We start from the raw sequence: 115343 nt of genomic DNA, 5'->3' as shown, positions 1-115343 counted from the left end.
AAGGTGCCGCGCTTGATCTCGTCGCCGTCGGCAATCGCCACCTGGTACACGTTGCGGCCTTTGTCGCGCATGGCCTGGATGTGTTTCTCGATACCGGCCTTGGCTTCGGCGTCGATCACCGGGCCGATGTCCACGGACAGGCGCTCCGGGTTACCGAGGCGGCATTCAGCCATGGCGCCCTTGAGCATTTCGATCACACGGTCTGCCGAATCTTCCTGCAGGCACAACACGCGCAGGGCCGAGCAACGCTGGCCGGCACTGTCGAAGGCCGAGGACACCACGTCGATAACCACTTGTTCGGTCAGCGCCGAGGAGTCGACGATCATCGCGTTCTGGCCACCGGTTTCGGCGATCAGCGGGATCGGACGGCCCTGGGCGTCCAGGCGGCCGGCGACATTGCGTTGCAGCAGGCGCGCCACTTCGGTGGAGCCGGTGAACATCACGCCTTTGACGCGATCATCACCCACCAGGCGCGCACCGACGGTTTCGCCCTGGCCCGGCAGCAGTTGCAGCACGCCTTCCGGAATGCCGGCTTCCAGCAGGATGCGCACGGCTTGCGCGGCGACCAGTGGAGTTTGTTCGGCCGGCTTGGCCAATACCGGGTTACCGGCGGCCAGTGCGGCAGCGACTTGACCGCTGAAGATCGCCAGCGGGAAGTTCCATGGGCTGATGCAGACGACCGGGCCCAATGGGCGGTGGGCGTCATTGGTGAAGTCGTTGCGCGCCTGCACCGCGTAGTAGCGCAGGAAGTCCACGGCTTCACGCACTTCGGCGATGGCGTTGGCAAACGTCTTGCCAGCTTCGCGGGCCAGCAGGCCCATCAGCGGCTGGATCTCGCCTTCCATCAAGTCGGCGGCGCGCTCCAGGATCGCGGCGCGCTCGGCGGGCGGGGTGGCCTGCCAGATCGGGCCGGCGCTGATGGCGCACTGGATGGCGTTGTCGACGTCTTCGACGGTGGCTTCTTGCACATGGCCGACCACGTCACGCAGGTCGGACGGGTTCAGCACCGGTGCCGCTGCTTGTTCGCTGGCGGCGCAACCGAGCATCGGCGCGGCTTTCCAGTGGTTGTGAGCGGTGGCCAGCAAGGCGCAGGACAGCGAGGCCAAGCGATGTTCGTTGGCCAGGTCGATACCGGCCGAGTTGGCACGGTCGCTGCCATACAGGTCGCGTGGCAAGGGGATGCGCGGGTGCGGCAGGCCGAAGCCGCCTTCCAGCGTGGCCATTTGCTCGATGCTGGCCACTGGGTCGGCCACCAGCTCCTGGATCGAAATGGATTGGTCGGCGATGCGGTTGACGAACGAGGTGTTCGCGCCGTTTTCCAGCAGGCGACGGACCAGGTAGGCCAGCAGCGTTTCGTGAGTGCCGACCGGTGCGTACACGCGGCACGGACGGTTCAGCTTACCCTCGGAGACCTTGCCTACAACCTGCTCGTACAATGGTTCGCCCATGCCGTGCAGGCATTGGAACTCGTACTGGCCGGGGTAATAGTTCTGACCGGCGATATGGTAGATGGCCGACAGCGTGTGGGCGTTGTGCGTGGCGAACTGCGGGTAGATGACTTCCGGCACCGACAGCAGTTTGCGTGCGCAGGCAATGTAGGAAACGTCGGTGTACACCTTGCGGGTGTACACCGGGTAGCCTTCCAGGCCTTCGACTTGGGCGCGCTTGATTTCGCTGTCCCAGTACGCGCCTTTCACCAGGCGGATCATCAGGCGATGGCGGCTGCGGCGCGCCAGGTCGATGACGTAGTCGATCACATACGGGCAACGCTTCTGGTAAGCCTGGATCACGAAACCGATGCCGTTCCAGCCGGTCAGTTGCGGCTCGAAGCACAGGCGCTCGAGCAGGTCCAGGGACAGCTCCAGGCGGTCGGCTTCTTCGGCGTCGATGTTCAGGCCGATGTCGTATTGCTTGGCCAGCAGTGTCAGGGACAGCAGGCGTGGGTACAACTCGTCCATCACACGCTCGTACTGCGCGCGGCTGTAGCGCGGGTGCAGCGCCGACAGCTTGATGGAAATGCCTGGGCCTTCATAAATCCCACGGCCGTGGGAGGCTTTGCCGATGGAGTGAATGGCTTGTTCGTACGAGGCCAGGTACTTCTGCGCATCGTGTTCGGTCAGCGCGGCTTCACCGAGCATGTCGTAGGAATAGCGGAAGCCTTTGGCTTCGAACTTGCTCGCGTTGGCCAAGGCTTCGGCGATGGTTTCACCGGTGACAAATTGCTCGCCCATCAGGCGCATGGCCATGTCGACGCCCTTGCGGATCATCGGCTCGCCGCTCTTGCCGATGATGCGGCTCAGGGACGAGGTGAGGCCGGCTTCGTTGTGGGTGGCGACCAGTTTACCGGTCAGCAGCAGGCCCCAGGTCGCGGCGTTGACGAACAGCGAAGGGCTGTTGCCCAGGTGCGGCTGCCAGTTGCCGGTGCTGATCTTGTCGCGGATCAGCGCGTCGCGGGTGCCTTTGTCCGGGATGCGCAGCAGCGCTTCGGCGAGGCACATCAGGGCCACGCCTTCCTGGGACGACAGGGAAAATTCTTGCAGCAGGCCTTGAACAATCCCGGCACGGCCGCCTGCGCTCTTCTGGTTACGCAGTTTCTCGGCAATCGACGCTGCCAGCTTGTTGGTGGCTTCGGCCATCGGCGCCGGCAGGCGAGCCTGCTCGATCAGCATCGGCACCACTTCCGGCTCCGGGCGGCGGTAAGCGGCGGTGATCGAGGCACGCAGCACGGATTGCGGCAGGATGCTCTCGGCGAACTCAAGGAAGCACTGGTGGGCGTGGTCGGTCTGGACCTCGCCTGCATCGTCGGCGTCCTTGCTGCTCGAACCATTGAGTTCGGTCAGGGTTGCACCACCCTCCAGTTTCTCCAGGTAATTGAAAATCGCCTGCTTGATCAGCCAGTGCGGCGTGCGATCAATGGAGGTCGCGGCAGCCTTCAGGCGCTCGCGGGTCGGGTCGTCGAGTTTGACCCCAAGGGTGGTCGTAGCCATTTTCTTATCCTCATGGGTGCCACTACCGAGTGGCATTAGCTGGCGGCAAGATTAGCTTTGCGCATGCAGAGGTGCAACCGGGTGCAACCCTTTTTATTCAGGAAATTTTCGATGGTGATCGGGAAAAAAAGACACCGCCGACGGATTCCGCTCTTCCTTGGTGCGTTTGCTTCTGAGATCGGCTGTTCTTGCTCCGAAAAGGAGCAAAAACGAGGTGTTTTCAGCAAAAGACCCCTAGGTGCAACTTATTCTCACGAAACTGGTTGCACCTTATTTGCTTTGTTGAATAGCATTCGCGCCCAAGGTGCAACCTACTTAAACGTTCGGTTCATCGGCTGACGGCTTTCCTGGGGAAACGTCAGTCATAAATGCGCGGCACGCAGCCACGTCTACCTACTTCCAGTGGGTGGCCGTCTGACAGACCGCCGCTACATAAAAACAAAGCCAGGGCGTCACTCTTATGAGCGTTAGTAATCCAACCCTGATCACGTTCGTGATCTACATCGCAGCAATGGTGCTGATCGGCTTCATGGCCTATCGCTCCACCAACAACCTTTCCGATTACATCCTGGGCGGTCGCAGCCTCGGTAGCGTGGTGACTGCCTTGTCGGCCGGCGCTTCCGACATGAGCGGCTGGTTGTTGATGGGCCTGCCGGGTGCGATCTACATGTCTGGCCTGTCGGAAAGCTGGATCGCCATCGGCCTGATCGTCGGTGCCTACCTCAACTGGCTGTTCGTCGCCGGTCGCCTGCGGGTACAGACCGAACACAACGGTGACGCCCTGACCCTGCCGGATTACTTCTCCAGCCGTTTCGAAGACAAGAGCGGCCTGCTGCGGATCATCTCCGCCGTGGTGATCCTGGTGTTCTTCACCATCTACTGCGCCTCCGGCATCGTCGCCGGTGCCCGCCTGTTCGAAAGCACCTTCGGCATGTCCTACGAGACCGCGCTGTGGGCCGGTGCAGCAGCGACTATTGCCTACACCTTCGTTGGTGGTTTCCTGGCGGTGAGCTGGACAGATACCGTACAAGCCACGCTGATGATCTTCGCGCTGATCCTGACGCCGATCATCGTGCTGCTGGCCACCGGTGGCGTCGACACCACGTTCCTGGCGATCGAAGCCCAGAACCCTGACAACTTCAACATGCTGAAAAACACCACCTTCATCGGCATCATCTCGCTGATGGGCTGGGGCCTGGGTTACTTCGGCCAGCCGCACATCCTGGCGCGTTTCATGGCGGCGGATTCGGTGAAATCGATTGCCAAGGCACGTCGCATTTCCATGACCTGGATGATCCTGTGCCTGGGCGGTACCGTGGCGGTGGGCTTCTTCGGTATTGCCTACTTCTCGGCGCATCCGGAAGTGGCAGGTCCTGTGACCGAAAACCACGAACGCGTATTCATTGAGCTGGCCAAGCTGCTGTTCAACCCATGGATTGCCGGCGTGCTGCTGTCGGCCATCCTCGCGGCGGTGATGAGCACCTTGAGCTGCCAGCTGCTGGTGTGCTCCAGCGCCCTGACCGAAGACTTCTACAAGACCTTCCTGCGCAAGACTGCCTCCCAGCTTGAACTGGTGTGGGTCGGCCGTGCCATGGTGCTGCTGGTGGCTCTGGTCGCCATCGCCCTGGCCGCCAACCCGAACAACCGTGTTCTGGGCCTGGTGAGCTACGCTTGGGCAGGTTTCGGTGCTGCCTTCGGCCCTGTGGTGCTGATCTCGGTGATCTGGAAAAACATGACCCGCAACGGCGCACTGGCCGGCATCCTGGTCGGCGCGATCACCGTGATCGTGTGGAAACACTTCGAATTGCTGGGCCTGTACGAAATCATCCCAGGCTTCATCTTTGCCAGCCTCGCGATCTACTTCGTGAGCAAGATGGGCGCACCGACTGCCGGTATGGTCGAGCGTTTTGATGCTGCGGAAAAAGACTACAACCTCAACAAGTAATTCGCTGGGTGTTTAGCGCCAAGTGAGTTGAAAGAAAGGCCCGCGTCCTATGGATTGCGGGCCTTTTTTTACGTGTGATTTACGTCGGTCCTAAGAAAATTCGGACGTGCGCACGTAGGGTTTTACTGATTTTCTTGGCGAGTGCTCAGCAGGTCGCAAGGGTGATGCAAAATCGGCAGCCCACCCCCCGCAGAGAAACACCGGATGTTCGCTCCTGCCAACCAAAGCGCCTTTACCCTGACCCTCGACGGGGAGCCCAGTGAACTTAAGGTGTTCGGTTTCACCGGCACTGAGACAATCAGCAAGCCCTACTGTTTCGACTTGGAATTGGTCAGTGAGCAGCCCGATCTCGACCTGGAAAACCTGCTGCATCGCCAGGTGTACCTGGGCTTTGATGATAAAGGCCACGGCGTTCATGGCCAGGTTTACCGAGTGGCACAGGGCGATTCAGGGCGCCGTCTTACGCGTTATAAAATCAGTCTGGTGCCGCAACTGGCGTATCTGAAACACAGCAGTCACCAGCGTATTTTCCAACACAAGACGGTGCCGCAGGTGATTGCTGAGGTGTTGGCGGGGCAGGGCATCCAGAGCAACCGCTTCGAGTTTCGCCTGAGTGGCACCTATCCGGAACGTGAATACTGCGTGCAATTTGGTGAGACCGACCTGGCATTCATTCAGCGGCTGTGTGCCGAGCTGGGCATTCACTATCACTTCCAGCATTCGGTCGACCGGCACCTGCTGGTGTTTGGTGATGACCAAACCGTGTTTGCCCAGGCGGAGCACGCTACGCCCTACATGCCCGGCTCCGGGATGGTGGCGGATACCCCAGCGATCAAGCGTTTTGCAGTGCAATTGGAAACCCGTACCACGGCGTTAAACTTGCGCGATTACGACTTCCGTAAGCCGCGTATGGCGCTGGAAAGCGCCGTGGCTGGCGAGCAACTCCCCAGCCTCGAAACGCAGGACTATCCCGGCGATTTCAGTGACCGCGCCCATGGCAAATACCTTGCGCAACGTGGCCTGGAGCGTCACCGCAGTGACTACCGAATTGCCAGTGGCGAGGGCGACGAGCCGGCCCTTGTCACTGGTCGGTTCCTCAAGCTCAGCGGGCATTCCCGTGAAGACTGGAATGACTTATGGCTGGTGACAGAAGTCACCCACGAAGGCAAGCAACCCCAAGTGTTGGAGGAGGCCGTCACCGAGGTCTCAGGCGGAGATTTTCGTCAGGGCTATCGAAACGAGTTTGTCGCCACACCGTGGGACGTGATCTTCCGTCCGCCACTGCCTGAGCAGCCGCGCCCGACTATTTCGGGCTATCAGAACGCAGTCGTCACCGGGCCTGTCGACAGTGAAATTCATTGCGACGAATACGGCCGGGTCAAAGTGCTGATGGCCTGGGACCGCGCCGGGAAGCACTACGACCACTCCAGCTGCTGGCTGCGCGTCGCCACCGCTTGGGCCCATGACCGCTACGGTTCGGTCCTGATTCCTCGCGTCGGCATGGAAGTGCTGGTGGGTTTCGTCAACGGTGACCTTGACATGCCGCTGGTAGTCGGCTGCCTGCCCAACGCGGCCACGCCTGTGCCCCTCGACCTGCCTGCGAACAAGACCCGCAGCATCTTTCGCAGCCAAAGCACCCCAGGCGGTGGTGGCTACAACGAACTGCGCATCGAAGACCGCAAGGGCGCTGAAGAAATCTACCTGCGCGCCCAGCGCGATTGGACCCAGCACGTGTTGCATGACCAGCAGGTGCAGGTCGATAACGTGCGCCGCGTGAGCGTCGGAGGTGAGTCGCACCATGAGCTGCTGGGTGAAGAACAGCGCATCACTCATGGCAACCGGCTGACTGAGCTGAAGCAGGATGATCATTTGGTGGTCGGCGGTTCGCAGCAAACGCGCGCCGGGCGGACGATTCAGATTGGTGCGGGGCAAAGCGTGGTGATCGATGCGGGCGCCACGGTGACGATTCAGGCGGGTGGGCAATCGATCACGCTGTCGGCCGGTGGGATTTTCAGCAGCGTGCCGATCCAGCTCGGTGGTGCGCCTGCTCCGCCAGCTTCACCGTTGACACCCGGAATCAAGGAAAAGCTGTTGGCGGTAATACCTGTACCGCTAAGCCCTGTGCAAGTGGCGAGCCTGAAGCGAAGTGCGCCGTTTTGTGAAGAGTGCGAGCGCTGCAAAAACGGACAGTGTGATCTCACGCAACATGCGGGTAAGGGCTAGGGAACAACCGCTGGCAAAGCCTCTGGCGTCGAGCCGGGGTTCCATATTGTGCAGCGTGCGATGTCTCGTGATGCGCTCGAATAATCTCTGTTCGAATCGCCTAGTGCGATCGTACTGGAGCGTTTTCGCAGCCTTAATCCTCAGCTCACTCAGTACGCCAGGCCGGGGCAAATGCTGGCACTCAGTGATCCGTTCAATAGCCAATGCACCCGTGAAGAAGCGTTGCTGATGGAAGCGGCGCAGGAAGTGAACGATGCGTTGACGCCGATGAGTGATGAAGATGCAGCGTTTATGGTTGAGCACCAGGAAGTGATTGGTGCGTTTTTGGCGCAGAGCTCCATGGCGGCAGGGGTTGGATCAAGCATGGTGGCAAGTCATTTAACTCGGACCAAGTCGATCCTCGTCGATCTTGAAAAGTTACACCTCAACACTTTCCGGGCTCAGGGCAATTTGCGAGGCGCAGAGTTTTTCGCCAACCGTCAGAAGTTACTAACTCAACTGGATAACAGTCTCGGGCCTCTGATGCGAAAAGGTGTTGGTATTGCCGATCACCCAAAGCTCAGAAGCGCTTTGGGGATTTCCAGTCGTAGCCTGGTTCATCATTGGAGCAAAGCAGGAGTGTCAGGGGGGATTCCGGGGTACGCAACGCATATTCAAGGTGTGGCGCGGGCGAGTCAGTATATGAAAGTCGGCGGGTTTATTGGAATTGGACTAGGGGCGTCAGCTTCCGCACTGAAAGTGAAGGAAACGTGTCGAGTGGGTAGTTCTGCTGACTGCAAGAAAGTGAAACTCAAGGAAGGCGGGAGTTTTTTAGTCTCGGTTGGAGGCAGCGGGGCGGGTGCGTATGCGGGTGCATTAGCCGCCGCGCCTATATGTATCGCTATAGGTGTAGGAACATTTGGCGTTGGCGGATTAGTTTGCGGCGTGGTAGTTGTGGGAGCTGCAGCAGCGATAGGTGGGGGGGCAGGGGCTAGCATAGGAGAGAAGATAGGAGAAATTGTTTATGAGGGAATAAAATAATATGGAAGAGGCAAGGATTTTATATTCGTACTGCCTAGTGATTGCAGTGGTATGGATTGTTCTCGTTTTAATAGGTCAGGTCTATTTTTCATATCGTAAAGTCGATGAAATAGTGCAGTGTTTGGGCGCTTCAAAATTGGTCTCTTACCGTAAGCATTTTGTGGGTGCTGGCTTTTTCAGCAAAATGTTTTTTGTAAATACTGTCGCGGGAATGTTTATATTTCAGAGGTTACATATTAAGGATGGAGCCGTCACTCGTGAGGAGTTGGATACAGTCCCGCGCCGATTAATGTTTGAGTTAAGGATGTGGGGTTTTTTTTTGATGGGCATGGGGGGGTACGCCATTAGTTTGTGGGGGGTTGGTAAATACATGGGCTGGCTTAAATGAGGACTTTCAGAAAATCGGATACTAGTCGCCTGTTTACCCACATCTTATTGTGAAGGAGCGTTTTTCAATGCCGTTGCAGTTCATACCTCGTACGTGGCTGGTCCACCACCCGATTCAATCCACCGAAAATCTTTTCGCCATTTTCAGCACCGCCAGCGTTGCAAAGCCTTTGGACGCTTGGCGAACCCTGGCCGTCGGAATGCCGCCCCAACCAATCTGGGCAGGCACGGCCTACGCCGAGTGGAGCGAGGTAATGCCCTATGTAGGCATCATCGAACCCGACAGCCCCTTCCTCGATTGGATAGCAACGACCGAGTCGAAAGACTGGGGCTGGTTGGCGGTATCGTTGAGCCCACTGGAAACGGTGGTAGCGCACCTGCAAAGCCTGACAAAGGTGTATTTGCCAGATGACCAGCAGGTGTTTTTGCGCTTCTGGGATGGCTCTCAGTTTCTGCCGATATTGCAACAGCTGGGCGATGAGGCGGGCAAGGTGCTGCCAGTGTTCCGGCGCTATCTGATCAATGGTCAGCCGCTGGCAGTGGCGACCGGTTCGGTCACGGCCGCCAAAACCAGTCCGTGGTGGCATGTACCTGCACCCTTATTGGAGCAACTGGCGGAGCAATCACCGCAAACCCTCATCGACAACCTGGTGCAATGGCTTGAAGAGCAACGTCCTGACTTGTACACAGCGTTTAAATCTGAAACCTTGCGGCACAAGGTCGCTTACTTTGCGCGCAGTGCGAATGTCAGCCATGAAGCGTTATGCGCATTCCTGGCTTCAGAGTTGGGGTGAGCCCCGCGCGGGGCAAGCTCGCGCACCACAACCCTGCACCTTTGCTCGCGCAGAAGGTAAACTTCGCCCCCTGCGCAGGAGCAACCATGAATTATCGTCACGCCTTTCACGCCGGCAACCACGCCGATGTCTTCAAACACCTGACCTTGACCCGCCTCATCGCCTTGATGTCGCGCAAGGAGCAGCCGTTCGCCTACCTCGACACCCATGCTGGGATCGGTCTGTACGACCTGCAAGGCGACCAGGCCAACCGCACCGGTGAATACCTGGAAGGCATCGCGCGCCTGTGGGGCGAAAGCGACCTGCCGCCGCTGACCGCCGATTACATGCGTGTGCTGCATGAGATGAACCCGGATGGCGAGTTGCGTTACTACCCAGGTTCGCCGGAGTTGGCGCGACGCCTCACTCGTCCCCAGGACCGCGTGCTGCTCAATGAAAAGCACCCGGAAGACGGTGTGTTGCTCAAGGACAACATGAAGGGTGATCGTCGCGTGAAGGTGCATTTGGGCGAAGGCTGGCATGTACCGCGTGCCCTGCTGCCGGTGCCGGAAAAGCGTGCGCTGATGCTGATCGACCCGCCGTTCGAGAAACTCGACGAAATGCAACGCTGCGCCGCGTCCCTGAAGGAAGCCGTGGGCCGCATGCGCCAGACCGTCGCGGCGATCTGGTACCCGGTGAAAGACCAGCGCATGCTGCGCCGTTTCTACCAGGACTTGGCCGGCACCGGTGCGCCGAAGTTGCTGCGCGTGGAGTTGCTGGTGCATCCGCTGGATACGCCCAATACCCTGACGGGTTCGGGCCTGGCGATCGCCAACCCGCCGTGGGGCCTGGAAGAGGAGTTGCGTGAGCTACTGCCATGGCTGTCCAAGAAACTGGGCCAGACCCAGGGTGGGTGGCAGATGGATTGGCTGATCGCTGAGTAGTCAGCAACTCTGATCAATTTGCAGGGGGCGGGCAGTTGTGGTGAGCGAGCTTGCTCGCGCTGGGCTGCGTAGCAGCCCCAAAACCAGTCACCACGGTCTATCTGAAAAACCGTAGCGGCCTTGTTGGGGCCGCTTCGCGCCCCAGCGCGAGCAAGCTCGCTCACCACAGGGGATCTGTGTACCCACAAAATGGCTTCAGATCGGGCAGCTCACGCCCGTGCCGCCAATCCCGCAATAGCCCTGCGGGTTCTTCGCCAGGTACTGCTGGTGATACGCCTCGGCGAAGTACACCGTCGGGGCTTCTTCGATTTCAGTGGTGATCGCACCCAGTCCGGCTTTGGTCAGCTCAGCTTGATAAGCCTCGGCACTCGCCTGCGCCGCCGCCAATTGCTCCGGCGTGGTCGCATAGATCACCGAGCGGTACTGGCTGCCGATATCGTTGCCCTGGCGCATGCCCTGGGTCGGGTTGTGCAGTTCCCAGAACATCTTCAGCAGGTCTTCGTATTTCACCTTGGCCTGGTCATACACCACCAGCACCACTTCGCTGTGGCCGGTCAGGCCCGAGCAGACTTCTTCATAGGTCGGGTTCGGCGTGTAGCCGCCGGCGTAGCCGACCACGGTGCTGACCACGCCATCGCGCTGCCAGAACCGGCGCTCGGCCCCCCAGAAGCAGCCCAGGCCGAAGATCGCAAAGCCGACGTCATCAAGGAACGGGCCCAGCAGCGGGTTGCCGTTGACGAAGTGAGTCTCTGGCAGCGCCATCGGGGTTTCACGGCCAGGCAGAGCTTGTTCTTGGGTAGGCAGCACGTTTTTGTTCACCAGAATTTCCGAGCGCAAGACCATGATCAGTCCTCTCGTAAGGTTGAGTTAGCGGTAAATTGTCAGACCGTCAGTGTGCCCGAGTGTTACGGCGCTGTCAGGCGATTGGCCCGCGCGGGTAGCGTTTGAGCATCGCCAGCAGCTCTGCGCCGGGGATCGGCCGGTCGAACAGGTAACCCTGGCCCACATCGCAGCGATGGCGGCGCAGGAACGCCAGTTGCTCGGCGGTCTCGATGCCTTCGGCGACCACCTTGAGCTTGAGGTTGTGGGCCATGGCGATCACGGCCGAGGTGATTTCCATGTCGTCCTGGTTGTCCGGGATCTCGTGGATAAAGCTGCGATCGATCTTGATGATGTCGATGGGGAATTTTTTCAGGTAACTCAGCGACGAGTAGCCGGTGCCGAAGTCGTCCATGGCCAGGGTCAGGCCGAAGCTCTTCAATTGATCAAGTTGCAGGCGCGTGTCTTCGGTGGCTTCCAGCAGCAAGCCTTCGGTCAACTCCAGCTCCAGCAAGTTGGCCGGCAGTTGTTCTTCCTTGAGGATCGTGGCAATCGAAGCCACCAGGTCCGGGTCGGAGAACTGCTTGGGTGACAGGTTGATCGCCACCTGCAGGTTCCCCATGCCCGCGGCGGTCAACTGCCTGCTCATGCGGCAGGCCTGGCGCGCGATCCATTTGCCGATAGGGATGATCAGGCCGGTCTCTTCAGCCACGCTGATGAATTGGTCAGGGCGGATCATGCCTTTTTCCGGGTGGTTCCAGCGCAGCAGCGCCTCCATGCCCAGCAAGCGGCCGCTGCGCAGGCACAGCTTGGGCTGATAGAACACGTCCAGCTCGTTCTGAGTGAGGGCGCGGCGCAGGTTGTTCTCGACGAACAGCTTGTAGCTGGCCTCGGCATTCAGCGCTTCGGTAAACACCTGTACCTGGTGTTTGCCGTTGGCCTTGGCCTTGTGCAGGGCCAGGCCGGCGTTGCGCATCAGGGTCTGCGGGTCGCGGCCATGCAGCGGCGCGCACGCCAGGCCCACGGAGCCGGTGACGCTGATCAACTGGTTGTCGACGAACATCGGTTTGTCGAGGGTTGCCAGCAACTGGCTGGCAACCTGCTGGCCGCTCTCCAGGTCGGTGTCGTCGAGCAGCACCGCAAACTCGTTACTCGCAAACCGCGCCAGGCTGCCACCGGCACTCAGGCTGTTGCGCAAACGGCGCGCCAGGCTGATCAGCAGTTTGTCGCCGGTCTGGTGGCCGAGGCTGTCGTTGATGCGCTTGAAGTTGTCGATGTCCACCAGCAACAGGCTGATCGGGCTGTCGCTGTCACGGGCAAAGCGTTCGTCGAGGTTGCGGATGAACGCCGGGCGGTTGCCCAGGTTGGTCAGGTTGTCGGTGTAGGCCAGGCGCTCGATGCGCTGCTGGGCCAGCTTGGTCTGGGTGATGTCTTCGTAGATGCCGATGTAGTGCGTCAGCTCGCGGTTGTCGCCGTACACCTTGGAGATCGACAGCTGGCCCCAGTAGGGTTCGAGGTTTTTGCGTCGGCTCTTGAATTCGCCCTGCCAACTGTTGCTCTTGGCCAGGCTCGACGGTGCATCGAAGAGCAATTCGCTGAGGTTCTCCAGCGCCGGCAACTGGGCCAGGCGGTGGCCGTGGACCTCTTCGGCGCTGTACTGGGTGATCGCGGTGAAGCTCGGGTTGACGTACTCCACGACGCCGTCGCAGTTGACCAGCAGGAAAGCGTTGGCGCTTTGTTCCACGGCACGCTGGAACAGGTGCAAGGCGCTGGTGGCGGTGCGGCGATTGTGATTGTTGATCACTTGAGCGAATTGGTCGGCCAGCTCGCCGGCGAAGGCGATTTCATCGGCCTGCCAGGCACGCGTGCTGCCGCTTTGTTCCAGGCACAGCACGCCCACCACCTGGCCATCGACGCGAATGCTGGCGTCCAGCATGGCGTGGATGTCCTTGGCGCGCAGGTTGTCGGCCATTTCCCGGGTGCGTGGGTCGCGCATCGCGTTAGTGGCGTCGATGGCCCGGCTGGTGTGCAAGGCCTCCAGGTAGTCCGGGAAAAAACTGGCATCAATGGGGTCGGGCAAATGGTGCTGCTGATTGTCGCGGTGGTAGGCCGAGATCGGTACCAGGTGATGCCCTTCGAGGTTCCAGATGCTGGCGCAGTCGAGCTGATAGATATCGCAGGCGCTGCGGGTGATCAGCTCGGCGGCTTCTTGCAATGAATTATTGGTGGTGTAGCGATGGCGGGCCAGCAGCAGGATCAGCTCCTGTTGGGCGCGCACCCGCTCCAGATGCTGCAGCTGTTCCTGCTGGGCGCGCTGGTTGAGTTCCAGGGCGATCTGCAGGCGGCTGTTCTGGTTCTCCAGGTCTGCCGTCGGGGCAGCAGTGGGGATTTCACTGAACAGGCCATCGACCACCATCAAATAGCCGCGCAGCAGGTGCCGATTGTGTTGTTTGTAGGCTTCGCCCATCTCCAGCAGGCTCAGTGGGCCGTCGCTGGTGTGCAAGGTGTAGCGCACCAGGTAGTGAGGGCTCTGGGTCAGTTGCTGCTGGATAGTGTCGTGCAACTCATAGCGCGCCTGGGGCTCCATCAGGCTGGCATAGGGAGTGCCGAGCAGGGCGCACAGCTCGACCGCCGGCAGGCCGAATTGGCGCTCGCAGTTGGGGTCGAGGTAAAGGAGGGCCCAGCTTGCCTCATTAAGCCGCTCGAAACGCAGCATACCGAGGCGCGAAGGCACCGGTAACTGCGTCACTACCTCGGCCGCCATTCGGGCGACATCGGGTTGGCTTTTCATGGGGGAGACTCACTTGAAATAACGCGCACGGCGCCGGGCTCACGCCCTCTTTTCTGTTGCCTGCGGCAAGGTTGCATCATGCGGCGCGGGCTGACAAGAGAGGATGAAGGCTAAGTGCTATAAGGGGGTTATCGGCCGCGAGAGGGATTTCTGCAATCGAGGTGATGGAAGGTGTACAAACCTGTTTTGTGTGTCCAGCTTCCTGCGGGGCAACAGGCAAAAAAAGCCCCGCCAAGTGGCGGGGTTGAGGTACGAGCGTGGCGCTCGAAAATCGTTGCAGCCAGGCCTCCTCGGTGAAGAGGAGGCCATGGCGGCTTACAGCAGGATAGTGCGGATATCGTTCAGCAGTTGGCTCAGGCGCTGTGTGAAGCGTGCAGCAGCGGCGCCGTTGATCACACGGTGATCGTAGGACAGCGACAGTGGCAGCATCAGTTTCGGCTGGAACGCTTTACCGTCCCACACAGGCTGGATAGTGGCCTTGGACACACCCAGGATCGCCACTTCCGGCGCGTTGACGATTGGCGTGAAGCCAGTGCCGCCAATGTGACCGAGGCTGGAGATGGTGAAGCACGCGCCCTGCATGTCGTCCGGGGTGAGCTTCTTGTCGCGGGCCTTGGCAGCCAGTGCAGCAGCCTCAGCGGCAAGCTGCAGCAGGCTCTTCTGGTCGACGTTCTTGATGACCGGTACCAGCAGGCCATCCGGGGTATCAACCGCAAAGCCGATGTGCACGTACTTCTTGCGAATGATCGCTTTGCCGCTTGGCGCCAGCGAAGCATTGAAGTCCGGCAGTTCCTTGAGCAGGTGTGCGCACGCCTTGAGCAGCAATGGCAGCACGGTCAGCTTGACGCCGGCCTTCTCGGCCACGGCTTTCTGCGCAACGCGGAAAGCTTCCAGGTCGGTGATGTCGGCCTGGTCGAACTGGGTCACGTGCGGGATGTTCAGCCAGCTGGCGTGCAGGCCGGCCGCGCCGATTTGCATCAGGCGGGTCATCGGCACTTCTTCGATTTCGCCGAAGCGGCTGAAATCGACGGTGCGGATCGGCGGAATGCCCGAACCACCGGTAGCGCCGCCAGCAGCCGGCGCTTCCTTGGCCTTCTGCATCATGGCCTTGACGTAAACCTGCACGTCTTCTTTCAGCACACGACCGTGAGGGCCGGTGGCCGACACAGCGCTCAGCTCAACACCGAACTCACGGGCCAGCTGACGCACGGCAGGGCCGGCGTGCACCTTGGCGCCGCTTGGCGCTGGAGCGGCAGCAGCAGGGGCCGCAGCAGCCTCGGCTTTTGCAGCAGGCGCAGGCGCAGCGGCAGCCGGTGCAGCTTCAGCCTTGGCGGCTGGAGCGGCGGCCGGTGCTGGCGCGGCAGCAGGTGCGGCGCCTTGTACTTTCAGCTTGAGGATGAAGTCGCCAGTGCCGACTTCGTCTTCCAGCTTGACCGCGATGCTTTCCACCACGCCGGCAGCCGGCGAAGGGATTTCCATGGAGGCCTTGTCGGACTCCAGGGTGATCAGCGACTGGTCGGCTTCGACGGTGTCGCCCACCTTGACCAGCAGCTCGATGATCTTGGCCTTGCCCGACGAACCGATGTCCGGGACATGAATGTCCTGGACGCTAGCGGCGGCAGGTGCAGCAGCCGGGGCCGGAGCGGCCTCGGCAGCAGCCGGTTTTTCAGCAGCAGGGGCGGGTGCAGCAGCGGCAGCAGGCGCCGCCGCAGGGGCCGCATCAGCGGCACCTTCGATTTCCAGCTCCAGCAGTTCGTCGCCTTCTTTCAGGCGGTCGCCCAGCTTCACTTTCAGGCTCTTGACCACGCCGGCCTTGGGAGCAGGGATTTCCATGCTCGCCTTGTCCGACTCCAGGGTCAGGATGCTCTGGTCGGCTTCGACGGTGTCGCCGACCTTCACAAACAGCTCGATTACTTCACCTTCACCGCTGCCGATGTCAGGTACGCGAATGAGTTCGCTCACAAAAAATCTCCTCAGCAGTCCAGTGGGTTGCGTTTTTCCGGGTTGATCCCGAACTTGACGATAGCGTCAGCCACCACCTTAGGTTCGATCTCACCGCGGTCAGCCAAGGCTTCCAGGGCTGCCAACACCACGAAGTGACGGTCAACTTCGAAGAAGTGACGCAGCTTCTTGCGGCTGTCACTGCGGCCGAAACCGTCGGTGCCCAGGACTTTGAATTCCTTGGACGGGACCCACTGGCGAATTTGTTCAGCAAACAGTTTCATGTAGTCGGTCGATGCGATCACCGGACCTTTACGGCCAGTCAGGCATTCTTCGACGAAGGTGCGCTGTGGCTTCTGGCCAGGGTGCAGGCGGTTGTGACGCTCTACGGCCAGGCCATCGCGACGCAGTTCGTTGAAGCTGGTAACGCTCCAGACGTCAGCGCCGACGTTGAACTCGTCACGCAGGATCTTCGCCGCTTCACGCACTTCGCGCAGGATGGTGCCGGAGCCCATCAGTTGTACGTGGTGCGCCGCTTCCTTGGTGTCTTCTTCGAGCAGGTACATGCCCTTGATGATGCCTTCCTCGACACCGGCCGGCATGGCTGGCTGCTGGTAGGACTCGTTCATCACGGTGATGTAGTAGAAAACGTCCTGCTGCTCTTCGGTCATCTTCTTCATGCCGTCCTGGATGATCACCGCCAGCTCGTAGCCGTAGGTAGGATCAAAGGTGCGGCAGTTCGGGATGGTGGCAGCCAGGATGTGGCTGTGACCGTCTTCGTGTTGCAGGCCTTCGCCGTTCAGCGTGGTACGGCCGGCGGTGCCGCCGATCAGGAAGCCACGGGTACGGCTGTCGCCTGCTGCCCAAGCCAGGTCGCCGATACGCTGGAAACCGAACATCGAGTAGAAGATGTAGAACGGCAGCATCGGCTGGTTGTGGCTGGAGTACGAAGTACCGGCAGCGATGAAGGAGCTCATGGCGCCCGCTTCGTTGATGCCTTCTTCGAGGATCTGGCCCTTCTTGTCTTCCTTGTAGAACATCACCTGGTCTTTATCGACTGGCTCGTAGAGCTGGCCGACGGAAGAGTAGATGCCCAACTGACGGAACATGCCTTCCATACCGAAGGTACGGGCTTCGTCCGGGATGATCGGAACAATGCGCGGGCCGATGTCCTTGTCCTTGACCAGCTGCGCCAGGATGCGCACGAAAGCCATGGTGGTGGAGATTTCACGGTCGCCCGAGCCGTCGAGGATAGCCTTGAGGGTACTCAGGTCTGGCGTCGGTACGCTGAAGCTGTTGGCGCGACGCTGTGGCACGAAACCACCCAGTGCGGCGCGGCGCTCGGCCAGGTAGCGGGCTTCGGCGCTGTTCGGCTCCGGCTTGAAGAACGGCAGGTTTTCCAGTTCTTCGTCCTTGACCGGGATGTCGAAGCGGTCGCGGAACAACTTCAGGCTGTCGACATCGACTTTCTTGGTGTTGTGCGCGGTGTTCTTCGCTTCGCCGGCACCGGTGCCATAACCCTTGATGGTCTTGGCCAGGATGACAGTCGGTTGTTCTTTGTGGTTGACCGCTTCGTGGTACGCCGCATAGACCTTGTACGGGTCGTGGCCGCCACGGTTGAGTTTCCAGATCTCGTCGTCGGACAGGTCGGCAACCATCGCCTTGAGTTCAGGCGTGTTGAAGAAGTGTTCACGCACGAACGCGCCGTCTTTGGCCTTGTAGTTCTGGTACTCGCCGTCGATGACTTCGTCCATGCGACGTTGCAGGATACCGTCGACGTCCTTGGCCAGCAGTGGGTCCCAGAAACGGCCCCAGATGACTTTGGTCACGTTCCACTGAGCACCGCGGAACACGCCTTCGAGTTCCTGGATGATCTTGCCGTTGCCGCGAACCGGGCCGTCGAGGCGCTGCAGGTTGCAGTTGATGACGAAGATCAGGTTGTCCAGCTTCTCGCGGCCGGCCAGGGAGATGGCGCCCAGGGATTCCGGCTCGTCACACTCGCCGTCGCCCAGGAAGCACCAGACTTTCTGCTTGCCTTCAGGGATGAAGCCACGGGCTTCCAGGTACTTCATGAAACGTGCCTGGTAGATCGCCTGGATTGGGCCCAGACCCATGGAAACGGTCGGGAACTGCCAGAAGTCAGGCATCAGCCAAGGGTGCGGGTACGACGACAGGCCGTTACCGTCCACTTCCTGGCGGAAGTTGTTCATGTGTTCTTCGGTGATGCGGCCTTCCATGAACGCACGGGCGTAAACGCCTGGAGAAGTGTGGCCCTGGAAGTAGATCAGGTCGCCGCCGTGTTCGTCGGTCGGGGCCTGGAAGAAGTAGTTGAAGCCGATGTCATACAGGGTTGCGCTGGAAGCGAAGCTGGAGATGTGACCGCCCAGGTCCGAATCTTTCAAGTTCGTGCGCATTACCATCGCCATGGCGTTCCAACGTACCAGCGAGCGAATGCGGCGTTCCATGAACAGGTCGCCAGGCATGCGTGCTTCGTGGGTAACGGGGATGGTGTTGCGGTATGGCGTAGTGATGGCGTAAGGCAGTTGCGAGCCGCTGCGGGTCGCGAGTTCGCCCATACGGGTCATCAGGTAGTGAGCACGGTCTTCGCCTTCTTTGTCGAGAACCGATTCCAGGGCGTCCAGCCATTCCTGGGTTTCGACGGGATCGAGGTCTTGCATGGCTTGCTCCAGGGCGGAAAGGCTACCAGAATCGGTTGCCTGAAGTTTGCGACTGGCCTTGTGGGCAGACGACATAAATTCTTGGATGGCCGAAGGTTGCTTCGGCGTCCTGTAGTTTTACTACAAATCGTCGGCCATTTCAGCCTTTCGAATGTATATACGAGTAGTAAAACTACACAAGACTGAGCGTATGGCTCGGTCTGGCTGGTGAGCATAATCGTTATTGTTGATCTTTTGCGAACAAGAAAAGGTGAAAGTTTGATGTTGGCTGCCAAAATGAAATTAATTTCAGCTATTTATCACCTTTGTTCGACAGTCCTTCATAGAGCGTGGTTCTTGCGTTCACAACTACACGCCCTTTACGCGCCGATCAAGGATAGACCATGAGCCTTCCAACGCTGGCCGAACTGCCAGCCATTCTTTTGCCAAAAGCCCAGCGGGCCGAGCAGTCATTTCGTGACGCAGTGGCCGCGCTGGACGACGATCATGGACTTTCTGCGTGGACGCCGCAACGGTGGGCCGACTTCGCCCGCGTGTGCGCCGCCAGTGATTTCGTCATTGAACAGAGTGTTCGTGACCCTTTGATGTTGCTGGAGCTGGTGGCCTGGGGCGAGCTGGACCGTGGTTTTGCGCCCGGCGAGCTGTGCGGGCAGATCGCTGGCGCTGTGCAACAAGCCGAAACAGAAGATGAACTGGGCCGTGTGCTGCGTCGCCAGCGTACGCGCCAGCAAGTGCGCATCATCTGGCGCGATCTCACCCGCCAGGCGGACCTGGTGCAAACCTGCCGCGACCTGTCCGACATGGCCGACGCCAGCATCGACCAGGCCTACCAATGGCTGTACCAGCGCCACTGCGTGCAGTTCGGTACGCCCACCGGCCGGCGCAGCGGCGAGCCGCAGCACATGGTCATCCTCGGCATGGGCAAGCTCGGTGCCGTGGAGCTGAATCTGTCGTCGGATATCGACCTGATCTTCGCCTACCCCGAGGGCGGTGAAACCGTCGGCGTCAAACGCGCGCTGGACAACCAGGAGTTCTTTATTCGTCTTGGTCAAAAACTGATCAAGGCCCTCGACCCGATGACCGTCGATGGCTTCGTGTTCCGCGTCGACATGCGCCTGCGCCCCTACGGTTCGGCGGGTGCGCTGGTACTCAGCTTCAATGCACTGGAGCAGTACTACCAGGATCAGGGCCGCGACTGGGAACGCTACGCCATGATCAAGGCGCGGGTAGTCGCCGGCGACCAGGCAGCGGGCGCTCAATTGCTCGACATGCTGCGGCCGTTCGTCTACCGCCGCTACCTGGACTTTTCCGCGATCGAAGCGCTGCGCACCATGAAGCAGTTGATCCAGCAGGAAGTGCGGCGCAAAGGCATGGCCGACAACATCAAGCTGGGCTCGGGGGGCATCCGTGAAGTGGAGTTTATCGCCCAGGCATTCCAACTGATCCACGGCGGTCGCGACCTGAGCCTGCAACAGCGGCCACTGCTCAAGGTGCTTGGCACCCTGGAAGGGCAGGGCTACCTGCCGCCTGCGGTGATCGCCGAGTTGCGCAATGGCTACGAATTCCTGCGGTACACCGAACACGCAATCCAGGCGATTGCCGACCGGCAGACGCAGATGCTTCCGGACAGCCCGGAAGACCAGGCGCGCATTGCCTTTATGCTCGGCTTTGCTGATTGGGCCGCCTTCCATGAGCGCCTGATGTACTGGCGCAGTCGGGTGGACTGGCATTTCCGCCAAGTGATTGCCGATCCGGACGAAGAAGAGGGCGAAGAAAGCGAATTGGTCGTGGGCGGTGAGTGGTTGCCGCTGTGGGAAGAGTCTCAAGACGAAGACGCAGCCTGCCGCCAACTGGCCGAAGGCGGTTTCACCGATGCGCCCAAGGCACTCAAGGCCCTGGCCGGCCTGCGCGGCAGCCCGCAATTGCGCGCCATGCAGCGACTGGGGCGCGAACGGCTGGATGCGTTTATCCCGCGCCTGCTCGCCCAAGCTGTTGAACATGCCAACCCGGACTTGGTACTGGAGCGCGTGCTGCCGCTGGTTGAAGCCGTTGCCCGGCGGTCCGCTTATCTGGTGCTGCTCACGGAAAACCCCGACGCCCTGCGTCGCCTGTTAACCCTGTGCGCCGCCAGCCCGTGGATCGCCGAGCAGATCACACGCTTCCCGCTGTTGCTCGATGAATTGCTCAACGAAGGCCGCCTGTTCAAGCCGCCGTTGGCGCCTGAATTGGCCGCCGAGTTGCGCGAGCGCCTGACGCGCATACCGGAGGACGATCTGGAGCAACAGATGGAGGCCTTGCGGCACTTCAAGCTGGCCCACCGCCTGCGCGTGGCCGCCTCGGAAATCGCCGGCAGCCTGCCGCTGATGAAAGTCAGCGATTACCTCACCTGGCTCGCCGAGGCCATCCTCGAACAAGTGCTGGCCCTGGCCTGGCGCCAGACTGTCGCGCGCCACGGCTCGCCGCAGCGTTTGGACGGCACCCTGTGCGACCCTGGGTTCATCATTGTCGGTTACGGGAAAGTCGGCGGTATCGAACTGGGGCATGGTTCGGACCTGGACCTGGTGTTTATCCACGATGGCGACCCGCAGGCCGAGACCGATGGCGCCAAGCCAATCGACGGCGCGCAGTTCTTCACGCGCCTGGGCCAGCGGATCATCCACTTGCTGACCACCCAGACCAACTCCGGCCAGTTGTATGAGGTGGACATGCGCCTGCGACCGTCCGGCGCGTCCGGGCTGTTGGTCAGCTCGCTGGGCGCGTTTGCCCGCTATCAACAAAATGAAGCCTGGACCTGGGAACATCAGGCCCTGATCCGCGCGCGCGTGCTGGTCGGCAGCCAGGATGTGGGCCAGGCATTCGAGGGCGTGCGGGCTAAAGTATTGGGGCAGGAGCGCGACCTGGCGAAGCTGCGCCAGGAGGTCAGCGAGATGCGCGCCAAGATGCGTGACAACCTGGGCACCAAGGGCACGGCGGCCGGCACCGGCGCCAATGCCTTCGAAGCCACGGCGCTGTTCGACCTCAAGCAGGACGCCGGAGGTATCGTCGATATTGAATTTATGGTGCAATACGCGGCTTTGGCGTGGTCTGCGCAACATCCATCGTTGCTGCGCTATACCGACAATATCCGCATTCTGGAAGGCCTGGAGCAGGTGGGCTTGATGCCCGCCGCCGATGCCCATCTGCTGCGCGAGGTGTATAAGGCCTACCGTTCCGCTGCGCACCGCCAGGCCTTGCAAAACGAGGCCGGTACGGTGGCCGGGGATCAGTTCGCCGACGAACGGCGCCAGGTGATGCGAATCTGGCAGGCGCTGGGGTTGAGTTGAGTCAACTGTAGGAGCCGGCTTGCCGGCGATGAGGCCCTTGGAATCCATGGAGATCTTTCGGACGTTATCGCTGGCAAGCCAGCGCCTACAAATGTTCTTCTCCTACAGAAATTTTCGATGCGGGGAGGCACAGGCCTCCCCGCATCGTTTGTGGAAACTACATGAATATTCTGATCGTTGGGCCCAGTTGGGTCGGTGACATGGTGATGGCGCAGACACTGTTCCAGTGCCTGCGCATGCGTTACCCGGACTGCCAGATCGACGTGCTCGCCCCCGAGTGGAGCCGGCCGATCCTCGAGCGCATGCCCGAAGTGCGCAAGGCCTTGAGCTTCCCGCTCGGCCACGGGGCCTTGGAACTGGCAACGCGCCGTCGCATCGGTAAATCCCTGGCGGGCGAATACGACCAGGCGATCCTGCTGCCCAACTCGCTCAAGTCGGCGTTGGTGCCGTACTTTGCCGGCATCCCCAAGCGCACCGGCTGGCGTGGCGAGTTCCGCTACGTGCTGCTCAATGACGTGCGTACGCTGGACAAAGCCCGCTACCCGCTGATGATCGAACGCTTCATGGCCCTGGCCTATGAGCCGGGTGCCGAGTTGCCCACGCCGTATCCGCGCCCGAGCCTGCAGATCGACCCGCTGAGCCGCGACGCCGCCCTGGCCAAGTTCGGCCTGACCCTGGATCGCCCGGTATTGGCCTTGTGCCCCGGGGCTGAGTTTGGCGAGTCCAAGCGCTGGCCGTCGGAGCATTACGCCAAGGTCGCCGAGGCCAAGATCCGCGAAGGCTGGCAGGTGTGGCTGTTTGGTTCGAAGAAGGACCACCCGGTGGGTGAGGACATCCGCCAGCGCCTGATTCCGGGCCTGCGCGAAGAGGCGGTGAACCTCAGCGGCGACACGTCCCTGGCCGAGGCCATCGACTTGCTGTCCTGCGCCGATTCGGTGGTGTCCAATGACTCCGGCCTGATGCACGTGGCCGCGGCGCTGAACCGTCCCCTGGTGGCGGTGTACGGCTCCACCTCGCCGGGCTTCACCCCGCCATTGGCCGACCAGGTCGAAGTGGTTCGCCTGGGCCTGGAGTGCAGCCCGTGTTTTGATCGCACCTGCCGTTTCGGTCACTACAACTGCATGCGGCAATTACTGCCGCAGCCGGTGAACGAAGCCTTGCAGCGGTTGCAGGGCTCTGTGGTCGAGGTCCGATAGTTTGCGCGTACTGGTAATCAAGACCTCATCCCTGGGCGACGTGATTCATGCGTTGCCGGCCCTGACCGACGCGGCGCGGGCGATCCCCGGCATCCGATTCGACTGGGTGGTGGAAGAAGGCTTCGCCGAGATCCCCACCTGGCACCCGGCGGTCGACAAGGTGATCCCGGTGGCGATCCGCCGCTGGCGCAAGAACCTCTGGCAGACCATCAAGAGTGGCGAATGGCGGCGCTTCAAGCAGCAAGTCCAGTCGACCAAATATGACCTGGTGATCGACGCCCAGGGACTGCTGAAAAGCGCCTGGCTGACCCGCTACGTGCGTGCGCCCATCGCGGGTTTCGACAAAAACTCCGCCCGTGAGCCGATGGCTGCACGTTTCTATTCCCGCCGCCTCGCCGTGGCGCGTGGGCAGCACGCGGTGGAGCGTTTGCGTCAGCTGTTCGCCGTGGCCCTCGGTTATGACTTGCCCAAGGGCTTGGGCGACTACGGCCTGAGCACTGAAAAGCTCCTGGGCTTACCGCCGAAAAAGCCGTTTGTACTGCTGCTGCACGGCACTACCTGGGACACCAAGCACTGGCCCGAAGCCTACTGGCGCGAACTGGCCGAGCGCATGGGGCGTCTGGGCGTGGACGTGAAATTGCCGTGGGGCAACGCCGCCGAAAAAGCCCGCGCCGAACGCCTGGCCCAGGGCCTGCAAAACGCCGAAGTACTGCCCAAATTGAACCTGGCCGGTGTCGCCCGGGTACTGGCCGGCGCCCGCGCCTGTGTGGCAGTGGACACTGGTCTGGGCCACCTGGCTGCCGCGTTGGATGTGCCGACCATTTCCCTGTTCGGCCCGACCAACCCCGGCCTCACCGGCGCCTACGGCAAGGGCCAGATTCACCTGGCCAGCGACTTCCCCTGTGCGCCGTGCCTGCAAAAACACTGTACCTATCAACCGACGGCTGACGACCTGCGTCGGTTCGACATCAAGCGTGAGTCGCCCCTGTGCTTCACGCGCCTGAACCCTGAGCGTGTGGCAAGCCGACTGAGCACGTTGTTATTGGCTGAGGAGCTGCACTGATGCAACTGGCTTTTGTTCTGTACAAATATTTCCCCTTCGGTGGCCTGCAGCGTGACTTCATGCGCATCGCCCTGGAATGCCAGCAGCGCGGCCATCAGATTCGTGTGTACACGCTGATCTGGGAAGGCGATATCCCGCCCGGCTTTGAAGTGCTGGTGGCGCCGGTCAAGGCGTTCTTCAACCATCGGCGCAACGAAAAGCTCAGTGCCTGGATGGCCGCCGACCTGGCCAAGCGCCCGGTGGACCGCTTGATCGGCTTCAATAAAATGCCTGGCCTGGATGTGTACTACGCTGCCGACGGCTGCTTTGAAGACAAGGCGCAGAACCTGCGCCACTCGCTGTACCGCTATTTTGGTCGTTACAAACACTTCGCTGATTACGAGCGCGCGGTGTTCGCCAAGGAGGCCAAGACTGAAGTCCTGATGATCTCCGAAGTGCAGCAGCCGCTGTTCATCAAGCATTACGACACGCCGCTGGAACGCTTCCACCTGCTGCCGCCGGGCATTGCCCAGGACCGCCGTGCGCCGCCGAATGCCGCCGAAATCCGTGAAGGGTTCCGCAAGGAATTCAACCTGGGCGCTGACGACCTGCTGCTGGTGCAAATCGGCTCGGGCTTCAAGACCAAGGGCGTCGACCGCAGCCTCAAGGCCGTGGCCGCGCTGCCGGCGGCGCTGAAAAAACGCACGCGCCTGTTTGTAATCGGCCAGGACGACCCCAAAGTATTCCAATTGCAAAGCGCCACGCTGGGGCTGGGGGACAACGTGCAGTTCCTCAAGGGCCGCAGTGATATCCCGCGTTTCCTGCTGGGCGCCGACCTGTTGATCCACCCGGCGTACAACGAAAACACCGGCACCGTATTGCTCGAAGCCCTGGTGGCCGGGTTGCCGGTGCTGGTCTCGGCCGTGTGTGGGTATGCCCATTACATCGCTGAAGCCGACAGCGGCCTGGTGCTGGATGAGCCGTTCGAACAGAATCAGCTCAACCAGTACCTGACGCACATGCTCACCGACACTGCACAGCGCGCGGCCTGGAGCCGCAATGGCTTGGCTTTCGCTGAGACGGCCGACCTCTACAGCATGCCGCAGCACGCTGCGGATGTGATTCTGGCGGAGCCAAAACGATGAAGTTGATTCTTGCCGAACCGTTCAAGACTTTGTGGGCCGGGCTTGATGCCTTTGCCGAAGTCGAGAAATTGCAAGGTGAAGTATTCCGTGAACTGGCGGCGCGTCGCACCCTGCGTACCGAGGTGGATGGCCGTCCGTATTTCGTGAAGATCCACCGTGGCATCGGCTGGGGCGAGATCTTCAAGAACCTGATCACCGCCAAGCTGCCGGTACTCGGCGCCGGCCTTGAGTGGTCGGCGATTCACCGCTTGCAGGAACTCGGCGTGCCGACGATGACCGGCGTCGCCTTCGGCGAGAAGGGCAGCAACCCGGCGGACCAGCACTCGTTCATCATCACTGAGGAGCTGGCGCCGACCCTCAGCCTCGAAGACGTGACCCTCAACTGGGTGGCGCAACCGCCTGCCCCCGCGTTGCGTCACGCGCTCACGGCCGAGCTGGCGCGCATGGTGGGCGACATGCACCGGGGTGGCGTCAATCATCGCGATTGCTACCTTTGCCACTTCTTGCTGGATACGTCGAAACCTATCGACGCGAACAACATCAAGCTGTCGGTGATCGACCTGCACCGCGCGCAACTGCGTGCCCATCTGCCGTTGCGCTGGCGCGACAAGGACCTGTCCGCGCTGTACTACTCGGCGCTGGAGATCGGCCTGACCCGCCGCGATAAACTGCGCTTCCTCAAGGGCTACTTCCGCCAGCCGCTTCGCCAGATCCTGGCCGAGCAATCGGCGTCGTTGAGCCTGATGCAGCGCAAGGCCGACAAGCTCTATGCGCGCAAGCAACGTTACGGGGATGCGATCTGATGGCGGGTTGGAACCTGGAACCTGCTTACGCCCACCTGGCGGATGATTTTGGAAGCCTCGAAGCCGTGTTCGCCCTGCAGGGCGAGCGGCTGACCCGCGACCCACTGTCAGAAGTGATCCGCGTGGAGCGTGGCGGGGTCAATTATTACGTCAAGCGCTACACCGGCGCCGGCAAGGGCCTGCGGCGCTACCTGGGCAAGCCGCGGGTCAAGTCCGAATGGCAGAACCTCAAGCGCTTCGCCAAGTGGGGCATTCCCACGGCGGATGTGGTCGCCTGGGGCCTGGAGCGCAAGGGCCTGGCCTACGACCGTGGGGCGATGATCACGCGTGAACTGCCGAGGACCGAAGACCTGTCGGTGCTGGCCGAGCGTCACGATGCGCGCCTGCGCGACCCCAAGTGGGTCGACGCGGTGAGCCGCCAGCTCGCCGAATACACGCGCACCATGCACGATCACCGCTTTACCCATAACGACTTGAAGTGGCGCAACCTGCTGATCGACGATCAGTCCACGCTGTACCTGATCGACTGCCCCAACGGCGATTTCTGGCGCGGGTTCTGGCTCAAGTACCGCATCACCAAAGACCTGGCCTGCCTGGACAAGGTGGCCAAGTATCACCTGTCCGCCACCCAGCGCCTGCGGTTCTACATGCAATACCGTCAGCGCCGGCACCTGAGTGCATCGGATAAAGAGCGTATTCGCCACGTGGTGAAGTTTTTCGAGGGACGCGAATGAGTGATTTCCTGGCGGCTGAAGACCGTGCGCTACTGGAGCGCAACGGTTTGGCGACCTTCGACGCCCTGTGGGCCAAGCAATTGGACGCGGTGGACGAACCCAATACCAGTCGCGGGGGCTGGAGCAGCGTGTTTCGCCTCGAACTCGACGGCCACGGTTACTACCTCAAGCGCCAGAGCAACTACCTGACGCGCAGCCTGCACCGGCCCTTTGGCGAGCCGAGTTTCTCCCGCGAATTCCGCAATATCAGCCGTTACCGCAAGCTCGGCATCCCTGCCTTGCAGGCCGCGTTCTATGGCGAGCGTAACGTCGCCGGCGAGCACCGCGCGATGCTGCTGACCCGTGCGCTGGACGGCTGGAATGACCTGGATTCGTTGCTGGAGCAGTGGTCGCAGTTGAGCGACGCCCAGCACAGCGCGATCCTGTTGGCTTGCGGCCAACTGGCGCGTCGGCTGCACGGCGTCGGCCAGGTGCATGGCTGTTTTTACCCCAAGCATATTTTTATGCAGGCCACCGGTGACGGCTATGCCGCGCAGTTGATTGACCTGGAGAAAACCCGCCCGCTGCTGTTCGGCTGGCGCGATCGCGTCAAGGACCTGGAGCCGCTGTTGCGCCGGGCACCGCAGTGGTCTGACGAGCAAGTGCGCCAGCTCTTGGCCGCCTACCTCGACCAACCCAAAGACAGCGCGCTGGTCGCCACCTGGCTACAGAAATTGACCGCCCGCCGCAGCCACAAGGAAAACCGTTGATGCGTTTGTCCGAGCTGAAAAGCGCCGGCCGCACGCCGGACTTGCCCCTGACCCTGGCGCTGGCCGATGCGGCGGGCCCTGGCCAGTTGCAACTGCTGAGCCTGTTGCGCGTGTTGCCGGGCGAGCGGTACGTGGGCGCGGGTGTCTGGCGCGGCCGTCCGGTACTGGCCAAGTTACTGGTGGGCAGCAAGGCTGCGCGGCACTTTCAGCGTGAACTCAGCGGCGTGCGCTTGCTGGCCGAGCAAGGCCTGACCACGCCATTGTTGCTGGCCGATGGCTTGCAAGAAGGCGAGGGCGGTTGGTTGCTGTTCGAATTCATCGAGGGCGCCGAAAGTTTGGCGGATGCCTGGCAGGCCGTCGAAGGGTTGCCGCCGTTGGCGGACGAACAAACCGCAGTGCTGGCCGAAGCGCTGGGCGCAATTGCGCAGATGCACACCAAAGGGCTTTGGCAGGAAGACCTGCACCTGGACAATCTGCTGCGTCAGGACGGCAAGCTTTACCTGATCGATGGCGCTGGGATCCGCGCCGAAGAGGCGGGCAAGCCGCTGTCGCGCAACCGTGTGCTGGAAAACCTCGGGGTGTTTTTCGCCCAATTGCCAAAAAATCTCGCGCCGTTCACCGAAGAGCTGCTGGTTTACTACCTGCTTGCCAATGGCGAGCACGCCCTGCCGCTGGAAGCCCTGGAGAAACAGGTGCGCAAAGTCAGCGCCTGGCGTCTCAGGGACTTCTTGAACAAGGTCGGTCGCGAATGCACGCTGTTCAGCGTGGTGCGAGGCGCCTTTGCCTTGCGCGCGATTCGTCGCGAAGAAGAAGCGGCAATGCTGCCGGTGCTGGAGCAGGCCGATACGCTGCTGGACCAGGGGCATTTGTACAAGACCGGTGGCGCCGCCAGCGTGGCCAAGGTTGATGTGGCCGGTCGGCCGTTGGTGATCAAACGCTACAACATCAAGGGCTTCGCCCACTGGCTCAAGCGCTTCTGGCGCCCGAGCCGGGCCTGGCATTCCTGGCGCGAAGGCAACCGCCTGGTCTTTCTCGGCATCGCCACGCCCAAACCGCTGGCTGTGCTGGAAAAGCGCTTCCTGTGGCTGCGCGGCCGCGCGTACCTGATCACCGAATACCTGCCCGGCCCGGACATTATCGAACGCTTCGCGCCGTACGTTGAAACCGGCGATCCACCGGAAAACGAACTGCTGGCGCTGGATCACCTGTTCGCCGAACTGATCCGCGAGCGCATCAGCCATGGCGACTTCAAGGGGCATAACCTGTTCTGGGACAAGGACCGCTGGTCCCTCATCGACCTGGACGCGATGTGCCAACACACCTCCCCCGCCAGCTTCGCCCCGGCGTACGCCAAGGACCGTGCACGGTTCATGCGTAACTGGCCTGCAGGCAGCGCACTGTACCAACTGATCGACGAGCGGCTGCCCAAGCTGTAGGCGCAGGCTTGCCGGCGATGGCAGATACTTCGTAGCAGAAAACCGTAACCACGATGCGAAGCGAGCCGCTCTTGATCTTGATGTCGCTCTTGACTTGCTTTTGATCTCAGGCGCCCCGTCAAACACGCTGGCCGGAATTCGACAGGGATTTGGGGGGTAAACCGGCAGGGATGCCGGTTTAGCCGCCCCGCGCCATGGATGGCGCGTGGCGGCGGCCCCCCAAATACCTGGCGGATTACGGGCACACCGAGCCTAGGCGAGGTGCCGAGTGTTGGGGCAAGAGCCCTTTTGGTTACTTTTGGGGCTCTTTTCCAAAAGTGACCCGCCGTAAGGGCGGAACCTTTAGCAGCCGTTACCTGAATAACGGATATGTACTCGCTCTGATCCAACATGCCGGTCGGCTGTCAGGCCGCCTTCGCAGGCAAGCCAGCTCCCACTGTTGGATCGTAAACGCTGACCAGCGCTATTGCGCGTTGATCAGCGTCGTACGGGTTTTGTATTTACCCTGGATATCGTCCTGGCGGGTAAAGAAGTACCCATAGTCCTGCAGGTACATCACGGTGCTGGTCGCCTGGTAGTTATCCCCCGTAGCCGTGCAATTGAGGGCCTTCGCATTGCCACTCAACATCGAATTGATGTCGCTGGCCGGCAGTTCGCGCGCTACCACACACGTCGAGTCGCGAGACAGCACGCGATCCTCTTCAGCGGTGTTGCGATTGAGCTCCTTGAGCTTGAACCCCAGCGTTGCACCGATCGGCATTTGCTTCCAGTCACCGGTGAAACTGAGCTGCTCGACATTGCTCGCCGCCGACACCTTCATCCCACGCAGATCGAAATCGCTTTGGAAAGTCAGGCTGAACAAGCCTCGGAAAGTCGTGATCTGAGCGCTTGAGAACTGGGTGGCACGGCGGATTTTAAACAGGCTGTTCCCAGCGCTGGGTTCGATGAACACATCGGTGCGCAAACTGGAGGAGCCCAAGTCGCGCTTCTCCATAAGATGGCGCAGAGGCTTGTTTGCAGCCGGCATGCCCAGCGCGGAGATTGCCTCCGTCACCGCGGCCGGGACAGGTGCCGGTGTCAGGGTTTGCTGAAGCTTGGTACGCGTCACGGCTGCCGGCAGTTGCGCGATGGTTGGCGAGCACGCCGCCTTGAGCAGGGTGCGGGCGTCTGCCTCGGCGGTGCTGAAGGGCTGGTCGATGGGGACGGCCACCACGTCGCCGAAGGTCACGGTGTTTTTCGGCGTGAGGTTGAAGGTGGCCAGGGAGCGATAGGTCTGGCGGCTGCAACTGACCTCCCAGTGCATACGCGTCTGGGCATAGGGCATTTTTTTGAGTTTGTTGATCAGGATGAACGGCTCATCGTAGGCGACCCAGACTTCCACTTTGTCGCCTATGGGCTTGAGGCTGGCACGGTCGATCAGCAATTGGCGATGGGTGTCCGTCGTGCTGACGAGGCGCCAGTCCGGGCGCGGTGTGCGGGCGCAAGCGTCGGTAAAGCTGGCGTTCTGTTGCAGCTCACCAATCACTTCCGGCGCCAGGTTGCGCATGACGGTGATGCGCGTGGGCTGGCCATCGGGACCTGGGGTACCGGGGGCCTCCATATACAACAGGCTCCCGCTCGGGGTGGCACAGGACGCCTGAAGCTGCGCGACATCCGGTACGGAGACATTGTTGGTCAGTGTGACGTGAACCTGGTAACTGAGGTCGTCGCCGTCACGCATGACCGAGTCGGCCAGCAGCGGCTTCTTGAGCATGTCTTTATACGGGGCATCGGCCGTGCCAGCGTTCTTCATGCCGTGCGCGCCACAACCACTGAGCAGGCCCAGGGCGATGATAACCGCGATGTGTTTCATGAGCGTTCCTTGCAGAGAATAGAGATGATCAGGGGCCTTCGACTGCCCGCAGGGTTTTTTGTGCGGGCGCGCTGATCAGAATTGGTACTCCGCACCTGCCCCTGCATACCATGAGCGCCCGGGTGCCGCTTCGTAATAGCGGTTGTTGCCGTCGCCGACGATCACCGAGCCGACGTACTGACGGTCGAGCAGGTTATCCAGGCGCAGGGTCTGGTGGAAGGTCCAGTGCTCGACTTTCTGCTCAAAGCGAGCACGCCAATTGAACACGCTGTAGGCGGGTGCGACGTGTTGGCTGTTGGTGTCCTCGACATAGACCTTGCTGCGGTACAGGCCTTCGATCGCGGTGCTGACCCAGTCGCGGGGTTTCCAGTTCAGCTCGGCGAACAGCGTGGTTTGCGGTACGCCGGGCAGGTAATTGCCCTTGTCGACGGCGGTGCTGCCGCCGCTGACGAAGTCACTGTCGTAGGTGGCTTGCAGGCGGGTGTAGGCGAGGTTGGCGGTCCACTGTTCGCTGAGTTGGCTTTCGACGCCCAGTTCGAAGCCGCGACGCAGGGTGCGGCCGGCATTCTGGTAGCTGGTGCGACCGCCCAGGGATTGATAGACCACCAGTTCATCCTCGGTGGTTATCTGGAAGACCGCTGCGTTGATGCGCGTGTTGTTGAGCTGGGCCTTCAAGCCCACCTCGTACTGGGTGCTTTCGGAAGGCTTGAGACCGAAGTTGAAGCCCTCGACGCTGCCCGGTGCGTAGGCCAATTCGGCTTGGGTCGGTGTTTCGAAGCCTTTGCCGGCACTGACATAACCATGCAGCTGCGGCGTGAACGCATACATCACGCTCATCGACGGCGTGTTTTTTTGATAGGTCTTGTTGCCGCTGGAATCGCCATTGCTGAGGAATTGGTCGTCGACGTCCAGCGCCATGGTGCTGTGCCGGACGCCGGCTTGCAGGGTCCAGCGGTCGAGGGCCCAGTTGGCCTGGATATAGGGGTCGAGGCTGCGGGCGGTATCGATTTCATCACGGCGTAGCTGGCCTTTTACGCCGAGGGTGTTGCCACTGTAGTTCTGGTAGCCGTGGCGACTGTCTTCGCTCTGGTCGAAGTCCAGGCCGGTGATGATCATCAGCTCGCCCGGTGCACTTTCGATGGGCTGCATCCAGCGCACGCTGCCGCCGTAGAACTTGCGGTCGAATTGCACCACGCCGCCGCCGCGCTCGTTGGCCGGGGTGCCTTTGGGAATCGACAAATACTGAATCACACTGCGCCGCCCCGTATACCCATTCACCTGCAACGTCGCATTACCGATATAGCGCTCGTAATTCATCCCCAATTGCTGGTGGTCGATGCTTTTTCGCGTGTTGTACGTCAGTGCATTGGCACTTACCGAGCGCGGGTCGGCCTTGTATGCCGCCCACGTCTGCCCCAGTGGATCCTGCGTGCCGTTCTGCTCCAGGCTGCTGTAGATCAGCGCCAGCTTGCTGTCGTCATCCGGCTGCACGTTGAGCTTGGCAAAGGTCTGGTCGCGGCGTGCGCTGCTGTGGTCGCGGTAGCCGTTGGTGTCCATGCGCGAGGCGTCGAGGACGAAACCTGCGCCGTTGGCCGCACCTTCGGCGGTGAGGTGGTTCTTGTTCAGGCCGTCGCTGCCCACCAGGGTCTCGGCGCCAACGCGCGGCGGACCTTCGCCGTCGCGGGAGAACATCTGGATCACGCCGCCAGCATTGCTGCCATACAGCGTGGCAGCCGGGCCGCGCAGCACTTCGATGCGCTCGGCGGTGTCGAGGTTGAAGGTGGCAGCCTGGCCCTGGCCGTCCGGGGTGCTCGCAGGGATGCCGTCGGCAATCAATTTGAGACCGCGCACGCCAAAGGCCGAGCGGGCGCCGAAGCCGCGGGAGGAAATCTGCAGGTCCTGGGCATAGTTCTGACGGTTCTGCACCACCAGGCCCGGCACGCGCGACAAGGCCTCCGAGGCGTTGATGCCCAGTTGGCCATCGCTGATCTGCTCCCGGCTGATGCCGTCCACCGAGTAGGGCAGGTCGAATGTCGGGCTGGCGCTGCGCGAGCCGGTGACCACGCTGGGGTCGAGCACCAGTGGTGCGTCCTCGGCGCGGGCAGCATCGCTCAAGGCGAAAAGGCCGGGCAGCAGCAGGGTCAAGCGAGTGAGGGTTTTCATGGGGTCAGCCGAAATCTATGGCGCGTAGGACGTAAACGCGCAAAAGAGCGCGAGTTTAGTGGTTCGGATAGATTTTTCCATTTCGGATGTTTCCCACATGACACGTCGGTGTGCCTGTGCTGAACCGACGAACGGGCCGGTGCTAGCGTGGTGAACCTTCCTGAGGACTTGCCATGGACATTAAGAAACTTGCATCACTGGGTGTCATTTCGTTATCCATCAGCGGTTGCGGCACGCTCAATACGGTGTTTCGCGAGGACGTCGCCGCTACGCGTGAACTGCGCAAGCAAAAAACCTATTGCCAATCCATTCCGCGTGTCTACAGCGGGCTGGCGTTTGATTTCTGTTTGTTGAATGCGCCGCCCGATTACACCGGTGTGCTGGTGCCGTTGGTGCTGGTGGACCTCGCCATGTCCGGCGCGGCCGACACTGTGGTGCTGCCCTATACCCTTTACCGCCAAGGCAAAGACGGCAATCTCGGTGTCTATTGGCGGCCCGGTCGCTCATGAGTCTGCACGCGCATTGCCAGTCATGCCGTGCCTGGAGCTCACCCTTATTAGGGCTGAGCGCCCTATTAATCGGTCTTTAGGTAAATTGTCCTGCTGGCAGCTCGTCATCATTTTCACTAGATCATCCCTACGGTTGTTTACGCTATAATCCCGCCCTTTAGCTGTTTCCTGCCAAGGCAGGAGGCACACTTTTTTCAGGCGCAACCCGCCTGCATGCAGACTAAAAGAGGCTAGACCCCTGTGGCATTGACGATTCTTGGCCTGTCCGGCGCCCTTAGCCATGATCCTTCCGCAGCCTTGTATATCGACGGCAAGCTGATCGCGGCCGCCGAAGAAGAGCGCTTCGTACGCGACAAACATGCAAAGAACCGCATGCCCTACGAATCGGCGAAGTTCTGCCTGGAGCAGGCCGGCATCAAGCCTTCCGACGTTGACGTGGTCGCGATTCCGTTCGCCCCGATCAGCCTGTTCGGCGAGGCCCGCTGGCACTACGCCAAGCGTTACTGGTATGCCCCGGACCGCGCCCTCGACGCGATCCTGATGGGCAACCGTCGCTACAAGCGTTATCGCAACAAGATCGTCTGGTGCCTGGAACAACTGGGCTTCGACCCGAAGAAAATCAAGATCGAGCCGGTGGAACACCACCTGGCGCACGCGTCCAGTGCCTACCACTGCTCCGGCTTCCAGGAGAAAACCGCGATCCTCGGCATCGACGGTAAGGGTGAGTACGCCACCACGTTCTTCGGCTACGGCGAAAACGGCAAGATCCACAAGATCAAGGAATTCTACGACCCGGACTCCCTGGGCGGCCTGTACGGTGCGATCACCGAGTTCCTCGGTTTCGAGATGCTCGACGGTGAGTTCAAGGTCATGGGCATGGCGCCGTATGGCGATGCCACCAAGTACGATTTCTCGCGTCTGGCCTCGTTTGAAAACGGCGAGTTGGTGATCAACACCGACTACGCCAACGTCATCGGCCTGCGCCGTTATAAAGAAAAGGGCAAGGGGTTCTACTTCTCGCCAAAACTGATCGAGTGGCTGGGGCCGAAGCGCGAAGGCGATATCGCCGACGAGCCGTACATCCATTACGCCGCCAGCATGCAGGCACTGTTCGAGAAACTGGCCCTGCAGATGATCGACCACTACCTGGGCGACATCCTGAAAGACACCGGCAAACTGGCCTTCGCCGGCGGTTGCGCGCTGAACGTCAAGCTGAACCAGAAAATCATCGCCCGTGACGACGTGAAGGAGCTGTTCGTACAGCCCGCGTCCGGCGATGCCGGCACTGCCGTCGGCGCGGCGGCCTATGTCTCTCACGCCCGTGGTGTGCCGGTCGAGAAGATGGAACACGTCTACCTCGGCCCTTCCTACAGCAACGAAGACGTGATTGCCGCGTGCGCCAAGCACGAGAGCAAGCCGAACTGGCGCAAGATCGAGAACATGCCCCAGCGCATCGCCAAGATCATGGTCGACGGCAACCCAGTGGCATGGTTCCAGGGCCGCATGGAGTTTGGTCCGCGTGCCCTGGGCGGTCGTTCGATCATCGGTTGCCCGAGCGCCACCGGCGTGGCTGACCGGATCAACCACCAGATCAAGTTCCGCGAGCGCTGGAGGCCTTTCTGCCCGTCGATGCTCGACACCGTGGCCCCGCAGATGATCAAGGTCGACCACCCGGCGCCGTTCATGACCTTCACCTTTGAAGTGGCCGAAGAGTGGAAAACCCGCGTGCCGGAAGTGGTCCATGAAGATGGCACCTCCCGTGCACAGGTGCTCAAGCGCGAATACAATCCGCGCTACTACGACATGATGAAGGAATTGGAAGTCCTCACCGGCAACGGCGTGTCCCTGAACACCTCGCTCAACCGTCGCGGCGAAGCGATGATCTGCTCGCCGACCGACGCGCTGAACATGTTCTTCGGCTCCGACCTGCAGTACCTGATCATGGAAGACATCCTGGTCGTCAAAGACGGCGTGGACCCTTATGACGCGCTCGGCTGACCGCCACGTCCTGCAGTTCTGTCATAGCTATGACGGACCGTTCCTGGACTGCGCGCGACAGTACGCCAGTTTGTTCGCAGGGTCTGGCTACAAGGTGACCACGGTGTTCCTTACCGGGGTCGCCGACCCCGAGGTGGCCGCCGGTTGTGCCAGCGATGAAGTGCTGTTCATGGAGTACAGCTCCAAGGCCGTTCGCGGCCTGAAGCTGTCGGCCATTGCGGAGCTGCGCAAGATTGCGGCATCACGCAACTTCAGTTTTTGTATTGCCCACCGTTTCAAGCCTATCTACGTGGCCTTGCTGGCCACGCGGTTGCCGGTGATCGGTGTGCATCACGCCTTTGGCGATTACCAGCGCCGCAGCCGCAAGCTGTTTGCCGGGTTTTTCCGCAAGCGCCTGAGTTTGCTGGGCGTGTCTGACGCGGTGCGTGACGACATGCGCCGCTGCCTCCCGGCCTGGCCGGCTGCACGCATCCAGACCTTGTACAACCGCATTGATGTGGACGCGCTGCAAGCCATGCAAGTGCCGGTGGATGACGCGCGTGATGCCCTTGGGCTGTCGCCGGACGAGTGGGTGGTCGGCAATGTCGGCCGCCTGCACCCGGACAAGGACCAAGCCACGCTGCTCAAGGGCTTTGCCCTGGCGCTGCCGCACCTGCCGGAGCACAGCCGATTGGCGATCCTCGGCACCGGCCGCCTGGAGCAGGACCTCAAGGAGCTGGCCCGTGAATTGGGGATTGCCGACAAGGTGTTGTTCCTTGGCCAGGTACCGGATGCGCGTCGGTATTTCCGCGCATTTGATGTGTTTGCGTTGAGTTCCGACCACGAGCCGTTCGGCATGGTGCTGCTGGAGGCCATGGCCGCTGGTGTGCCGTTGCTGGCCACGGCATGTGGTGGGGCGAAGGAAGTGGTCGAGGGCGTGGGTATCCTGTTTCCCTTGGGCGATGCCGAACACCTGGCCCAGGGGCTGCGGCACCTGGCCGCGATGGATCAGCACCAGCAACGGCAGTGTGCCGAGATGATGCTGGAACGCCTGCATGCGCGCTTTTCGGATCAGGCGGTACGCGACACTTTTTGGCAACTGCCGCACGTTATTGAACTGACCGCGGGGGCTTGATGCTCAATCGATTCCAAGGCTGGCGCGAGCGGGGCTGGTCCGTCGTGGATGCGCCTGCCTACAACGACGCCTGGCAGCGTTTTGGTGGCAGCGTCGCGACCCACCCGCAGGTGATCGAGCGCCTGGCGGGGCTCGCCGAGATCCCGGTGCGTTACCTGGCCTGGGAGCAGGGCGGCGAGCTTCAGGCGTGCATCGCGACCTGGGGACGAGACCTGGCCTTGTCCAAGGATGTGCTCAAGCAGCGCGGCAAAAAAGGCTTGTTCGACTTGGGCAACGCCGAGCTGATCCTGCCGGCGGCTGCCGATGCCAAGGCGCCACTGCGCCAGCGTGCGCGCTACCTGTCGGTGTTGAACGAAGGCCGTTTCAGTGGCCTCAAGCCCCAGGCCGAGCAACTGGCCATGGCGCGTACGCCGGAAGAGCTGTCGAAGAAATTCCGCTACAACCAACGCCGTGAACTGCGTTTGTTGGAAGAGGCGGGGGGCGTCGTGCGGCCGGTGAGTGAATTTTCCAGCCAGGAACTGGCGGCGATCTACTGCGATTTGTTCCTGCGCCGCTGGGGTTTTGTTGCCACGGGGGCCGAGCGCATGGCGGAAGTGATCGAGCTGTTGCGCGAGTGGCTGATCGGCTCGGTGATTTTTCTCAACGATGCGCCGATTGCCGTCCAGCTGGTGTACCGGGTTGAGTCGCCCGAGTGGATCAGCGTGGAGTACGTCAACGGTGGCGTGGACCCTGAAACCCGCGCGTTCAGCCCAGGCAGTGTGCTGAGTTTCTTGAACACCCAGAGTGCCTGGGAACAGGCGCGCGAGGCCGGCAAGCCGCTGCGTTTCTCCTTCGGTCGCGCCGACCGGGAGTACAAGGACCGGTGGTGCAACCCCGTGCCGGTGCTGAGCGTATGAGCCGCAAACAGCAATTGCTCAAGCGCCACCGCCGCAACAAGCGCATTGGCCTGTTGGTTGGCTTGTTACTGCTGGTGGTGATCGGTATCTGGGTGGCCTGGTGGCTGCCGTTTGTGCTCGGCGTACTGGCCTGGGTTGCCCACGAGGCGTGGTTTGCCGACCACCTGTTTTATGCCCCCAACGAAGACTATCAATACCGCTTTTCGGCAGATGCCGAGGTGGGTGCGGTTCGCTTGGAGGGCGGGCGATTGCTGGTTGATTCGGCCCTGGATGCTGATGCGACGTTGGTGTTGGCCATCCGCGTCAAGAGCCGTTGGCTGGGGCGTTTTTTGGACCCGGCCATTGAACTGTCGGGCGGTACAAGTACCGATCGGCAAGTGTTCGAACGTGGCGTGAACGGCGTTCGTTATCTCAATCTCAGTGGTTTGGCGCCCGCCTTGGTGGCCGGTGAATTGCGTTTGCGCGGGCGCTTTTGCCGACTGCTGGGCGCGCCCCGGCTGTGGGCGTGGGCCACTGCGGATTATGCGGCACAACGGGTGATGGTAATCGCCCCCCACGCCGACGACGCCGAGTTGGCCGCGTTTGGTCTTTACAGCCAGGCCGACAAACCCTGGATCGTGACCCTCACCGCCGGTGAGATCGAAGCAGAACACTATCAGCACATGGGCTTGGACCCGGCCGAAGCCTCGCGCCTCAAGGGGCGCCTGCGCGCCTGGGACAGCATCGCCGTACCCCGCTGGGCCGGGGTGCCCGAAGCGCATTGCGTGCAGCTCGGTTACTTCTGCCTGCAATTGCCCGCGATGCGCGCGACGCCGGATCAACCGGTGGCCTCACGCGAAGCGAACCTCTCGGATATCCGCCTGTTCCGCCAGTTCAACCCGTTTCCGCTGCCGGCTGACGTGGATGGCCTGCCCACTTGGAACAACCTGCTGGCCGACCTGCGCCAATTGCTGCTCACAGCACGTCCCGAAGTGATCGTGTTGCCCCATCCGGTTATCGACCCACACCCCGATCACATCTGCGCGCAGCAGGCGGTAATCGAAGCCCTGCAAGGGCTGGAATGGCAACCGACGACCGTACTGGGCTACGCCAACCACCTGCATGACAACGACCGCTGGCCCATGGGCGATGCCGGCGCCGGTATTGCGTTGCCGCCGCAGTTCGATGAGGGGCTGGAGTTGACACCGTGCAGCCTGTCGTTGTCGTTGGAGCAACAGCGCGACAAGGCCATGGCACTGGGCATGATGCATGATCTGCAACCTGCGCCACCGCTCAAGCGCCGTGTACGGCGCTGGCTGCAACGTGTGTTGGCGGGCCGTGCGCAGTCGCCCTACGGTGAGAACGAGTTTTTCCGCAAGGCCGTACGACGGCATGAGTTGTTCTGGCGTTTGGGAAAGGATAAGTAATGAAAGTCTTGTTTCTGGTGCAGAAAGAGCAGCGCGCCATTCTGGATCGCTTGTACGAAGGCGTGGCCGATCATTGTGAATGTGATATCCGCTGGTTAAGCAGTGACGAGCAACGCAACCTGCGTGGATACTTCCGGCGCGAAGTCGACGTGGCCCGTTACGACCGCATCGTGTTCTTCCTGCGTTTCAAGCAGGAGATCCGCCAGGCCGGGTTTATTCGTACGATCCCGAACCTGGTGATCCTAGAGCACGATGCCTACCAGAACTATATTCCCTGCAAGTACACCGGCAAGTTCAGTGCGCATTACCGCCGCCTGCCGTGGGCGCGGGTGATCAGCTCCGGCTACATGGTGACCGAACGCCTGCGTGCCGAAGGCTTTGACGCAGTGTTTGTGCCCAAGGGCTATGATCAGGCGCTGCTGCAGCCACAGGAACGTGTGCGTGATATCGAGCTGGCGTTTGTCGGCAGTACCAATAGCGTGGCCTACAGTGGCCGCAAGGCACTGCTCGATGAGTTGGCACAGGTTGAACCTTTGGTGGTTACGCGCACCAAATCCGGCGAGGAATACTGCGCCACACTCAACCGGATTCGTTTCTTCGTCAGTGCCGATGTGGGCATGGGCGAGTACATGATCAAGAACTTCGAGGCCATGGCCTGTGGTTGCGTGTTGCTGGCGTTTGATCAGGGCGCTGAGGAAAATGCGGCCCTCGGTTTCGTAGACATGGTCAATGTGGTGTTCTACAAGGACATCCCGCAGTTGCAGGAAAAACTCGCCGTGTTACGGTCGAACCCGCAGTTGGCGACCGATATTGCACGCAGTGGGCAGGAGCTGGCTGTCAGCCAGTTCAGCTTTGCCCGTATCGGCCAGCGGATTGTCGACGTGCTTGAACCGCCCTTGCGGCCGCGTGCTCCACTGAGTCTGTTGGAAAGGTTGCGCTCGAAGCTGGGCGTTTGATGTCAGCCAAATGCCACAAGTGATGGCTATATGATATTATCGAGGCTTGAATGCAATTCTCCGATCAAAGCGACATAACGCTCGTGGTGACCAGTTGCGGTCGCTTCGATTTGTTGAAGCGCACGCTCGCGAGCTTCGATCTGTTCAATACGGCGGACATACGCGAAGTCTTCATCACCGAAGACTCCGGCGACGATGCCGTGCGCCTTGCGGTTCCAGAGCACTGGCACAGTCATTGCAATTTCTTGATCAATCGTCCGAAGCTTGGGCAGTTGGCATCTATCGACCTGGCCTACGAGTCGGTCAAGACCCCCTACATTTTCCATTGCGAGGATGACTGGGCGTTTTATCGACCCGGCTTTGTCGAGGACTCCAAGACGGTACTGGAGCAGCGACCCGATATTTTGCAGGTGTGGTTACGCAACTACGTTTACGACTTGCAGGTGCACAGTCCCTATATCCATCTGGGGCCGCGTGAAGTAGTTGGAGGGGTGCCGTGTTATCCCCTGCTGTCCGACAAGCCTGAGTGGCAGGGTTTTTCACTGAACCCGGGGTTGCGACGCATCAAGGAATATCGGTTGTGCGCGCCCTATGCCGGGTTCGAGGGTGAGAAGGGGCTTTCCAAGCGTTACGCGCAGCTGAACCTGGGCGCCGTGACCCTGGAGGGTGATGCGGTGTTGCATACCGGTTTCGGTCTGCATGTGGCAACGGCAGAAGAACGCCTGACCAAGACGCGCCGCAAGCGGCGAGAGCGGATCAAGTTGGCGGCCATGCTGATACTGGGACTGGGTATCGGCTGGTTGATCCATTAGTTGCGTACGACAAGCCAACCTAACGCCGCAAAAGGTCATTTTTACTGATGAGTATCCTCAACATCATGTGGGCCGGTGGTTCTGCATTCGCTTCGGTGCAGAAGGTTCATCAACAGATACTGTCTCATGCCATCTGCCATGGGCCGATCAACACCTGGCTGCTTCAAGGCGGTGCGCAGGAGGGTGAGTCGGTTCGCGAGTGGAACCTGTCTTCCGCCCAACTCAAGGGGCGGCATCTTTGGAAGCTGTTGGCGCCCCTGATGCGCGCGCGTTTTCACAAAGCGCTGCCCGAGGATGTGGAAATTGTATTGCTGGATGGGGTGGGCGTTGCCCGGGTGATGTTGCCGGTGCTCAAGCGCACGCCGCAGGTGCGGGCCGTGGTTGTCTTTCATGGTGCAACGCGCTTGCGAAAGGCCGACCGCAAGCTGGTCGACCAATTTCCGGCTTCACACTTGACCCTCGCTGCCGTCTCGCAAACCCTGGCCCACTCCCTTGAACACTACCTGCAACGGCCCGTCGCGGTGCTGCGCAGCGCTTTTGACCCGGTGGCATTTCGTGCTGCCGCGCTTTCCCGGGAGCAGGCGCGGTCGCGTCTGGACCTGCCCCTGGAAGGCTCGCCGGTGCTGGGCGCCGTCGGTCGCTTGGTGGACGGCAAGGGATTTGGCTGTTTGCTTGAGGCGTTTGCCGGTGTGTTGGCCCATCAGCCGCAGGCGCGCTTGGTGATTGTTGGCGAGGGGCCGGCCAGGTCTACCCTTGAGGCGCGTATCCAAGAGCTGGGTTTGCAGGGCAAGGTGTCGTTGCCAGGTCACCTTCCGGAAGCCGCGACCCTGTACCGGGCGTTTGACTGGGTGGCCATCCCGTCGACGGAAGAGGGGCTGGGGTTGATCCTACAAGAGGCGGTGATGGCCGGTGTACCGGTACTGACCAGTGAGTTGGCGGTGTTCCGTGAGCAGTTGGCGGATGCCGGCTGGTATGCCCCATCAGACGATGTGCAGGCTTGGGCGCACCTGATGGAGCGGGCATTCGCTGCCTCGTCAGGGGAAGTGCTGGAGGCTCAATCGCGGGCGCTAGCGCCAGAGCAGGCTTGGAAGGATTTCAGTGAAACCTCCCAGCGCCTGTTTTCATGCCGCTAGCAGCGCCTGCTCCAGCGCTTGCATTGGAAAGCGTTCGTTCAGCTTCTCGCGCGCAATATAACGTGCGAAATGCTGCAAGTTGCGCCGTGCGAGTTCAGGGTTGAGCGGGGCGCGCAGAAAACGCATATCGGCCACATCGATCAGCCCCATTTCATTGTCAGGCGTGACAACAATATTGCCCAGGTGCAGGGAGCGAAAGTAGATGCCAGCACCGTGCAGGCGGCGAATGAGGGCCACCAGCGGGTCGAGGTTGGATTGCCAGTCAAAGCCTTCCTTGTTGGAAATCTGGCGCAACGTTTCCCCTGGCAGTGGGCGATACAACACCGCCGTCATGCCCGGCGCAGCCAACTGATAGAACGCAAGGACGGTCAATGTGGGGATGCCACGCTGTTGCAGTTGCGCCACGTTGTCGATGAAACGTTTGGAGTAAGGACGAAACAGTGCCGATGAAAACAGACGTTTACGGCGAAACAGTTTAAGCATGTTCCCGTCTGCCAACAGGTAGACTTTGGCGCCGTAGCTGTCCTTTTCGAGGATCTTGGCGCCTTCAATCATCGCGGTTAAATCGGCTTGGGGAAGCCTTGAACATTGCATCGTCGGAAAGCCTTGTGGGAGTCGCGGGCACAGTGATCGGCAATAATGCCGAAAGTTTTGGGTTTTAACCATGCCGGGTTGGCGGGTTGGACGTATTCAGGAGCGGGTGATGCAAGCAAGTCGTTGGGCGCAGGTATGGATGATTTTCGGTTTACTGTGGTTTTTGCTGGCGATTGCCTTTGCACCCACCAACAAGATTTATCAACAAGGCCTGACCCTGTTTCTGTGGTTGCCGGCCGTGGTGTTTGCCTGGTCGGCGCGTGAACGGCTCAAGGACGTCTGGCGTGAGCAGCGTTGGATCTGCCTGATGGTTGCCGCAATGGCGGTCTGGGGGGCGATCAGTTTGCTGTGGACCAACGCCGAAGACCCTTCGCGCGAGGCCAAGCGCCTTCTGTATATAGGCATGTTCCTGCTGTTCTTCCCGGTGTTTGCCTGCGGGCAAAGCGAGCGCGTCATTCGCGTGATGCAGTGGGGTGGTTTCGGGCTGGGCTTGTCATCACTGGTCGCAATCATCAAGTTCTATGGCCTTGAGCATAATGCCTGGTCTGCGCGTCTTGAGGGCTTGGGGCAATTGTCCCACCCGATCCTGGGCGCCTATGTGATTGGCCTGGCCGCGGTCTGGTTGCTGCATTGGCTGCCCCGTGGGCGCTGGATGCAAGTGGCGTGGGTGCTGTCCATCGGGTTGCTCGGGCTGTTTGTGGTCCTGAGTCAAAGCCGTGGCGCTGCGCTGGCGTTGCTGTTGACGGTGGTGGCGATGCCGGCGTGGTGCCGTGATCGACGGACTACCGTGATCGCAGCGGGCGCAGTGTTGGCGGCGCTGGCAGTGTTCTTCGCCATGCAATCGCTGATGCTGGCTCGCGGCGTCTCTTATCGACCTCAGATATTTATGTCCGCCATGCAGATGATTGCCGAACACCCGTGGACCGGACTGGGGTTGGGCGGGGACTATAAAGTATTGGCTGACGGCGTGTATTTCGACCACGCCCACAACCTGTTCTCCCACGTCGCCATCGAGCTGGGCCTGCCCGGCCTGTTGCTGTGGTGCGGGCTCTGGTTCGGTGTGTTGTGGCAAGCCTGGAAAGCCCGCGACACGCTCTACGGCAAGGGCATCATCGGTATGTGGGTGTTTTCGTTCCTGGCCATGCAGTTCGACGCGGCCAGCCTGACGGGCACCCCACGGGCCGAGTGGTTTATCTCGTGGCTGCCGATTGCGCTGGCCAGTGTCTTGGTCTGGGCTCGGGCCAACCCCGAAGCATGTGATAAAGTTCGCGTCCTACCCAATCAGTGAGCTCGACACATGAGTGACGCACCGCCAAAAGCGGACCAGGAATCCAGCCTGAAAATCTATTTCCGGCTGCTGGGCTATGTGAAACCGTACATCGGCATGTTCATGCTGAGTATCGTGGGCTTCGTGATTTTTGCTTCCACCCAGCCGATGCTCGCCGGGATCCTCAAGTACTTCGTGGATGGCTTGAGCAATCCCGACGTGGTGTTCCTGCCCAAGATCCCGTTGTTCAAGGACCTGAAACTGCTGATGGCCGTGCCGTTGCTGATCATTCTGATCGCCGCGTGGCAGGGCCTCGGTTCGTTCCTGGGCAACTACTACCTGGCCAAGGTTTCCCTGGGCCTGGTGCATGACCTGCGGGTCCAGTTGTTCAACAAGCTGTTGGTGCTGCCCAACCGTTATTTCGACACGCATAACTCCGGGCACCTGATTTCCCGCATCACCTTCAACGTGACCATGGTCACCGGCGCCGCCACGGACGCGATCAAAGTGGTGATCCGCGAAGGCCTGACCGTGGTGTTCCTGTTCGGCTACCTGTTGTGGATGAACTGGAAGCTGACCCTGGTGATGCTGGCGATCCTCCCGCTGATTGCGATCATGGTGGGCAGCACCAGCAAGAAATTCCGCAAGCAGAGCAAGAAGATCCAGGTGGCAATGGGCGACGTCACCCACGTGGCCTCGGAAACCATCCAGGGCTACCGCGTGGTGCGCAGCTTTGGCGGCGAAGGCTACGAAGAACGCCGTTTTGCCGCGGCCAGCCAGGGCAACACCGACAAACAACTGCGCATGAACAAGACCGGCGCGGTCTACACGCCGATGCTGCAGCTGGTGATCTACACCGCCATGGCCGCACTGATGTTTTTGGTCCTGCTGCTGCGTGGCGACGCCACGGCCGGTGACCTGGTGGCCTACATCACCGCAGCGGGCCTGCTGCCCAAGCCGATCCGCCAGTTGTCGGAAGTCAGCTCGACGATCCAGAAGGGCGTTGCCGGCGCAGAAAGCATCTTCGAACAGTTGGACGAAGAGCCGGAAGTCGACGGCGGCACCGTGGAGCGTGATCGCGTCAGCGGCCGCCTGGACGTGCGTAACCTCAGCTTCACCTACCCGGGTGCCGAGCGCGAAGTGCTGAAGAACATCAGCTTCACCGCAGAGCCTGGGCAGATGATCGCCCTGGTCGGGCGCTCGGGCAGTGGCAAGTCGACACTGGCCAGCCTGATCCCGCGTTTCTACCACCACGAAACCGGGGAAATCCTGCTGGACGAGGTCGAGATCGAAGACTACCGCCTGCGCAACCTGCGCCGGCACGTGGCCCAGGTCACCCAGCACGTCACCCTGTTCAACGACACCGTGGCCAATAACATCGCCTACGGCGACCTAGCGGGAGCACCGCGTGCGGACATCGAAAAAGCCGCCACCGATGCCTATGCCATGGACTTCATCGCCGAGCTGCCCAAAGGCCTTGACACTGAAGTCGGTGAAAACGGCGTGCTGCTGTCCGGCGGCCAGCGTCAGCGCTTGGCCATCGCCCGCGCGCTGCTGAAAAATGCCCCGCTGCTGATCCTGGACGAAGCGACGTCGGCACTCGACACCGAGTCCGAGCGCCACATTCAGGCCGCGCTGGACAAGGTCATGAAGGGCCGCACCACCCTGGTGATCGCGCACCGGCTGTCCACCATCGAGAAAGCCGACATGATCCTGGTGATGGACCACGGTGAAATTGTCGAGCGTGGTACACATGTGGAGCTGCTGGCCATGGGCGGGTATTACTCGCGTCTGCACGCCATGGGCCTGGATGAACCGGTTACAGCCAACATCACCTGATGTAGATCGGGGCGCGCAATGCGCCCCGGTGTTTGTATCTGGCCCCTTACAGGCTTGACCAAAGCCAAATAATTCGCTGCCTATCGTTTGTTATGTTGGCCTTCTCGATTCGATTGACGAACGAGAGGGCTAACCTTCTTGCGTGGGTAATGGAATGTTGCAACGTCTGTTCTGGAAACTGCTTCCCAAGCCCCAGCGGGTGTTTTTGCTGGGGCGTTTGTCGGTGGTGGATCGCCAGGCGGTGAATAAATCCCTGTCTGGGGTGACCACCCTTCCGCGCGCTTTCGAACAACACAACTGCGTGTTCATTCATGTGCCCAAATGCGCAGGCAGCAGTGTCTGCTCGGCGCTGCTCGATGGGCGTTGGCCGGGGCATCTGCCGTACTACTGGTACCAGCAGCAATTCCCTGAACACTGCGCGCGCAGTTTCAAGTTCGCCTTTGTGCGTGATCCGTTGGAGCGCGCCTATTCGGCCTACACCTACCTGCGCAGTAACCACATGGGCGTGCGCGACCTGCAGGCTCAGGCACTCGTCAGCAGCTACCGGGACTTCGATGATTTTGTCGGCAACTGGTTGCACCCGGACAACCTGCGCCGCCAGTTGCACTTTGCACCCCAGACCGATTTCCTGACCGATCACATGGGGCGCATGGCCATGGACTTTCTCGGGCGCCAGGAATCCCTGGAGCAAGACTTCCAGCAGTTGTGCGAACGCCTCGGCGTGACCTCGTCGCTGCCCCATCTCAATGTTTCACTCGGGCGGCGCAGCGAGCCGGTCAGGGAGTTCTGCAGCCTGCGTACGCGCCGCCTGGTCCGGCGCGCCTATCAACGTGACTACGAGGTCCTGGGATATGAATAGTCAGTCGCTTTCCCGTGGTTCTGCTTCCATCCGTCCGTTCGCCTTGTCGTTGTCGGTGGCCGCGCGGGCGGCGCTCAAGCATCAGCAGCCTTGCTGCCTGTGGCTGACCGGGTTGTCCGGCTCCGGCAAGTCGACCCTGGCCAACGCCCTGGAAGTGCAGCTCAACGAGCAGGGGCGACATACCTTCGTGCTCGACGGCGATAACTTGCGCACCGGTTTGTGCAATGACCTGGGCATGAGCGACGCGGCGCGCAAGGAAAACATCCGGCGTATCGGCGAAGTGGCGCGGTTGATGGTGGACGCAGGATTGATCGTGATCGTCTCGGCGATTTCCCCGTTCAGCGCCGACCGGGCGAGCGCCAAGGCGCTTTTCGGGCCAGGGCAGTTCTTCGAGGTCTACATCAGCACACCATTCGATGTGTGTGCACGGCGAGATCCCAAAGGCTTGTACCGCGCGGCGTTGGAAGGGCGCATCAAAGCCTTCACGGGGCTGGACAGCCCTTATCAGGCACCGGAGGCGGCTGACTGCGAAATCAACACCGATGAGGTCGAGCTGGCCGACGCGGTGGAGCATATCCTGGCGGTGCTGTTTAAAAAATAACCAGAAACCTCCCGTGATGCATCCCGGATAAAGCTCTCGAACTAGGCGGCGCTCACCCTGTGCTAATATCGCGCCCCTGTTCATTTTGTATGTGGGTTGCTCCATGAAGTTGTCCATGCCGCGATTCGATCAAGCCCCTGTCTTGGTGGTCGGCGATGTCATGCTCGACCGTTACTGGCATGGCGGTACCTCACGGATTTCCCCTGAGGCGCCGGTACCGGTCGTCAAGGTCGAGCAAATCGAAGACCGTCCAGGTGGCGCTGCCAACGTTGCCCTCAATATTGCCGCGCTCGGCGCCCCGGCCTCCCTGGTCGGCGTGACCGGCGACGACGAAGCCGCCGACAGCCTGGCCAACAGCCTGCGCGGTGCTGGCGTGCGCGCGCTGTTCCAGCGCATCGCCCACCAGCCGACCATCGTCAAGCTGCGGGTGATGAGCCGTCACCAGCAATTGCTGCGTATCGATTTCGAAGAACCCTTTGCCACCGACGCCCTGGCCCTGAGCGGTCAGGTCGACGAGCTGCTCGAAGGCATCAAGGTGCTGGTGTTGTCCGACTACGGCAAAGGCGCCTTGAGGAACCACCAGGCACTGATCCAGGCCGCCAAGGCCAAGGGCATCCCTGTATTGGCCGATCCCAAGGGCAAGGATTTCTCGATTTATCGCGGAGCCAGCCTGATCACGCCTAATCTCAGCGAGTTCGAAGCCATCGTCGGCGGTTGCGCCGATGAGCACGACCTGGTGACCAAGGGCGCGGCACTGATGGCCGACCTCGACCTGGGCGCCTTGCTGGTGACCCGTGGCGAGCACGGCATGACCCTGCTGCGTCCCGGCCACCCGGCGATGCACCTGCCGGCACGGGCCCGTGAAGTGTTCGACGTCACGGGCGCCGGTGACACCGTGATTTCCACCCTGGCCGCCTCGATTGCGGCGGGTGAAGAACTGCCCCACGCCGTGGCCCTGGCCAACCTGGCGGCGGGCATCGTGGTGGGCAAGTTGGGTACCGCTGCCATCAGCGCGCCTGAATTGCGCCGTGCGATCCAGCGCTCCGAAGGCTCGGAGCGCGGTGTGCTGACCATCGAGCAACTGCTGCTGGCGATTGATGATGCTCGCGCTCACAACGAAAGCATTGTGTTCACCAACGGTTGCTTCGACATCCTCCACGCCGGCCACGTGACTTACCTGGAGCAGGCGCGCGCCCAAGGCGATCGCCTGATCGTCGCGGTCAACGACGATGCGTCGGTGAGCCGCCTGAAAGGCCCTGGCCGCCCGATCAACAGTGTCGACCGTCGCATGGCCGTGCTGGCGGGCCTGGGTGCGGTGGACTGGGTGATCAGCTTCCCTGAAGCGACCCCGGAAAACCTGCTGGCCCAGGTCAAGCCGGACGTGCTGGTCAAGGGTGGCGACTACTCCGTCGACCAAGTCGTGGGGGCGGATATCGTCAGCGCCTACGGCGGCAAGGTCAAGGTGCTGGGCCTGGTCGAGAACAGCTCGACCACCGCCATTGTCGAGAAGATCCGAAACAATGAATAAGCAGGTTCTGATCACCGGCGGTGCGGGTTTTATCGGCTCGCACCTGGTCGATGCGCTGCTCGCCAAAGGCTACGGTGTGCGGGTGCTGGATAACCTGTCCACCGGCAAGCGCAGCAACCTGCCGTTGGACAACCCGCGCGTCGAACTGCTGGAAGGTGACGTGGCCGATGCCGACCTGGTAGCCCATGCTGCCGTCGGCGCAACGGCGGTGGTGCACCTGGCGGCAGTGGCTTCGGTGCAGGCGTCGGTGGATGACCCGGTCAGCACGCACCAGAGCAATTTCGTCGGCACCCTGAATGTCTGCGAAGCCATGCGCAAGGCCGGCGTCAAACGTGTGGTGTATGCCTCCAGCGCCGCGGTCTATGGCAACAATGGCGAAGGCGCTTCGATTGACGAAGAGACCACCAAGGCGCCGTTGACGCCCTATGCGTCCGACAAATTGGCCAGCGAGCACTACTTCGACTTCTACCGCCGCCAGCATGGCCTGGAGCCGGTGATCTTCCGTTTCTTCAATATCTTCGGGCCACGCCAGGACCCGTCATCGCCGTACTCCGGTGTGATCAGTATCTTCAGCGAGCGCGTGCAGCAGGGCGTGCCGATTGCCGTGTTTGGCGATGGTGAGCAAACCCGTGACTTCATGTACGTGAAGGACCTGGTGGATGTGCTGGTGCAGGCCATCGAAGCGCCGGCTGCGCCGCTTGGCGCAATCAATGTCGGCTGGAACCGCACCACGACGCTCAAGGACGTACTGCAAGCCCTGGAAGAAATCGTCGGCAAGTTGCCGGCCGTGACTTACGGGCCCGCACGCTCTGGGGATATCCGGCATTCGCGGGCGAATAACCAGCGCTTGCTGGCAAGCTTTACACTGCCCGAGCCCACACCCCTGAAGGTTGGCCTCGCACGCCTACTCAACATCTGACCCCCGTAGGAGCCGGCTTGCCGGCGATAGCGGCCTGAAGACAGCGGTGATCTTCAGGGCCTCATCGCCGGCAAGCCAGCTCCTGCAGGTTGGCTCTTGATATCAGCGGCTGGCTTTTTTCTTCGGCACGATCTTGCGCAGCACCCGCTGTGCCAGGCGCTTCAATTTCGATTCTTTCTCAGGCGCTGCCAGGCCTTGCTGGCGTAGCCAATCCTTCCAGCGAATCCGCTCGTCACGCACCAGCCAGCCTTCCTGTTGGGCGAAGCTTTCCGCCAAGTACACCCCCCGCGTGCTCGCCGGGTACAGTTGGTCTTTCTTGACCGTGTACAACTCGGCGAGGGGCTGGCCGTCTTTGAGCGGCATCAGGTACAGGTCCGGGCGCTGACGGTCGAGGCGGGCAACCAGTTGGTCGCCTTCCAGGCGCTCGTCCACATGGAACAGGCTCAGGGATTTGGCTTCCTTGGGCACTTCCAGGCGCAGGTCGTAAATCAGTTGCAGCGAGGCAGTGGGCAAGTGCACATAGGCGCGCGGGCGTTCGATCAACTGGGTGGTGGCGCAACGCACCGGTCGGGCGGCGCCGGACAGCGGGCTGAGGCGAAAGGGCAGGGCTTCGCGGTAATGCAGCGCGGCGGAGTAAGGCGCCGGCAACCAGGTGTCATTGAAGCGCCCACTGAGCCAACCTTCTGGCGTCTCCAGCAGGCACTCTTCGGCAATTTCCTGGATGGCGGTGTGCAGTGGCAGGTTCAGTTCGTGGGCGGGCACGTAGCCAGAAATCAGCTTGAGCACCACGTCACCACGGTCCTGGCGGCGCTGGCGCACCAGTACCCAGTAATCCTTGTTTTGCCAATGCAGGGTCAGTCGCACCGACACGCCGAGGTTGGCCAACTCCAGGGCAAATCGCTCGGGGTCGGCCACTTCCACCGGCTTGCGCCGTTGCAGGGTCTGGGCAAAGTTGAGCGGCATACCCACGCTCTGGTAACTCAGGCCTTCTGGGGTGGCTTCGACGTGCAGCGGCAGTGTTTTGAAGTTGCTAGGGTTTTTTCTTATGAGCGTTCGCGGCATGTCGGCTCCTTCTTGCGACGGGGTCGGCCGCGTCGGCGGCATCAGAGTTGACGAATGACTTGGGCAGCGGTCGCCACGTTATGAGCCAGGTGCAGCGGATTAATGGTCCCGACAATAGCACTGGCGACGCCCGTTTGCGCAAACAACAACATGAAACTGGCACGAATTGGATCCATTCCCGGCTCCAGGCACACGTGGCCGCTGGCCAGGGCCTTTTTCACCAGGATGCCCTTGCCGTGTGCCGCTGCGTAATCAATGACGGCTTTCTCGGCCTGTTCGTTCAGATTGTAGGTGACCATGGCGCAATCGCCTTGTTCCAGAGCCTTCACGCCGCCTTCGACAGTCTTCCCGGAGAAGCCGAAACCGCGGATCTTGCCTTCCTGTTTCAGCGCTGCCAGGGTCTGGTAGACCTCGCAGTCGTTGAGGATATGCAGGTCGTTGCCGTCCGAGTGCACCAGCACCAGGTCGATAAAATCAGTTTCAAGTCGTTTCAAGCTGCGCTCGATAGACATCCGCGTGTGGGCTGCGCTGAAGTCGTGGCGGGATACGCCATTCTCGAACTCTTCGCCGACCTTGCTGACAATCACCCAGTCCTTGCGCTGGTCACGCAACAGCGGCCCCAAGCGTTCCTCGCTCATGCCATAGGCCGGCGCGGTATCGATTAGGTTGATCCCCAGTTCGCGAGCCTGGCGCAACAGCATGCGGGCTTCGTCGTCGCCGGGGATCTGGAAGCCGCTGGGGTATTTCACCCCTTGGTCGCGACCCAGCTTGACGGTGCCCAGGCCCAGCGGTGACACCAACAGGCCGGTGCTGCCCAGAGGGCGATGCAGGTCGTGCAGGGTGGGCAGGCTCATGGCAACAGTTGCTCCCAGGCAGGTACGCCAATGGCGGGTTTTGGCAGGTCGGGCAGGGGCTCGCTGGCGCTCGGGCGGATGCCGTCACGTTCAAGGCTGCTGATGACGCGATCAGCGAAGTCCGGCGCCAGTGCCAGTTTGGTCGGCCAGCCCACCAGCAGGCGGCCTTGCTCGGCGAGGAAGGCATTGTCGGGACGGCTCAAGCCCGACTGTAGCGGCTCGGCCCGGTCGACGCGCAGGGTGGCCCATTGGGTCTGGCTCATGTCGATCCAGGGCAGCAACTGCGCCAACTCTTTCTGCGCCGTGGCGATCTGCTCTTCCGGCGTGCGCGCTACGCCGTCGGCTTCGGCAATGTCGCCGCCCATGTACCACACCCAGTTGCCATCGGCGGCCGGGTGAGTGGTGACGGTGATGCGCGGCTTGGTGCCGCCGCCCAGGCAGTGGGCATACAGCGGCTTCAGGCCGGGGCCTTTGGCGATGATCATGTGCAGGGGGCGCGTCTGCATGGCCGGCTGGCTTAGGCCCAGCGCGGCCAACAGGTCAGCCGTGCCAGCGCCGGCACTCAACACGATGCGCTGGGCGCGGATCTCGCGGCCGTCTACTTTCAAACCGATGAGTGTGTTGCCTTCCAGCAAGGGTTCGATGTGCTGGCCTGCGAGCAAACCATCACCGGCCAGCTGGGCCAGGCGCTCGATCAGGCTCGGCACGTCGATGACCAGTTCCGCCAAGCGATAGACCTTGCCCTTGAAGCGGCGGTCTTGCAGGGCGGGGGGCAGGTCGTCGCCCTTGACCTGGTCGACACGGCCGCGAACAGCCTTGCTGGCGAAAAAGCTGGTGAGGTTGCCGGCGAGAGTACCCGGGGACCACAGGTAATGCGCTTCGGAGAGCAAGCGCACGCCGGACAGGTCCAGCTCGCCGTTGCCCGCCAGCGCTTCACGCCAGCGGCGCGGCATATCGGCAATGGCTTCGGAGGCGCCGGTGAGGGCGCCGTGCAGTGCGTATTTTGCACCGCCGTGGATGATCCCCTGGGACTTCACGCTTTGCCCGCCACCCAAGGTGGCGCTTTCCACCACCACCGTGGAAAACCCCTGGTGGCGCAGGCGCGCATTCAGCCAGAGGCCGGCAACCCCGGCGCCGACAATCAGAACGTCGGTGGAAATAACGGATGGCATGGGCGACCTCAGTGTTCAAGACAAGGGGCGCAGTATACAGGGATCACTATTTGTAGGAGCCCGGCTTGCCGGCGATGGCGTCTGAGAGACCGCCATCGCCGGCAAGCCGGGCTCCTACAGGTGTGTATTTCAGTGGCCGGCGGTTTTGGAGAACAGCTGAATCACGACGACGCCCAGCACGATCAGGCCCATCCCCAGCATCGCCGGAATATCCAGCTTCTGCCCGTAGATAAACAGCGCCGCGATGCTCACCATCACAATGCCCATCCCGGCCCACACCGCGTAGGCCACGCCCACCGGCACCGTGCGCACCACCAGCGTCAGCATCCAGAACGCCACGCCGTAGCCGACGATCACCAGCAGCAGGGGGATGGGTGTGCTCCAGCCCTTGATGGCCTTCATGGAAACAGTGGCGATCACTTCCGAGCAGATGGCAATGGCCAGGTAGCAGTAAGCGGCGTTCATGGGATAATCCTCGGGGGTATAGCAATCAGATAAGGCAGGCATTCTAGCGTTCACCCAGATGGGGTAAAGTCATTACCTATCCGAATCAGAGATGGGTTGAGCCATGAGCGTGCAGTGGGATCTGGAGCAGATGCGCCTGTTTGTCAGCGTTGCCGAGCAGCGTTCGTTTTCGGCGGTGGCGCGCCAGCAGCGTAAGGCCCAATCGGCGGTCAGCAACGCGATTGCGCTGCTGGAGGCAGACCTGGGCGTGAGCCTGTTCGAACGCAGCAGTGGCCGCCAACCGCGCCTCACCGAAGCCGGCAGCGTGCTGCTGGAGGAAGCGCGCGAAGTGCTGCGCCAATGCGAGCGGCTCAATGGTCGGGCGCTGTCATTGACGCGCGGCGAAGAGGCTTGCCTGCGCCTGGCCCAGGATGAGGCGATGTTGTTCCAGCCGGTGCTCGATAGCCTTGAGGCGCTGGCCGGGCAATACCCGCTGCTGGAGGTGCAGTTGTCCAGCGCGGCCCAGGGCGATGTGGCGCGTAAGCTGGTGGAGCGCAAGGCTGATCTGGGCCTGCTGTTCTATCACGACCAGATCCCCGAAGCGCTGGAGCGGCGGGTGGTCGGCAGCGTGGAGATGGTCACCGTGTGCGGCGTGAACCACCCGCTGGCCAAGGAGCACTACGTGACGTGCCAGCACTTGGCGCAGTTTCGCCAGTTGCTGATGTCGACCCAGACCAGCGTCTACCCCGGCAGCGAAGCCGCGAGCCCGCTGGTGTGGCGCGCCGACAGTTTCTACGTGCTGGCCGAATGGCTGATGAGCGGCCTGGGCTGGGCCTGGCTGCCCCGGCATATCGTGCAGTACCCGACCTACCAGCAACAGATGGTGGAACTGGACAGCGAATGGACGCCGCCGGCCTTGGTGGTGGAGCTGGTGTGGCGGCGCGACGAGCATCTGGGGCCGGCCGCTCGCTTCCTGGCCAAACGATTTGCCGAGTGCTTGCAGGCGATCGACTGAAAAAGCCGATAAACTCCGCCGCCATGAATAGAACTCTCTACAGCTGTCTGTTTTACCTGGCGCTGCCCTTGGTGGCTTTACGTCTGTGGCTGCGCGCGCGCAAGGCGCCGGCCTATGCCAAGCGCGTCAGCGAGCGCTTCTCCTATGGTCTGCCGGTGATGCAGCCGGACGGGATCTGGGTGCATGCCGTGTCCGTGGGCGAGAGCATTGCCGCCGCGCCAATGGTGCGCGGGCTGCTGGCGCGTTATCCAACGTTGCCGATCACCGTTACCTGCATGACGCCGACCGGTTCCGAGCGCATCCAGGCGTTGTTTGCCAATGAGCCTCGCATCCAGCACTGCTACTTGCCGTATGACGTGCCGTGCGCCGCCAAGCGCTTCCTTGATCGCGTGCAGCCGAAGCTGGCGGTGATCATGGAAACCGAGTTATGGCCCAACCATATCCACGCCTGCGCCCAGCGCGGGATCCCGGTGGCATTGGCCAATGCACGGTTGTCGGCGCGTTCGGCCAAGGGCTATGCGCGCTTTGCCAAGTTGACGGCGCCGATGCTTTCGGAAATGAGCCTGTTCGCCGTACAGACCCAGACCGAAGCCCAGCGTTTCCTGAGCCTCGGTGCTCGGCCGGAAACCGTCGAAGTCACCGGCTCAATCAAGTTCGACCTGACCATCGACCCCCAGTTACCGGTACGCGCTGCCGCATTGCGCGAGCAGTGGGGCGCCAGCGAGCGTCCGGTGTGGATCGCCGCCAGTACCCATGAAGGTGAAGATGAGGTGGTGCTGGCAGCCCATCGTCAACTGCTCGACAGCTATCCAAACGCGCTGCTGATCCTGGTGCCGCGTCACCAGGAACGTTTCGGCCCGATGTTCGAACTGTGCACGCAGCAGGGCTTTGCCACGGTGCGTCGCTCCAGCGGCGAGCCCGTCACTGCGCAGACGTCGGTATTGCTTGGCGACACCATGGGGGAACTGCTGTTTCTCTACGCGTTGGCCGACAGCGCTTTTGTCGGCGGCAGCCTGGTGGCGACCGGTGGGCATAATCCGCTGGAGCCGGCAGCGTTGGCCAAACCCGTGATCATGGGGCCGCACGTGTTCAACTTCCTCGAAATCACCGCGATGATGCGTGAGGCGGGTGCGTTGCGCGAGGTGGATGACGCTGAAGGATTGGCCGAAGCCGTGCGCCAATTGTTCGAATTGCCGCAGGATGCGCGCAAGATGGCACAGGCGGGGCTCAAGGTGATGCAGGCCAACCAGGGCGCGTTGAAGCGCTTGCTGGAGGGTTTGGGCCGATTGCTAAACCACTGACAACACAAATCAAATGAGGGAGCGGGCTGGCTCGCGAATACGGTGTATCAGTACCGGATGTACTGGCTGACACACCGCATTCGCGAGCAAGCCCGCTCCCACATGGGTTTTGCAGTGTTATCAATTATTCGGGCGGGCCTTGAGTTGTTCGGCCGCAGCCTTGGCCAGATCTGGCGGCAGGAAGTCGCGGTCCGGGTTGTAGTCAGCCTTGAGGTAGCGCGCCAGGTCCTGCAGGTCCCCTGGATTCAAGGTGCCCGCCGCTTGCTTCAAGCGCAGGTTGTCGAGGATGTAGTCGTAGCGGCTGTTATTGTAGTTGCGCACCGACGCATAGAGCTGGCGCTGTGAATCCAGTACATCGACGATGTTGCGTGTCCCCACCTGATACCCGATTTCCGTGGCTTCCACCGCGCTCTGGTTTGAGATGATCGACTGGCGGCGCGCCTGTACCTGTTCCACATCGGTGTTCACCGCGCGGTGCAGGTTACGGGTGTTTTCTACTACCTGGCGGCGCAGGCCTTCGCGTTGCTGCTCGGTCTGGCCCAGGCGCGAGTAGGATTCACGTACTTGTGAGCTGGTCAGCCCGCCGCTGTAGATCGGGATGTTCAGGCGCAGGCCGATGGTGCGTTGTTCAACATCGCCGCGATAGGGCGTGCCAAAGGCATTCGGGTTGCTGAAACCGAGGGCGTCGTTATCGCCTTTTTCATATTGCGCCACTGCGTCGAGCGTCGGCGCATGCCCGGCCTTGCGTTGCTTGAGGGTTTCTTCGGCGGCGGTGACGGCGTAGTTGCTGGCGAGCAGGTTCAGGTTCTGGCGGCCGGCGGTTTCGACCCAGGCCTTGGCGTCGTTCGGCAGCGGCGGCAACACCGGCAGCGTGTGGACAATGCCCTGGATCGAGTTGTACTGGCGGTTGGTCAGGGTGATCAAGGCTTCGAACGCGTCTTCCACCTGGCGTTGGGCCAGGATGCGGTTGGCGCGGGCGGTGTCGTAGCTGGCCTGGGATTGCAGCACGTCGGTCTTGTCCGACAGGCCCACGTCGAAGCGCTCGTTGGACTGGTCCAGCTGGCGCTTGAAGGCGTTTTCTTCGGCCTTGGTCGAGGCCAGGTTGTCCTGGGCGCGCAGCACGGCAAAGTAGCTTTCGGCGCTTTGCAGGATCAGGTTCTGTTCGGTGGCCGACAGTTGCAGCGCGGCTTGTTCGTTGGTGGCTTCGGCCGCCTGCAACTGGAACCAGCGGTCAGCACGGAACAGCGGCTGGCTCAGCGTCGCGCGCCAGGAGTGCGCATCGCGGTTGGCGGTGGCGGCGGGCGTGTCGATCTGGGTGCGCACGTTGTTGATATCGGCACCGCCCGACAGGTTGGGCAGCAACCCGGCACGGGCCTGGGGCACCACTTCTTTTTGTGCGCCGTACTGGGCACGGGCAGCGGCCAGGTCGGCGTTGTTGTCCACCGCTTCCTGGTAGACGCTGACCAAGTCAGTTTTGGCGGACAAGGGCGCTTCAGCTGCCCAGACCATTCCGTTGGTCGCACAAGACACGGCGAGAGCCAGTGAAAGTTTGCGCAGCATGAGGCGATCCCTAGTTTTAATATTACGGTGATAATTTAGCGCCCAAGGCTAAGGCGGGCCATGCCTGGCGTCAAGCATTGTGGCGGCAACCGAGTGTAGTGGTGCTGACTCGGCGCAACAATCCCGCAATCACGCCATTCATCACGCTGAATGCACCGCTATTGGCAATTTGCCCACGGCATGGTCTAGACTGGCCGCGTTCTTGTCGGGGTGCCTTGTTGGAAGGCTGAGATCGGTAAATACCGGATCCCGTTGAACCTGATCAGGTTAGCGCCTGCGTAGGGAACAAGATTTCTCGTCACCCGGCGAGTCCTCTTGTGCTTCGTCCGGGATGCTGTTCATTCAGTGAACAGCCCTCGTGCACAGAGCACAGCACTGGTTTCAGTGCGTCCATCCGTCACAGGTTCGCTCCGACAAAAATCCACCGCCTGGATAAGTTGGAGAGCCCGTGATGAGTACAAGACCAAAAAATACCGTGCACCTGAGTGAGTCGGCCAAAGTCGACTCCGGCTCCGTGCAACCCTTTACCCGCTCGCAAAAAATCTACGTACAAGGCACCCGCCCGGACATTCGTGTGCCGATGCGCGAAATCAGCCTGGACGTGACCCCCACCGACTTCGGCGGTGAAATCAACGCACCGGTCGTGGTTTATGACACCTCCGGCCCGTACACCGACCCTAACGTCATCATCGACGTGCGCAAAGGCCTGGGCGATGTGCGCTCGCCGTGGATCGAAGTGCGTAACGACACCGAACGATTGCCAGGCCTCAGCTCCCACTTCGGCCAGCAGCGCTTGAGCGATGCCGAACTCACCGCGCTGCGCTTCGCCCATGTGAAGAACCCGCGCCGCGCCAAGGCCGGCGCCAACGTCACGCAGATGCACTACGCGCGCAAAGGCATCATCACCGCCGAGATGGAATACGTCGCCATCCGCGAAAACATGAAGCTTGAAGAGGCCCGCGCCAGTGGCCTGCTCGACCAGCAACACGCCGGCCACAGCTTCGGCGCCAGCGTGCCGAAGGTCATCACCCCGGAATTTGTGCGCGAAGAAATCGCCCGTGGCCGCGCGATCATCCCAGCCAACATCAACCACACCGAACTGGAACCGATGATCATCGGCCGTAACTTCCTGGTGAAGATCAACGGCAACATCGGCAACAGCGCCCTGGGCTCGTCCATCGAAGAAGAAGTGGCGAAGCTCACCTGGGGCATTCGCTGGGGCTCGGACACGGTGATGGACCTGTCCACCGGCAAGCACATCCACGAGACCCGCGAGTGGATCATCCGCAACTCGCCGGTACCGATTGGTACCGTGCCGATCTACCAGGCCCTGGAGAAAGTCGGCGGCGCCGCCGAGGACCTGACCTGGGAGCTGTTCCGCGACACCCTGATCGAACAGGCGGAGCAGGGCGTCGACTACTTCACCATTCACGCCGGCGTGCTGCTGCGCTATGTGCCGCTGACCGCCAAGCGCGTGACCGGCATCGTGTCCCGTGGCGGCTCGATCATGGCCAAGTGGTGCCTGGCGCACCACAAAGAGAACTTCACCTACACGCATTTCGACGAAATCTGCGAAATCATGAAGGCCTACGACGTCAGCTTCTCCCTCGGTGACGGCCTGCGCCCTGGCTCGATTGCCGACGCCAACGACGCCGCGCAATTCGGCGAGCTGGAAACCCTCGGCGAGCTGACCAAGACTGCCTGGAAGCACGACGTGCAAACCATGATCGAAGGCCCTGGCCACGTGCCGATGCAGTTGATCAAGGAGAACATGGACAAGCAGCTGGAGTGCTGCGACGAAGCGCCGTTCTACACCCTCGGCCCACTGACCACCGACATCGCGCCGGGCTACGACCACATCACCTCCGGCATCGGTGCGGCAATGATCGGCTGGTTCGGTTGCGCCATGCTTTGCTACGTCACGCCCAAGGAACACCTGGGGCTGCCGAACAAGGATGACGTGAAGACCGGGATCATCACCTACAAGATCGCTGCCCATGCGGCGGACCTCGCAAAAGGCCATCCGGGCGCGCAGATCCGCGATAACGCGCTGAGCAAGGCGCGCTTCGAGTTCCGCTGGGAAGACCAGTTCAACCTTGGCCTGGACCCTGACACGGCGCGTTCGTACCACGATGAAACCCTGCCGAAGGACTCGGCCAAGGTCGCGCATTTCTGCTCGATGTGCGGGCCGAAGTTCTGCTCGATGAAGATCACCCAGGAAGTGCGTGAATACGCGGCCAACCAACGCATTGAAGCGGTGGACGTGGAGGTGGCCAAGGGCTTGGCCGAGCAGGCGGAGCGGTTCAAGCAGGAAGGTAGCCAGTTGTACAAGAAGGTCTGATGGCCTCACCACAATCCCTGTAGGAGCCCGGCTTGTCGAATCGTCGCACCGCGGCGATGGCGTCCTCAAGATCGCCATCGCCGGCAAGCCGGGCTCCTACAAGGGTGAACCAAAACATCATGTTCCTCAGAGATAACACCCTTGAGCATTCAACCGAGTACTTACTCCCCTGATATTGCAGTGCCGAGCGACAAAAGAGTCTTCGGTGCCCGCGACCTGTTCTCCCTGTGGTTCTCCCTTGGCATCGGCCTGATGGTCCTGCAAACCGGCGCATTGCTCGCGCCGGGCCTGGGCTTGTCCGGGTCGTTGCTGGCGATTTTCCTCGGCACCCTGGTCGGCGTCCTGTTACTGGCCGCCGTCGGCGTGATCGGCAGCGACACCGGCCTGTCCGCCATGGCAGCCCTCAAGCTCAGCCTCGGCGCCAAAGGTGCGAGTCTGCCGGCGCTGCTCAACCTGCTGCAGCTGATCGGCTGGGGTTCGTTCGAAATCATCGTGATGCGCGACGCGGCCAGCTTGCTAGGCACGCGGGCCTTCAGTGACGGCAGCCTGTTCGCCAGCCCATTGCTGTGGACCCTGTTCTTCGGCGGTCTGGCGACGCTGTTGGCGGTCAGTGGCCCGCTGACCTTTGTGCGTCAGATCCTGCGCAAATGGGGCATCTGGCTGCTGCTCGCCGCTTGCCTGTGGCTCACCTGGAACCTGTTCGCCAAGGCCGACCTCGCCGTACTCTGGGCCAAGGCGGGTGACGGTTCGATGCCGTTTGCGGTGGGTTTTGATATCGCCATCGCTATGCCGCTGTCGTGGCTGCCGCTGATCGCGGATTACTCCCGTTTTGGCAAGCGCGCCAAAAGTGTGTTCGGCGGCACGGCGCTTGGGTTCTTTATCGGTAATTTCTGGCTGATGAGCCTGGGCGTGGCCTACACCCTGGCGTTTGCGCCGAGCGGTGAAGTCAACGCGCTGTTGCTGGCGTTGGCCGGGGCCGGCCTGGGGATTCCGCTGCTATTGATCCTGTTGGATGAATCGGAAAACGCCTTCGCCGATATTCACTCGGCGGCGGTTTCCAGCGGAATACTGTTGCGTTTGAAGGTCGAGCACCTGGCACTGGCTATCGGTGTGATCTGTACGCTCATTGCCTGCTTTGCGCCATTGGCGCAGTACCAGAACTTCCTGCTGCTGATCGGCTCGGTATTCGCGCCGCTGTTTGGCGTGGTGCTGGTGGATCACTTCATTCTGCGCCATCGTAGGGCGGGTGCAGTAGCCAGTCTGCGCTGGCTGGCATTGGTCGCCTGGCTGGGCGGTATCGCGACATACCACCTGCTGGCCAATCTGTATCCGGACGTCGGCGCGACCCTGCCGGCTTTGGTGCTGGCAGGGCTGTTGCAACTCATCCTGGGCCGGGCCTTCAGCGGCGCGCGGGCACCAGTTCAGGTTTGAGAATGCCGTCCAGGCGCGAGTAGGGAATCTGCAATTCGACGTGGCCCAAGGCATACGGCGCAATGGTGGTGGTGGGGTACTTGAGGATCACGCCACCGTAGGTGAGCGCCACGTTAGGGGTTTTCTGGAAAGGGTACTGTTTCACGTACTCCGGTTCCAGGCTCAGGCGGGTGCTGATCAGCCAGCTGTTGTGCGCCACTTGGGCGGCTTTCCAGAGCGCGTCTTCCTTGCCGGGCAACAGCATATCGGTCAGGGTCAGGGCCTTTTGCTGCTGGCGTGAGTAGTTGATGAAGGCGCGGCCCGGCTCGCCGTGGGTGGCGCCCTGGTCCAGGTAGCTGGACAACTCGATGATCACCAAGCCGTCATGCTGTTCGCGTACCTTGGCCTGCAAGTACATGCTGTTGCGCGGTGCGGCAGTGCGCAGGAACTGCTCGCTGTAGGTCGCGAGGCTGGAAGGTAGCGGGTCGGCCTGGGTCATTTCCAGCAGGCGCTGTTCGATCAGCGCGTCGAGCTTGGGCTCCTTGGCAAAATGCACCGTGTCGATATTCACCAGCGGGCAATCAGCGCTGGCGCAGCCCGGCTTGCTTTGCTCGGTGGCGTCGCGAGTGGCTTCCAGCGGGGCCTTGTAGCTCGGTTGGAACAGGCTCTGGCAAGCGCCGAGGGTCAATGCGATGCAGGCCACGGAGGCGATTTTTAAAAGCGACATGTAAGTCCTTCGTCTATCGATAAGAGCGAAATTTGTGGAGCTTCGACTGCCAGCACGGCAGTCAGTTCGCCACTAAGCTGATTAGAGTGTGTTTGACGCCCGCCGTCTATCCCGGCAACTGGAAAGGGGCTGCGCCAAGGTGCAGGAGCGCGTTAGGATGGCGCCCATTGCGCAGGCTTAACGAGGATGGGACATGACGGACTTTGCAAAATCGAAGCCGAGCAAAATCGAAATTGTTCAGCGCGAGAATGCCTACAAGGGCTTCTATAAGCTTGATCGCATGCAACTGCGCCACGAGAAGTTCGATGGCGGCATGAGCCGGGTGATCAATCGTGAAATCTTCGTTCGTCACGACGCCGTGTGTGTGTTGCCCTACGACCCGCAGCGCGATGAAGTGGTGCTGAACGAGCAATTTCGCGTCGGCGCCATGGGCCGTACCGACAACCCCTGGCTGATCGAGATGGTCGCGGGCCTGATCGACAAGGATGAGCAACCGGAGGAGGTTGCACACCGCGAAGCCGAGGAGGAAGCTGGGCTGACATTCTCGGCACTGTGGCCGATCACCCGATATTTCCCGTCACCCGGCGGCAGTACAGAATATGTGCACTTGTACCTGGGCCGCTGCGACAGCGCCGGTGTAGGTGGCGTCCATGGATTGGAGGAAGAAGCTGAAGATATCCGCGTCACCGTATGGGCCTTCGAAGATGCCCTGCAAGCGGTGCGTGACGGCAAAATTTCCAATGCAGCCAGCATCATCGCCCTGCAATGGCTTGCGCTTAATCGCGCAGAAGTGAGGGGGTTATGGCAGTAAAGGCACGGGAACGTTATCGAGTCGACCTGATCGGGCTGCAAGCAGCCTGCGAGGCCAATTACGCGCGGTTGATGCGCCTGCTCCCCGACATGCGCCACGCCCCCGAGGCGCGGCGCATCGGTGTGACCCACGGCGGCCAGATGCTCGGCGTGCTGGCCCTGGAAGTCATCGTCAACTGCCCCTACACCACCACCCTGTGTGTGCGTCAGGAACACAGCTTGCCGTGGCTGCCGGTGCCGCAACTGGAAGTGCAGGTGTACCACGACGCGCGAATGGCCGAAGTGATCAGCGCCGAACATGCGCGGCGCTTTCGCAGCATCTATCCTTACCCCAACGTGTTCATGCACCAGCCCGATGAGAAAGCACAGCTCAATGTGTTCCTCGGTGAATGGTTGAGCCATTGCCTGGCCCTGGGCCATGAGTTCGAAGCTGTGCGGTAGATGTGAACTGCGTCTGCTTCCTGGGTTTCCTCTTTGCGTCCTGCCCCAGCATAATCACGCCAAACGTCCATTCCTGTGATTGCCTTGGGAGAGCGCCTTGCCGAGCGTATCCACCGTGAGCCCCGATGCGCCGGCATTGCTGGTGCAACTGTCCGACAGCCATTTGTTCGCCGAGGCCGACGGTACGCTGCTGGGCATGAACACCCGTGAAAGCCTGCAGCGCGTGATCGAGCTGGTCCATGAGCAGCAGCCGAAGATTGATCTGGTGTTGGCCACGGGGGACCTGTCCCAGGACGGCACGCTCGAGTCGTACCAGCGATTTCGCGATATGACCACCTCGATTGAGGCTCCCGCACGTTGGATCCCGGGCAATCACGACGAACCGCAGATCATGGCCGATGCCGCCGTGCACAGCGACTTGCTGGAACCTGTGGTCGATGTCGGCAACTGGCGCGTGACCCTGCTGGACTCCGCCGTCCCCGGTTCCGTGCCGGGCTACCTGCAAGACCAGCAACTGCAGCTGCTCGCCCAGGCCCTGAGCGAAGCACCGAGCCGTCACCACCTGGTGTGTTTCCACCATCATCCGGTGCCCATCGGTTGTGCGTGGATGGAGCCCATTGGCCTGCGCAATCCTGATGCTTTGTTTGCCGTGCTCGACCGGTTCCCACAGGTGCGGGCGGTACTCTGGGGTCATGTGCACCAAGAGATCGACCGCGAGCGCAACGGCGTGCGCTTGCTGGCGTCGCCGTCCACCTGCATCCAGTTCGCGCCGGGCAGCGACGATTTCAAGGTCAGCGAGCAAGCGCCGGGGTATCGCTGGCTGCGCCTGCATGCCGACGGACGGTTGGAGACTGGGGTGGAGCGGGTCCAGGGTTTCACCTTTACCGTCGATTACGGCAGCAACGGCTATTAAAACCTGTAAACGCTGATCAAAATGTGGGCGCTGGCTTGCCTTTGATGGCAGTGTGCCAGTCTATAAAGGTGTGATGGATACACCGCCATCGCCGGCAAGCCAGCTCCCACAGTGGGTCTTCTGTGTCCTTTGGATTGAGTGCATCACACACGGCTTCGATCCCTGTAAACTGCGCCTCTTTGGCTGAGTCACGGAGAGCCCGGCATGTCCGCTTCGATCCTGTATATCCACGGTTTCAACAGTGCGCCGGCGTCCAATAAGGCCAGCCAACTGATCACCGTGATGGACACTCTCGGCCTGGCCGACCAACTGCGCGTTCCGGCCCTGCATCACCATCCCCGTCAGGCGATTCCTCAGTTGGAAGCGGCTATCGCTGAACTGGGGCGGCCACTGCTGGTCGGCAGCTCACTCGGCGGCTACTATGCAACCCATCTTGCCGAACGCCATGGCCTCAAGGCGTTGCTGGTGAACCCGGCGGTCAGCCCTCATCGGATGTTCGACGGTTACCTGGGCACCCAGAAGAACCTCTACACCGATGAAACCTGGGAACTGACCCACGACCACGTCGCGGCGCTGGCCGAGCTGGAAGTACCGGCGCCCCAGGATGCCGCGCGGTACCAGGTGTGGTTGCAGACCGGGGATGAAACCCTGGACTATCGCCTCGCCCAGCAGTACTACCGGGCCTGTGCCTTGCGCATACAGGCCGGGGGCGACCATGGTTACCAGGGGTTCGCCCAGCAATTACCGGCCATGTTGAGCTTTGCCGGTATTGGCGCAGATCAGTATCAATCCTTCGATTTTTCTTCATTGTGAGAATCGCAGGTCACTTTTTAATCGAACGACTCACGACGAGACCCCATGGCCACTCCCAGCGCTAGCTCTTATAACGCCGACGCCATCGAAGTCCTCTCGGGCCTCGACCCGGTGCGCAAACGCCCCGGCATGTACACTGACACCAGTCGGCCGAACCACCTTGCCCAGGAAGTCATCGACAACAGCGTCGACGAAGCCTTGGCCGGGCACGCCAAGTCGGTGCATGTCATTCTTCACGCAGACCATTCCCTGGAAGTGTCCGACGATGGTCGTGGCATGCCGGTGGACATCCACCCCGAAGAGGGCGTGCCGGGCGTCGAGCTGATCCTCACCAAGCTGCACGCCGGTGGCAAGTTCTCCAACAAGAACTACCAATTCTCCGGTGGCCTGCACGGTGTGGGTATTTCCGTGGTCAACGCCCTGTCCACACTGGTACGGGTGAAGGTCAAGCGCGACGGCAACGAGTACCAGATGACCTTCGCCGATGGCTACAAAGCCACCGACCTGGAAGTGATCGGCACCGTTGGCAAGCGCAACACCGGCACCAGCGTGTACTTCGCCCCGGACCCGAAATACTTCGATTCGCCAAAATTCTCCATCAGCCGCCTCAAGCACGTGCTCAAGGCCAAGGCTGTGCTGTGCCCAGGCCTACTGGTGACCTTTGAAGACAAAGGCACCGGTGAGAAGGTCGAGTGGCACTATGAAGACGGCCTGCGTTCGTACCTAGAAGACTCCGTCAGCGAGTTCGAGCGCCTGCCCAATGAGCCGTTCTGCGGCAGCCTGGCCGGTAATAAAGAAGCCGTGGACTGGGCGCTGCTGTGGTTGCCCGAAGGCGGCGACAGCGTGCAGGAAAGCTACGTCAACCTGATCCCCACGGCCCAGGGCGGCACGCACGTCAACGGTTTGCGCCAGGGCTTGCTGGATGCCATGCGCGAATTCTGCGAATACCGCAGCCTGCTGCCGCGCGGCGTGAAGCTGGCGCCGGAAGACGTGTGGGAGCGCATCGCGTTCGTGCTGTCGATGAAGATGCAGGAGCCGCAGTTCTCCGGCCAGACTAAAGAGCGCCTGTCGTCCCGTGAAGCAGCGGCGTTTGTCTCCGGCGTGGTCAAGGACGCGTTCAGCCTGTGGCTCAACGAACACCCAGAACTGGGCCTGGCCCTTGCGGAACTGGCGATCAACAACGCTGGCCGTCGCCTGAAGGCCAGCAAGAAAGTCGAGCGCAAGCGCATCACCCAGGGCCCGGCATTGCCCGGCAAGCTGGCCGATTGCGCCGGGCAGGACCCAATGCGCTCCGAGCTGTTCCTGGTGGAAGGTGACTCCGCCGGCGGTTCCGCCAAGCAAGCGCGGGACAAGGAATTCCAGGCGATCCTGCCGTTGCGCGGCAAGATCCTCAACACCTGGGAAGTCGATGGCAGCGAAGTCCTGGCCAGCCAGGAGGTGCACAACATCGCCGTGGCCATTGGCGTTGATCCCGGCGCAGCGGACATGAGCCAACTGCGCTACGGCAAGATCTGCATCCTCGCCGACGCCGACTCCGACGGCCTGCACATCGCCACGCTGCTGTGTGCGTTGTTCGTCCAGCACTTCCGTCCGTTGGTGGATGCCGGTCACGTCTACGTCGCCATGCCACCGCTGTACCGTATCGACATGGGCAAAGAGATTTACTACGCCCTGGACGACGCCGAGCGTGATGGCATCCTCGACCGCCTGGTGGCCGAGAAGAAACGCGGCAAGCCACAGGTCACGCGATTCAAAGGCCTGGGTGAAATGAACCCGCCACAACTGCGCGAAACCACCATGGACCCGAACACGCGGCGCCTGGTGCAGCTGACGCTGGGCGAAGATTTCGCCGAAACCTCGGAAATGATGGACATGCTGCTGGCGAAGAAACGCGCGCCGGACCGCAAGTCCTGGCTGGAATCCAAAGGCAACCTGGCCGAGGTTCTGGGCTGATGCGCACAGGTTTCGCCCTGGCGATCCTGATGTTGAGCGGGTGGGTGGCTACCACGGTAGTTGCCGCGCCCGTGGCTGAGCTAACGCTGGTGTCCGAACACCCGGTAGACGGCATGCGCGGCGGCAACCTGTCGGGCCTGGCCTTGTGTGGCAAGGAGTTGTGGACGGTTTCCGACCGCGATGACGACCAGATCTACCGCCTGGATGTCAGTGCGCCGACCTGGCAGGCCGAGGCGGTAAAGATCGACGTGCCACCGGTGCCGGAATCCGGGCTGCCGTGGGGTTTGCGTTCGCGCACCAAGGCCGCCTCGTTCATTCGCGGTGGCGATTTGGACTTTGAAGGCATCACCTGCGATGCCGCCGGCAACCGCTACGTAGTCAGCGAAGCCCATGCGGCGGTGCTGCAAGTGCCAGTGACGGGTGCGCCTGAGTGGTTGAAGATCGCGCCGGGCATGGTGCGTGAAGCGCGGGCCAGCGGCATGTTGCTGCACTTTAACGCTTTGTTTGAAGGCCTCGCGATCAATCCCGAAGGCAATCAGATTTGGCTGGCGGCTGAGCGTGAGCGGCGCGGGCTGATTTCGATCAAGCGTCCGCAAAGCCTGTGGGGCTGTGACGGTCCTTGCGTATTGCTGAGTGAGGCCGGCCAGGAAATGCAGCCGGCCAAGTTCACCGATGCCAAGGCCGTGTCCAAGGACTTCGCCGACCTGGCGCTGTTCAACGGCAAGCTGTTTACCCTGGAGCGCAATGCGTTCCAGATTTGCCGGCGTGATGCGGTCACCGCCAAGGTCGAACTGTGCTGGTCGTTTGCCGACGAGACGCTGACACCCGAGCGGCGTTATCCCCAGCCCTATGGCCTGGCAGAAGCCCTGGTGGTCGATGCCGAGGGTGCCTGGCTGGGCATCGACAATAATTTCGGCCCGCGTGCCGATGGTGAAAAACGCCCCGTGGTCTATCGTTTCGCCGCCCCTGCCGGTGGCTGGAGCGCCCAGCCATGAGCCCCTGTTTTTTTGAATTGACCCGGTGCAACGGCAGTTCCGTTGCGCCATACCAGACCATGATGAGGCCCGCATGAGTGACATCCTCGCAGACAGCTTAGATGGCGTAGAACGCCGGTCGCTGGCTGACTTCACCGAAAATGCCTACCTCAACTACTCCATGTACGTGATCATGGACCGTGCCTTGCCGCATATCGGCGACGGCCTGAAGCCCGTACAACGGCGCATCATCTACGCCATGAGTGAGTTGGGCCTGGACGCTGATTCCAAGCACAAGAAGTCGGCGCGAACCGTCGGTGACGTGCTCGGTAAGTTCCACCCCCACGGCGATTCGGCGTGCTACGAAGCCATGGTGCTGATGGCCCAGCCGTTCAGCTATCGCTACACGTTGGTGGACGGCCAGGGTAACTGGGGTGCGCCGGATGATCCCAAGTCGTTCGCCGCCATGCGTTATACCGAAGCCCGCCTGTCGCGGTATTCGGAAGTGCTGCTCAGCGAATTGGGCCAGGGCACCGCGAACTGGGGCCCGAACTTTGACGGCACCCTCGAAGAACCCCTGGTGTTGCCGGCACGTTTGCCGAACATCCTGCTCAATGGCACCACCGGTATTGCCGTGGGCATGGCCACCGACGTACCGCCGCACAACCTGCGCGAAGTCGCCAGCGCTTGCGTACGCCTGCTGGATGAGCCGAAAGTCACGGTCGAACAGCTCTGCGAGCATATCCAGGGCCCGGACTACCCGACCGAAGCGGAAATCATCACGCCGCGTGCTGACCTGCTGAAAATGTACGAAACCGGCAAGGGCTCGGTGCGCATGCGTGCCGTGTACCACGTCGAAGATGGCGACATTATTGTCACCGCGCTGCCGCACCAGGTATCGGGCGCCAAAGTGCTGGAGCAAATCGCCGCGCTGATGCAGGCCAAGCCGTCGAAACTGCCGCAAGTTGCCGACCTGCGTGACGAGTCCGACCACGAAAACCCCTGCCGCATCGTGATCATCCCGACCAACAGCCGGGTCGATCATGAAGTGCTGATGCAGCACCTGTTTGCCAGCACGGACCTGGAGTCCAGCTACCGGGTCAACGTCAATATCATTGGCCTGGATGGCAAGCCGCAGCTGAAAAACCTGCGTAACCTGCTGGTGGAATGGCTGGAGTTCCGCATACAGACCGTGCGTCGCCGCCTGCAATTTCGCCTCGACAAGGTCGAGCGCCGCTTGCACCTGTTGGACGGCTTGCTGATCGCCTACCTCAACCTGGATGAAGTGATCCACATCATCCGTACCGCCGAGCACCCGAAAGCCGAGCTGATCGCGCGTTTCGAGCTCAGCGAGATCCAGGCTGACTACATCCTCGACACCCGCTTGCGCCAATTGGCACGACTGGAAGAAATGAAGCTGCGCGACGAACAGGACGCGCTGCTCAAGGAACAAGCCAAGCTGCAAGCCCTGCTGGGCAGCGAAGCCAAGCTCAAGAAGCTGGTACGCAGCGAGCTGATCAAAGACGCCGAAACCTACGGCGACGACCGTCGCTCGCCCATCGTCGAGCGCGCTGAGGCGAAAGCGCTGACCGAAACCGAACTGCTGCCTAACGAGAAAATTACCGTCGTTCTGTCGGAAAAGGGTTGGGTTCGTTCCGCCAAGGGGCATGATATTGACGCCACTGGTTTGTCGTACAAAGCGGGTGACGGGTTCAAGACTGCCGCCGCCGGGCGTTCCAACCAGTTTGCGGTGTTTATTGACTCCACTGGGCGCAGTTATTCGGTGCCGGCGCACACCTTGCCGTCTGCACGAGGGCAGGGCGAGCCGTTGACCGGGCGCCTGACGCCGCCGCCAGGGGCGAATTTCGAGTGCGTGCTGCTACCGGACGATGATGCGCTGTACGTGATCGCCTCCGACGCGGGCTACGGGTTTGTGGTGAAAGGTGAAGACCTGCAGGCCAAGAACAAGGCCGGCAAGGCTTTGCTGAGCTTGCCGAACAACGCCAAGGTGATCCTGCCGCGGCCGGTGGACGACCGTGAGAGCAACTGGCTGGCGTCGGTGACCACCGAAGGTCGCTTGCTGGTGTTCAAAATCAGCGACCTGCCGCAGTTGGGTAAAGGCAAAGGCAACAAGATCATTGGCATTCCCGGCGAACGCGTGGCCAGTCGCGAAGAGTATGTGACCGATATCGCGGTAATCCCGGAAGGCGCGACGTTGGTGCTTCAGGCCGGTAAACGTACCCTGTCGTTGCGTCCTGACGACCTTGAGCATTACAAGGGTGAGCGCGGTCGGCGTGGTAACAAATTGCCTCGTGGCTTCCAGCGCGTGGATGCTTTGCTGGTGGAAACGCCGGTTTAACGCGTATTAGAGCCCTCGATCTACGATTTAACCCGTAGATCGACGCTTTGGCGCTGGAGTCATGGCGCATATTCACGGATGATATGGCCTTTCCAGCGCCGGCGTGGCCGAGCGTGTTTAGGTTATTTTTAGTATTACATTGTGGTTCGCCTTGTGGCAGCCACCTGGATGGGATGATGACTGCTCCACGCCTTCCTTTTATTTTCATGCTCGCTGGCCTTTTGGGGCTGGCGGGTTGCAGCACACATCAACCGGTGTCGCTGTACCAGCTGGACAGCGGAAGTCCGGCTCAACCTGCACAGACCGCCGGCATGGCCGTCTTGCTGGGCCCGGTGGTCGTCGCCGACTACCTGCAACGCGAAACGCTGCTGCAACGTCAGAATGACGGCAGCCTGCAAGGTTCTACCGATGGTCGTTGGGCGGGCAGCTTGTCCTCCGACATTAACCAGTTGATGTTGCGCCAGGTGGCAGGCCAGTTGGACAGCCAACGCGTAGTGCTGGCGCCCGCACCTACCGGCTTCACCCCGGACGTGCAGGTGTTGCTGACCATCACCCGTCTTGACTCCGGTACGTCGCAGCCGGCGATTCTCGATGCGCAATGGCGTTTGATCGACCGTCGCGGCCAGGTGCGTGATAACCGTATCGTGCACTTGCAGGAACAACACACCGGCACCACCGCGTCCCAGGTCCAGGCCCAGGGCGTATTGTTGCAGCATCTGGCTCAGCAGTTGTCGGTGGCGCTCAAGCCATTGGCCAACCAGCCGCCGATTGCCGAGGCACCCCGCAAGCAGAGCGCCCCGGCGCAGGCCAAGCCGGCAGAGCCGCAGAAGCCGAAGATGCCAATGGCGACGCCGATTCGCACGGATATGGAAGTGTTCAGGTTCTGATCTGAGCCGCAGATACAAAAAAGGCCCGCTGATTCAGCGGGCCTTTTTGTTGGCTGTAAACCCGATCCCTGTAGGAGCCGGCTTGCCGGCGATGGCAATCTCAACTTCACCAGCGGCCTCGGGGGCCCAATCGCCGGCAAGCCGGCGCCTACAGAGGGGCGGTGATCAGCCCTTGGTGCGGGTCTCATGCATCCGCGCCAGCTGCCGCTCCAGCATCGAGGGGTACGGCTCCATCAACCGCTCCACACAGCTTGCACCCTCAGGGCTGGCAATCGGGCGGATACGCGCGCGCTGGCGGATCAGCGTGTCTTCACTGATCTTGCGCTCCACCAGCAACAGGTTGCGGCTGTGTTGCGACAGGGCCAGGGCATCCTGGGCAATCTCGGTGAGCAACAGGTCGATCTGGCTCATGCCGAACAAATCGTAGCCGACCGTCAGGCCCAGCTGCAATTGCAGGGTGATGCCGCTGTCCGCCACTTCGATCTGCAATTCATGGCCCAGGGCGCGCAGCAGCTCGCCGCAGCAAATGGCGTTGGTCAGGTAGTCTTCGCCGCTGTCTTCGCTGTGGAACAGCATCAGCGTGCTGCCATCGTTCAATGTGTGCAGCTCGCCCTGGTACAGCGATGCGGCCTGGTCGAGGCAGTCACGATAGCGTTCCAGTAGCTCGGTCAGGCGTGCGCGTGGCAGGCGGCGCAGTTGGTCCTGGGCACCCATTTGCACGGCCAGTACGGCGCTGAACTGGGGCTCGGTGCTCTTCACCGGCGCCGGTTTGGCGGCGACGGCCGGGGCGCTGGCCGAGGTGTCGCGCAGGTCGGCGAAGGGGTCTTCGTCGTCCAGCTCGTCCTCTTCGGCCTTGAACGCCTGGCGGGTGGCAGGCTTCAGGCCCGCCACCGGAGCGTCTCGCACTTCAAACTCGGGTTCGTCGTCGTAGTCGGCGTCGAACTCAGGCTCGGGCTCCACTTCGCGCACAACCGGTTCCGGAGCGAAACTGGCGTGAAGCTGGCGCGCCAGGTCGCCGATCTCATCCTGGCGGTCGGTGGCCGGGGTGTGCTCGTCAATGTCCCGCAGCCAGATGCGCAGTTGCATCAAGGGCGTGGAGATATGCCGACCCAGGCGCAAACTCAGGGCCAGGGCCAATGCCAGCAGGATCGCGCTGAGGATGCCCATGCTTTGCAGGCTGATGGTCATCGGCTGCTGGAATTGCTGCATATCCAGGCTGATGCGCAGTTGGCCGGCCTTCACATCCTGAAACGTAATGTTGCTCTGGTAGAGACCTTCGGCTTCACCCAGCAGGCCGTTTTTCGGGCGCTGCCCGGCTTCGGCCATGATCCGGTTGTCCACGCTGTAGATGGCGGCGTGGGCCACCAGCGGGTTCTTGGTCAGGTTGTTGAGCAGCACGTTGAGGCTGAGGATGTCGTTGGACACCAACAGCTCAGTCGCCGAAGTGGCAGTCTGGGTGGTCAGACTCTCGCCCAGGGCGTCGGCCTGCTCGTGCATGGCCTGCTTGAACTGCAAACCCATCACGCAGGCGTAGATCACCAGGGCCAGGGCGACCAGGATCACGTTATGGCTGGCGATGCGTAATGCGATCGGTACACGGCGGTGGCGCAGTGCCCGGAAGATCAGCAGGAAGAAATTATCGGTTTTTACTGGCGTGGGCCGGTTCACTTGCGCTCGGCTCTTGGTCCGTGAAGTTGACGCGCAGTATAGCGACAGCCCTAGGACCGGCAAAGCGCTGGCTGTGCCCGATGGTCACTGAAAGTGGGTAGAATGCGGTTTTTTTCCAGCCTGGGGGTGCGCCTTGCGCGAAATTGTCCTGATTAACATCACTGGTGAAGACCGCCCGGGTCTTACTGCGGCTATTACGGGAGTGCTGGCCCAGGGTGGTGTGAACATTCTCGACATTGGCCAGGCGGTGATCCACGACACCCTGTCGTTCGGCATCCTGGTCGAGATCCCGAGCACGGAACAGGCGTCTTCGGTACTCAAGGACATCCTGTTTACGGCGTACAAGCTGGACCAGCAAGTGCGGTTTACTCCAGTGTCCGAAGAGGATTACCAGCAATGGGTCGCAGGCCAGGGTAAAAAACGCCACATCGTGACGTTGCTGACCCGCAAGGTCACCGCTGAGCAACTGCAGCGCGTCAGTTCCATCACCGCGCAATATGGCCTAAACATCGACCACATTGACCGTCTGTCGGGTCGCATGCCGCTGGACACTCCGGCCGACAAGGGTAAGGGCTGCATCGAGTTCTCCGTACGCGGTGAGCCGGCCGACCCACAAGCCTTGCGCGCCGAGTTCCTCAGCGTGGCCCAGGAGCTGAACGTCGATATCGCCTTCCAGGAGGATTCGCTGTTCCGTCGCAACCGTCGCCTGGCGGTGTTCGACATGGACTCGACGCTGATCGAAGCCGAAGTCATCGACGAGCTGGCCAAGGCTGCCGGCGTAGGCGAGCAGGTTTCCGAGATTACCGAGCGCGCCATGGCCGGTGAACTCGACTTCCGCGCCAGCTTCAAAGAGCGCCTTGCGCTGCTCAAGGGCCTGGACGTGAGCGTGCTGGATTCCATCGGCGCCTCCCTGCGCCTCACCGAAGGTGCCGAAACCCTGTTCGCCGAACTCAAGCGCCTGGGCTACAAAACCGCGATCCTGTCCGGCGGTTTCACCTACTTTGCCAAGCAATTGCAGGCCAAGCTGGGCATCGACTATGTGTTCGCCAATGAGCTGGAAGTGGTGGATGGCAAGGTGACCGGCGTGGCCGTGGAGCCGATTGTCGACGCGCAGCGCAAGGCGGACCTGTTGAAGGAGTTGGCTCACAAGGAAGGGTTGCGCCTGGAGCAGACCATTGCGGTCGGCGACGGTGCGAATGACTTGCCGATGCTGGCAATTGCCGGGTTGGGTGTCGCGTTCCGTGCCAAGCCGTTGGTGAAGCAGTCGGCCAAGCAGGCGATTTCGACGCTGGGGCTGGATGGCGTGCTGTATCTGCTGGGCTTCCGCGATCGCGACGGCCAGCTCTAGGTAGAAACACGGTAAATAAATGTGGGAGCGGGCTTGCTCGCGAATGCGGTGGTTCAGTCACTGATCTGTCGACTGATGCTCCGTATTCGCGAGCAAGCCCGCTCCCACATTGGGTTTTGGGTCAGGCTTTCGGCAGTGCGATGCCTTGGCCCATCTGTACCGGAGTACCAGCGGCCAGTTCTTCTGCCCACTTCACCTGATCCGGCCCGAACAGCACAATCGCGGTCGAACCCAGCTTGAAGCGACCCAGCTCCGCACCCTTCTCCAGGTGGATCGGCGCACGTGCGGCCTCGTCGTAGCGGAAGGTTTTCAGCTCGCGCTTCGGCGGTGTCACCAGGCCGGCCCATACGGTTTCAATCGACGCGACGATCATCGCGCCCACCAACACAACAGCCATCGGGCCGCGCTCGGTGTCGAAAATGCAGGCAACACGTTCGTTACGCGCGAACAGCTCTGGAACGTTTTCGGCAGTGGTCTGGTTTACCGAAAAGATACGGCCCGGGATGTAGACCATTTCCCGCAGAGTGCCGGCCAGCGGCATGTGCACACGGTGGTAGTCCTTCGGCGACAGATAGACCGTCGCGAAGTCACCGCCCATGAACGGCGCCGACAAGGCCGCGTCGCCACCCAGCAGTTCCAGCACGCTGAAGCTGTGACCCTTGGCCTGGAACACACGGCCATGTTCGATCGGGCCAAGCTGGCTGACCGCGCCGTCGGCAGGGCTCAACACCGCTCCAGGGGTTTGATCCAGTGGGCGGGCGCCGTCTTTCAATGCGCGGGTGAAGAAGGCATTGAAGTGCTCGTAAGCGGTCAGGTCCTCAACCAGGGCTTGGGACATGTCCACTTGATAGCGCTTGGCGAACCAGCTGGTGAAGGCGTTCTTGAACCAGCGCACACGGCACTCGGCAACGCAACCGGCCAGGCGCGACAGCAAGTGGTGCGGCAGCAAGTATTGGCTGAGGATAAACAACTGCTTTTTCATAACTGTCCTTAAACCTTAAATCTCGACGGGGGTGTCGGGGTGGTTGCCCCATTCGCCCCAGGAACCGGCATAACCTTTGACCCGCGGATAACCGAGCGCCTTGGCCACCAGGTAGGTGAAGCCAGAGCGGTGGTGAGTCTGGCAGTGGGTGATGATTTCTTTGTCTTTGGTCAGCCCGAGGTCTTCGAGGATCTGCGGCATGTCGCGACGGATGCGCAGGTTGCGCGCCTTGTCCATGCCGGCGGTCCATTCGAAGTTCACGGCGCCGGGGATGTGTCCGCCTTTGGCTGCGAGGACCTTTTCGCCGGAGTACTCCAGCGGGCCGCGCGCGTCCCAGATGCCCAGGTCGGCGGCGCCCAGGCGGCTTTGCAGGTATTCGCGGGTGGCAGTAGGGCCGTCGTGCAGCGTGAGGCTGAGCGGGCCGCCGACGGGGGCGGGCACCTCGGTGGAGACTGGGTGTTGTTCCGCCAGCCAGGCCAGCAGGCCGCCGTCGAGGTAGTGGTATTTCGGGTGGCCGATCACGTCGAGCATCCAGATGAACCGCCCGGCCCAGCCGCCGCCTTCGTCGTCGTAGACCACGTAGGTAGCGTCAGGGGTGTGGCCCAGTTCGCCGAACAGTTTTTCCAGCTCGGCCTTGCTGGGCAGCAAGCCGGGCGCCGGTGGCTGGCCCAGTTGGGTGCGCTTGGGGTCAACGAAATGCGCGCCGGGGATATGCCCTTCGGCGTAGCGGGCGGCACTGGTGAGGTCCACCAGAATCAGGTGTTCGGCATCGAGGCGACCAAGCAGGTCGCTGGGTTCGATCACCAGCGGCAAGCCAGAGAAGTCAGGCATGTGAGGTCTCCTGGGCACAAATGTTGGCGATAAAGGAGGGCGATTGTAGCGCAAGCATCAAGCGCTGCGGTTGGTAAAGCTGTGCAGGGCTTTCTCGATGCATTGGGCGGTTTTGCCGAAAGCCTGCACGGTGGTTTCCGAGAATGGCCCGCCGCCTTGGTCGGCCACCATCAGCATGACCACCTTGCCGTTGCAACTCAGGGACCGCAGCAGCAGGTGCTCGCCGGTGAACAGGCGGCGCAGGATCGGTGGTAGCAACGCCGCGAACTGGGCGTGGTTTTCAGGGTTGAGGCGCACCTGGGCCGACTTCTCCAGCAGGCGCTGCAGCAAGGTGCTGTTGACCACGTCCAGGCTCAGGTTGGCGGCGTCCTTCGGCAGGCCGTCGGCCTGGTGAACACGCAAGGTGCTTAAAGCGCGATCAGCCATCAACAGCATGACCCGCTGCATGCCACTGGCGACCAAGGCTTCCTTGGCGCAGGTGGTCAAGTGCATGGCGTTGGCGAAGCGGCTCGGCTCCACCAGCAACTCGGTGCAGCGCTTGCGCCACACGGCCAGGGCCTCGGCGGTGGGTGGCGGCGCTGGCAGCAGGCCGCGGTGAATTTTCTGTACATGCCACGGCCAGATCAGCGACAGCGCCGGGTGCCAGAGGTCAGGCATCAAGGCGGTGCGGGCGCTGGTGACAGCCTGTTGGTGGACCAATTGCTGTACCTCGCCCAAAGGCTGTTGCAGGTACAGCGCAGTGAGCAATTGCCAGCGTTCGGTGTGCGGGCAGGTCCAGGACTCCTGGGCCGACATCGCCAGGCCGTTGGCCAGCAGCACGGTGTTGGCGGGCTGGTTCAACCAGCGGCGCAGATTGGGTTCGGCATCGAGCAATTGCTGATGGCGCAGCGGGTCGTCTTCCCGGGCGATGTGCAGGGCCTTGACCAGCAGGCGCTGCTCGCTCATCAGCAGCTTGTAGCCCTGGGAGACCCAGATCGGCAGGTGCCAGGTTTCGGTCAGGCCGACACACAGGTCCAGCAGGCGCACGCCGAACAGTTCCTGTTCGACCTTGCGGGCTGACTGGCCTTTGTGGATAACCCGCAGCTCCCATTCTTCCAGGAGCTTGGGGTAGGCGACCGCCATCGGCCACAGCGGCGATAGAAACAGCAGGCTGCCCCAGTGGATGTCCTGCCACAGCCGCGCCAGGCGGCTGCCGAACAAACCGTTGGCTTGCTGCGAAGCGTGTTGGCTCACCAGCAGCAATTGGCGCAGCGCCACAGGAATCTCGTTGGCCGGCACCGAGGGCAGGCGCGCCAGCAGTTCTTCGGCGCGCTTGAGGCCCAGGCGGTTGAGCGCCACTTCGAGGTTTTCCGCCGGTTCCGCCAGGCTGCCATGGGTGTGGCTGTTGGCCTCGCGCATCACGCTGAGCACCAGGGCCGGGCTGTTTTGCATCAGCTCGGCAATATCTCGCAACGAACTGCGGCTGTCGCGGATGCCTTTGCACACACGGTCGTGGCTGGCCTGGGGCACAGGCAGCAGCACATCGTCCAGGCGCTTGATCCAAGCGGCGAGAGAGTTGGGTTTTGCAGTTGGGACTGTCGTTTCATTAGCCATGGTTGGGGCGCGATCATCACTTGCGGTCTACACGCCCGGAGCGGGCCGAACTGGCTTTTCGCCTTAACGGCCTATAGTCTGGCGCAGTTTTGCCGATAAGTAGAACAAGAGTTTTCTGCTACACCCAATATGTCCATGAACCCGACGGCGCAAGTACTCATCTCCTATGGCTAAAATTATCGGCATCATCGTCGTCTTCGCAAGCGTGCTCGGCGGGTACGTCCTGTCCCACGGTAAAATCGCTGCGCTGATCCAGCCTTTTGAGGTGATGATTATTGGCGGTGCGGCACTGGGTGCATTCCTGCAAGCGAACCCCGGCTACATGACCCTGCACGTGATCAAGAAGTCGCTGGGCATGTTCGGTTCGCGCTTCACCCATACCTTCTACCTGGAGGTGTTGGGCCTGGTTTACGAGATCCTCAACAAGAGCCGCCGCGAAGGCATGATGGCCATCGAGGCCGACATCGAAGACGCTGCGGCCAGCCCGATTTTCGCCAAGTACCCGGCCGTGCTCAAAGATGAGCGCATGACCGCCTATATCTGTGACTACCTGCGCATCATGTCCTCCGGCAACATGGCCCCCCATGAGCTGGAAGGTCTGTTCGACATGGAGTTGTTCAGCCTTAAAGAAGAGCTGGAGCATCCGTCCCACGCCGTGACCGGCATCGCTGACGGTATGCCGGGTTTCGGTATCGTCGCGGCGGTACTGGGTATCGTGGTGACCATGGCTTCCCTGGGCGAGGGCGACCAAGCGGCCATCGGCATGCACGTGGGTGCGGCGTTGGTCGGTACCTTCTTCGGTATTCTCGCGGCCTACGGCTTCTTCGGCCCGTTGGCCACCTCCCTGGCCCATGACGCCAAGGAAGAAATCAACCTGTACGAGTCGATCAAGGCCAGCCTGGTAGCCTCCGCTTCCGGCATGCCGCCGTCGCTGGCGGTGGAGTTCGGTCGCAAGGTGCTGTACCCGAAACATCGCCCAAGCTTTGCCGAGCTGGAACAAGCGGTTCGTGGTCGCTAAGCCATGGAAAACAACCAGCCGATAATCATCAAGCGCGTCAAGCGCTTCGCTGCGGGGCACCATGGGGGTGCCTGGAAAATCGCCTTCGCTGACTTTGCGACGGCGATGATGGCGTTCTTTCTGGTGCTGTGGCTGATGTCCACCGCCACGCCTGAACAGAAGATCGCCATTGCCGGCTACTTCAAAGACCCCATTGGTTTCTCGGAAAGTGGCACGCCCTTCGTGATCGACCTGGGCGGCTCGCCGCAACTGGCGCCTGAGCGCACCATCAACCCGGAAATCAAGACCGAAGCGCCTCAGGAGAAAATCCCGATCGAGCGCGATACCGTCGAAGCCATGGCCGAACAGGTCGAGCAGGAGCGTCTAGAACTGTTGCTGCAAGAATTGCAGACCAAGGTTGAGGAAAACCCGCAACTGTTGAAGTTCAAGGATCAGATTTCATTCGAGATCACCCCGGACGGCTTGCGCATCCAGATCACCGACGCAGCCAACCGCCCGATGTTCGACTCCGGCAGTGCGCGCTTGAAACCGTACTTTGAAGACATCCTGCTGGCCATGGCCGACACCATCAAGGCGGTGCCGAACAAGATCAGCATCAGTGGCCACACCGACGCCAAGCCGTATGCAGGGCAGGGCGACTTCGGCAACTGGGAGCTTTCCGCCAACCGCGCCAACGCCGCACGCCGTGCGCTGGTGGCCGGCAGCTACCCGGACCCGCAAGTGGCGCGCGTGGTGGGGTTTGCATCGTCGCAGCTGTTTGACCCCAAGGACCCGTTCAACCCGATCAACCGCCGTATCGATATCGTGGTGCTGACCAAAAAGGCCCAGCGTGCGATCGAAGGTGACCAGCCCCCAGCGCCGCAACCCACTCCGGGCGCCGGCGCGCCGGGCGAAGTACCGGCTGATCCGAACGCCATACCGCCAGGTCAGGAACCGTTGCCGGCGCATGAACTGCGCCAGAAGCTGAACCTGTTTGATGAGGGTGGGGTTAAGGATCCTACGGTGCCTGGGACGGGGTCCTAGGCTTCACATACAAAAAGGCCGCGATGATCGCGGCCTTATTTTTTCTGCGGCTTAGTAACTGCTTTCGGGCAAGCTCGCAATGATCGACCGATAGCTGTTCATCCGCTGTTGCTGCACGCGGCCGTCTTCCAGCGCCTTGAGCAATGCACAGCCGGGTTCGCGGTCGTGTTTGCAGTCGCGGAAGCGGCAAGTGCCGATCAGGTCGTTGAACTCGATGAAGCCCGCTTCTACATCGCTGCGGCTGACGTGGCCGAGGCCGAATTCGCGGATACCCGGGGAGTCGATCAGCTCACCGCCGCCGGGGAAGTGGAACAACCGCGCGGTGGTGGTGGTGTGAGTGCCCTGGCCGGACAGCTCCGACAGTGGCCCTACGCGTGTGTCGACTTCCGGCAGCAGGCTGTTGACCAGCGAGGACTTGCCCACGCCAGACTGGCCGACAAACACGCTGATGCGCCCGTCCAACTGCTGTTGCAGCTGTTCCATGCCATTGCCGTGATGCGCCGAAACCTCCAGCACCGGGTAACCCAGTGTGCGATACACCGCCAGCAACGCGTTGAGCGCCGGGGCGTTCTGTTCGTCGATCAGGTCGAATTTGTTCAGCAGCAACAGCGGGCGGATGCCGGCATGCTCGGCGGCTACCAGGTAGCGGTCGATCAGGTTGGCATGGGGCTCGGGCAGCGGTGCGAACACGATCACGATCATATCGACGTTGGCCGCCACCGGCTTGAGTTGGCCACGGCTGTCGGGGCGGCGCAGTTCGGTGGTGCGCGGCAACTGGGCGACAATCACGCCGATGCCCTGGTTGCCGGCCCTCCAGACTACTTTGTCGCCGGTGACCAGCGCAGGCAGGTTGGCGCGCAAGTGGCAACGGGACACTTGGCCCGCGAGTTCGCCTTCGAGCGCCTCGACTTCGACCTGCACACCAAAGTGCGCGATCACCAGGCCCGTTTGCTCGGGGCCCAGGTCGCCGCCCTCAAGCGCTTCTACGGCGGAGGATTCACGTTTGGCGGCGCGAGCGGCGCGTTCACCCTGAATCTTTTCGATGCGCCAGTTTTGGCGACGGTTGAGCTGGCGTTTGGCCATTGGTGTTCCGTGTCGATAATGCAAAGGTTAGGTAAAACGGTCGCGAGTCTAGCACGCCCCTGCCTGCTAAACTGCGCAGCTACGCCAAGGTGCCAAGAGAATCAAGCCATGCAAAACCCACAGAACCTGATTTGGATCGATCTGGAAATGACCGGTCTGAACCCCGACACCGACGTCATCATCGAGATGGCGACCATTGTCACCGACAGCAACCTCAACACCTTGGCCGAAGGTCCGGTGATCGCCATCCACCACAGCGACGCTGTGCTCGCCACCATGGACGAGTGGAACACCCGCACCCACGGCAACTCCGGCCTGACCCAGCGCGTACGCGACAGCCGCATCAGCATGGCCGAAGCCGAAGCCGAAACCATCGCCTTCCTGGAAAAGTGGGTGCCCAAGGGCAAGTCGCCGATCTGTGGCAACAGCATCTGCCAGGACCGTCGCTTCCTTTATACGCACATGAAGGCGCTGGAAAGCTACTTCCACTACCGCAACCTGGATGTGTCCACCCTTAAAGAGCTGGCCGCACGCTGGGCGCCGGAAGTCAAAGACAGCTTCCATAAAGGCAGTACCCACCTGGCACTGGACGATATCCGCGAGTCGATTGCCGAGCTGCAGCATTACCGCAAGCATTTCATCAAGGCTTAATGACCTTCACCCTGTAGGAGTCCGGCTTGCCGGCGATGGCGATCTTTAGGGCGCCATCGCCGGCAAGCCGGGCTCCTACAGGATTGAGTTTGCGGCAGATAATGGCTTGCCCTCTTTTGGTGCCATCAGCAAATGATTAGACTGCCGGCCTCTTTGCAAGGATCGCCATCATGCTGCTGATGCTCTACCTCATCGCCATCACTGCCGAAGCCATGACCGGCGCGCTGTCCGCCGGACGGCGTGGCATGGACTGGTTTGGCGTGGTGCTGATCGCCTGCGTGACGGCATTGGGCGGCGGTTCGGTACGCGATGTGTTGCTCGGGCATTACCCGCTGACGTGGGTCAAGCACCCGGAATACCTGGTGCTGACGTCGATTGCCGCACTGGTGACGATCTTCATAGCTCCGCTGATGCGCCACTTGCGCTCGCTGTTCCTGGCGCTCGACGCGGTGGGCCTTGTGGCCTTCACCCTGATCGGCTGCATGACCGCCCTGGAAATGGGCCATGGCATGCTGGTGGCGTCGGTCAGTGGTGTGATCACGGGAGTTTTCGGTGGCATCCTGCGAGACATCTTCTGCAACGACATCCCGCTGATCTTCCGCCGCGAGCTGTACGCCAGCGTGTCGTTCCTGGCCGCCTGGTTCTACATGCTGTGCCTGTACCTGCAACTGCCGAGCGAGCAAGCCATCCTGCTGACGCTGTTCAGCGGCTTTCTATTGCGCCTGCTGGCGATCCGTTTTCACTGGGAAATGCCCAAGTTCGTCTACAACGACGACGTGCATTAACGCGTAGCGTGCTGGTTCAAAGCCCATTCCACGTGCTCGCGTACCAGCTCGGACGGGTAATCCCGGCGTGCCTTCAAGGCTTCCAGCACTGGAATGCTCGAGGGCGCATTGCCCAGGCCGACCGCGAGGTTGCGCAGCCAGCGCTCATAGCCGGCACGGCGCAGGGGTGAGCCTTCGGTGCTGCTGAGGAATTTATCCTCGTCCCACATAAACAACTCGGCCAGTTCCGCGTTATCCAGATTGTGGCGCGGCTTGAAATCGCTTTCGGCGGTGGGGCGGGCGAAACGATTCCACGGGCAAACGATCTGACAGTCATCGCAGCCAAACACACGGTTGCCGATCAGCGGGCGCAGGTCTTCAGGGATCGCGCTCTTGAGCTCGATGGTGAGGTAGGAAATGCAGCGTCGGGCATCCAGCACATAGGGGCCGACAAAGGCATTGGTCGGGCAAATGTCCAGGCACGCCGTGCACCGCCCGCAATGCTCGGTGCTGTGGGGCGCGTCGATGGGCAGCGGCAAGTCGACAAACAACTCGCTCAAGAAGAAATAACTGCCGGCCTTGCGATTGAGGACCAGGGTGTTTTTACCGATCCAGCCCAGCCCGGCTTTTTCGGCGATGGCTTTTTCCAGCACCGGCGCGCTGTCGACGAAGGCACGGAAACCAAACGGGCCGATCTGCGCTTGAATGCGGTCGGCCAATTGCTGCACACGCTTGCGGATCAGCTTGTGGTAGTCGCGGCCCAGGGCGTAACGCGAGATATAGGCTTTTTCCGGCTTGGCCAGCAGCTGCGCCATGTGCGTATCGCCGGGCAGGTAGTCCATGCGCAGCGAGACCACGCGCAACGTGCCGGGCACCAGCTCATCGGGGTGGGAGCGTTTGCTGCCATGGGCGCCCATGTACTCCATTTCGCCGTGGTAGCCCGCGTCGAGCCAGCGTTGCAGGTGTTGTTCATGCTCGGCCAGGTCAAGGCCGCTGATGCCGACTTGTTGAAAGCCCAGCTCGCGGCCCCAGTCTTTGATCGATTGGGCGAGGGCAGGCAGATCGGTGGTGATGGGAGGCATGAGACAAGGGAAACCGCAGGTTAGATAGGTATAATTCTGCCAGACATCGGAGCTTGAAGACGCATGCCGCAGACAAAACACGCAATAACCGACGTACAGCCACTGTTGCACGGCCATTTGCCGCAACTGGCTGCGCGTTCCCCGGACGCCCATAAAGGCCAGTTCGGCCACCTGCTGGTCATTGGCGGTGACCGTGGCTTCGGCGGCGCAGCGCTGCTGAGTGCTGAAAGTGCCTTGCGCAGTGGCGCCGGCATGGTGTCCCTGGCGACGCGCCTGGAGCATGTGCCCGCCGCCCTGGCTCGCCTGCCGGAAGTCATGACCGTCAGCGTCAGCTCGGCCAATCAACTGATGGGTCTGCTGGAAAAGATCTCGGTCATTGTGATCGGGCCTGGGCTCGGGGATGCGTCCTGGGGCAAAAGCCTGCTTTCCGTCGCCGCCAACGCCCGCCTGCCGCAGGTGTGGGATGCCGACGCGTTGAATCAGCTCGCCACCGGCAGCGTCAGTTTGCCGGCCGATTGCGTGATCACCCCGCATCCGGGGGAGGCGGCGCGCTTGTTGGGGATCTCGACTGCCGAGGTTCAGGCTGATCGTCTTAAGGTGGCGCGCGCGTTGAGCCAGAAATTCAACGCAGTGGCTATTCTCAAGGGGGCTGGCAGTTTGATTGCCAGCCCGGACGGGCGCATTTCGCGATGCGACCAAGGCCATCCGGCCATGGCCACTGCGGGACTTGGTGATGTACTCGCCGGCCTGGTCGGCGCGCTGATGGCCCAAGGCATGCCCGCCTATGAGGCAAGCTGCCTGGCCGTGTGGTTGCACGCCACGGCGGGGGATCGCCAGGGCACCTTTGGTCGCGGCCTGGCGGCAAGCGACCTGATACCCGCCATTCGTCAATTGCTGGAGGAACAGTCGCCGTGTCTGAAGTAATTCTTTTCCTTGCCGATGAAGAGGCCATGGTCAGCTTCGGCCAGCGCATTGCCCAGGTCACGGCCGGGGCGGGGCTGATCTTCCTGGAGGGCGACCTGGGGGCGGGCAAGACCACGCTGTCCCGGGGGATCATTCGCGGGTTGGGCCACACCGGCGCGGTAAAAAGCCCGACGTTCACCCTGGTAGAACCCTATGAGATTGGCGACGTGCGAGCGTTCCATTTCGACCTCTATCGCCTGGTGGACCCCGAAGAGCTGGAATACATGGGTATTCGCGATTACTTCGATGAAGATGCGTTGTGCCTGATCGAGTGGCCAGATAAAGGCACAGGCTTTTTGCCAAAGCCGGACCTGACCATTACCATTACGCCGCATGAGCACGGACGTCAGCTGAAGTTGTTGCCCCAGAGCGCGCGTGGCCAGTCGTGGTGCGCCGCTTTGGCATTGGAATTCAAATAATTGGTGGGGTTAGGTATGCGCTTTCGCGCGTTGGTTGCTGTCGTGGGGGTGTTGCTTGCGGCAATGACTGTCAATGCTCTGGCTGCTTCTCAGGTGAAGAGTGTTCGCCTGTGGCGAGCGCCGGATAACACGCGACTGGTGTTCGACCTGTCTGGCCCGGTCCAGCACAGCGTCTTTACCCTCACGTCGCCTGATCGCCTGGTGATCGACATCAACGGCGCGACCCTGGCCGCGCCGTTGAAAGTCTCCACCGCCAATACCCCGATTACCGCGATGCGCTCGGCCCAGCGCACGCCCACCGACTTGCGCGTGGTGATCGACCTGAAAAAAGTCGTGACCCCGAAAAGCTTCTCCCTGGCGCCCAACGCCCAGTACGGCAACCGGCTGGTGGTCGACCTGTTCGACAACGCCGCCGATGCCGCGCCGCCGCCCGCGCCAACCCCGAGCGTGGCCACGGTGCCAGCGGTGCCGGTCAACCCGTCGCAACCGCAGGTCAAGCTGCCACCGCCGCCACCGGCCCCGGCCGGCAAGCGTGACATCATCGTTGTGATTGACGCCGGCCATGGTGGTGAAGACCCTGGCGCTTCCGGCTCGCGCGGCCAGCACGAAAAAGACGTGGTACTCGCCATCGCCCGTGAGCTGCAGCGCCAGGTCAATGGCATGAAAGGCTATCGCGCCGAGCTGACCCGTACCGGCGACTACTTCATTCCGTTGCGCGGCCGGACCGAGATCGCCCGTAAGAAGGGCGCGGACCTGTTCGTGTCGATCCACGCCGACGCCGCACCGTCGGCCGCAGCCTTTGGTGCCTCGGTGTTTGCCCTGTCGGATCGCGGTGCTACCTCCGAGACTGCGCGTTGGCTGGCTGACAGTGAAAACCGCTCCGACTTGATCGGCGGGGCCGGCAACGTGTCCCTTGATGACAAGGACAAAATGCTCGCCGGCGTGCTGCTCGATCTGTCGATGACCGCTTCGCTGACGTCCAGCTTGAACGTGGGCCAGAAGGTGCTGAGCAACATCGGCCGGGTCACCTCGCTGCACAAGCAGCGTGTGGAGCAGGCCGGGTTCATGGTGCTGAAATCGCCGGATATCCCATCGATCCTGGTGGAAACCGGGTTTATCTCCAATTCCAACGAAGCCTCCAAGCTGGCCAGTGCCAGTCACCAGCAGGCGCTGGCGCGTTCGATCAGCGCCGGTATCCGCCAGTTCTTCCAGCAGAACCCGCCGCCGGGCACCTACATCGCCTGGCTGCGTGATTCGGGGAAAATCGCCCAGGGCCCGCGTGACCATCGCGTGCAGCCAGGCGATACCCTGGCCATGCTGGCGGTGCGTTTCCAGGTGTCCGCTGCTACCTTGCGCAGCGCGAACAACCTGAAGACGGATGAACTGAAGGTCGGCCAGGTGCTGACCATCCCTGGCACTGAATTGGCGGCGCAGTAATGAGTGAATCACTCCTGAACAGCGGATCACGCATTGAACTGCTGAGCCCGCGCCTCGCCAACCAGATTGCGGCAGGCGAGGTGGTCGAGCGCCCCGCATCGGTGATCAAGGAACTGCTGGAAAACAGCATCGACTCCGGCGCCAAACGCATCGACGTCGATGTGGAGCAGGGCGGCGTCAAGCTGTTGCGCGTGCGCGACGATGGCAGCGGCATTTCCGCCGATGACCTGCCGCTGGCTCTGGCACGTCACGCCACCAGCAAGATTCGCGACCTGGAAGACCTTGAGCGGGTGATGAGCCTGGGCTTTCGCGGTGAGGCCCTGGCGTCCATCAGCTCTGTGGCGCGCCTGACCCTGACGTCCCGCACCCGCAGCGCCGAGCAGGCCTGGCAAGTGGAAACCGAAGGCCGCGACATGGCGCCTCGGGTCCAGCCGGCGGCGCACCCTGTCGGGACGTCGGTGGAAGTGCGCGACCTGTTCTTCAACACCCCGGCGCGGCGCAAATTCCTCAAGGCCGAAAAGACCGAATTCGATCACCTTCAAGAAGTCATCAAGCGCCTGGCGTTGGCCCGCTTCGACGTGGCCTTCCACCTGCGCCACAACGGCAAGACGATTCTCAGCCTGCATGAAGCCAATGATGACGCCGCGCGAGCGCGCCGGGTGTCGGCGATTTGCGGCGCGGGCTTTTTAGAGCAAGCGTTACCCATTGAAATCGAACGCAACGGCTTGCGACTGTGGGGCTGGGTCGGGTTGCCGACGTTCTCCCGCAGCCAGGCGGACTTGCAGTACTTCTTTGTGAATGGCCGCGCGGTGCGCGACAAATTGGTGGCCCACGCGGTGCGCCAGGCGTATCGCGACGTGCTGTTCAACGGGCGCCACCCGACGTTTGTGCTGTTTTTCGAGGTCGACCCGTCGGTGGTGGACGTCAACGTTCACCCGACCAAACATGAAGTGCGCTTCCGCGACGGGCGCATGGTGCATGACTTCCTCTATGGCACCTTGCACCGCACTCTGGGCGATGTGCGCCCGGATGATCAGTTGTCAGCGCCGATTGTCACGGCGGTGGTTCGGCCCAGCGGCCCGGAAGCCGGCGAGTTCGGCCCCCAGGGCGAAATGAGCCTGGCGGCCAACCTGCTGCAATCGCCGCAGCCGCAACCGTCGTATACCGCGCCAGGTTCTGGCTCCGGCTCGGGTTACCAGTACCAATACACCCCGCGCCCACAGTCGGTGGTGCCAGTGGCCGAGGCCCAGGCGGCCTATCGCGAGTTTTTTGCGCCGCTGCCGGGGGCTGAGCCGGGGGCGCCTGTCGCCTTGCCGGAGGGCGGTGGAGATATTCCGCCGTTGGGTTACGCGCTGGCGCAGCTCAAGGGTATCTACATCCTGGCGGAAAACGCCCACGGCCTGGTGCTGGTGGACATGCACGCCGCCCACGAGCGGATCATGTACGAGCGCCTCAAGATCGCCATGGCCAGCGAAGGCCTCAGCGGCCAGCCGCTGCTGGTGCCGGAGTCCCTGGCGGTCAGCCAGCGTGAGGCCGATTGTGCTGAAGAGCACCACAGTGTGTTCCAGAAGCTCGGCTTTGAATTGCAGCGCCTGGGCCCGGAAACACTTGCCATCCGCCAGATTCCCGCGCTGCTCAAACAGGCCGAGGCCAACCGGTTGGTAGCCGACGTGCTGGCGGATTTGATGGAATACGGCACCAGTGACCGTATCCAGGCGCACATCAACGAACTGCTCGGCACCATGGCCTGCCACGGCGCCATTCGCGCCAATCGACGCCTGGCCTTGCCGGAAATGAACGGCTTGCTGCGCGACATGGAAAACACCGAGCGCAGCGGGCAATGCAACCATGGCCGACCGACCTGGACCCAGATGGGCCTGGACGATCTGGACAAACTCTTCCTGCGCGGCCGTTGATGAGTGCCTTGCCCCCCGCGATCTTCCTGATGGGCCCCACGGCCGCCGGCAAGACCGACCTGGCCATCGAGCTGACCAAGGTGCTGCCGTGCGAGCTGATCAGTGTCGACTCTGCCCTGGTTTACCGGGACATGGACATCGGCACCGCCAAGCCCTCCAAGGCATTGCTGGCCCAGTATCCGCACCGTCTGATCGACATCATCGACCCGGCGCAGACCTACTCGGCGGCGGATTTCCGCAACGACGCCCTGGCCGCCATGGCCGACATCACCGCGCGGGGCAATATTCCGCTGCTGGTGGGCGGCACAATGCTCTATTACAAGGCTTTGCAGGAAGGCCTGGCGGATATGCCGCCGGCCGACGCCCAGGTGCGCGCCGAGCTTGAGGAAGAGGCTGCACGCCTTGGCTGGCAAGCCCTGCACGACCAGTTGGCAGCCATCGACCCGGTATCCGCCGCGCGTATTCACCCAAATGACCCCCAGCGCCTTTCGCGTGCGTTGGAAGTCTGGCGTGTAAGCGGGCAGACCATGACTGAACATCGGCTGAAACAAAGTGCGCAAAGTGCTGACGCAGGCGCATCTGGCGCGTCACAATTGCCCTATACTGTGGCGAATCTGGCCATCGCTCCGGCAAATCGCCAGGTGCTGCATGAACGAATTGCACAAAGATTCACAATTATGTTGGAACAGGGGTTTGTGGACGAGGTCGTAGCTCTGCGTTCCAGAGGTGACCTGCATCCAGGGTTACCTTCGATACGTGCCGTAGGCTACCGCCAAGTCTGGGATCATCTGGATGGCAAGCTGACGTCAGCCGAAATGCAGGAGCGCGGCATCATTGCCACGCGCCAATTGGCGAAACGCCAGTTCACCTGGTTGCGCAGCTGGAGCGATTTGCACTGGCTGGACAGCCTGGACAGCGACAATCTGTCACGCGCCTTGAAATACTTGGGAACGGTCTCCATATTGAGCTGAGTCCTTGCAATTGCCGTCTATCCTTGGGGGTGTGACGGCCATAAGCTATCTATTTTCCGATTTTTTATTATTGATCCTTAAAGGAGTGCGGCACATGTCAAAAGGGCATTCGCTACAAGACCCTTACTTGAATACTTTACGTAAAGAGAAAGTGGGGGTTTCCATCTACCTGGTCAACGGTATCAAGCTGCAAGGCACGATCGAGTCGTTCGACCAGTTCGTGATCCTGCTGAAAAACACCGTCAGCCAGATGGTCTACAAGCACGCTATCTCGACAGTCGTCCCTGTTCGTCCAATCCGTCTGCCTAGCGCAGCAGGTGATGATGCAGTTGACGCTGAGCCAGGTAACGCCTGATAGGAGTCTCCTTTGTTCTTTGAGCGCCACGGTGGTGGTGAGCGAGTAATCCTCGTTCACTTGGATGGACAGGACCCTGAGGCGCGCGAAGATCCGCAGGAGTTTCAGGAGTTGGCAAATTCGGCCGGCGCCGAGACCGTTGCGTTTTTTAACGTACCGCGTCATCGGCCAACCGCCAAATTCCTGATAGGCAGCGGCAAGGTCGAGGAGTTGCGCGACCTGGTCCACGCCGAAGAAGCCGATCTGGTGATCTTCAATCACGTCCTCACGCCCAGTCAGGAACGTAACCTCGAACGTGTCTTCGAGTGTCGCGTGATCGACCGTACCGGTCTGATTCTCGATATTTTTGCCCAGCGCGCCCGTACCCATGAAGGCAAGCTCCAGGTTGAACTGGCCCAGCTTGACCACATGAGCACCCGGCTGGTCCGCGGCTGGACTCACCTTGAGCGCCAGGGGGGCGGTATCGGCATGCGTGGCCCGGGTGAAACCCAGCTCGAAACCGACCGACGCCTGCTGCGGGTGCGCCTGCGCCAGATCAAGGGTCGCCTCGAGAAAGTACGCAGCCAGCGCGAGCAATCGCGGCGCGGACGTACTCGCGCGGATATCCCTACCGTGTCCCTGGTGGGCTATACCAACGCCGGCAAATCCACGCTCTTCAACAACGTGACGAAATCGGACGTGTACGCGGCCGACCAACTGTTCGCCACCCTCGACCCGACCCTGCGCCGTCTGGACCTGGATGATCTGGGGCCGATTGTCCTGGCCGATACCGTGGGTTTCATTCGTCACTTGCCGCACAAGCTGGTCGAGGCATTTCGGTCTACGCTCGAAGAGTCGAGCAATTCCGACCTGCTGTTGCACGTGATCGATGCGGCCGAACCGGATCGCATGTTGCAGATTGAACAGGTAATGCTGGTGCTGGGCGAGATTGGTGCCCAGGACTTGCCGATCCTCGAGGTCTATAACAAACTCGATTTGCTTGAAGGCGTTGAGCCACAAATCCAGCGCGATGAGAACGGCAAGCCCCAGCGGGTCTGGCTGTCAGCGCGTGATGGCAGTGGCCTTGAGTTGCTTGAGCAAGCCATTGCCGAGCTGCTCGGCGGCGATTTGTTCGTCGGCACCTTGCGCTTGCCCCAGCGTTTTGCTCGACTGCGTGCACAGTTTTTCGAGTTGGGCGCGGTACAGAAAGAAGAACACGACGAAGAAGGTGTCAGCTTGCTGGCCGTTCGATTGCCGCGCTCGGAGCTGAATCGGCTGGTCAGTCGTGAAGGCGTGGTACCGACAGAGTTCATCGAACAACACACTTTGCAATAAAAGCCTCCTAAAGCGGTTGTGCCGCAGTGGCAGGCATTCTGTAGCATTGGTCGGCGCGCCGTGGGTGCGTCTTTGCTTTATCAGATGGAGAGCGCTATGGCTTGGAATGAGCCGGGTGGCAACTCGAATAATCAGGATCCTTGGGGTGGTAAACGCCGCAATAATGGCGACCGCAAGGGGCCACCAGATCTCGACGAGGCCTTCCGAAAGCTGCAGGAAAGCCTGAATGGGTTGTTCGGTGGTGGAAAAAAACGGGGTGGTGACGACGGCGGTCGCACAAGCAAGGGCGGCGGCTATGGCCTGCTGGGCCTGGGTCTTGTCGTGCTGGCGGCCGTCTGGCTGTACAGCGCCGTGTACGTGGTGGACGAGCAGGAGCAGGCCGTAGTGCTGCGCTTCGGCAAGTACTACGAGACTGTCGGTCCTGGCCTGAACATCTATTTCCCGCCGATCGACAAGAAGTACATGGAAAACGTCACGCGTGAGCGTGCCTACACCAAGCAGGGCCAGATGCTGACCGAAGACGAGAACATCGTCGAAGTGCCGCTGACCGTGCAGTACAAGATCAGCAACCTGCAGGACTTCGTGCTGAACGTTGATCAGCCGGAAATCAGCCTGCAACACGCTACCGAAAGTGCCCTGCGCCATGTCGTTGGTTCTACCGCGATGGACCAGGTGCTGACCGAAGGTCGTGAATTGATGGCCAGTGAGATCAAGGAGCGCCTGCAACGGTTCCTCGATACCTATCGCACCGGTATTACCGTCACCCAGGTGAACGTACAGAGCGCAGCGGCACCGCGCGAAGTGCAGGAAGCCTTCGATGACGTGATCCGTGCCCGTGAAGACGAGCAGCGTTCGCGCAACCAGGCTGAAACCTACGCCAACGGCGTCGTGCCGGAAGCCCGTGGTCAGGCCCAGCGCATCCTCGAGGATGCCAACGGTTACCGCGACGAAGTGGTCTCCCGCGCCAAGGGTGAGGCGGATCGTTTCACCAAGCTGGTCGCCGAGTACCGCAAGGCGCCGGAAGTCACGCGTGAGCGTCTGTACCTGGACACCATGCAGGAAGTCTTCAGCAACACCAGCAAGGTTCTCGTGACCGGCAGCAAAGGTGGGCAGAACAACCTGCTGTACCTGCCGCTGGACAAGATGATCGAAGGTGGTCGTAGCAGCACCAGCGCACCGTCCACCGGTTCCAATGCCGCTGCCAACGAAGCGAGCGCCCGTGCGGCCGCTGACTTGCTGCAACAGCAAACACGTACCAGGGAGAGTCGTTGATGAGCAATAAATCGCTGACCGCCCTGATTGTGGGCGTCGTCGTGGTCATCGCTGCCTGGAACTGCTTCTACATCGTGGCTCAGACCGAGCGTGCGGTGCTGCTGCAATTCGGTCGCGTGGTCCAGGCGGATGTCCAGCCGGGCCTGCATGTGAAAGTTCCCTACGTCAACCAGGTGCGCAAGTTCGATGCCCGCCTGATGACCCTGGATGCTCCGACACAGCGCTTCCTGACCCTGGAAAAGAAAGCCGTGATGGTTGACGCCTACGCCAAGTGGCGCGTCAAGGATGCCGAGCGCTTCTACACCGCGACCTCTGGCCTCAAGCAGATTGCTGACGAGCGCTTGTCGCGTCGCCTGGAATCGGGCCTGCGTGACCAATTTGGTAAGCGCACCCTGCACGAGGTGGTTTCCGGTGAGCGTGACGCGCTGATGGCTGACATCACGCGTTCGCTGAACTCGATGGCGGAAAAAGAACTGGGTATCGAGGTTGTCGATGTCCGGGTCAAGGCCATCGACCTGCCGAAGGAAGTGAACCGCAGCGTGTTCGAGCGTATGAGCACCGAGCGTGAGCGTGAAGCCCGTGAGCACCGCGCCAAGGGTAACGAGCTGGCTGAAGGTATCCGTGCGGATGCCGACCGTCAGCGCCGTGTACTGCTGGCCGAAGCCTATCGCGAGTCTGAAGAGGCCCGTGGTGATGGCGATGCTCAAGCTGCGGCGATCTACGCCAAGGCCTACGGCCAGGACCAGGAGTTCTACGCGTTCTACCGTAGCCTGCGTGCCTACCGTGAAAGCTTCGCGAACAAAACCGACGTCATGGTGCTGGACCCAAGCAGCGACTTCTTCCGCTACCTGGAAAAGTCCAAGTAACCCCTGTGATTCTGTAGGTGTCATCTCCGTCGGGCGGCTAAAACGCCTGGCGGGGTGATCCTTTCGGAAAACGGGTGTATGATGCGGCAGCCGGGAAATTCCCGGCTTTTTTGCGTCTGCATGTTTGATTCGGCAGGCGTGACAGGTTTTTCGAGGAAAGTGCCCGACGAGGCCGTTTGCAGGCCGTTCGTCACGTCGCTCTTGCGCGTGGTTTATGCAGGGGGCGGGTATTTTCTGCTTCACTCAAGGCTCGGCCGAGGGCTGGCCGCCCGGATCATAGGGGAATGGCGTAATGGCAACGGTAGACCGCTGGCTGCTGCCAGATGGCATCGAAGAAGTACTGCCACCAGAAGCTGCGCGCATTGAAGTAGCGCGTCGCCAGGTGTTGGATCTGTTCCAGAGCTGGGGTTACGAATTTGTCGTGACCCCCCATATCGAGTACCTGGAATCCCTGCTGACCGGCGCGGGCCAGGACCTGGATCTGCGCACCTTCAAGGTCATCGACCCGCAATCGGGCCGGCAAATGGGTTTCCGTGCCGACATCACGCCGCAAGTGGCGCGCATCGATGCGCACACCCTGCGCCGCGAAGGTCCGAGCCGCCTGTGCTACGCCGGCAGTGTGCTGCATGCACAGCCGCGTGCCTTGTCGTCGTCCCGTAGCCCGATTCAGTTGGGCGCCGAATTGTACGGCGACGCCAGCCCGAGCAGCGACGTCGAAGTGATCAGCTTGATGCTGGCCATGCTGCAACTGGCTGACGTGCCGGATGTCCACATGGACTTGGGTCACGTCGGTATCTACCGTGGCCTGGCCCGTGCGGCCGGTTTGTCTGGTGAAGTCGAACAACAGCTGTTCGACGCCCTGCAACGCAAGGCGATCGATGAAGTCATCGCCTTGACCGCTGGCGTGCCTGCCGATCTGGCCGACATGCTGCGTGCACTGGTGAACCTGTGTGGCGGCCGTGAAGTGCTGGGCGCTGCCCGTGAGCGCCTGGCCAATGCGCCGGCACCGGTCTTGGCTGCACTGGACGACGTGCTGGCGATTGCCGAGCAGTTGTCGGCGCGCTTCCCGGAGCTGCCGCTGTACTTTGACCTGGGTGAGTTGCGCGGCTACCACTACCACACCGGTGTGGTGTTCGCGGTATTTGTACCGGGTGTTGGCCAGGCCATCGCCCAAGGCGGTCGTTATGACGATATCGGCGCTGACTTCGGTCGTGCGCGTCCGGCCACCGGCTTTTCCACCGATTTGAAAACCCTGGTGACCCTGGGGCGTGCTGAGGTCGAGCTACCGTCTGGTGGCATTTGGATGCCCGACAGTACGGACGCAGCACTCTGGCAGCAGGTTTGCCAGTTGCGCAGTGAGGGTCAGCGTGTTGTCCAGGCCTTGCCTGGCCAGCCATTGGCCGCCGCCCGTGAAGCGGACTGCGACCAGCAATTGATTCTGCAGAACGGGCTTTGGCAAGTATCGCCACTGGCTTCTTGAGTTTTCCTGCCGGCCATCGCCGGCACCAAGTTTGCGCGAATGAGGACAAGTGTTATGGGTAAGAATGTCGTAGTCCTGGGCACCCAATGGGGTGATGAGGGCAAAGGCAAGATCGTTGATCTGCTGACCGAACATGCTGCCGCCGTAGTGCGCTACCAAGGTGGCCACAACGCTGGCCACACCCTGGTCATCGATGGCGAAAAAACCGTCTTGCACCTGATCCCGTCGGGTGTACTGCGCGAAGGCGTGCAGTGCCTGATCGGCAACGGTGTGGTAGTTGCGCCGGATGCCCTGCTGCGCGAGATCACCAAGTTGGAAGAGAAAGGCGTACCGGTGCGCGAGCGCCTGCGTATCAGCCCGTCCTGCCCGCTGATCCTGTCCTTCCACGTTGCGCTGGACCAGGCCCGTGAAAAGGCCCGTGGCGAGCTGAAGATCGGTACCACCGGTCGCGGCATCGGCCCGGCCTACGAAGACAAGGTCGCACGTCGTGGCCTGCGTGTGGGCGACCTGCTCAACATGCCGCGCTTTGAAGACAAGCTGCGTGAACTGGTGGATTACCACAACTTCATGCTGGTGGGTTACTACAAAGAGCCCGCTATCGAGTTCGAAAAGACCCTGGCCGAGTGCAAGGAATACGCCGAGCTGCTCAAGCCACTGATGCTGGACGTGACCGCCGAGCTGCACGACCTGCGTCGTGCTGGCAAAGACATCATGTTCGAAGGCGCCCAAGGCTCGCTGCTGGACATCGACCACGGCACCTACCCGTACGTGACCAGCTCCAACACCACCGCTGGTGGCGTTGCGACCGGTTCGGGCGTGGGCCCGATGTTCCTGGACTACATCCTGGGCATCACCAAGGCTTACACCACCCGCGTAGGTTCGGGCCCGTTCCCGACTGAGCTGTTCGACGACGTCGGCGCTCACCTGGCCAAGCAAGGTCACGAATTCGGCGCGACCACCGGCCGTGCTCGTCGTTGTGGCTGGTTCGACGCCGTTATCCTGCGTCGCGCTATCGACGTGAACAGCATCTCGGGCATCTGCCTGACCAAGCTGGACGTACTCGACGGCCTGGAAACCATCAACATCTGCATCGGCTACAAAGACGCAGAAGGTAAGGATGTTGCCCCGACTGACGCTGACAGCTACGTAGGCCTGCAGCCTGTGTACGAAGAAGTGCCGGGCTGGACCGAATCGACCGTGGGCGCCAAGACCCTGGAAGAGCTGCCAGCTAACGCCCGTGCCTACATCAAGCGAGTTGAAGAGCTGATCGGTGCGCCGATCGACATTATTTCGACAGGCCCGGACCGCAACGAAACCATCGTTCTGCGTCACCCGTTCGCTTAATAAGCTGTTGATGTAAAAAGCAAAGGGCTCCTTCGGGAGCCCTTTGTCGTTTCTGTCGCCTGGGCGGCACGACCCTTGCTTTGCTTCTCTCTTTCGCGGTGCTATCAAATTAATGGCACCCGTGGTGGAGGGATTCCCAGATGTCTGCCGTTCTCTCATTGTTACAAAGCCGTCTGTTGCGGCCGGTGTTCGTTACCCTAGGTATCGCTCTTTTGGTGCAAGTGCTGGTGGCGGTTGCCCTCACACGTAGCACAGTCACGGCGCTGGAAGCCGATTTAGGCAATCGCCTGAGTGTCGACAGCCAGAAACTGTCTGGCGAACTGGCGCAGGCGGGCAAGGAAGTCACGTCTAGCCTGGAGAGCCTGTCTACCAGCACGCGTCAGCGTCTGACGGCAGGGCTTTCGACCCGCCTGCAAGAAGAGCAGAAGCAACTGCGTGCGACCCTGGAAAAAGACCTGCAGGACTCCGCCAATGATATGGCGCAGCTGCTGGCCTCGGTGGCGCCCCGTGCCATGTGGGACAGCGACGTGCCGACGCTGTCGGAGTTCGCCCGGCGTGCCCAGCGCAATCCCAACGTGTTGTTCGTGGTCTATGACGACGCCGCGGGCGAGCATCTGACCCGCTACCTGAACCGGGAAAACCCGATCAACCAGGCATTGCTGGCAAAAGGCGCGGGTGAGCGTGCGCTGGATAAAGTACTCGACGCGGCCAAGAGCGACCCTTCTGTTTACTACGTCGAAGCGTCCATCAGCCCCAATGGGGTCGAGATCGGCAAGGTGCGCATGGGGGTTTCGACTGCGTCGGTTGAGGCTGACCTGCAGGCGCTCGACAAGCGCTTCGCGGCGCTGATCGCCAGCGGTGATCAGTTGGTCGGCGATAGCCTAAAAGGTGCTGCGGCCGACAGTGCTGCCGCCATGGGCGCCCGCCTGCAATCCGCGCAGGCGACGGCCACCCAGATGACGGCCAACACCACCAGCGCCGTCCAGGACGCTGCTGGCACCTTACGCTGGCGCATCGGCATGGGGCTCGCGCTGGTCGGCTTGGGCGTATTGCTGTTGATCGCCATCGTACTGGGCCGTCGTGTGGTCAACCGTCTGAAGTTGCTGATCGCAGCCATGGACGACCTGGCGGCAGGCGAGGGCGACCTCACCAAGCGCGTGCAGATCAGCAGCAAGGACGAAATTGGCGACATGGCCTCGGCGGTCAATCGCTTTGTGGATAAGTTGCAGCCGATCGTGCGTGAGGCGGGGGATGTGGCCCAGCGCACCGGCGTGGAAATCGGTGCCATGACCTTGCGCAATGCCGGTGCTGACGCAGCGGCCGGCTTGCAACGCGATGAAGTGGCCGAAAGCCTGCGCGCACTCTCGCAAATGGCCGACGAGGCGCAGGCCGAAAGCCATGCGATGCAGGCGGCGTTGCAGCAGGTGGTGGACATCCGCCAGGCCACGGATGAGAACTCGCGCACTTCAGCTGAAGTCGGCAGCCTGATCGAAGCGTTGGCAGGCCAGGTGCAGGCCGGTTCCCAAGTGATCGAACGCCTGGCCCAGCAAAGTGAGCAGATCGAGGTGGTGTTGACCGTCATTCATGGCATCGCCGAGCAAACCAACCTGCTGGCACTCAATGCGGCAATCGAAGCGGCCCGTGCCGGCGAAACCGGGCGCGGCTTTGCCGTGGTGGCGGACGAAGTGCGGGCGCTGGCGAGCAAGACCCAAAGCTCCACCGGTGATATCCAAGCGCACATCGTGGCGTTGCAGCAAGGCGCGCGCGAAGCAGTGGAAACCATCGGCAAGGCTGGGCGCCAGGCTAACGAAGGTTTGCTGGTGCTACGCGACAGCGTGCGCTTGCAGCAGACTGTGCAGGCTTCGGTTGAGCAAGTGCATGCGGCGATTGGCTTGGCCACACGTGCGGCTGAGCATCAGGCCCAGGGCGCCCACGCGGTGCGTGGTCGCGTTGAAGTGATCCATGCTCAGGCTGAGCGTGCTGCGCAGGCGGTGGTGGAGACGACGGCCAGTGGCAAGGTGCTGGATGGGTTGGCGGCGCAATTGAAGGCAAGCCTGGGGCAGTTTCGGGCCTAGCGTCACCTGTTCCGGCGTCATCGCGGCTAGCCCGGCTCCCACCTTGGAATGCATTTCAAACGTGGGAGTCGGGCTTGCCCGCGATAGCGCTCTCAGCGGCTCAGATACATCCGGGTCGTCAGCAGGTACACCGGCAACCCCGACACCAGGATCAACAACGCCGCATAGGGCGCCGCCGCCGCAAATTCCACATTTGAAGTGTGCGCCCACACCGCTGTCGCCAAGGTATTCAACCCCGTGGGGCTGAGCAGCAGCGTCGCCGTCAGTTCCTTCATCGCATCCAGGAACACCAGCGCAAACGCCGCGCCCAACGCTGGGAAGATGATCGGCAGCGTCACCCGGCAAAATGCGCTGAACGACGAAGCGCCGAGCGTACGCGCGGCCTCTTCCAATTGCGGGGCAGCCTTGTTCAAAGCGGTGCGAATCGGTGCCTGGGCCAATGGCAGAAACAACAGCGCATAAGCAATCAACAGCAATGCCGAAGTCTGGTACAGCGCCGGCACGTAGTGCAGCGCGAAGTACACAAGGGTCAGCGCAATCACCAGGCCGGGCAGCGCATGCAGCAGGTACGGCAAGCGTTCAGCCCAAATGGCCAGTTGGCCTTTGTAGCGCACCACTAATAGCCCCACCGGTACCGCCAGCACCAGGCACAGTGCGGCGCCGCCCAACGAAAGTGCCAGGGAGGACAGCAGCGCCTCACCGATCTCGGCCACCGGAAACGCAGCCGACGAACCGACGGCCAGCCAATACCCGAGCATGCCCAGCGGAATGCCGCTGCCGATGATCGCCAGTGCCAGGCAATACGCCTGGCCCAGTGGCGCCCAGTTGCCCAGTCGAACCTGCTCCGCATGCCGCGCCGCGCCCTGGCCGATGCGGACATGCCGGCCCTTGCCGCGTACGCGCAGCTCCAGCCACAGCAGCGTCAGGCACATCACCAGCAGCACCGCCGACAGCATCGCGGCATTCGCGTTGCTGAATTCCAGTTCGAATTGCTGGTCGATCGCGGTGGTAAAAGTCTGCAGCCCGATGATCGACAGCGCACCGAATTCCACCAACATGTGCAACGCGATCAACAGTGCGCCGGCCAGCAGCGACGGCCACAGCAGAGGCAGGGTGATGCGAAAGAATACGCCCCAGCGGTTCAGCCCCAAGGTGCGGGCCGATTCTTCGAGGGAGGGATCAAGATTGCGCAGGGTTGCCGCCACCGGCAAAAACACCAGCGGGTACTTGGACAGGCTCATCACCAGGATCGCCCCGCCCAGCCCTTCGAAGTTGGCGCTAAGGGACACCCAGGTGAAGCTGCTGACAAACGCCGGCACCGCAAACGGGAGGCACAGGATCACGCCCCAGATGCGCCGCCCCGGCAGGTTGCTGCGTTCCAGCAGCCAGGCCAAGGACAAGCCAATCACGCCACACGCCACCGTCACCCCGACCATCAGCGCCAAGGTGTTGCGCAGCAGCCCGAACACATACGGCCGCCAAAGCAGGTGCACCGCCTCCGCCCAGCCAGCCTGCCAGGCTTTGAGCCCGACATAGACCAGTGGCAGCAGGCTCAAGCCCACCAGGAACACTACGGGCAGCAACAGCCAGATCGAAGGGCGCTTGCGCCTTGGGCGCAAACCCCCACGCAAGGCGGGGGCGGGTAGCGATGGGTTCATCAGTTCAAGCCAACGTCACGTTCCAGGTCCAGGGCTTCTTCGGCGTTGCCCAGGTCCGCAGGGGTGACTTTCGGCGGTTGCAGCTCGCTGAAAGGCTTTAGACCACGGTTCGACTCCATGCCTTTGCGCAGCGGGTATTCGGCCGAGGTGTTGGTGATCACGCGCTGGCCTTCTTCACTGGCCATGAACGCCAGCAGTTGCTGGGCTTCTTTCGGATGCTTGCTGGATTTCAGCGCCGCCGCCGAAGATACGGTGATCAAGCCACCGGCATCGCCATCGGTGAAGTAATGCAGTTGGGAGTCCAGGTTGGTCTTTTCTTTCTTCAGGGCGAACCAGTAGTAGTTGTTCACCAATACGGTGGCCACTTCGCCGTTTTCGACGGCTTTCAGCGCAACCATGTTGTTGCTGTACACCTTGCCGAAGGCGCGCAGGCCGGTCAGCCACTCTTCAGCCGCTTCGCGACCGTGCAGCTTGATGATCGCCACGGCCTGTTCCTGGAATGCACCGCTGGTCGGCACGAAGCCGACCTTGCCTTGCCATTCGGGGCCGGCAAAATCCAGGACCGATTTCGGCAGGTCTTTTTCAGCGATCAATTTCGGGTTGAACGCCACGACGCGGGTGCGTGCGGTCACGCCCATCCAGTCGCCATTGGCGCCCACGTAATCCTTGGGCAATACGTCGAGGGTGCTGGCGTCGATCTTGGCCAGCAGGCCTTGTTCGCCGAGTTTGTTCAACGGTGGCGATTCTTCGGTGTAGATCACGTCGGCAGGGGAGCGGTCACCTTCTTCGACAACCTGGCTGGCCAGCTGGTTGCTGCTGCCTTTGCGCACGTTGACGTGAATGCCGGTCTTGGCCTCGAAGGCCTTGGCGAGTTCATCGCCCACTTCTTTGTGTTGGCCGTTGTACAAGGTCAGGGACACCTTGTCGGCGGAATAGGCGCTGGGTGAGAGCAGGGTCAGGCCGAGCAGAGTGATGGTCAGGCCACGCAGAAGGGATGTCTTGAGACGGGTATCGCGGATCATCATCCGGGGTGTTCCTCACTTGAGTGCAACAAATCATTGCAAGGATAAACGATAAAACTTCTCAAGTGCGGTGCAGGGGGGAAATTGCTGACGGAGTTTTTAAACGCCAGAAACGAAAAAACCCGCTTTCGCGGGTTTGATCTGAATTTGGTGCCCAGGAGAAGACTCGAACTTCCACGACCTTGCGATCACCAGCACCTGAAGCTGGCGTGTCTACCAATTTCACCACCTGGGCATTATCAGCAGCGCTTGCGCTGTTGATGGAACGAACTATACGGAGGGCTTTTTGATCTGTAAACCCCTGATTCGAAAAAATAAATCAAGTTTTTCGTTAAAAATCAAAGGCCTGAAACGAAAAAACCCGCTTTCGCGGGTTTAATCTGAATTTGGTGCCCAGGAGAAGACTCGAACTTCCACGACCTTGCGATCACCAGCACCTGAAGCTGGCGTGTCTACCAATTTCACCACCTGGGCATTATCCGACAACGTTGCCGTCGTCGATGGCGCGCACTATACGGAGGCGATTTTAAGCTGTAAAGCCCTGCTATGAAAAAAGCCTGGAAAATTTCGCCAATGGTCGTGCAAGGTGCGCGCCGGGGGCTGCAAAGGGCTTTTAAAAGCTTGTTGACGTCTGAAATTTCCCGTTTCAATACGCGTATGCCAAACTAACCCGCATATAGACAAGGTGAAAACTCTCTAATGGCCGATTGGCAGTCCCTCGATCCCGAGGCCGCTCGTGAAGCGGAAAAATATGAAAACCCTATTCCTAGCCGCGAACTGATCCTGGCGCATCTCGCCGATCGGGGTTCGCCTGCTAGCCGCGAGCAGTTGGTTGAAGAATTCGGTCTGACCACCGAAGACCAGCTCGAAGCCCTGCGCCGCCGCCTGCGCGCCATGGAGCGCGACGCACAACTGATCTACACCCGCCGCGGCACCTATGCGCCCGTGGACAAGCTCGACCTGATCCTCGGCCGCATCGCCGGCCACCGTGACGGCTTCGGCTTCCTGATCCCAGACGACGGCAGTGACGATCTGTTCATGAGCCCGGCGCAAATGCGCCTGGTGTTCGATGGCGACCGTGCCCTGGCCCGTGTTTCCGGCCTGGACCGTCGTGGTCGCCGTGAAGGCGTGATCGTCGAAGTGGTGTCCCGTGGTCACGAGACCATCGTGGGTCGCTACTTCGAAGAAGGTGGCATCGGTTTTGTCGTTCCGGATAACCCGAAGGTGCAGCAAGAAGTGCTGATCACCCCGGGTCGCAACGCCAACGCCAAGGTCGGTCAGTTCGTCGAGGTGAAAATCACCCACTGGCCAACCCCGCGCTTCCAGCCACAGGGCGATGTGGTCGAAGTGGTCGGCAACTACATGGCGCCGGGCATGGAAATCGATGTCGCGTTGCGCACCTACGACATTCCTCACGTATGGCCTGAAGCCGTCGTGAAAGAAGCGCGCAAGCTCAAGCCTGAAGTCGAGGAGAAGGACAAGGAGAAGCGCATCGACCTGCGCCATCTGCCGTTCGTCACCATCGACGGCGAAGACGCCCGCGACTTCGACGATGCCGTCTACTGCGAAGCCAAACCGGGCAAGCTGCGCCTGTTCTCCGGCGGCTGGAAGTTGTTCGTGGCAATTGCCGACGTCTCCAGCTACGTGAAGATCGGTTCGGCCCTGGACAACGAAGCCCAGGTGCGTGGCAACTCGGTGTACTTCCCGGAGCGCGTGATCCCGATGCTGCCGGAAGAGCTGTCCAACGGCCTGTGCTCGCTGAACCCGAAAGTCGACCGTTTGGCCATGGTGTGCGAGATGACCATCTCGAAAACCGGCGAAATGACCGATTACCAGTTCTACGAAGCGGTGATCCACTCCCAGGCCCGCCTGACCTACAACAAGGTCAGCACCATCCTGGAACAGCCGAAAACCAGCGAAGCAAAAGCCTTGCGCGGTGAGTACGGCCATGTCGTGCCGCACCTCAAGCAGCTTTACGCGCTGTACAAGGTATTGCTGGGTGCCCGTCACGTGCGTGGCGCGATCGATTTTGAAACCCAGGAAACCCGGATTGTCTTCGGTTCCGAACGCAAGATCGCTGCGATCACCCCAACCACGCGCAATGACGCACACAAGCTGATCGAGGAATGCATGCTGGCGGCCAACGTGGCCACGGCTGAATTCCTGAAGAAGCACGAGATCCCTGCGCTGTACCGTGTGCACGACGGCCCGCCGCCGGAGCGCCTGGAAAAACTGCGCGCCTTCCTCGGTGAGCTCGGCCTGTCCCTGCACAAAGGCAAGGACGGCCCGACGCCGAAGGACTACCAGGCTCTGCTGGCCAGCATCAAGGACCGTCCGGATTACCACGTGATCCAGACCGTCATGCTGCGTTCCCTGAGCCAGGCTGTGTACAGCGCCGACAACCAGGGCCACTTCGGCCTGAATTACGAGGCGTACACCCACTTCACCTCGCCGATTCGCCGCTACCCGGACCTGCTCACGCACCGTGCAATCCGCAGCGTGATCCACTCCAAGCAAAACACCCCGCACGTCAAGCGCGCCGGTGCCATGACCATTCCGAAGGCACGGATCTATCCGTACGACGAAGCGGCCCTGGAGCAGTTGGGCGAGCAGTGCTCCATGAGCGAGCGCCGTGCCGACGAAGCCACCCGCGACGTGGTGAACTGGCTCAAGTGCGAGTTCATGAAAGACCGCGTAGGCGAGTCGTTCCCGGGTGTGATCACTGCCGTGACCGGCTTTGGTCTGTTTGTCGAACTGACCGACATCTACGTCGAAGGCCTGGTGCACGTTACCGCCTTGCCGGGTGACTACTACCACTTCGACCCTGTGCACCACCGCCTGGCGGGCGAGCGCACCGGTCGTAGCTTCCGTCTGGGTGACACCGTGGAAGTGCAGGTCATGCGCGTCGACCTCGACGAGCGCAAGATCGACTTCGGCATGTCCGACAAGCCAGCTGAATCGCCGGGCAGCCGTAAAAAACGTGGCAGCGAACCGACCAGCAAAGGCAAGGCCGCGCCTGCGAAAGCAGCGACCGCCGAGCCTGCGCCAGCCAAAACTGGCCGTCGCTCGACAACCAAGGAAAAGGCCCCTGAAGCCTACCGCCCAAGCGACGCTGCGGCGAAAAACGCCGAGCTGCGCAAGAGTCGCGAGTTGAAGCAGCAGTTGCTCAACGAAGCCAAAAGCGGTGGTAAAGCGGCGTCTGGGGGAAAGTCCCACGGGGCGGAAAAGCCGTCGAGCAAGCCCAGTAAACACCGTAAAGGCCCGCCCAAAGCGGGTTCGGGCCCTGCCAAGAGCGGCGGGTCGCGCAAACCTAAGGCCAAGTCATGAGTCTGGAAAAAATCTACGGCGTCCACGCCGTAGAAGCACTGCTGCGTCATCACCCCAAGCGCGTCAAGCAAGTGTGGCTGGCCGAAGGCCGCAGCGAGCCGCGCGTACAAGCGCTGGTCGAGCTGGCCACCCAAAACAAGGTTGCCATCGGCCAGGCCGAGCGTCGTGAAATGGACGTGTGGGTCGAGGGCGTCCACCAGGGCGTGGTCGCCGACGTAAGCCCGAGCCAGGTCTGGGGCGAGGCGATGCTCGATGAGCTGCTTGATCGCACTGAAGGTGCGCCGCTGCTGCTGGTGCTGGACGGCGTGACCGACCCGCATAACCTCGGCGCTTGCCTGCGTTCGGCGGATGCTGCCGGTGCGCTGGCGGTGATCGTGCCTAAAGATAAGTCCGCGACCTTGACGCCGGTCGTGCGTAAAGTCGCCTGTGGCGCGGCGGAAGTGATTCCGCTGGTGGCCGTGACCAACCTGGCGCGTACCCTGGAAAAACTCCAGCAGCGCGGCCTGTGGGTCGTGGGCACGGCAGGGGAGGCGGAGGTCAGCATTTATGACCAGGACCTCACCGGCCCGACCATCCTGATCATGGGCGCCGAAGGCAAAGGTATGCGTCGCTTGACCCGCGAACATTGCGATTACCTGGTGCACTTGCCGATGGCCGGTAGCGTCAGCAGCCTTAACGTGTCGGTTGCCACCGGCGTGTGCCTGTTTGAAGCCCAGCGTCAGCGTGGCGCCAGAAAGGCTGTGAAGAAGGGCTGATAACAACGCAGTACTCTGTGGGAGCCGGGCTTGCCCGCGATGACGGTGTACCAGTCAACAGAGATGTTGCCAGTACCGCCGCCATCGCAGGCAAGCCAGCTCCCACAGTTGTTTGGCGTCGATGCGGCGGCTGCGCTGTTCAAATAATCACCAATCACCTTGCACGCTTCTTCCCCCTTCTCTACAATTGCGCCCCTTGCCTTCCTGGCAGGCACTGATGTGCCTCCCTGCGGCAAGGTCCATAAGTGTCATTCACTCCTTGTCTGACCGTTTTTGAGCGGCAGGCTACAACCCGTAAGGAGCATTCATGCGTCATTACGAAATCATCTTTTTGGTCCACCCGGATCAAAGCGAGCAAGTCGGCGGCATGGTTGAGCGTTACACCAAGCTGATCGAAGAAGACGGCGGCAAAATCCACCGTCTGGAAGATTGGGGCCGTCGTCAACTGGCCTACGCAATCAACAATGTTCACAAGGCTCACTACGTGATGCTGAACGTTGAGTGCACTGGCAAGGCCCTGGCCGAGCTGGAAGACAACTTCCGCTACAACGATGCAGTGATCCGTAACCTGGTCATCCGTCGCGAAGAAGCCGTTACCGGCCAATCCGAGATGCTCAAGGCTGAAGAAAACCGCAGTGAGCGCCGTGAGCGTCGCGACCGTCCTGAGCACGAAGGCGCTGATAGCGCTGATAGTGATGACAGCGACAACAGCGATAACGCTGACGAGTAATCCACGGACCTTTTAAGGAGCCTATCAAATGGCACGTTTCTTCCGTCGTCGTAAATTCTGCCGCTTCACCGCTGAAGACGTGAAAGAGATCGATTACAAAGATCTCAACACTCTGAAAGCCTACGTATCCGAGACCGGCAAAATCGTTCCAAGCCGTATCACCGGTACCAAAGCACGTTATCAGCGTCAGCTGGCCACCGCTATCAAGCGCGCCCGCTTCCTGGCCCTGCTGGCCTACACCGACAGCCACGGCCGCTGAGACCGGGCAGTCGACAAGTAGTAAGGGATTGAATGCATGCGCGCCTTAGCTGAGTTCATCATGCGCGGTCGCGTGCAGGCCACTCTGGTAGTGGCTGGATGTGCAGCATTGCCGTTGTTGTATTGGTTGGGTGCTGCCGCTGGATGCCTTGTGCTCCTGCGGCGCGGTTTGCAGGATGCCGTTGGTGTCCTGGCCCTGGGAGTGCTGGCCGCCTTGATCTGGTGGCTGCAACTGGGCGAACCCAAGGTACTTCTGGTACTGCTGGGGTCGTCGAGCCTTGCGTTGGTTTTGCGCGCAAGTGAGTCCTGGGTCCGCACGCTGCTGGTCAGCGTGGCATTGGGGTTGGTGTTTTCGGTGTTGATTGACGCGGCTTTCCGCCCGCAGATCGAGGCGCTGTCGCAAGAGATCGTCAAGATCCTGCCGATGGCCCTCGGGGAACTCTACCAGCAGCTGTCGGTAGAAGAGCGAGCGCGACTGGCAACACTGATTGCGCCGGCCCTGATCGGCCTGATGGCGGTAATGATGCAGATCGTCAGTTTGCTGAGCCTGATGCTTGGGCGATATTGGCAGGCGTTGTTGTACAACCCGGGTGGTTTTGGTCGCGAGTTTCGCAGTATCAGAATCCCCGTGGGCCCGGCGATGTTGCTGCTGGCACTCATGGTGGTCGGACCGTACTTCGGTTCACATGCCACCTTGCTGATGCTGTTTTGCAGCGTACCGCTGGTGTTTTCCGGACTGGCCCTGATTCACGGGCTGGTCGCGCAGAAGCGCCTGGCCAGGTTCTGGCTGGTGGGGATGTACGTAACGATGCTGGTGTTCATGCAGCTGATCTATCCGTTACTCGTGGTTTTGGCCATTGTCGACGGCCTGATTGATTTTCGCGGTCGTCTGGCGCCGAAAGACGCCGATAACGCGAACGGTGAAGGTTAAAAGTTAGAGGATTTTCACATGCAACTGATCCTTCTGGAAAAAGTCGCCAACCTGGGCAACCTGGGCGACAAAGTGAACGTTAAGGCCGGCTACGGTCGTAACTACCTGCTGCCATACGGCAAAGCCACCGCTGCAACCGCTGCCAACCTGGCTGCGTTTGAAGAGCGTCGTGCTGAGCTGGAAAAAGCAGCAGCAGACAAAAAAGCTTCGGCCGAAACTCGCGCTGCCCAACTGGCTGAGCTGGAAGTGACTATCACTGCCACCGCTGGTGACGAAGGCAAGCTGTTCGGTTCGATCGGCACCCACGACATCGCTGATGCACTGACCGCCTCCGGCGTTGAAGTGCAGAAGAGCGAAGTTCGTCTGCCGAACGGCACCATCCGCAACGTAGGCGAATTCGACGTAGCCGTGCACCTGCACGCCGAAGTTGAAGCCACCGTACGCGTTGTCGTGGTAGCAGCTTAAGCAGCACCTAACTGACTGGCACCCCGCGTGCCAGCCAGTTAACATCGGGCACGATCCTGTTTACAGGTCGTGCCTTTTGTTTTTCTACACACCCCAAATTCCAAGTGGCCATGAACGATATTTCAGCTCCTGAGCAATACGATCTGCAAACCGCTGCCCTGAAGGTGCCGCCGCATTCCATCGAGGCCGAACAGGCCGTGCTCGGTGGTTTGATGCTGGACAACAACGCCTGGGAACGCGTGCTGGATCAAGTCTCGGACGGTGACTTCTATCGCCATGACCACCGCCTGATCTTCCGCGCCATCGCCAAGTTGGCCGACCAGAACTCGCCGATCGACGTGGTGACGCTGGCTGAGCAGTTGGACAAGGAAGGCCAGACTTCCCAGGTCGGCGGCCTCGGTTACCTCGGTGAACTGGCGAAGAACACGCCGTCCGTCGCCAACATCAAGGCTTATGCCCAGATTGTTCGCCAGCGGGCCACGCTGCGCCAACTGATCGGCATCAGCACCGAGATCGCCGACAGCGCCTTCAACCCGGAAGGGCGTACCGCCGAAGAGATCCTCGACGAAGCCGAACGCCAGATCTTCCAGATCGCCGAGGCCCGCCCGAAAACCGGCGGCCCGGTAGGCGTCAACGAGCTGTTGACCAAGGCTATCGACCGTATCGACACGCTGTTCAACACCGATGCGGCCATCACCGGTATTTCCACCGGTTATGCCGACCTGGACGAGAAGACCAGCGGCCTGCAGCCCTCCGACTTGATCATCGTCGCCGGTCGTCCCTCCATGGGTAAAACCACCTTTGCGATGAACCTGGTGGAAAACGCCGTGCTGCGCAGCGACAAGACGGTGCTGGTGTACTCCCTGGAGATGCCAGGTGAATCGCTGATCATGCGGATGCTCTCATCCCTGGGTCGTATCGACCAGACCAAGGTGCGTTCCGGCCAGCTGGAAGACGACGACTGGCCGCGCCTGACCTCGGCCGTTAACCTGCTCAACGACCGCAAGCTGTTCATCGATGACACTGCGGGCATCAGCCCCTCGGAAATGCGTGCACGTACCCGCCGCCTGGTGCGTGAGCACGGCGACATCGCGCTGATCATGATCGACTACCTGCAGTTGATGCAGATCCCGGGTTCCAGCGGCGACAGCCGTACCAACGAGATTTCCGAGATTTCCCGGTCTCTCAAGGCCCTGGCCAAGGAATTCAACTGCCCGGTAGTGGCCCTGTCCCAGCTCAACCGCTCCCTGGAGCAACGTCCCAACAAGCGCCCGGTGAACTCCGACTTGCGGGAATCCGGAGCGATCGAGCAGGATGCTGACGTGATCATGTTCGTGTACCGCGACGAGGTGTATCACCCCGAAACCGAGCACAAAGGTATTGCCGAGATCATTATCGGCAAGCAGCGGAACGGCCCGATCGGGTTTATCCGCCTGGCGTTCATTGGTAAGTACACCCGCTTCGAAAACCTCGCGCCAGGCAGCTACAACTTCGACGACGACGAATAACTCGTCTGCTCAATTCCGACCATTACCGTCGGAATTGGTCAAAATTTGTGCTATATTCCGCGCCCGCGATTTTCCATCTCAACACCGGTCACCGTCATGCAAACAGCCAAGCCGTTATTTGACTATCCCAAGTACTGGGCCGAATGTTTCGGTCCAGCGCCATTCCTGCCGATGAGCAGGGAGGAGATGGATCAGCTTGGCTGGGATTCCTGCGACATCATCATCGTCACCGGTGATGCCTACGTTGACCATCCGTCGTTCGGCATGGCGATCATCGGCCGGCTGCTGGAGTCCCAGGGCTTCCGCGTCGGGATCATTGCCCAGCCGAACTGGCAATCCAAAGACGACTTCATGAAGCTCGGCGAGCCGAACCTGTTCTTCGGTGTCGCGGCCGGCAACATGGACTCAATGATCAACCGCTACACCGCCGACAAGAAAATCCGTTCCGACGACGCCTACACCCCTGGCGGCATGGCCGGCAAACGCCCGGACCGCGCGAGCCTGGTGTACAGCCAGCGTTGCAAGGAAGCCTACAAGAACGTGCCGATCGTACTCGGCGGCATCGAGGCGTCCCTGCGCCGCATCGCCCATTACGACTACTGGCAGGACCGCGTGCGCAACTCGATCCTGATCGACGCCACCGCCGATATCCTGCTGTATGGCAACGCCGAGCGCGCCATCGTCGAAGTGGCCCAGCGCCTGTCGTGGGGCCACAAGATCGAAGACATCACCGACGTGCGCGGCACTGCGTTCATCCGTCGTGATACGCCGGTGGGCTGGTATGAAGTGGACTCCACGCGTATCGACCGTCCGGGCAAGATCGACAAGATCATCAACCCGTACGTGAATACCCAAGACACCCAAGCCTGCGCTATCGAGCAGGAAAAGGGGCCGCAGGACGATCCGGAAGAAGCCAAGGTCGTGCAGATCCTGGCCAGCCCGAAGATGACCCGCGACAAGACCGTGATCCGCCTGCCCTCGGTGGAAAAAGTCCGTGGCGACGCGGTGCTCTACGCCCACGCCAACCGCGTGTTGCACCTGGAAACCAACCCTGGCAACGCCCGTGCCCTGGTGCAGAAGCACGGCGAAGTGGACGTGTGGTTCAACCCGCCGCCCATTCCCATGACCACCGAAGAAATGGACTACGTGTTCGGCATGCCTTACGCCCGTGTTCCGCACCCGGCGTATGGCAAGGAAAAAATTCCGGCCTACGACATGATCCGTTTCTCGGTGAATATCATGCGTGGCTGCTTCGGCGGCTGCACCTTCTGCTCGATCACCGAGCACGAAGGCCGCATCATCCAGAACCGTTCCGAAGAGTCGATCATCCGTGAGATCGAAGAGATCCGCGACAAAGTGCCGGGCTTTACCGGCGTGATCTCCGACCTCGGCGGCCCGACCGCGAACATGTACCGCATCGCCTGCAAGAGCCCGGAAATCGAATCCGCGTGCCGCAAGCCGTCGTGCGTGTTCCCTGGCATCTGCCCGAACCTCAACACCGACCACTCGTCGCTGATCCAGTTGTACCGCAGCGCCCGTGCGTTGCCGGGTGTGAAGAAGATCCTGATCGCTTCCGGCCTGCGCTATGACCTGGCCGTCGAATCGCCGGAATACGTCAAGGAGCTGGTGACCCACCACGTCGGTGGCTACCTCAAGATCGCCCCGGAACACACCGAGGAAGGTCCGCTCAACCAGATGATGAAACCGGGCATTGGCAGCTATGACAAGTTCAAGCGCATGTTCGAGAAGTACACCAAGGAAGCGGGCAAGGAGCAGTACCTGATTCCTTACTTCATCGCCGCCCACCCCGGCACCACCGATGAAGACATGATGAACCTGGCCCTGTGGCTCAAGGGCAACGGCTTCCGCGCCGACCAAGTGCAGGCGTTCTACCCGTCGCCGATGGCCACCGCCACCGCGATGTACCACTCGGGCAAGAACCCGCTGCGCAAGGTCACCTACAAGAGCGACGCGGTGACCATCGTCAAGAGCGAAGACCAGCGCCGTCTGCACAAGGCGTTCCTGCGTTACCACGACCCGAAAGGCTGGCCAATGCTGCGTGAAGCACTGACCCGCATGGGCCGTGCCGACTTGATCGGGCCAGGCAAGGACCAGTTGATCCCGCTGCACCAGCCGAGCACCGACAGCTACCAGAGCGCGCGTCGCAAGAACTCGACGCCAGCCGGCAGCCACAAGGTCGCCAAGGAAACCACCACCAGGATCCTCACCCAGCACACCGGACTGCCGCCACGTGGCAGCGACGGCAGCAACCCGTGGGACAAGCGCGAGCAAGCCAAGGCCGCGGCCCAGGCGCGCAACAAGCAGGCCGCCAAGGAGCGCGCCGATGCGGCCAAGGGCAAGGGCGGCAAGCCTGCGCGCAAGCCGGTCGTGCCGCGTTGATCGCAGCCTGAACATGTAAAACGCCAGCCGTGTGCTGGCGTTTTGCTTTCTATTCGGTGGCGAGCCTGTTTGTTAAGGTGCGACCATTAAATCGCCATCGCAGGCAAGCCAGCTCCCACAGTTGACCGGGTTCACAAATCAAAATTGTGTCAGCCCGATCAAGTGTGGGAACCGGGCTTGCCCGCGATGAGGCCAGTACTGCCAGCATCATCAAGGAAGAACACTCATGGGTAACCCCCTGGCCGGCATCGGCATGGACTCCAACCGCTCTCAGTTCATGGCGCGCCAGCGCATCGAAAGCCAGATCAACCTTCCGCGCCTGTTTGCGGCCATCGACGCCGATCCAGGTATCGTTGGCGCAGGCGTCGTATACATCGACGCCGACTTCAACGTCATTACCCTGCGCGAATTCAAACCCATCTGCAGCATCAAGCCCAAGCGCATCATTTTGCGTGAAGCTCAGAAGTACATTGCGCCAACGCAGTTTGCTCAACATGTCGTGAGCAATCCTCGAGAGTCGCGACTGATTGGCGAAGCCGTGAATACCGGAATCTCCTGCTTGGGGGCGGTCATCAGTTGGGCTGCGATCGCCAGTGGAACCATTCTGGTGCCTTTCAGCGCTGGCGCCAGTTCCGTCATCGTTGTAGTGGGGTATGCGGCTGCCGGCGCGAGTACGCTTCAGTGCTTTAACGGCATTGCCCGAACAGCGCTGGAAGTCGCCAAACCTGAGGTCAAGGATTCGCTCGACAGTGAAGGCTGGTACCAGAATGCGTCCATCGTGCTGGACGCCGTATCACTGGCAGGCGTGGGCGCTTCGGCCCTGACGACGGTCAAGCTGGTCAGGGCCGCAAAAGCATCGACGGGCAAGAGCCTGCGTGATGTGCTTCGCGGTTTGAATCGCCAGGAAAGAGCCAAGCTGACGAAAGAGCTGCTGAGCATCAACCATCCCAGCTTGACCGCGAAGATGATCAAATTGAGGCAGGCGTCGGGCGAACTCACCAAGCGTTTCACCCCTACGCAGCTCAAGCACAGCACCACTACCCAGATCAAAGACGTCCTGGGCGCAAGCGTTGGGTTTGGCGGGAGTGCCTACTCCGGAAACGTCAACACCATCGCGATTGGACTCTACGAGGAGGTAAGCGAATGAGCGAATTGATGACGCTACGCGACTTTTTCAGGCAATACTTTCTGACGTTTATGGGCGGCGTATTTGCTGCATGTTTTTCTTTGGCGTTGGCTGTGGCGCTGGCGTTCATCACCTATTTTCGTGATGCGCCCGTTGCTCAAGTGGGGCTCAAGATCATGTCTGCCGGGGCGCTGCTCATTCTGTTGACGGTTCATAGCAACTTTATGATTTTGCGGGGCCGCCCGTCCTGGGTGTGGGTGATGGTCGGCATCTACGTCGCCTGTCTACTGTTTGTCGTCCCAATGCTTCAGTACCAGCCTCATAAAGTGCTCTATGGGTTGGCGCTGTTATTCCCGTTCCTTGGATTGTTGATACTTAACAGCAAGGTTCAACGAGGGATGCGTGCAAAACTGGTGGGAATCCGTCGCATTCGGCAATCTGTCAAATCAACCGTTGGGTCAAGTAGCCGCATGTGAAGGAGTCGCCGTCGATAACCGGTTTTCTCGCGGGCTATTTCCCCGTGTTCATGGGCACGATTTTCATGGCGATCTTTTCCGGCTCCGCTGCGGTTTCCACGGCGGGCGTAACCTATTTGCGCGACACTGATCCCGCGCTTAAATCCGGCTGTTCGGGCGCTGCGATCCTGATGCTGGTCGCGGTGCTGGTATTTGGCAGCCGCGATTGCCAAGCGCAAAACCGGCTGATTGGGTAGATTCCCCACCCACCCTCACATCCGCGCCACAAATATGTGCGTCACTTGCACCACGGCGCCCCCGTTGGCGCCGTTTTGGTGCTGTACTGCACCGGGTCTTACGATAAAGCGCAATGACCGCCGCTCTGGCATAAGTCTTGCGCGCTTTGTGTCCATGCCCTGGCTCGCAGGAGGCCGCCGTGTCGATTCATGTCGCGTTGCACCACGTTACGCATTACCGCTATGACCGCGCTGTCGAACTCGGCCCACAGATCGTGCGGTTGCGCCCGGCGGCCCATAGTCGGACGCGAATTCTGTCCTACGCGCTGAAAGTGCTGCCCGAGCAGCATTTCATCAATTGGCAGCAAGACCCCCAGGGTAATTACCTGGCGCGCTTGGTGTTTCCGGAAAAAACGGATGAGTTGCGCATCGAGGTCGACCTGGTCGCCGAAATGGCCGTGTTCAACCCCTTCGACTTTTTCCTTGAGCCCTACGCCGAAAAAATCCCCTTCCGCTACGCCGCCGATGAGCAACGCGAACTGGCGCCGTACCTGGAAACCCTACCGCTGACGCCGAAGTTCGCCGCGTACCTGGCGGGTATCGACCGCACGCCACTGCCAGCGGTGGACTTCCTGGTGGGGCTCAACCAGCGCCTGGCGGCTGATATTGGCTACCTGATCCGCATGGAGCCGGGCGTGCAAACCCCGGAGTTCACCCTGGAAAATGCCTCCGGCTCCTGCCGCGACTCGGCCTGGTTGCTGGTGCAGTTGCTGCGCAACCTGGGTTTGGCGGCGCGGTTTGTGTCTGGCTATCTGATCCAGTTGACCGCCGACGTCAAAGCCCTCGACGGCCCGTCCGGCACCGAAGTGGACTTCACCGACCTGCACGCCTGGTGCGAAGTGTATTTGCCCGGCGCCGGTTGGATCGGCCTGGATGCCACCTCCGGGCTGTTCGCCGGTGAAGGGCATATCCCGTTGGCGTGTAGTCCAGATCCTTCATCTGCCGCCCCGATCAGTGGGCTGGTGGAACCGTGCGAGTGTGAGTTCACCCACGAAATGTCGGTTGAGCGGATTTGGGAAGCCCCACGCGTCACCAAGCCTTACACCGAAGAACAATGGCTGGCGATCCAGGCCCTGGGTCGGCAGATTGACGGCGACCTGCTCAAGGACGACGTGCGCCTGACCATGGGCGGCGAGCCGACGTTTGTGTCCATCGACGACCCCGACGGCGCCGAGTGGAATACCGCCGCGCTCGGGCCGGATAAGCGCCGCCTGTCCGCCGAGCTGTTCCAGCGCATGCGCAAGCACTACGCGCCCAAGGGCCTGGTGCACTTCGGCCAGGGCAAGTGGTACCCCGGCGAGCAACTGCCACGCTGGTCGCTCAATTGCTACTGGCGCCGCGACGGCGTGCCGATCTGGCACAACAGCGCGTTGATCGCCGATGAACAACAGGACTATGGCGCGGATGGCGCCCTGGCCGGGCGCTTCCTGGCCAGCGTCGCTGAGCGCCTGAAACTGCCGGCACGCTTTGTGTTCCCGGCCTTTGAAGACAACTTCTACTACCTGTGGCGCGAAGGTGCGCTGCCGCAAAACGTCACCGCCCAAGACCCACGCCTGAGCGACGACCTGGAGCGCGAACGCCTGCGCAAGGTGTTCGCCCAGGGCCTGGATAAAATCATCGGCCAAGTGCTGCCGCTGGCGCGCACGGCGGCCAATGACCGCTGGCAGAGCGGCCGCTGGTACCTGCGTGACAACCATTGCCGCCTGGTGCCGGGGGATTCGCCCCTGGGTTATCGTCTGCCACTGGCCTCGCAGCCTTGGGTGACGGCGGCCGAGTACCCGTTTGTGCACCCGACGGACCCTAACCAGGACCAGCCGGAGCTGCCGACCACCTCCCAACTGCAAAGCCACGGCGACCCCGCGCCGGTTGATGAACGCGTGCCCAAGGTCGACGAGTCCGCCGACTGGCTGACCCGCACCGCCCTGTGTGCCGAGGCGCGGGAAGGGCGCCTCTACCTGTTCATGCCGCCCCTTGAGCGTGTCGAGGACTATCTGGAACTGGTGGCCGCCATTGAGGCGGCTGCCGAAGAACTGCGTTGTCCGGTATTGCTGGAAGGCTATGAGCCGCCAGCGGACACGCGGCTGAGCAACTTCCGCGTCACGCCGGACCCCGGCGTGATCGAGGTCAACGTGCAGCCGTCCGCCAGTTGGGACGAGTTGGTGGAACGCACCGAATTCCTCTACGAAGAGGCGCGGCAAACCCGCCTGACCACTGAGAAATTCATGATCGACGGGCGCCACACCGGCACCGGTGGCGGTAACCACTTTGTGCTCGGTGGCGCGACACCCAAGGACTCGCCGTTCCTGCGCCGGCCCGACTTGCTGCGCAGCCTGATCAGCTACTGGCACAACCACCCGTCGTTGTCCTATCTGTTTTCCGGCCTGTTCATCGGCCCGACTTCACAAGCGCCGCGGGTGGACGAGGCACGTAATGATGCGTTGTACGAGCTGGAGATCGCCTTCGCGCAAATGCCCGAACCCGGTGAAGAATGCCCGCCATGGTTGGTGGACCGCCTGCTGCGCAACTTGCTGATCGACGTGACCGGCAACACCCACCGCGCCGAATTCTGCATCGACAAACTCTACTCGCCCGACGGCGCCACCGGCCGCCTGGGCCTGCTGGAGTTGCGCGCATTTGAAATGCCGCCCCATGCGCGCATGAGCCTGACGCAACAACTGTTGCTGCGTGCCTTGGTGGCACGCTTCTGGCGCGAGCCCTATGCGCCGCCGAAGCTCGCGCGCTGGGGCACCGAACTGCATGATCGTTTCCTGTTACCGCACTTTATCGAGCAGGACTTCGCCGACGTGATCGTCGAACTCAACGCGGCCGGCTACCCGCTGCGCGCCGAATGGTTCGCCGCGCACCTGGAATTCCGTTTCCCCAAGGTCGGCGATTACGCCGTCAGTGGTATCGAGCTGGAGCTGCGCCAGGCCCTGGAACCCTGGCATGTACTGGGCGAAGAGGGCGCGGTGGGCGGCACGGTGCGATATGTGGATTCGTCCCTGGAGCGCCTGCAAGTCAAATTGACCGGGCTGCCACCGCAACGCTACCTGCTGACCTGCAACGGAATCCCAGTGCCATTGCACGCTACCGGGCGAGTCGGGGAGTTCGTGGCCGGCGTGCGTTACCGCGCGTGGCAACCGGCCAACTGCCTGCAACCGACCATCGCCGTGCATGCGCCGTTGGTGTTCGACGTGTTGGATACCTGGATGCAACGCTCGCTGGGCGGCTGCCAGTACCATGTTGCCCATCCGGGCGGGCGCAATTACGACAGCTTGCCGGTGAATGCCAACGAGGCCGAGAGCCGGCGCATGGCGCGGTTTTTCCGGTTGGGGCATAGCCCGGGGAAGCTCGACGTGCCGACGGTTGTCATTAACGACGAATTGCCGATGACCCTGGATCTACGTCGTTTCCCCAATAAAAATGACTGAACGCTATCCCCTGTGGACGCTAGCTTTTGTGGTGAGCGAGCTTGCCTCGCGCGGGGCAAGCCCGCTCACCACAAAAGCCGGGGGCTACAGGGGATTTGCGGTGTTTGT

Annotated in this window: 91 protein-coding genes, 2 tRNA genes and 1 riboswitch (1 of these 94 running past the window's edge); of the genes, 69 read left to right on the top strand and 24 right to left on the bottom strand. The window is 61.4% G+C overall.

The features are described 5' to 3' along the window. Positions 1 to 2987, bottom strand: partial view of a trifunctional transcriptional regulator/proline dehydrogenase/L-glutamate gamma-semialdehyde dehydrogenase gene (gene putA, locus AC0IYN_RS08210; protein WP_457239556.1) — the 5' portion only. 967 nt of this gene lie to the left of the window's left edge; 2987 of the gene's 3954 nt are visible here — the first part of the coding sequence; it begins with the start codon at positions 2985 to 2987; its stop codon lies off the left edge, out of view. Between the two features lie 460 nt (positions 2988 to 3447). Between putA and putP the strand changes: the two genes are divergently transcribed. From putP to AC0IYN_RS08180, 6 genes are all read left to right on the top strand, one after another. Then, positions 3448 to 4932 (top strand): sodium/proline symporter PutP, encoded by a 1485-nt coding sequence (putP, locus tag AC0IYN_RS08205; RefSeq protein WP_458376277.1) that lies wholly within the window; start codon positions 3448 to 3450, stop codon positions 4930 to 4932. A gap of 204 nt (positions 4933 to 5136) precedes the next feature. Then, on the top strand, positions 5137 to 7155 hold the full coding sequence (locus AC0IYN_RS08200; RefSeq protein ID WP_471841010.1) for a type VI secretion system Vgr family protein: 2019 nt from the start codon (positions 5137 to 5139) through the stop codon (positions 7153 to 7155). A 171-nt stretch (positions 7156 to 7326) separates the two neighbouring features. After that, entirely contained in the window at positions 7327 to 8175 is an 849-nt protein-coding gene (locus AC0IYN_RS08195) for a hypothetical protein (protein ID WP_458376279.1), read from the top strand. 1 nt (position 8176) lies between these two features. Further along, positions 8177 to 8563, top strand: a complete 387-nt coding sequence (locus AC0IYN_RS08190) for a hypothetical protein (RefSeq protein ID WP_458376280.1) — start codon at positions 8177 to 8179, stop codon at positions 8561 to 8563. Between the two features lie 67 nt (positions 8564 to 8630). Then, the gene (locus AC0IYN_RS08185) at positions 8631 to 9356 is read left to right on the top strand and encodes a DUF4123 domain-containing protein (RefSeq protein WP_471841007.1); all 726 of its coding nucleotides are present in this window, start codon (positions 8631 to 8633) and stop codon (positions 9354 to 9356) included. An 86-nt stretch (positions 9357 to 9442) separates the two neighbouring features. Continuing rightward, the gene (locus AC0IYN_RS08180) at positions 9443 to 10279 is read left to right on the top strand and encodes a 23S rRNA (adenine(2030)-N(6))-methyltransferase RlmJ (protein ID WP_010213693.1); all 837 of its coding nucleotides are present in this window, start codon (positions 9443 to 9445) and stop codon (positions 10277 to 10279) included. A gap of 195 nt (positions 10280 to 10474) precedes the next feature. On the opposite strand, the gene msrA is transcribed toward AC0IYN_RS08180, so the two are convergent. The 4 genes from msrA to aceE form a co-directional block, all read right to left on the bottom strand. Then, the gene (msrA, locus tag AC0IYN_RS08175; protein ID WP_338573487.1) at positions 10475 to 11122 is read right to left on the bottom strand and encodes a peptide-methionine (S)-S-oxide reductase MsrA; all 648 of its coding nucleotides are present in this window, start codon (positions 11120 to 11122) and stop codon (positions 10475 to 10477) included. Between the two features lie 73 nt (positions 11123 to 11195). Then, positions 11196 to 13889 (bottom strand): putative bifunctional diguanylate cyclase/phosphodiesterase, encoded by a 2694-nt coding sequence (locus AC0IYN_RS08170; protein WP_471841004.1) that lies wholly within the window; start codon positions 13887 to 13889, stop codon positions 11196 to 11198. Between the two features lie 315 nt (positions 13890 to 14204). Next, entirely contained in the window at positions 14205 to 15851 is a 1647-nt protein-coding gene (gene aceF, locus AC0IYN_RS08165) for a dihydrolipoyllysine-residue acetyltransferase (protein WP_457239559.1), read from the bottom strand. 11 nt (positions 15852 to 15862) lie between these two features. After that, positions 15863 to 18508 (bottom strand): pyruvate dehydrogenase (acetyl-transferring), homodimeric type, encoded by a 2646-nt coding sequence (gene aceE / locus AC0IYN_RS08160; protein WP_078046549.1) that lies wholly within the window; start codon positions 18506 to 18508, stop codon positions 15863 to 15865. A gap of 383 nt (positions 18509 to 18891) precedes the next feature. On the opposite strand from aceE, the gene glnE reads away from it, so the two are divergent. The 8 genes from glnE (at position 18892) to AC0IYN_RS08120 (ending at position 28936) form a co-directional block, all read left to right on the top strand. Further along, positions 18892 to 21831, top strand: coding sequence for a bifunctional [glutamate--ammonia ligase]-adenylyl-L-tyrosine phosphorylase/[glutamate--ammonia-ligase] adenylyltransferase (glnE, locus tag AC0IYN_RS08155; RefSeq protein WP_406599344.1), 2940 nt, complete (start codon positions 18892 to 18894; stop codon positions 21829 to 21831). A gap of 161 nt (positions 21832 to 21992) precedes the next feature. After that, positions 21993 to 23027, top strand: coding sequence for a lipopolysaccharide heptosyltransferase II (waaF, locus tag AC0IYN_RS08150; RefSeq protein ID WP_406599343.1), 1035 nt, complete (start codon positions 21993 to 21995; stop codon positions 23025 to 23027). A 1-nt stretch (position 23028) separates the two neighbouring features. Next, entirely contained in the window at positions 23029 to 24090 is a 1062-nt protein-coding gene (waaC, locus tag AC0IYN_RS08145) for a lipopolysaccharide heptosyltransferase I (protein ID WP_406599342.1), read from the top strand. After that, positions 24090 to 25214, top strand: a complete 1125-nt coding sequence (locus AC0IYN_RS08140; protein WP_406599341.1) for a glycosyltransferase family 4 protein — start codon at positions 24090 to 24092, stop codon at positions 25212 to 25214. The genes waaC and AC0IYN_RS08140 overlap by 1 nt, the downstream gene beginning before the upstream one ends. Then, complete coding sequence (gene rfaP / locus AC0IYN_RS08135) at positions 25211 to 26017, top strand: lipopolysaccharide core heptose(I) kinase RfaP (protein WP_406599340.1); 807 nt, start codon at positions 25211 to 25213, stop codon at positions 26015 to 26017. The genes AC0IYN_RS08140 and rfaP overlap by 4 nt, the downstream gene beginning before the upstream one ends. Further along, positions 26017 to 26751, top strand: coding sequence for a lipopolysaccharide kinase InaA family protein (locus tag AC0IYN_RS08130; RefSeq protein ID WP_099492867.1), 735 nt, complete (start codon positions 26017 to 26019; stop codon positions 26749 to 26751). Before rfaP ends, AC0IYN_RS08130 begins: the two co-directional genes overlap by 1 nt. Next, a complete protein-coding gene (locus AC0IYN_RS08125; protein WP_078046556.1) occupies positions 26748 to 27500 on the top strand; it encodes a lipopolysaccharide kinase InaA family protein in 753 nt (250 codons plus the stop codon). The genes AC0IYN_RS08130 and AC0IYN_RS08125 overlap by 4 nt, the downstream gene beginning before the upstream one ends. Beyond that, positions 27500 to 28936 carry a lipopolysaccharide kinase InaA family protein gene (locus tag AC0IYN_RS08120; protein ID WP_406599339.1) on the top strand — a complete coding sequence of 479 codons (1437 nt, stop codon included), beginning with the start codon at positions 27500 to 27502 and terminating at the stop codon, positions 28934 to 28936. The genes AC0IYN_RS08125 and AC0IYN_RS08120 overlap by 1 nt, the downstream gene beginning before the upstream one ends. A gap of 463 nt (positions 28937 to 29399) precedes the next feature. Here the strand turns inward: AC0IYN_RS08120 and AC0IYN_RS08115 are convergent, their stop codons facing one another. Next, positions 29400 to 30788, bottom strand: a complete 1389-nt coding sequence (locus tag AC0IYN_RS08115) for a surface-adhesin E family protein (RefSeq protein WP_471841000.1) — start codon at positions 30786 to 30788, stop codon at positions 29400 to 29402. A 75-nt stretch (positions 30789 to 30863) separates the two neighbouring features. Beyond that, positions 30864 to 32951 (bottom strand): TonB-dependent receptor family protein, encoded by a 2088-nt coding sequence (locus tag AC0IYN_RS08110; protein ID WP_406599757.1) that lies wholly within the window; start codon positions 32949 to 32951, stop codon positions 30864 to 30866. Between the two features lie 173 nt (positions 32952 to 33124). Here AC0IYN_RS08110 and AC0IYN_RS08105 point away from each other — a divergent pair, with 173 nt between their 5' ends. The 8 genes from AC0IYN_RS08105 (at position 33125) to AC0IYN_RS08070 (ending at position 41775) form a co-directional block, all read left to right on the top strand. Next, positions 33125 to 33460 (top strand): YceK/YidQ family lipoprotein, encoded by a 336-nt coding sequence (locus AC0IYN_RS08105; RefSeq protein WP_471840997.1) that lies wholly within the window; start codon positions 33125 to 33127, stop codon positions 33458 to 33460. 240 nt (positions 33461 to 33700) lie between these two features. Beyond that, positions 33701 to 35458 carry a carbamoyltransferase family protein gene (locus tag AC0IYN_RS08100; RefSeq protein ID WP_471840996.1) on the top strand — a complete coding sequence of 586 codons (1758 nt, stop codon included), beginning with the start codon at positions 33701 to 33703 and terminating at the stop codon, positions 35456 to 35458. Continuing rightward, on the top strand, positions 35442 to 36572 hold the full coding sequence (locus tag AC0IYN_RS08095) for a glycosyltransferase (protein WP_406599755.1): 1131 nt from the start codon (positions 35442 to 35444) through the stop codon (positions 36570 to 36572). The genes AC0IYN_RS08100 and AC0IYN_RS08095 overlap by 17 nt, the downstream gene beginning before the upstream one ends. Next, a complete protein-coding gene (locus tag AC0IYN_RS08090) occupies positions 36572 to 37468 on the top strand; it encodes an antimicrobial resistance protein Mig-14 (RefSeq protein ID WP_406599754.1) in 897 nt (298 codons plus the stop codon). Before AC0IYN_RS08095 ends, AC0IYN_RS08090 begins: the two co-directional genes overlap by 1 nt. Continuing rightward, positions 37465 to 38874 carry a PIG-L deacetylase family protein gene (locus AC0IYN_RS08085; RefSeq protein WP_457240145.1) on the top strand — a complete coding sequence of 470 codons (1410 nt, stop codon included), beginning with the start codon at positions 37465 to 37467 and terminating at the stop codon, positions 38872 to 38874. Before AC0IYN_RS08090 ends, AC0IYN_RS08085 begins: the two co-directional genes overlap by 4 nt. Beyond that, positions 38874 to 39830, top strand: a complete 957-nt coding sequence (locus AC0IYN_RS08080; protein ID WP_457240146.1) for a glycosyltransferase family protein — start codon at positions 38874 to 38876, stop codon at positions 39828 to 39830. Before AC0IYN_RS08085 ends, AC0IYN_RS08080 begins: the two co-directional genes overlap by 1 nt. A 50-nt stretch (positions 39831 to 39880) precedes the next feature. Continuing rightward, positions 39881 to 40642 (top strand): glycosyltransferase family 2 protein, encoded by a 762-nt coding sequence (locus AC0IYN_RS08075; protein WP_471840994.1) that lies wholly within the window; start codon positions 39881 to 39883, stop codon positions 40640 to 40642. Between the two features lie 47 nt (positions 40643 to 40689). After that, positions 40690 to 41775 (top strand): glycosyltransferase, encoded by a 1086-nt coding sequence (locus tag AC0IYN_RS08070; RefSeq protein ID WP_406599750.1) that lies wholly within the window; start codon positions 40690 to 40692, stop codon positions 41773 to 41775. On the opposite strand, the gene AC0IYN_RS08065 is transcribed toward AC0IYN_RS08070, so the two are convergent. Then, complete coding sequence (locus AC0IYN_RS08065; RefSeq protein ID WP_406599759.1) at positions 41764 to 42330, bottom strand: BUD32 family EKC/KEOPS complex subunit; 567 nt, start codon at positions 42328 to 42330, stop codon at positions 41764 to 41766. The genes AC0IYN_RS08070 and AC0IYN_RS08065 overlap by 12 nt on opposite strands. Positions 42331 to 42478: 148 nt before the next feature. Here AC0IYN_RS08065 and AC0IYN_RS08060 point away from each other — a divergent pair, with 148 nt between their 5' ends. The 6 genes from AC0IYN_RS08060 to AC0IYN_RS08035 all read left to right on the top strand — a co-directional run bounded on the left by AC0IYN_RS08060 (position 42479) and on the right by AC0IYN_RS08035 (position 49382). Beyond that, entirely contained in the window at positions 42479 to 43657 is a 1179-nt protein-coding gene (locus tag AC0IYN_RS08060; protein WP_471840992.1) for an O-antigen ligase family protein, read from the top strand. 9 nt (positions 43658 to 43666) lie between these two features. Next, positions 43667 to 45475, top strand: a complete 1809-nt coding sequence (gene msbA / locus AC0IYN_RS08055; RefSeq protein ID WP_471840990.1) for a lipid A export permease/ATP-binding protein MsbA — start codon at positions 43667 to 43669, stop codon at positions 45473 to 45475. A 154-nt stretch (positions 45476 to 45629) separates the two neighbouring features. Beyond that, complete coding sequence (locus AC0IYN_RS08050; RefSeq protein WP_406599748.1) at positions 45630 to 46334, top strand: sulfotransferase family 2 domain-containing protein; 705 nt, start codon at positions 45630 to 45632, stop codon at positions 46332 to 46334. After that, positions 46327 to 46935 (top strand): adenylyl-sulfate kinase, encoded by a 609-nt coding sequence (cysC, locus tag AC0IYN_RS08045; RefSeq protein WP_406599747.1) that lies wholly within the window; start codon positions 46327 to 46329, stop codon positions 46933 to 46935. The genes AC0IYN_RS08050 and cysC overlap by 8 nt, the downstream gene beginning before the upstream one ends. A gap of 103 nt (positions 46936 to 47038) precedes the next feature. Further along, the gene (gene hldE, locus AC0IYN_RS08040; RefSeq protein WP_368945758.1) at positions 47039 to 48463 is read left to right on the top strand and encodes a bifunctional D-glycero-beta-D-manno-heptose-7-phosphate kinase/D-glycero-beta-D-manno-heptose 1-phosphate adenylyltransferase HldE; all 1425 of its coding nucleotides are present in this window, start codon (positions 47039 to 47041) and stop codon (positions 48461 to 48463) included. Continuing rightward, entirely contained in the window at positions 48456 to 49382 is a 927-nt protein-coding gene (locus AC0IYN_RS08035) for an NAD-dependent epimerase/dehydratase family protein (protein ID WP_406599746.1), read from the top strand. The genes hldE and AC0IYN_RS08035 overlap by 8 nt, the downstream gene beginning before the upstream one ends. Before the next feature lie 102 nt (positions 49383 to 49484). Here the strand turns inward: AC0IYN_RS08035 and AC0IYN_RS08030 are convergent, their stop codons facing one another. From AC0IYN_RS08030 to AC0IYN_RS08015, 4 genes are all read right to left on the bottom strand, one after another. Beyond that, positions 49485 to 50444 carry a metal ABC transporter ATPase gene (locus AC0IYN_RS08030; protein WP_078046574.1) on the bottom strand — a complete coding sequence of 320 codons (960 nt, stop codon included), beginning with the start codon at positions 50442 to 50444 and terminating at the stop codon, positions 49485 to 49487. 41 nt (positions 50445 to 50485) lie between these two features. Continuing rightward, on the bottom strand, positions 50486 to 51298 hold the full coding sequence (locus AC0IYN_RS08025; RefSeq protein WP_368945760.1) for an aldo/keto reductase: 813 nt from the start codon (positions 51296 to 51298) through the stop codon (positions 50486 to 50488). After that, entirely contained in the window at positions 51295 to 52470 is a 1176-nt protein-coding gene (locus tag AC0IYN_RS08020) for an NAD(P)/FAD-dependent oxidoreductase (protein ID WP_406599745.1), read from the bottom strand. Before AC0IYN_RS08020 ends, AC0IYN_RS08025 begins: the two co-directional genes overlap by 4 nt. A gap of 129 nt (positions 52471 to 52599) precedes the next feature. After that, positions 52600 to 52935 (bottom strand): DMT family transporter, encoded by a 336-nt coding sequence (locus AC0IYN_RS08015; protein WP_012721885.1) that lies wholly within the window; start codon positions 52933 to 52935, stop codon positions 52600 to 52602. A gap of 103 nt (positions 52936 to 53038) precedes the next feature. Between AC0IYN_RS08015 and AC0IYN_RS08010 the strand changes: the two genes are divergently transcribed. Further along, positions 53039 to 53929, top strand: a complete 891-nt coding sequence (locus AC0IYN_RS08010) for a LysR family transcriptional regulator (protein ID WP_457240214.1) — start codon at positions 53039 to 53041, stop codon at positions 53927 to 53929. A 23-nt stretch (positions 53930 to 53952) separates the two neighbouring features. Next, on the top strand, positions 53953 to 55230 hold the full coding sequence (waaA, locus tag AC0IYN_RS08005) for a lipid IV(A) 3-deoxy-D-manno-octulosonic acid transferase (protein WP_406599580.1): 1278 nt from the start codon (positions 53953 to 53955) through the stop codon (positions 55228 to 55230). Positions 55231 to 55350: 120 nt separating this feature from the next. Here waaA and AC0IYN_RS08000 read toward each other — a convergent pair whose 3' ends face one another. Continuing rightward, entirely contained in the window at positions 55351 to 56790 is a 1440-nt protein-coding gene (locus AC0IYN_RS08000; protein WP_078046579.1) for a TolC family outer membrane protein, read from the bottom strand. Positions 56791 to 56986: 196 nt separating this feature from the next. Beyond that, a riboswitch (TPP riboswitch) is annotated at positions 56987 to 57092 on the top strand. A gap of 149 nt (positions 57093 to 57241) precedes the next feature. Here AC0IYN_RS08000 and thiC point away from each other — a divergent pair. Both thiC and cytX read left to right on the top strand, forming a co-directional pair. After that, complete coding sequence (gene thiC / locus AC0IYN_RS07995; protein WP_406599581.1) at positions 57242 to 59131, top strand: phosphomethylpyrimidine synthase ThiC; 1890 nt, start codon at positions 57242 to 57244, stop codon at positions 59129 to 59131. 141 nt (positions 59132 to 59272) lie between these two features. Further along, positions 59273 to 60562 (top strand): putative hydroxymethylpyrimidine transporter CytX, encoded by a 1290-nt coding sequence (gene cytX / locus AC0IYN_RS07990; protein WP_406599582.1) that lies wholly within the window; start codon positions 59273 to 59275, stop codon positions 60560 to 60562. Here cytX and AC0IYN_RS07985 read toward each other — a convergent pair. Continuing rightward, positions 60531 to 61268 (bottom strand): RsiV family protein, encoded by a 738-nt coding sequence (locus tag AC0IYN_RS07985; RefSeq protein ID WP_406599583.1) that lies wholly within the window; start codon positions 61266 to 61268, stop codon positions 60531 to 60533. The two genes, cytX and AC0IYN_RS07985, sit on opposite strands and share 32 nt — an antisense overlap. A gap of 193 nt (positions 61269 to 61461) precedes the next feature. On the opposite strand from AC0IYN_RS07985, the gene AC0IYN_RS07980 reads away from it, so the two are divergent. From AC0IYN_RS07980 to AC0IYN_RS07945, 8 genes are all read left to right on the top strand, one after another. Next, positions 61462 to 62079: an NUDIX domain-containing protein gene (locus AC0IYN_RS07980; protein WP_457267709.1), complete on the top strand. Its 618-nt coding sequence runs from the start codon at positions 61462 to 61464 to the stop codon at positions 62077 to 62079. Continuing rightward, the gene (locus AC0IYN_RS07975) at positions 62070 to 62519 is read left to right on the top strand and encodes a DUF1249 domain-containing protein (RefSeq protein WP_471840985.1); all 450 of its coding nucleotides are present in this window, start codon (positions 62070 to 62072) and stop codon (positions 62517 to 62519) included. Before AC0IYN_RS07980 ends, AC0IYN_RS07975 begins: the two co-directional genes overlap by 10 nt. A 97-nt stretch (positions 62520 to 62616) precedes the next feature. Then, on the top strand, positions 62617 to 63432 hold the full coding sequence (gene cpdA, locus AC0IYN_RS07970) for a 3',5'-cyclic-AMP phosphodiesterase (RefSeq protein ID WP_458376297.1): 816 nt from the start codon (positions 62617 to 62619) through the stop codon (positions 63430 to 63432). A gap of 204 nt (positions 63433 to 63636) precedes the next feature. Next, a complete protein-coding gene (locus AC0IYN_RS07965) occupies positions 63637 to 64245 on the top strand; it encodes a YqiA/YcfP family alpha/beta fold hydrolase (RefSeq protein WP_457240208.1) in 609 nt (202 codons plus the stop codon). A gap of 45 nt (positions 64246 to 64290) precedes the next feature. Continuing rightward, a complete protein-coding gene (gene parE, locus AC0IYN_RS07960; protein ID WP_078046586.1) occupies positions 64291 to 66198 on the top strand; it encodes a DNA topoisomerase IV subunit B in 1908 nt (635 codons plus the stop codon). Beyond that, positions 66198 to 67193, top strand: a complete 996-nt coding sequence (locus AC0IYN_RS07955) for an esterase-like activity of phytase family protein (protein ID WP_406599586.1) — start codon at positions 66198 to 66200, stop codon at positions 67191 to 67193. Before parE ends, AC0IYN_RS07955 begins: the two co-directional genes overlap by 1 nt. Before the next feature lie 73 nt (positions 67194 to 67266). After that, positions 67267 to 69531 (top strand): DNA topoisomerase IV subunit A, encoded by a 2265-nt coding sequence (gene parC / locus AC0IYN_RS07950; RefSeq protein WP_471840984.1) that lies wholly within the window; start codon positions 67267 to 67269, stop codon positions 69529 to 69531. 176 nt (positions 69532 to 69707) lie between these two features. After that, positions 69708 to 70418 (top strand): PqiC family protein, encoded by a 711-nt coding sequence (locus AC0IYN_RS07945; protein WP_406599588.1) that lies wholly within the window; start codon positions 69708 to 69710, stop codon positions 70416 to 70418. 165 nt (positions 70419 to 70583) lie between these two features. Here the strand turns inward: AC0IYN_RS07945 and AC0IYN_RS07940 are convergent, their stop codons facing one another. Further along, positions 70584 to 72086 carry an AhpA/YtjB family protein gene (locus AC0IYN_RS07940; RefSeq protein WP_471840982.1) on the bottom strand — a complete coding sequence of 501 codons (1503 nt, stop codon included), beginning with the start codon at positions 72084 to 72086 and terminating at the stop codon, positions 70584 to 70586. Between the two features lie 133 nt (positions 72087 to 72219). Between AC0IYN_RS07940 and serB the strand changes: the two genes are divergently transcribed. Further along, positions 72220 to 73434, top strand: coding sequence for a phosphoserine phosphatase SerB (serB, locus tag AC0IYN_RS07935; RefSeq protein WP_028615502.1), 1215 nt, complete (start codon positions 72220 to 72222; stop codon positions 73432 to 73434). A gap of 121 nt (positions 73435 to 73555) precedes the next feature. Here serB and asd read toward each other — a convergent pair whose 3' ends face one another. Genes asd through AC0IYN_RS07920 form a run of 3 tightly spaced genes read right to left on the bottom strand, consistent with a single transcriptional unit; the run spans position 73556 to position 76840 of the window. Then, a complete protein-coding gene (gene asd, locus AC0IYN_RS07930) occupies positions 73556 to 74416 on the bottom strand; it encodes an archaetidylserine decarboxylase (RefSeq protein WP_406599591.1) in 861 nt (286 codons plus the stop codon). A 15-nt stretch (positions 74417 to 74431) separates the two neighbouring features. After that, positions 74432 to 75247 carry a thiosulfate sulfurtransferase gene (gene rhdA, locus AC0IYN_RS07925; RefSeq protein WP_457240441.1) on the bottom strand — a complete coding sequence of 272 codons (816 nt, stop codon included), beginning with the start codon at positions 75245 to 75247 and terminating at the stop codon, positions 74432 to 74434. Between the two features lie 57 nt (positions 75248 to 75304). Further along, on the bottom strand, positions 75305 to 76840 hold the full coding sequence (locus AC0IYN_RS07920; protein WP_471840980.1) for an HDOD domain-containing protein: 1536 nt from the start codon (positions 76838 to 76840) through the stop codon (positions 75305 to 75307). Between the two features lie 166 nt (positions 76841 to 77006). On the opposite strand from AC0IYN_RS07920, the gene motA reads away from it, so the two are divergent. Together motA and motB are read left to right on the top strand one after the other, a co-directional pair. Next, on the top strand, positions 77007 to 77858 hold the full coding sequence (gene motA, locus AC0IYN_RS07915) for a flagellar motor stator protein MotA (protein WP_406599594.1): 852 nt from the start codon (positions 77007 to 77009) through the stop codon (positions 77856 to 77858). A 3-nt stretch (positions 77859 to 77861) separates the two neighbouring features. Continuing rightward, a complete protein-coding gene (gene motB / locus AC0IYN_RS07910; RefSeq protein ID WP_406599595.1) occupies positions 77862 to 78881 on the top strand; it encodes a flagellar motor protein MotB in 1020 nt (339 codons plus the stop codon). A gap of 51 nt (positions 78882 to 78932) precedes the next feature. On the opposite strand, the gene rsgA is transcribed toward motB, so the two are convergent. Beyond that, a complete protein-coding gene (rsgA, locus tag AC0IYN_RS07905) occupies positions 78933 to 79964 on the bottom strand; it encodes a small ribosomal subunit biogenesis GTPase RsgA (RefSeq protein ID WP_032890468.1) in 1032 nt (343 codons plus the stop codon). Positions 79965 to 80072: 108 nt separating this feature from the next. Here rsgA and orn point away from each other — a divergent pair, with 108 nt between their 5' ends. Beyond that, a complete protein-coding gene (orn, locus tag AC0IYN_RS07900) occupies positions 80073 to 80615 on the top strand; it encodes an oligoribonuclease (protein WP_010213620.1) in 543 nt (180 codons plus the stop codon). A 167-nt stretch (positions 80616 to 80782) separates the two neighbouring features. Continuing rightward, entirely contained in the window at positions 80783 to 81400 is a 618-nt protein-coding gene (locus AC0IYN_RS07895; RefSeq protein WP_177410090.1) for a trimeric intracellular cation channel family protein, read from the top strand. Here AC0IYN_RS07895 and queG read toward each other — a convergent pair. Beyond that, the gene (queG, locus tag AC0IYN_RS07890) at positions 81397 to 82461 is read right to left on the bottom strand and encodes a tRNA epoxyqueuosine(34) reductase QueG (protein WP_078046597.1); all 1065 of its coding nucleotides are present in this window, start codon (positions 82459 to 82461) and stop codon (positions 81397 to 81399) included. The two genes, AC0IYN_RS07895 and queG, sit on opposite strands and share 4 nt — an antisense overlap. A 63-nt stretch (positions 82462 to 82524) precedes the next feature. Here queG and AC0IYN_RS07885 point away from each other — a divergent pair, with 63 nt between their 5' ends. The 12 genes from AC0IYN_RS07885 to AC0IYN_RS07830 all read left to right on the top strand — a co-directional run bounded on the left by AC0IYN_RS07885 (position 82525) and on the right by AC0IYN_RS07830 (position 96873). Further along, positions 82525 to 83385: an NAD(P)H-hydrate dehydratase gene (locus AC0IYN_RS07885; protein ID WP_406598232.1), complete on the top strand. Its 861-nt coding sequence runs from the start codon at positions 82525 to 82527 to the stop codon at positions 83383 to 83385. Then, positions 83373 to 83843, top strand: coding sequence for a tRNA (adenosine(37)-N6)-threonylcarbamoyltransferase complex ATPase subunit type 1 TsaE (gene tsaE, locus AC0IYN_RS07880; RefSeq protein WP_078046599.1), 471 nt, complete (start codon positions 83373 to 83375; stop codon positions 83841 to 83843). Before AC0IYN_RS07885 ends, tsaE begins: the two co-directional genes overlap by 13 nt. A 15-nt stretch (positions 83844 to 83858) precedes the next feature. After that, a complete protein-coding gene (locus AC0IYN_RS07875) occupies positions 83859 to 85280 on the top strand; it encodes an N-acetylmuramoyl-L-alanine amidase (protein WP_406598230.1) in 1422 nt (473 codons plus the stop codon). Next, positions 85280 to 87196: a DNA mismatch repair endonuclease MutL gene (gene mutL / locus AC0IYN_RS07870; protein WP_471840977.1), complete on the top strand. Its 1917-nt coding sequence runs from the start codon at positions 85280 to 85282 to the stop codon at positions 87194 to 87196. Before AC0IYN_RS07875 ends, mutL begins: the two co-directional genes overlap by 1 nt. Next, on the top strand, positions 87196 to 88167 hold the full coding sequence (miaA, locus tag AC0IYN_RS07865) for a tRNA (adenosine(37)-N6)-dimethylallyltransferase MiaA (RefSeq protein WP_457239612.1): 972 nt from the start codon (positions 87196 to 87198) through the stop codon (positions 88165 to 88167). Before mutL ends, miaA begins: the two co-directional genes overlap by 1 nt. A 94-nt stretch (positions 88168 to 88261) precedes the next feature. Further along, positions 88262 to 88522: an RNA chaperone Hfq gene (hfq, locus tag AC0IYN_RS07860; protein WP_028615514.1), complete on the top strand. Its 261-nt coding sequence runs from the start codon at positions 88262 to 88264 to the stop codon at positions 88520 to 88522. 12 nt (positions 88523 to 88534) lie between these two features. Continuing rightward, positions 88535 to 89836 (top strand): ribosome rescue GTPase HflX, encoded by a 1302-nt coding sequence (gene hflX / locus AC0IYN_RS07855; protein ID WP_016976905.1) that lies wholly within the window; start codon positions 88535 to 88537, stop codon positions 89834 to 89836. A 96-nt stretch (positions 89837 to 89932) separates the two neighbouring features. Next, entirely contained in the window at positions 89933 to 91108 is a 1176-nt protein-coding gene (gene hflK / locus AC0IYN_RS07850; RefSeq protein WP_028615515.1) for an FtsH protease activity modulator HflK, read from the top strand. Further along, the gene (gene hflC / locus AC0IYN_RS07845) at positions 91108 to 91974 is read left to right on the top strand and encodes a protease modulator HflC (RefSeq protein WP_078046603.1); all 867 of its coding nucleotides are present in this window, start codon (positions 91108 to 91110) and stop codon (positions 91972 to 91974) included. The genes hflK and hflC overlap by 1 nt, the downstream gene beginning before the upstream one ends. 292 nt (positions 91975 to 92266) lie before the next feature. Further along, positions 92267 to 93454, top strand: coding sequence for an ATP phosphoribosyltransferase regulatory subunit (locus tag AC0IYN_RS07840; RefSeq protein ID WP_406598227.1), 1188 nt, complete (start codon positions 92267 to 92269; stop codon positions 93452 to 93454). Between the two features lie 54 nt (positions 93455 to 93508). After that, positions 93509 to 94798 carry an adenylosuccinate synthase gene (locus AC0IYN_RS07835; protein ID WP_003217505.1) on the top strand — a complete coding sequence of 430 codons (1290 nt, stop codon included), beginning with the start codon at positions 93509 to 93511 and terminating at the stop codon, positions 94796 to 94798. Between the two features lie 140 nt (positions 94799 to 94938). Beyond that, positions 94939 to 96873, top strand: coding sequence for a methyl-accepting chemotaxis protein (locus AC0IYN_RS07830; protein ID WP_406598226.1), 1935 nt, complete (start codon positions 94939 to 94941; stop codon positions 96871 to 96873). Between the two features lie 92 nt (positions 96874 to 96965). On the opposite strand, the gene AC0IYN_RS07825 is transcribed toward AC0IYN_RS07830, so the two are convergent. The 4 genes from AC0IYN_RS07825 to AC0IYN_RS07810 form a co-directional block, all read right to left on the bottom strand. Next, entirely contained in the window at positions 96966 to 98531 is a 1566-nt protein-coding gene (locus AC0IYN_RS07825) for an ABC transporter permease (RefSeq protein ID WP_471840975.1), read from the bottom strand. Further along, positions 98531 to 99556, bottom strand: coding sequence for an iron ABC transporter substrate-binding protein (locus AC0IYN_RS07820; RefSeq protein ID WP_457248584.1), 1026 nt, complete (start codon positions 99554 to 99556; stop codon positions 98531 to 98533). The genes AC0IYN_RS07825 and AC0IYN_RS07820 overlap by 1 nt, the downstream gene beginning before the upstream one ends. A gap of 145 nt (positions 99557 to 99701) precedes the next feature. After that, a tRNA-Leu gene (locus AC0IYN_RS07815) sits at positions 99702 to 99788 on the bottom strand. A gap of 152 nt (positions 99789 to 99940) precedes the next feature. Continuing rightward, positions 99941 to 100027 (bottom strand) — tRNA-Leu (locus tag AC0IYN_RS07810). 225 nt (positions 100028 to 100252) lie between these two features. Here AC0IYN_RS07810 and rnr point away from each other — a divergent pair. From rnr to AC0IYN_RS07750, 12 genes are all read left to right on the top strand, one after another. Then, positions 100253 to 102880 (top strand): ribonuclease R, encoded by a 2628-nt coding sequence (rnr, locus tag AC0IYN_RS07805; RefSeq protein WP_406598224.1) that lies wholly within the window; start codon positions 100253 to 100255, stop codon positions 102878 to 102880. Further along, positions 102877 to 103635 carry a 23S rRNA (guanosine(2251)-2'-O)-methyltransferase RlmB gene (rlmB, locus tag AC0IYN_RS07800; RefSeq protein ID WP_406598223.1) on the top strand — a complete coding sequence of 253 codons (759 nt, stop codon included), beginning with the start codon at positions 102877 to 102879 and terminating at the stop codon, positions 103633 to 103635. The genes rnr and rlmB overlap by 4 nt, the downstream gene beginning before the upstream one ends. Positions 103636 to 103942: 307 nt before the next feature. Continuing rightward, positions 103943 to 104365: a 30S ribosomal protein S6 gene (gene rpsF, locus AC0IYN_RS07795; protein WP_003236224.1), complete on the top strand. Its 423-nt coding sequence runs from the start codon at positions 103943 to 103945 to the stop codon at positions 104363 to 104365. Between the two features lie 28 nt (positions 104366 to 104393). Further along, positions 104394 to 104624 (top strand): 30S ribosomal protein S18, encoded by a 231-nt coding sequence (gene rpsR, locus AC0IYN_RS07790; RefSeq protein ID WP_002551829.1) that lies wholly within the window; start codon positions 104394 to 104396, stop codon positions 104622 to 104624. Positions 104625 to 104660: 36 nt separating this feature from the next. Beyond that, a complete protein-coding gene (locus AC0IYN_RS07785; protein WP_078046610.1) occupies positions 104661 to 105554 on the top strand; it encodes a YybS family protein in 894 nt (297 codons plus the stop codon). Positions 105555 to 105572: 18 nt separating this feature from the next. After that, the gene (gene rplI, locus AC0IYN_RS07780; protein ID WP_003171376.1) at positions 105573 to 106019 is read left to right on the top strand and encodes a 50S ribosomal protein L9; all 447 of its coding nucleotides are present in this window, start codon (positions 105573 to 105575) and stop codon (positions 106017 to 106019) included. Between the two features lie 110 nt (positions 106020 to 106129). Next, positions 106130 to 107527, top strand: a complete 1398-nt coding sequence (gene dnaB, locus AC0IYN_RS07775; protein ID WP_016976916.1) for a replicative DNA helicase — start codon at positions 106130 to 106132, stop codon at positions 107525 to 107527. Positions 107528 to 107623: 96 nt separating this feature from the next. After that, entirely contained in the window at positions 107624 to 109927 is a 2304-nt protein-coding gene (locus AC0IYN_RS07770) for a YgiQ family radical SAM protein (protein WP_406598222.1), read from the top strand. A gap of 226 nt (positions 109928 to 110153) precedes the next feature. After that, positions 110154 to 111074 carry an NAD synthetase gene (locus AC0IYN_RS07765; protein WP_233893576.1) on the top strand — a complete coding sequence of 307 codons (921 nt, stop codon included), beginning with the start codon at positions 110154 to 110156 and terminating at the stop codon, positions 111072 to 111074. After that, complete coding sequence (locus AC0IYN_RS07760; protein WP_406598221.1) at positions 111071 to 111529, top strand: hypothetical protein; 459 nt, start codon at positions 111071 to 111073, stop codon at positions 111527 to 111529. Before AC0IYN_RS07765 ends, AC0IYN_RS07760 begins: the two co-directional genes overlap by 4 nt. After that, the gene (locus tag AC0IYN_RS07755) at positions 111526 to 111765 is read left to right on the top strand and encodes a hypothetical protein (protein ID WP_406598220.1); all 240 of its coding nucleotides are present in this window, start codon (positions 111526 to 111528) and stop codon (positions 111763 to 111765) included. Before AC0IYN_RS07760 ends, AC0IYN_RS07755 begins: the two co-directional genes overlap by 4 nt. Positions 111766 to 111944: 179 nt before the next feature. After that, positions 111945 to 115235: a transglutaminase family protein gene (locus AC0IYN_RS07750; RefSeq protein WP_471840971.1), complete on the top strand. Its 3291-nt coding sequence runs from the start codon at positions 111945 to 111947 to the stop codon at positions 115233 to 115235. Positions 115236 to 115343 lie beyond the last annotated feature (108 nt).

It is taken from the genome of Pseudomonas sp. AC112 (genome assembly GCF_979253545.1).
The sequence above is the reverse complement of the archived record's forward strand: the minus strand, read 5'-3'. Positions and strand labels throughout refer to the sequence as shown.

Bases quoted from the DNA above. Each gene is read 5' to 3' on its own strand.
- cysC (WP_406599747.1), top strand. From the start codon at position 46,327: ATGAATAGTCAGTCGCTTTCCCGTGGTTCTGCTTCCATCCGTCCGTTC.
- thiC (WP_406599581.1), top strand. From the start codon at position 57,242: ATGAGTACAAGACCAAAAAATACCGTGCACCTGAGTGAGTCGGCCAAA.
- AC0IYN_RS07980 (WP_457267709.1), top strand. From the start codon at position 61,462: ATGACGGACTTTGCAAAATCGAAGCCGAGCAAAATCGAAATTGTTCAG.
- AC0IYN_RS07770 (WP_406598222.1), top strand. From the start codon at position 107,624: ATGCAAACAGCCAAGCCGTTATTTGACTATCCCAAGTACTGGGCCGAA.
- AC0IYN_RS07825 (WP_471840975.1), bottom strand. From the start codon at position 98,531: ATGAACCCATCGCTACCCGCCCCCGCCTTGCGTGGGGGTTTGCGCCCA.
- AC0IYN_RS08120 (WP_406599339.1), top strand. From the start codon at position 27,500: ATGCGTTTGTCCGAGCTGAAAAGCGCCGGCCGCACGCCGGACTTGCCC.
- asd (WP_406599591.1), bottom strand. From the start codon at position 74,416: ATGAAAAAGCAGTTGTTTATCCTCAGCCAATACTTGCTGCCGCACCAC.
- AC0IYN_RS07955 (WP_406599586.1), top strand. From the start codon at position 66,198: ATGCGCACAGGTTTCGCCCTGGCGATCCTGATGTTGAGCGGGTGGGTG.
- AC0IYN_RS07820 (WP_457248584.1), bottom strand. From the start codon at position 99,556: ATGATGATCCGCGATACCCGTCTCAAGACATCCCTTCTGCGTGGCCTG.
- AC0IYN_RS07920 (WP_471840980.1), bottom strand. From the start codon at position 76,840: ATGGCTAATGAAACGACAGTCCCAACTGCAAAACCCAACTCTCTCGCC.
- parC (WP_471840984.1), top strand. From the start codon at position 67,267: ATGAGTGACATCCTCGCAGACAGCTTAGATGGCGTAGAACGCCGGTCG.
- putP (WP_458376277.1), top strand. From the start codon at position 3,448: ATGAGCGTTAGTAATCCAACCCTGATCACGTTCGTGATCTACATCGCA.
- AC0IYN_RS08130 (WP_099492867.1), top strand. From the start codon at position 26,017: ATGGCGGGTTGGAACCTGGAACCTGCTTACGCCCACCTGGCGGATGAT.
- msbA (WP_471840990.1), top strand. From the start codon at position 43,667: ATGAGTGACGCACCGCCAAAAGCGGACCAGGAATCCAGCCTGAAAATC.
- rplI (WP_003171376.1), top strand. From the start codon at position 105,573: ATGCAACTGATCCTTCTGGAAAAAGTCGCCAACCTGGGCAACCTGGGC.
- AC0IYN_RS07760 (WP_406598221.1), top strand. From the start codon at position 111,071: ATGAGCGAATTGATGACGCTACGCGACTTTTTCAGGCAATACTTTCTG.
- AC0IYN_RS08075 (WP_471840994.1), top strand. From the start codon at position 39,881: ATGCAATTCTCCGATCAAAGCGACATAACGCTCGTGGTGACCAGTTGC.
- AC0IYN_RS07840 (WP_406598227.1), top strand. From the start codon at position 92,267: ATGGCAACGGTAGACCGCTGGCTGCTGCCAGATGGCATCGAAGAAGTA.
- AC0IYN_RS07985 (WP_406599583.1), bottom strand. From the start codon at position 61,268: ATGTCGCTTTTAAAAATCGCCTCCGTGGCCTGCATCGCATTGACCCTC.
- rhdA (WP_457240441.1), bottom strand. From the start codon at position 75,247: ATGCCTGACTTCTCTGGCTTGCCGCTGGTGATCGAACCCAGCGACCTG.
- AC0IYN_RS08180 (WP_010213693.1), top strand. From the start codon at position 9,443: ATGAATTATCGTCACGCCTTTCACGCCGGCAACCACGCCGATGTCTTC.
- msrA (WP_338573487.1), bottom strand. From the start codon at position 11,122: ATGGTCTTGCGCTCGGAAATTCTGGTGAACAAAAACGTGCTGCCTACC.
- aceE (WP_078046549.1), bottom strand. From the start codon at position 18,508: ATGCAAGACCTCGATCCCGTCGAAACCCAGGAATGGCTGGACGCCCTG.
- AC0IYN_RS08035 (WP_406599746.1), top strand. From the start codon at position 48,456: ATGAATAAGCAGGTTCTGATCACCGGCGGTGCGGGTTTTATCGGCTCG.
- AC0IYN_RS08095 (WP_406599755.1), top strand. From the start codon at position 35,442: ATGACGCGCTCGGCTGACCGCCACGTCCTGCAGTTCTGTCATAGCTAT.
- AC0IYN_RS07975 (WP_471840985.1), top strand. From the start codon at position 62,070: ATGGCAGTAAAGGCACGGGAACGTTATCGAGTCGACCTGATCGGGCTG.
- AC0IYN_RS08115 (WP_471841000.1), bottom strand. From the start codon at position 30,788: ATGAAACACATCGCGGTTATCATCGCCCTGGGCCTGCTCAGTGGTTGT.
- AC0IYN_RS08025 (WP_368945760.1), bottom strand. From the start codon at position 51,298: ATGAGCCTGCCCACCCTGCACGACCTGCATCGCCCTCTGGGCAGCACC.
- hfq (WP_028615514.1), top strand. From the start codon at position 88,262: ATGTCAAAAGGGCATTCGCTACAAGACCCTTACTTGAATACTTTACGT.
- parE (WP_078046586.1), top strand. From the start codon at position 64,291: ATGGCCACTCCCAGCGCTAGCTCTTATAACGCCGACGCCATCGAAGTC.
- dnaB (WP_016976916.1), top strand. From the start codon at position 106,130: ATGAACGATATTTCAGCTCCTGAGCAATACGATCTGCAAACCGCTGCC.
- rlmB (WP_406598223.1), top strand. From the start codon at position 102,877: ATGAGTCTGGAAAAAATCTACGGCGTCCACGCCGTAGAAGCACTGCTG.
- AC0IYN_RS07830 (WP_406598226.1), top strand. From the start codon at position 94,939: ATGTCTGCCGTTCTCTCATTGTTACAAAGCCGTCTGTTGCGGCCGGTG.
- rsgA (WP_032890468.1), bottom strand. From the start codon at position 79,964: ATGGCCAAACGCCAGCTCAACCGTCGCCAAAACTGGCGCATCGAAAAG.
- AC0IYN_RS08080 (WP_457240146.1), top strand. From the start codon at position 38,874: ATGAAAGTCTTGTTTCTGGTGCAGAAAGAGCAGCGCGCCATTCTGGAT.
- rpsR (WP_002551829.1), top strand. From the start codon at position 104,394: ATGGCACGTTTCTTCCGTCGTCGTAAATTCTGCCGCTTCACCGCTGAA.
- AC0IYN_RS08065 (WP_406599759.1), bottom strand. From the start codon at position 42,330: ATGATTGAAGGCGCCAAGATCCTCGAAAAGGACAGCTACGGCGCCAAA.
- AC0IYN_RS07835 (WP_003217505.1), top strand. From the start codon at position 93,509: ATGGGTAAGAATGTCGTAGTCCTGGGCACCCAATGGGGTGATGAGGGC.
- motA (WP_406599594.1), top strand. From the start codon at position 77,007: ATGGCTAAAATTATCGGCATCATCGTCGTCTTCGCAAGCGTGCTCGGC.
- AC0IYN_RS08015 (WP_012721885.1), bottom strand. From the start codon at position 52,935: ATGAACGCCGCTTACTGCTACCTGGCCATTGCCATCTGCTCGGAAGTG.
- AC0IYN_RS08050 (WP_406599748.1), top strand. From the start codon at position 45,630: ATGTTGCAACGTCTGTTCTGGAAACTGCTTCCCAAGCCCCAGCGGGTG.
- AC0IYN_RS08010 (WP_457240214.1), top strand. From the start codon at position 53,039: ATGAGCGTGCAGTGGGATCTGGAGCAGATGCGCCTGTTTGTCAGCGTT.
- glnE (WP_406599344.1), top strand. From the start codon at position 18,892: ATGAGCCTTCCAACGCTGGCCGAACTGCCAGCCATTCTTTTGCCAAAA.
- AC0IYN_RS08195 (WP_458376279.1), top strand. From the start codon at position 7,327: ATGCTGGCACTCAGTGATCCGTTCAATAGCCAATGCACCCGTGAAGAA.
- AC0IYN_RS07885 (WP_406598232.1), top strand. From the start codon at position 82,525: ATGCCGCAGACAAAACACGCAATAACCGACGTACAGCCACTGTTGCAC.
- AC0IYN_RS08190 (WP_458376280.1), top strand. From the start codon at position 8,177: ATGGAAGAGGCAAGGATTTTATATTCGTACTGCCTAGTGATTGCAGTG.
- hflC (WP_078046603.1), top strand. From the start codon at position 91,108: ATGAGCAATAAATCGCTGACCGCCCTGATTGTGGGCGTCGTCGTGGTC.
- AC0IYN_RS07785 (WP_078046610.1), top strand. From the start codon at position 104,661: ATGCGCGCCTTAGCTGAGTTCATCATGCGCGGTCGCGTGCAGGCCACT.
- AC0IYN_RS08185 (WP_471841007.1), top strand. From the start codon at position 8,631: ATGCCGTTGCAGTTCATACCTCGTACGTGGCTGGTCCACCACCCGATT.
- miaA (WP_457239612.1), top strand. From the start codon at position 87,196: ATGAGTGCCTTGCCCCCCGCGATCTTCCTGATGGGCCCCACGGCCGCC.
- AC0IYN_RS08085 (WP_457240145.1), top strand. From the start codon at position 37,465: ATGAGCCGCAAACAGCAATTGCTCAAGCGCCACCGCCGCAACAAGCGC.
- waaF (WP_406599343.1), top strand. From the start codon at position 21,993: ATGAATATTCTGATCGTTGGGCCCAGTTGGGTCGGTGACATGGTGATG.
- AC0IYN_RS08105 (WP_471840997.1), top strand. From the start codon at position 33,125: ATGGACATTAAGAAACTTGCATCACTGGGTGTCATTTCGTTATCCATC.
- AC0IYN_RS08030 (WP_078046574.1), bottom strand. From the start codon at position 50,444: ATGCCGCGAACGCTCATAAGAAAAAACCCTAGCAACTTCAAAACACTG.
- AC0IYN_RS08110 (WP_406599757.1), bottom strand. From the start codon at position 32,951: ATGAAAACCCTCACTCGCTTGACCCTGCTGCTGCCCGGCCTTTTCGCC.
- rpsF (WP_003236224.1), top strand. From the start codon at position 103,943: ATGCGTCATTACGAAATCATCTTTTTGGTCCACCCGGATCAAAGCGAG.
- rnr (WP_406598224.1), top strand. From the start codon at position 100,253: ATGGCCGATTGGCAGTCCCTCGATCCCGAGGCCGCTCGTGAAGCGGAA.
- waaA (WP_406599580.1), top strand. From the start codon at position 53,953: ATGAATAGAACTCTCTACAGCTGTCTGTTTTACCTGGCGCTGCCCTTG.
- AC0IYN_RS08090 (WP_406599754.1), top strand. From the start codon at position 36,572: ATGCTCAATCGATTCCAAGGCTGGCGCGAGCGGGGCTGGTCCGTCGTG.
- AC0IYN_RS08060 (WP_471840992.1), top strand. From the start codon at position 42,479: ATGCAAGCAAGTCGTTGGGCGCAGGTATGGATGATTTTCGGTTTACTG.
- AC0IYN_RS07965 (WP_457240208.1), top strand. From the start codon at position 63,637: ATGTCCGCTTCGATCCTGTATATCCACGGTTTCAACAGTGCGCCGGCG.
- motB (WP_406599595.1), top strand. From the start codon at position 77,862: ATGGAAAACAACCAGCCGATAATCATCAAGCGCGTCAAGCGCTTCGCT.
- AC0IYN_RS08140 (WP_406599341.1), top strand. From the start codon at position 24,090: ATGCAACTGGCTTTTGTTCTGTACAAATATTTCCCCTTCGGTGGCCTG.
- AC0IYN_RS08000 (WP_078046579.1), bottom strand. From the start codon at position 56,790: ATGCTGCGCAAACTTTCACTGGCTCTCGCCGTGTCTTGTGCGACCAAC.
- AC0IYN_RS08125 (WP_078046556.1), top strand. From the start codon at position 26,748: ATGAGTGATTTCCTGGCGGCTGAAGACCGTGCGCTACTGGAGCGCAAC.
- AC0IYN_RS08070 (WP_406599750.1), top strand. From the start codon at position 40,690: ATGAGTATCCTCAACATCATGTGGGCCGGTGGTTCTGCATTCGCTTCG.
- rfaP (WP_406599340.1), top strand. From the start codon at position 25,211: ATGAAGTTGATTCTTGCCGAACCGTTCAAGACTTTGTGGGCCGGGCTT.
- AC0IYN_RS08020 (WP_406599745.1), bottom strand. From the start codon at position 52,470: ATGCCATCCGTTATTTCCACCGACGTTCTGATTGTCGGCGCCGGGGTT.
- mutL (WP_471840977.1), top strand. From the start codon at position 85,280: ATGAGTGAATCACTCCTGAACAGCGGATCACGCATTGAACTGCTGAGC.
- orn (WP_010213620.1), top strand. From the start codon at position 80,073: ATGCAAAACCCACAGAACCTGATTTGGATCGATCTGGAAATGACCGGT.
- AC0IYN_RS07875 (WP_406598230.1), top strand. From the start codon at position 83,859: ATGCGCTTTCGCGCGTTGGTTGCTGTCGTGGGGGTGTTGCTTGCGGCA.
- queG (WP_078046597.1), bottom strand. From the start codon at position 82,461: ATGCCTCCCATCACCACCGATCTGCCTGCCCTCGCCCAATCGATCAAA.
- AC0IYN_RS07945 (WP_406599588.1), top strand. From the start codon at position 69,708: ATGACTGCTCCACGCCTTCCTTTTATTTTCATGCTCGCTGGCCTTTTG.
- hldE (WP_368945758.1), top strand. From the start codon at position 47,039: ATGAAGTTGTCCATGCCGCGATTCGATCAAGCCCCTGTCTTGGTGGTC.
- hflK (WP_028615515.1), top strand. From the start codon at position 89,933: ATGGCTTGGAATGAGCCGGGTGGCAACTCGAATAATCAGGATCCTTGG.
- AC0IYN_RS07765 (WP_233893576.1), top strand. From the start codon at position 110,154: ATGGGTAACCCCCTGGCCGGCATCGGCATGGACTCCAACCGCTCTCAG.
- AC0IYN_RS08170 (WP_471841004.1), bottom strand. From the start codon at position 13,889: ATGAAAAGCCAACCCGATGTCGCCCGAATGGCGGCCGAGGTAGTGACG.
- AC0IYN_RS08200 (WP_471841010.1), top strand. From the start codon at position 5,137: ATGTTCGCTCCTGCCAACCAAAGCGCCTTTACCCTGACCCTCGACGGG.